The 115,343-nt window shown below is 47.9% G+C and carries 99 protein-coding genes, 1 tRNA gene and 1 pseudogene (1 of these 101 running past the window's edge); 71 read left to right on the plus strand and 30 right to left on the minus strand.

The features are described 5' to 3' along the window. Window positions 1-93: 93 nt before the first annotated feature. Genes ABEA14_RS11320 through ABEA14_RS11340 form a run of 5 tightly spaced genes read right to left on the minus strand, consistent with a single transcriptional unit; the run spans window position 94 to window position 7,694 of the window. Entirely contained in the window at window positions 94-1,671 is a 1,578-nt protein-coding gene (locus ABEA14_RS11320; protein ID WP_345340120.1) for a CsiV family protein, read from the minus strand. After that, window positions 1,671-5,177: a transcription-repair coupling factor gene (gene mfd, locus ABEA14_RS11325; RefSeq protein ID WP_345340121.1), complete on the minus strand. Its 3,507-nt coding sequence runs from the start codon at window positions 5,175-5,177 to the stop codon at window positions 1,671-1,673. Before mfd ends, ABEA14_RS11320 begins: the two co-directional genes overlap by 1 nt. Beyond that, a complete protein-coding gene (locus ABEA14_RS11330) occupies window positions 5,177-6,061 on the minus strand; it encodes a carbon-nitrogen hydrolase (protein ID WP_345340122.1) in 885 nt (294 codons plus the stop codon). The genes mfd and ABEA14_RS11330 overlap by 1 nt, the downstream gene beginning before the upstream one ends. 2 nt (window positions 6,062-6,063) lie before the next feature. Then, the gene (locus ABEA14_RS11335; RefSeq protein WP_345340123.1) at window positions 6,064-7,128 is read right to left on the minus strand and encodes an agmatine deiminase family protein; all 1,065 of its coding nucleotides are present in this window, start codon (window positions 7,126-7,128) and stop codon (window positions 6,064-6,066) included. Beyond that, the gene (locus ABEA14_RS11340; RefSeq protein WP_345340124.1) at window positions 7,125-7,694 is read right to left on the minus strand and encodes a PilZ domain-containing protein; all 570 of its coding nucleotides are present in this window, start codon (window positions 7,692-7,694) and stop codon (window positions 7,125-7,127) included. The genes ABEA14_RS11335 and ABEA14_RS11340 overlap by 4 nt, the downstream gene beginning before the upstream one ends. A gap of 102 nt (window positions 7,695-7,796) precedes the next feature. Between ABEA14_RS11340 and ABEA14_RS11345 the strand changes: the two genes are divergently transcribed. From ABEA14_RS11345 to lolE, 3 genes are read left to right on the plus strand one after another with little or no spacing between them, the layout of a single operon-like run. Then, complete coding sequence (locus ABEA14_RS11345; RefSeq protein ID WP_345340125.1) at window positions 7,797-9,038, plus strand: lipoprotein-releasing ABC transporter permease subunit; 1,242 nt, start codon at window positions 7,797-7,799, stop codon at window positions 9,036-9,038. Further along, window positions 9,031-9,717: a lipoprotein-releasing ABC transporter ATP-binding protein LolD gene (lolD, locus tag ABEA14_RS11350; RefSeq protein WP_345340126.1), complete on the plus strand. Its 687-nt coding sequence runs from the start codon at window positions 9,031-9,033 to the stop codon at window positions 9,715-9,717. The genes ABEA14_RS11345 and lolD overlap by 8 nt, the downstream gene beginning before the upstream one ends. Further along, window positions 9,717-10,955: a lipoprotein-releasing ABC transporter permease subunit LolE gene (gene lolE / locus ABEA14_RS11355; RefSeq protein ID WP_345340127.1), complete on the plus strand. Its 1,239-nt coding sequence runs from the start codon at window positions 9,717-9,719 to the stop codon at window positions 10,953-10,955. Before lolD ends, lolE begins: the two co-directional genes overlap by 1 nt. 7 nt (window positions 10,956-10,962) lie before the next feature. Here lolE and ABEA14_RS11360 read toward each other — a convergent pair whose 3' ends face one another. After that, window positions 10,963-11,490 carry a DUF2062 domain-containing protein gene (locus tag ABEA14_RS11360; RefSeq protein ID WP_345340128.1) on the minus strand — a complete coding sequence of 176 codons (528 nt, stop codon included), beginning with the start codon at window positions 11,488-11,490 and terminating at the stop codon, window positions 10,963-10,965. Window positions 11,491-11,530: 40 nt separating this feature from the next. Here ABEA14_RS11360 and ABEA14_RS11365 point away from each other — a divergent pair, with 40 nt between their 5' ends. The 5 genes from ABEA14_RS11365 (at window position 11,531) to ABEA14_RS11385 (ending at window position 17,744) form a co-directional block, all read left to right on the plus strand. Next, the gene (locus ABEA14_RS11365) at window positions 11,531-13,825 is read left to right on the plus strand and encodes a DNA internalization-related competence protein ComEC/Rec2 (RefSeq protein WP_345340129.1); all 2,295 of its coding nucleotides are present in this window, start codon (window positions 11,531-11,533) and stop codon (window positions 13,823-13,825) included. Between the two features lie 33 nt (window positions 13,826-13,858). Next, a complete protein-coding gene (gene msbA / locus ABEA14_RS11370; RefSeq protein ID WP_345340130.1) occupies window positions 13,859-15,601 on the plus strand; it encodes a lipid A ABC transporter ATP-binding protein/permease MsbA in 1,743 nt (580 codons plus the stop codon). Beyond that, window positions 15,601-16,578, plus strand: a complete 978-nt coding sequence (gene lpxK, locus ABEA14_RS11375) for a tetraacyldisaccharide 4'-kinase (RefSeq protein WP_345340131.1) — start codon at window positions 15,601-15,603, stop codon at window positions 16,576-16,578. The genes msbA and lpxK overlap by 1 nt, the downstream gene beginning before the upstream one ends. 10 nt (window positions 16,579-16,588) lie before the next feature. Next, window positions 16,589-16,774 (plus strand): Trm112 family protein, encoded by a 186-nt coding sequence (locus ABEA14_RS11380; protein WP_345340132.1) that lies wholly within the window; start codon window positions 16,589-16,591, stop codon window positions 16,772-16,774. A gap of 274 nt (window positions 16,775-17,048) precedes the next feature. Further along, the gene (locus ABEA14_RS11385) at window positions 17,049-17,744 is read left to right on the plus strand and encodes a hypothetical protein (protein ID WP_345340133.1); all 696 of its coding nucleotides are present in this window, start codon (window positions 17,049-17,051) and stop codon (window positions 17,742-17,744) included. A gap of 66 nt (window positions 17,745-17,810) precedes the next feature. On the opposite strand, the gene gltA is transcribed toward ABEA14_RS11385, so the two are convergent. Continuing rightward, on the minus strand, window positions 17,811-19,094 hold the full coding sequence (gltA, locus tag ABEA14_RS11390) for a citrate synthase (protein WP_345340134.1): 1,284 nt from the start codon (window positions 19,092-19,094) through the stop codon (window positions 17,811-17,813). A gap of 440 nt (window positions 19,095-19,534) precedes the next feature. Between gltA and sdhC the strand changes: the two genes are divergently transcribed. From sdhC to uvrB, 11 genes are all read left to right on the plus strand, one after another. Beyond that, window positions 19,535-19,930: a succinate dehydrogenase cytochrome b556 subunit gene (gene sdhC / locus ABEA14_RS11395; RefSeq protein ID WP_345340135.1), complete on the plus strand. Its 396-nt coding sequence runs from the start codon at window positions 19,535-19,537 to the stop codon at window positions 19,928-19,930. Then, complete coding sequence (gene sdhD, locus ABEA14_RS11400; RefSeq protein WP_345340136.1) at window positions 19,924-20,274, plus strand: succinate dehydrogenase, hydrophobic membrane anchor protein; 351 nt, start codon at window positions 19,924-19,926, stop codon at window positions 20,272-20,274. The genes sdhC and sdhD overlap by 7 nt, the downstream gene beginning before the upstream one ends. After that, window positions 20,271-22,037: a succinate dehydrogenase flavoprotein subunit gene (gene sdhA / locus ABEA14_RS11405; protein ID WP_345340137.1), complete on the plus strand. Its 1,767-nt coding sequence runs from the start codon at window positions 20,271-20,273 to the stop codon at window positions 22,035-22,037. Before sdhD ends, sdhA begins: the two co-directional genes overlap by 4 nt. Before the next feature lie 17 nt (window positions 22,038-22,054). Further along, complete coding sequence (locus ABEA14_RS11410; RefSeq protein WP_345340138.1) at window positions 22,055-22,768, plus strand: succinate dehydrogenase iron-sulfur subunit; 714 nt, start codon at window positions 22,055-22,057, stop codon at window positions 22,766-22,768. Window positions 22,769-22,887: 119 nt separating this feature from the next. Further along, window positions 22,888-25,710, plus strand: coding sequence for a 2-oxoglutarate dehydrogenase E1 component (gene sucA, locus ABEA14_RS11415; protein WP_345340139.1), 2,823 nt, complete (start codon window positions 22,888-22,890; stop codon window positions 25,708-25,710). A gap of 16 nt (window positions 25,711-25,726) precedes the next feature. Then, entirely contained in the window at window positions 25,727-26,926 is a 1,200-nt protein-coding gene (gene odhB / locus ABEA14_RS11420) for a 2-oxoglutarate dehydrogenase complex dihydrolipoyllysine-residue succinyltransferase (protein ID WP_345340140.1), read from the plus strand. Between the two features lie 90 nt (window positions 26,927-27,016). After that, window positions 27,017-28,183, plus strand: coding sequence for an ADP-forming succinate--CoA ligase subunit beta (sucC, locus tag ABEA14_RS11425; RefSeq protein WP_345340141.1), 1,167 nt, complete (start codon window positions 27,017-27,019; stop codon window positions 28,181-28,183). Further along, entirely contained in the window at window positions 28,183-29,055 is an 873-nt protein-coding gene (sucD, locus tag ABEA14_RS11430; RefSeq protein ID WP_345340142.1) for a succinate--CoA ligase subunit alpha, read from the plus strand. Before sucC ends, sucD begins: the two co-directional genes overlap by 1 nt. 496 nt (window positions 29,056-29,551) lie before the next feature. Next, window positions 29,552-30,058, plus strand: a complete 507-nt coding sequence (locus ABEA14_RS11435) for a TlpA family protein disulfide reductase (RefSeq protein ID WP_345340143.1) — start codon at window positions 29,552-29,554, stop codon at window positions 30,056-30,058. Window positions 30,059-30,939: 881 nt separating this feature from the next. Next, window positions 30,940-32,232: an MATE family efflux transporter gene (locus ABEA14_RS11440; protein WP_345340144.1), complete on the plus strand. Its 1,293-nt coding sequence runs from the start codon at window positions 30,940-30,942 to the stop codon at window positions 32,230-32,232. Further along, window positions 32,225-34,231, plus strand: coding sequence for an excinuclease ABC subunit UvrB (gene uvrB / locus ABEA14_RS11445; protein WP_345340145.1), 2,007 nt, complete (start codon window positions 32,225-32,227; stop codon window positions 34,229-34,231). Before ABEA14_RS11440 ends, uvrB begins: the two co-directional genes overlap by 8 nt. On the opposite strand, the gene ABEA14_RS11450 is transcribed toward uvrB, so the two are convergent. Beyond that, window positions 34,215-35,321, minus strand: coding sequence for a DUF3080 family protein (locus ABEA14_RS11450; protein WP_345340146.1), 1,107 nt, complete (start codon window positions 35,319-35,321; stop codon window positions 34,215-34,217). The two genes, uvrB and ABEA14_RS11450, sit on opposite strands and share 17 nt — an antisense overlap. Beyond that, window positions 35,213-36,592, minus strand: a complete 1,380-nt coding sequence (locus ABEA14_RS11455; protein WP_345340147.1) for an MATE family efflux transporter — start codon at window positions 36,590-36,592, stop codon at window positions 35,213-35,215. The genes ABEA14_RS11450 and ABEA14_RS11455 overlap by 109 nt, the downstream gene beginning before the upstream one ends. Before the next feature lie 30 nt (window positions 36,593-36,622). Between ABEA14_RS11455 and ABEA14_RS11460 the strand changes: the two genes are divergently transcribed. Then, on the plus strand, window positions 36,623-37,231 hold the full coding sequence (locus ABEA14_RS11460; protein ID WP_345340148.1) for a riboflavin synthase subunit alpha: 609 nt from the start codon (window positions 36,623-36,625) through the stop codon (window positions 37,229-37,231). 19 nt (window positions 37,232-37,250) lie between these two features. Here the strand turns inward: ABEA14_RS11460 and ABEA14_RS11465 are convergent, their stop codons facing one another. Both ABEA14_RS11465 and hxpB read right to left on the minus strand, forming a co-directional pair. After that, entirely contained in the window at window positions 37,251-37,454 is a 204-nt protein-coding gene (locus tag ABEA14_RS11465; RefSeq protein WP_345340149.1) for a zinc ribbon domain-containing protein, read from the minus strand. Window positions 37,455-37,505: 51 nt separating this feature from the next. Then, complete coding sequence (hxpB, locus tag ABEA14_RS11470; protein ID WP_345340150.1) at window positions 37,506-38,180, minus strand: hexitol phosphatase HxpB; 675 nt, start codon at window positions 38,178-38,180, stop codon at window positions 37,506-37,508. Between the two features lie 215 nt (window positions 38,181-38,395). Here hxpB and thrS point away from each other — a divergent pair, with 215 nt between their 5' ends. From thrS to ABEA14_RS11495, 5 genes are all read left to right on the plus strand, one after another. Further along, window positions 38,396-40,324 carry a threonine--tRNA ligase gene (gene thrS, locus ABEA14_RS11475; protein WP_345340151.1) on the plus strand — a complete coding sequence of 643 codons (1,929 nt, stop codon included), beginning with the start codon at window positions 38,396-38,398 and terminating at the stop codon, window positions 40,322-40,324. Further along, complete coding sequence (gene infC, locus ABEA14_RS11480) at window positions 40,321-40,878, plus strand: translation initiation factor IF-3 (protein ID WP_377776205.1); 558 nt, start codon at window positions 40,321-40,323, stop codon at window positions 40,876-40,878. The genes thrS and infC overlap by 4 nt, the downstream gene beginning before the upstream one ends. A gap of 72 nt (window positions 40,879-40,950) precedes the next feature. Beyond that, the gene (gene rpmI, locus ABEA14_RS11485; protein ID WP_345340152.1) at window positions 40,951-41,148 is read left to right on the plus strand and encodes a 50S ribosomal protein L35; all 198 of its coding nucleotides are present in this window, start codon (window positions 40,951-40,953) and stop codon (window positions 41,146-41,148) included. Window positions 41,149-41,160: 12 nt separating this feature from the next. Next, window positions 41,161-41,514 (plus strand): 50S ribosomal protein L20, encoded by a 354-nt coding sequence (gene rplT, locus ABEA14_RS11490; RefSeq protein ID WP_345340153.1) that lies wholly within the window; start codon window positions 41,161-41,163, stop codon window positions 41,512-41,514. A 78-nt stretch (window positions 41,515-41,592) separates the two neighbouring features. Then, on the plus strand, window positions 41,593-42,372 hold the full coding sequence (locus ABEA14_RS11495) for a TatD family hydrolase (protein ID WP_345340154.1): 780 nt from the start codon (window positions 41,593-41,595) through the stop codon (window positions 42,370-42,372). Between the two features lie 39 nt (window positions 42,373-42,411). On the opposite strand, the gene ABEA14_RS11500 is transcribed toward ABEA14_RS11495, so the two are convergent. Together ABEA14_RS11500 and rsmF are read right to left on the minus strand one after the other, a co-directional pair. Further along, window positions 42,412-44,055, minus strand: coding sequence for a hypothetical protein (locus ABEA14_RS11500; RefSeq protein ID WP_345340155.1), 1,644 nt, complete (start codon window positions 44,053-44,055; stop codon window positions 42,412-42,414). Window positions 44,056-44,346: 291 nt separating this feature from the next. Then, complete coding sequence (rsmF, locus tag ABEA14_RS11505; RefSeq protein ID WP_345340156.1) at window positions 44,347-45,774, minus strand: 16S rRNA (cytosine(1407)-C(5))-methyltransferase RsmF; 1,428 nt, start codon at window positions 45,772-45,774, stop codon at window positions 44,347-44,349. Window positions 45,775-45,860: 86 nt separating this feature from the next. On the opposite strand from rsmF, the gene ABEA14_RS11510 reads away from it, so the two are divergent. The 3 genes from ABEA14_RS11510 to ABEA14_RS11520 are packed head-to-tail and all read left to right on the plus strand — an operon-like array spanning window position 45,861 to window position 48,168. Next, a complete protein-coding gene (locus ABEA14_RS11510) occupies window positions 45,861-47,090 on the plus strand; it encodes a nucleoside recognition domain-containing protein (protein ID WP_345340157.1) in 1,230 nt (409 codons plus the stop codon). Between the two features lie 59 nt (window positions 47,091-47,149). Continuing rightward, window positions 47,150-47,410, plus strand: coding sequence for a YebG family protein (locus tag ABEA14_RS11515; RefSeq protein WP_345340158.1), 261 nt, complete (start codon window positions 47,150-47,152; stop codon window positions 47,408-47,410). An 8-nt stretch (window positions 47,411-47,418) separates the two neighbouring features. Next, entirely contained in the window at window positions 47,419-48,168 is a 750-nt protein-coding gene (locus ABEA14_RS11520) for a Nif3-like dinuclear metal center hexameric protein (RefSeq protein ID WP_345340159.1), read from the plus strand. A 64-nt stretch (window positions 48,169-48,232) separates the two neighbouring features. Here the strand turns inward: ABEA14_RS11520 and ABEA14_RS11525 are convergent, their stop codons facing one another. Then, window positions 48,233-48,868 carry an ElyC/SanA/YdcF family protein gene (locus ABEA14_RS11525; RefSeq protein WP_345340160.1) on the minus strand — a complete coding sequence of 212 codons (636 nt, stop codon included), beginning with the start codon at window positions 48,866-48,868 and terminating at the stop codon, window positions 48,233-48,235. Window positions 48,869-49,122: 254 nt separating this feature from the next. Further along, window positions 49,123-50,013: a hypothetical protein gene (locus tag ABEA14_RS11530; protein ID WP_345340161.1), complete on the minus strand. Its 891-nt coding sequence runs from the start codon at window positions 50,011-50,013 to the stop codon at window positions 49,123-49,125. A gap of 110 nt (window positions 50,014-50,123) precedes the next feature. Here ABEA14_RS11530 and ABEA14_RS11535 point away from each other — a divergent pair, with 110 nt between their 5' ends. Further along, a complete protein-coding gene (locus tag ABEA14_RS11535; protein ID WP_345340162.1) occupies window positions 50,124-51,851 on the plus strand; it encodes a glycoside hydrolase family 36 protein in 1,728 nt (575 codons plus the stop codon). Here ABEA14_RS11535 and ABEA14_RS11540 read toward each other — a convergent pair. Together ABEA14_RS11540 and ABEA14_RS11545 are read right to left on the minus strand one after the other, a co-directional pair. Beyond that, window positions 51,841-52,431 carry a hypothetical protein gene (locus ABEA14_RS11540; protein ID WP_345340163.1) on the minus strand — a complete coding sequence of 197 codons (591 nt, stop codon included), beginning with the start codon at window positions 52,429-52,431 and terminating at the stop codon, window positions 51,841-51,843. The two genes, ABEA14_RS11535 and ABEA14_RS11540, sit on opposite strands and share 11 nt — an antisense overlap. 203 nt (window positions 52,432-52,634) lie before the next feature. Then, window positions 52,635-52,711: transfer RNA gene (locus ABEA14_RS11545), tRNA-Val, on the minus strand. Between the two features lie 241 nt (window positions 52,712-52,952). Between ABEA14_RS11545 and pheS the strand changes: the two are divergent. The 11 genes and pseudogenes from pheS (at window position 52,953) to ABEA14_RS11595 (ending at window position 63,950) form a co-directional block, all read left to right on the plus strand. Then, a pseudogene (pheS, locus tag ABEA14_RS11550) lies at window positions 52,953-53,929 on the plus strand (phenylalanine--tRNA ligase subunit alpha). 22 nt (window positions 53,930-53,951) lie between these two features. Beyond that, window positions 53,952-56,333 carry a phenylalanine--tRNA ligase subunit beta gene (gene pheT, locus ABEA14_RS11555; RefSeq protein WP_345340164.1) on the plus strand — a complete coding sequence of 794 codons (2,382 nt, stop codon included), beginning with the start codon at window positions 53,952-53,954 and terminating at the stop codon, window positions 56,331-56,333. Between the two features lie 3 nt (window positions 56,334-56,336). After that, entirely contained in the window at window positions 56,337-56,633 is a 297-nt protein-coding gene (locus tag ABEA14_RS11560; RefSeq protein ID WP_345340165.1) for an integration host factor subunit alpha, read from the plus strand. A gap of 217 nt (window positions 56,634-56,850) precedes the next feature. Next, window positions 56,851-57,048, plus strand: a complete 198-nt coding sequence (locus tag ABEA14_RS19355) for a DUF2517 family protein (protein ID WP_377776198.1) — start codon at window positions 56,851-56,853, stop codon at window positions 57,046-57,048. Window positions 57,049-57,211: 163 nt separating this feature from the next. Next, window positions 57,212-58,618 carry a deoxyribodipyrimidine photo-lyase gene (gene phrB / locus ABEA14_RS11565; protein WP_345340166.1) on the plus strand — a complete coding sequence of 469 codons (1,407 nt, stop codon included), beginning with the start codon at window positions 57,212-57,214 and terminating at the stop codon, window positions 58,616-58,618. Further along, window positions 58,618-59,043 carry a nuclear transport factor 2 family protein gene (locus ABEA14_RS11570; protein ID WP_345340167.1) on the plus strand — a complete coding sequence of 142 codons (426 nt, stop codon included), beginning with the start codon at window positions 58,618-58,620 and terminating at the stop codon, window positions 59,041-59,043. Before phrB ends, ABEA14_RS11570 begins: the two co-directional genes overlap by 1 nt. After that, the gene (locus tag ABEA14_RS11575) at window positions 59,040-59,768 is read left to right on the plus strand and encodes an SDR family NAD(P)-dependent oxidoreductase (RefSeq protein WP_345340168.1); all 729 of its coding nucleotides are present in this window, start codon (window positions 59,040-59,042) and stop codon (window positions 59,766-59,768) included. Before ABEA14_RS11570 ends, ABEA14_RS11575 begins: the two co-directional genes overlap by 4 nt. Next, window positions 59,761-61,014 carry an NAD(P)/FAD-dependent oxidoreductase gene (locus ABEA14_RS11580; protein WP_345340169.1) on the plus strand — a complete coding sequence of 418 codons (1,254 nt, stop codon included), beginning with the start codon at window positions 59,761-59,763 and terminating at the stop codon, window positions 61,012-61,014. Before ABEA14_RS11575 ends, ABEA14_RS11580 begins: the two co-directional genes overlap by 8 nt. Then, window positions 61,011-61,751: a DUF1365 domain-containing protein gene (locus ABEA14_RS11585; RefSeq protein WP_345340170.1), complete on the plus strand. Its 741-nt coding sequence runs from the start codon at window positions 61,011-61,013 to the stop codon at window positions 61,749-61,751. Before ABEA14_RS11580 ends, ABEA14_RS11585 begins: the two co-directional genes overlap by 4 nt. A 2-nt stretch (window positions 61,752-61,753) precedes the next feature. Continuing rightward, complete coding sequence (locus ABEA14_RS11590) at window positions 61,754-63,007, plus strand: class I SAM-dependent methyltransferase (protein ID WP_345340171.1); 1,254 nt, start codon at window positions 61,754-61,756, stop codon at window positions 63,005-63,007. Window positions 63,008-63,065: 58 nt separating this feature from the next. Continuing rightward, window positions 63,066-63,950 (plus strand): substrate-binding periplasmic protein, encoded by an 885-nt coding sequence (locus ABEA14_RS11595; RefSeq protein WP_345340172.1) that lies wholly within the window; start codon window positions 63,066-63,068, stop codon window positions 63,948-63,950. Here ABEA14_RS11595 and sbcB read toward each other — a convergent pair. Further along, on the minus strand, window positions 63,938-65,353 hold the full coding sequence (sbcB, locus tag ABEA14_RS11600) for an exodeoxyribonuclease I (protein ID WP_345340173.1): 1,416 nt from the start codon (window positions 65,351-65,353) through the stop codon (window positions 63,938-63,940). The two genes, ABEA14_RS11595 and sbcB, sit on opposite strands and share 13 nt — an antisense overlap. Before the next feature lie 302 nt (window positions 65,354-65,655). On the opposite strand from sbcB, the gene ABEA14_RS11605 reads away from it, so the two are divergent. Then, window positions 65,656-65,787, plus strand: coding sequence for a hypothetical protein (locus ABEA14_RS11605; protein ID WP_345340174.1), 132 nt, complete (start codon window positions 65,656-65,658; stop codon window positions 65,785-65,787). 91 nt (window positions 65,788-65,878) lie between these two features. On the opposite strand, the gene ABEA14_RS11610 is transcribed toward ABEA14_RS11605, so the two are convergent. Both ABEA14_RS11610 and ABEA14_RS11615 read right to left on the minus strand, forming a co-directional pair. Beyond that, the gene (locus ABEA14_RS11610) at window positions 65,879-67,456 is read right to left on the minus strand and encodes an AbgT family transporter (RefSeq protein ID WP_345340175.1); all 1,578 of its coding nucleotides are present in this window, start codon (window positions 67,454-67,456) and stop codon (window positions 65,879-65,881) included. A 187-nt stretch (window positions 67,457-67,643) separates the two neighbouring features. Continuing rightward, window positions 67,644-68,387: a CPBP family intramembrane glutamic endopeptidase gene (locus ABEA14_RS11615; RefSeq protein ID WP_345340176.1), complete on the minus strand. Its 744-nt coding sequence runs from the start codon at window positions 68,385-68,387 to the stop codon at window positions 67,644-67,646. A 410-nt stretch (window positions 68,388-68,797) separates the two neighbouring features. On the opposite strand from ABEA14_RS11615, the gene ABEA14_RS11620 reads away from it, so the two are divergent. The 8 genes from ABEA14_RS11620 (at window position 68,798) to ABEA14_RS11655 (ending at window position 79,902) form a co-directional block, all read left to right on the plus strand. Further along, window positions 68,798-70,204, plus strand: coding sequence for an ethanolamine ammonia-lyase subunit EutB (locus ABEA14_RS11620; RefSeq protein WP_345340177.1), 1,407 nt, complete (start codon window positions 68,798-68,800; stop codon window positions 70,202-70,204). Continuing rightward, window positions 70,201-71,040: an ethanolamine ammonia-lyase subunit EutC gene (eutC, locus tag ABEA14_RS11625; protein WP_345340178.1), complete on the plus strand. Its 840-nt coding sequence runs from the start codon at window positions 70,201-70,203 to the stop codon at window positions 71,038-71,040. The genes ABEA14_RS11620 and eutC overlap by 4 nt, the downstream gene beginning before the upstream one ends. A 250-nt stretch (window positions 71,041-71,290) precedes the next feature. After that, window positions 71,291-71,710 (plus strand): CBS domain-containing protein, encoded by a 420-nt coding sequence (locus ABEA14_RS11630; RefSeq protein WP_345340179.1) that lies wholly within the window; start codon window positions 71,291-71,293, stop codon window positions 71,708-71,710. A gap of 56 nt (window positions 71,711-71,766) precedes the next feature. Then, window positions 71,767-75,684: an ATP-dependent RNA helicase HrpA gene (hrpA, locus tag ABEA14_RS11635; protein ID WP_345340180.1), complete on the plus strand. Its 3,918-nt coding sequence runs from the start codon at window positions 71,767-71,769 to the stop codon at window positions 75,682-75,684. After that, window positions 75,669-76,157, plus strand: coding sequence for a GNAT family N-acetyltransferase (locus ABEA14_RS11640; protein WP_345340181.1), 489 nt, complete (start codon window positions 75,669-75,671; stop codon window positions 76,155-76,157). Before hrpA ends, ABEA14_RS11640 begins: the two co-directional genes overlap by 16 nt. 96 nt (window positions 76,158-76,253) lie before the next feature. Beyond that, on the plus strand, window positions 76,254-76,973 hold the full coding sequence (locus tag ABEA14_RS11645; RefSeq protein ID WP_345340182.1) for a YebC/PmpR family DNA-binding transcriptional regulator: 720 nt from the start codon (window positions 76,254-76,256) through the stop codon (window positions 76,971-76,973). A gap of 371 nt (window positions 76,974-77,344) precedes the next feature. Beyond that, the gene (locus ABEA14_RS11650; RefSeq protein WP_345340183.1) at window positions 77,345-78,325 is read left to right on the plus strand and encodes an OmpA family protein; all 981 of its coding nucleotides are present in this window, start codon (window positions 77,345-77,347) and stop codon (window positions 78,323-78,325) included. A 125-nt stretch (window positions 78,326-78,450) separates the two neighbouring features. Further along, complete coding sequence (locus ABEA14_RS11655; protein ID WP_345340184.1) at window positions 78,451-79,902, plus strand: hypothetical protein; 1,452 nt, start codon at window positions 78,451-78,453, stop codon at window positions 79,900-79,902. Here ABEA14_RS11655 and ABEA14_RS11660 read toward each other — a convergent pair. Next, window positions 79,874-81,028, minus strand: coding sequence for a rhomboid family intramembrane serine protease (locus tag ABEA14_RS11660; RefSeq protein WP_345340185.1), 1,155 nt, complete (start codon window positions 81,026-81,028; stop codon window positions 79,874-79,876). The two genes, ABEA14_RS11655 and ABEA14_RS11660, sit on opposite strands and share 29 nt — an antisense overlap. Window positions 81,029-81,035: 7 nt before the next feature. After that, on the minus strand, window positions 81,036-81,737 hold the full coding sequence (locus ABEA14_RS11665; protein WP_345340186.1) for a histidine utilization transcriptional repressor HutC: 702 nt from the start codon (window positions 81,735-81,737) through the stop codon (window positions 81,036-81,038). A 140-nt stretch (window positions 81,738-81,877) separates the two neighbouring features. Here ABEA14_RS11665 and ABEA14_RS11670 point away from each other — a divergent pair, with 140 nt between their 5' ends. Next, window positions 81,878-82,807: a hypothetical protein gene (locus ABEA14_RS11670; RefSeq protein ID WP_345340187.1), complete on the plus strand. Its 930-nt coding sequence runs from the start codon at window positions 81,878-81,880 to the stop codon at window positions 82,805-82,807. Here ABEA14_RS11670 and ABEA14_RS11675 read toward each other — a convergent pair. Continuing rightward, the gene (locus tag ABEA14_RS11675; RefSeq protein ID WP_345340188.1) at window positions 82,778-83,968 is read right to left on the minus strand and encodes a class I SAM-dependent rRNA methyltransferase; all 1,191 of its coding nucleotides are present in this window, start codon (window positions 83,966-83,968) and stop codon (window positions 82,778-82,780) included. The two genes, ABEA14_RS11670 and ABEA14_RS11675, sit on opposite strands and share 30 nt — an antisense overlap. Before the next feature lie 83 nt (window positions 83,969-84,051). On the opposite strand from ABEA14_RS11675, the gene yccX reads away from it, so the two are divergent. After that, window positions 84,052-84,327: an acylphosphatase gene (gene yccX, locus ABEA14_RS11680; RefSeq protein ID WP_345340189.1), complete on the plus strand. Its 276-nt coding sequence runs from the start codon at window positions 84,052-84,054 to the stop codon at window positions 84,325-84,327. A 6-nt stretch (window positions 84,328-84,333) separates the two neighbouring features. On the opposite strand, the gene ABEA14_RS11685 is transcribed toward yccX, so the two are convergent. Further along, complete coding sequence (locus ABEA14_RS11685; protein WP_345340190.1) at window positions 84,334-85,698, minus strand: O-antigen ligase family protein; 1,365 nt, start codon at window positions 85,696-85,698, stop codon at window positions 84,334-84,336. A gap of 55 nt (window positions 85,699-85,753) precedes the next feature. Beyond that, the gene (locus tag ABEA14_RS11690; protein WP_345340191.1) at window positions 85,754-86,284 is read right to left on the minus strand and encodes a hypothetical protein; all 531 of its coding nucleotides are present in this window, start codon (window positions 86,282-86,284) and stop codon (window positions 85,754-85,756) included. A 549-nt stretch (window positions 86,285-86,833) separates the two neighbouring features. On the opposite strand from ABEA14_RS11690, the gene ABEA14_RS11695 reads away from it, so the two are divergent. The 16 genes from ABEA14_RS11695 (at window position 86,834) to ABEA14_RS11770 (ending at window position 103,630) form a co-directional block, all read left to right on the plus strand. Next, entirely contained in the window at window positions 86,834-87,280 is a 447-nt protein-coding gene (locus ABEA14_RS11695) for a hypothetical protein (RefSeq protein WP_345340192.1), read from the plus strand. A 22-nt stretch (window positions 87,281-87,302) separates the two neighbouring features. Next, a complete protein-coding gene (locus ABEA14_RS11700; RefSeq protein ID WP_345340193.1) occupies window positions 87,303-87,782 on the plus strand; it encodes a glycosyltransferase in 480 nt (159 codons plus the stop codon). Window positions 87,783-87,792: 10 nt separating this feature from the next. Then, window positions 87,793-88,641, plus strand: a complete 849-nt coding sequence (locus tag ABEA14_RS11705; protein WP_345340194.1) for a glycosyltransferase family 2 protein — start codon at window positions 87,793-87,795, stop codon at window positions 88,639-88,641. A 15-nt stretch (window positions 88,642-88,656) separates the two neighbouring features. Further along, window positions 88,657-89,112 carry an acyltransferase gene (locus ABEA14_RS11710; protein ID WP_345340195.1) on the plus strand — a complete coding sequence of 152 codons (456 nt, stop codon included), beginning with the start codon at window positions 88,657-88,659 and terminating at the stop codon, window positions 89,110-89,112. Window positions 89,113-89,125: 13 nt separating this feature from the next. Further along, entirely contained in the window at window positions 89,126-90,382 is a 1,257-nt protein-coding gene (locus ABEA14_RS11715; RefSeq protein WP_345340196.1) for a glycosyltransferase, read from the plus strand. Further along, on the plus strand, window positions 90,379-91,845 hold the full coding sequence (locus ABEA14_RS11720; protein WP_345340197.1) for a lipopolysaccharide biosynthesis protein: 1,467 nt from the start codon (window positions 90,379-90,381) through the stop codon (window positions 91,843-91,845). The genes ABEA14_RS11715 and ABEA14_RS11720 overlap by 4 nt, the downstream gene beginning before the upstream one ends. Window positions 91,846-91,858: 13 nt before the next feature. Next, window positions 91,859-93,157 carry a polysaccharide pyruvyl transferase family protein gene (locus ABEA14_RS11725; protein WP_345340198.1) on the plus strand — a complete coding sequence of 433 codons (1,299 nt, stop codon included), beginning with the start codon at window positions 91,859-91,861 and terminating at the stop codon, window positions 93,155-93,157. Then, on the plus strand, window positions 93,158-94,324 hold the full coding sequence (locus ABEA14_RS11730; RefSeq protein WP_345340199.1) for an O-antigen ligase family protein: 1,167 nt from the start codon (window positions 93,158-93,160) through the stop codon (window positions 94,322-94,324). Continuing rightward, entirely contained in the window at window positions 94,309-94,953 is a 645-nt protein-coding gene (locus ABEA14_RS11735; protein ID WP_345340200.1) for an SGNH/GDSL hydrolase family protein, read from the plus strand. Before ABEA14_RS11730 ends, ABEA14_RS11735 begins: the two co-directional genes overlap by 16 nt. A 63-nt stretch (window positions 94,954-95,016) precedes the next feature. Beyond that, the gene (locus ABEA14_RS11740; RefSeq protein ID WP_345340201.1) at window positions 95,017-96,423 is read left to right on the plus strand and encodes a mannose-1-phosphate guanylyltransferase/mannose-6-phosphate isomerase; all 1,407 of its coding nucleotides are present in this window, start codon (window positions 95,017-95,019) and stop codon (window positions 96,421-96,423) included. Window positions 96,424-96,782: 359 nt separating this feature from the next. Then, window positions 96,783-98,189 (plus strand): undecaprenyl-phosphate glucose phosphotransferase, encoded by a 1,407-nt coding sequence (locus tag ABEA14_RS11745; RefSeq protein WP_345340202.1) that lies wholly within the window; start codon window positions 96,783-96,785, stop codon window positions 98,187-98,189. A gap of 42 nt (window positions 98,190-98,231) precedes the next feature. Continuing rightward, the gene (locus tag ABEA14_RS11750) at window positions 98,232-99,395 is read left to right on the plus strand and encodes an outer membrane beta-barrel protein (RefSeq protein WP_345340203.1); all 1,164 of its coding nucleotides are present in this window, start codon (window positions 98,232-98,234) and stop codon (window positions 99,393-99,395) included. A 15-nt stretch (window positions 99,396-99,410) separates the two neighbouring features. Next, window positions 99,411-99,947 carry a polysaccharide biosynthesis/export family protein gene (locus ABEA14_RS11755; RefSeq protein WP_345340204.1) on the plus strand — a complete coding sequence of 179 codons (537 nt, stop codon included), beginning with the start codon at window positions 99,411-99,413 and terminating at the stop codon, window positions 99,945-99,947. A 27-nt stretch (window positions 99,948-99,974) separates the two neighbouring features. Continuing rightward, window positions 99,975-102,218 carry a GumC family protein gene (locus tag ABEA14_RS11760; RefSeq protein WP_345340205.1) on the plus strand — a complete coding sequence of 748 codons (2,244 nt, stop codon included), beginning with the start codon at window positions 99,975-99,977 and terminating at the stop codon, window positions 102,216-102,218. Beyond that, the gene (locus ABEA14_RS11765) at window positions 102,215-102,937 is read left to right on the plus strand and encodes a tyrosine-protein phosphatase (RefSeq protein WP_345340206.1); all 723 of its coding nucleotides are present in this window, start codon (window positions 102,215-102,217) and stop codon (window positions 102,935-102,937) included. Before ABEA14_RS11760 ends, ABEA14_RS11765 begins: the two co-directional genes overlap by 4 nt. A gap of 21 nt (window positions 102,938-102,958) precedes the next feature. Next, window positions 102,959-103,630, plus strand: coding sequence for a hypothetical protein (locus tag ABEA14_RS11770; protein WP_345340207.1), 672 nt, complete (start codon window positions 102,959-102,961; stop codon window positions 103,628-103,630). A gap of 48 nt (window positions 103,631-103,678) precedes the next feature. On the opposite strand, the gene metG is transcribed toward ABEA14_RS11770, so the two are convergent. Continuing rightward, a complete protein-coding gene (gene metG / locus ABEA14_RS11775; protein ID WP_345340208.1) occupies window positions 103,679-105,721 on the minus strand; it encodes a methionine--tRNA ligase in 2,043 nt (680 codons plus the stop codon). A gap of 143 nt (window positions 105,722-105,864) precedes the next feature. Between metG and apbC the strand changes: the two genes are divergently transcribed. From apbC to ABEA14_RS11795, 4 genes are all read left to right on the plus strand, one after another. After that, a complete protein-coding gene (gene apbC, locus ABEA14_RS11780) occupies window positions 105,865-106,929 on the plus strand; it encodes an iron-sulfur cluster carrier protein ApbC (protein WP_345340209.1) in 1,065 nt (354 codons plus the stop codon). Window positions 106,930-107,013: 84 nt separating this feature from the next. Then, complete coding sequence (gene dcd, locus ABEA14_RS11785) at window positions 107,014-107,598, plus strand: dCTP deaminase (protein ID WP_345340210.1); 585 nt, start codon at window positions 107,014-107,016, stop codon at window positions 107,596-107,598. 290 nt (window positions 107,599-107,888) lie between these two features. Beyond that, window positions 107,889-109,118 carry an alginate export family protein gene (locus tag ABEA14_RS11790; RefSeq protein WP_345340211.1) on the plus strand — a complete coding sequence of 410 codons (1,230 nt, stop codon included), beginning with the start codon at window positions 107,889-107,891 and terminating at the stop codon, window positions 109,116-109,118. Between the two features lie 73 nt (window positions 109,119-109,191). Continuing rightward, window positions 109,192-110,037 carry a precorrin-2 dehydrogenase/sirohydrochlorin ferrochelatase family protein gene (locus ABEA14_RS11795; protein WP_345340212.1) on the plus strand — a complete coding sequence of 282 codons (846 nt, stop codon included), beginning with the start codon at window positions 109,192-109,194 and terminating at the stop codon, window positions 110,035-110,037. Here ABEA14_RS11795 and ABEA14_RS11800 read toward each other — a convergent pair. The 4 genes from ABEA14_RS11800 to nirB form a co-directional block, all read right to left on the minus strand. Further along, a complete protein-coding gene (locus tag ABEA14_RS11800) occupies window positions 110,030-111,886 on the minus strand; it encodes a bifunctional protein-serine/threonine kinase/phosphatase (protein ID WP_345340213.1) in 1,857 nt (618 codons plus the stop codon). The genes ABEA14_RS11795 and ABEA14_RS11800 overlap by 8 nt on opposite strands. Before the next feature lie 62 nt (window positions 111,887-111,948). Next, entirely contained in the window at window positions 111,949-113,418 is a 1,470-nt protein-coding gene (locus ABEA14_RS11805) for a NarK family nitrate/nitrite MFS transporter (protein ID WP_345340214.1), read from the minus strand. A 105-nt stretch (window positions 113,419-113,523) separates the two neighbouring features. Further along, on the minus strand, window positions 113,524-113,859 hold the full coding sequence (gene nirD, locus ABEA14_RS11810; RefSeq protein WP_345340215.1) for a nitrite reductase small subunit NirD: 336 nt from the start codon (window positions 113,857-113,859) through the stop codon (window positions 113,524-113,526). 11 nt (window positions 113,860-113,870) lie between these two features. Next, window positions 113,871-115,343: the 3' portion of a nitrite reductase large subunit NirB gene (gene nirB / locus ABEA14_RS11815; RefSeq protein ID WP_345340216.1), read on the minus strand. The gene runs 1,116 nt beyond the window's last position; 1,473 of the gene's 2,589 nt are visible here — the last part of the coding sequence; the start codon falls outside the window, past its right edge; the stop codon is at window positions 113,871-113,873.

A 115,343-nucleotide genomic window follows, 5' to 3' on the forward strand; every position in this document is an offset into this window, starting at 1 on the left:
AGTTAGGAGTTAGTTAAAGCAGAAAAGCACCCTTATAGGGTGCCCAAAAGCAAAGCCACCTGCTATGCAGGTGGATTATTTACAGCTGCGCTCTTATGAAGCGGTCGGCGCTTCAGGGCTTGCTACACCAGAACCATCGCCAGGAACCGCTTGTGTTCCAGAAGACGCACCTTCGTCAGGAGATACTTCAGGCGCAGGGGCGCGATACTCATGTGTGCGGATCTGGATCAGGATCCCCATCAATGGGTGGTCGATGTAATGCAGCTCACCACTGCGAAGTCGTCTGGTCTGATTCAGACGATAGCTATACAGGTAAGGTTCCATTTGCTGCTGTGCAACCAGCGTTCCACCGGCTTCCGGATCTTCCTGCTGGCCAAATGGCAGCGTTTCGGCTGCGAATTCATCGGTAACCAGTTCATCAGCAGAAAGTGTTGGTTCGGGGGCCGCTAGCAGTGATGCTTCTCCATCGACTGCTGAATCATCTTCCAGCGACGTTGCACCTTCGATGTTTTCCGCGACAGGAACGATGCGCTCACCTTCGATGTGATAGCTGAAATCTGCATCGATGTAGAGGTAGTGTTCAAGATATACGCGGAACAAGCCATCAAGTTCCCAAACGGGTAACACTGGCTCTTCTGGCGAATCAGTGACTTCTGACAGTATTTCATCGCTAGATGGTTGAACTGGCTGTTCACCTTGCCCCTCCTGTGCCTCTAGCAGGGCAACGATATTATCCTGCACCTGCTGCTCTGAAAGCGGGGCTTGCTGTTCAGGCTGGTCTGAAACGGGAGTGTCCATTCCGGAAGAGTCCAGGCCTAAAGTGTCTGCACCGGAAGCCTGCAACTCACCGTCAGGGTTGTCCGCAGCAAGGCATTCACCTTCGAAAGTGACAGTACCTTCGGGACAATCAAGCAGGCTAGGTGTTGGCTCAATCTCTAATGTTGTTGTGCCATCAGGATTGAACTGCTCCGAAAAATCTCTGCCTGCAAACAGGTGCCAGCGCGGACTGCCCCTGCGTGGCACCATCTCTTGGCGCCAACCGGTGTGAAGCATTAATTTGAATTCTGGACGTTGAGAGATCACCTGGCGCTGCTTGGTCAACTGCAGCGATGACTCATCAATCAGATAAGGCGCTTTGTCCTCTGAGGGCATGGACGGCGCTGTGACGACCTGGGGTACATTGGCCAAAGCCTTATGTGGTTGCGGCTCTGTCAAAGCAGTTTCAGCTGTGTCATCGCACACTGGTGGCAGGGTCGTTTGCTCTTCACCAGCAACTGCTTCGGCCAAGACGTCATCACCACTTGCATCTGAACCAGGCGCTTCCGGGCCGGGTTCGACGCCCCCTGTATCATCGATGGGTGCGTTAGTGGCCTGGTCATCGCCCACAATCGCATCTGCCGGGATACAATGGGATTGTTCTGACGCTTCCGGTTCAGGAGGAAAGAGCAGCGGCGCCAATAGATCAGGCGCATCTTTTGTCACGATACGTTGAGATTCTGACGGCCAATGTTCGTTTACGCTGCTTGCAGGCACATTTCGAGTAAAAAGAATCACTTCAACTTCGAACCAGCGAGGTTCCATCTGTTCTGCCTGTACACTCGGCGCAGCTGTGATACTTGATGCCAGCAAGGTAGGCACCAACAACTTGTTGAGGAGGGGACGTCGCGTCATCAACCTCTGTCCTTATCTGTTAATTCACTGCTATGTTTTCTGAATTCTGCCAGCATTTGCTCTATTAATGCCAGTCGTTGTTCATAGCTTTGTGACGGTATGACAAACCTCAGCTTATCAGCACCTTCCAAACGGTATTGTGCAGGCTGGGTTTGAATCAGTTTAATGATAAATGCCGGATCTACCGTGGTTTTGGCATTGAACTCTACTGTGCCGCCTTTGGCATGGGCATCAATGCGAGCAATGCCCAATTTCTGCGCGTGTAACCTGAGTTCGTTGACACGGAAAAGGTTCTTGGCTGGCTCAGGAAGCAAACCAAAGCGGTCAATCAGTTCAACCTGCAGCTCATCAAGAGATGACTGGTCGGTTGCACTGGCAATCCGTTTGTAGAAAGAGAGCCTCAGGTTGACCTCAAAGATGTAGTCATCAGGCAGCAGAGCTGGGATCTTTAACTCGATCTCGGTCTGTTTGCCCATATCCTGCTCGAGGTTTATCTCTTCGCCACGCTGAAGGGCTTCAACCGCTTTCTCCAACATATCCATGTAGAGACTGAAACCGATGGCGTTGATCTGGCCACTTTGCTCGTCTCCGAGTAATTCGCCTGCACCACGGATCTCAAGATCGTGTGTCGCCAGGGCAAAACCTGCGCCTAAATCCTCCAACTGCGCAATCGCTTCTAACCGTTTTTCAGCATCTTTGGTCAGGCGCTTAGGTGGAGGGGTGAGCAAGTAGGCGTAGGCCTGGTGATGAGATCTACCAACACGACCACGAAGCTGATGCAACTGTGCCAGACCTAAATGGTCGGCCCGGTCCATGATAATAGTGTTGGCAGAGGCAACATCGATACCTGTTTCAATAATGGTGGTACATAGCAGCACGTTGTAGCGTTGGTGATAAAAGTCTGACATCACCTGTTCCAATTCGCGCTCTCGCATCTGACCGTGGGCGATGGCGATACGCGCTTCAGGAACAATGGTACTCAACTCTTCGAAAGTGCGCTCTATGGTATCTACGCTATTGTGCAGGAAATACACCTGTCCACCACGGAGCAACTCACGCATGATCGCTTCACGGATCAGGTGTTCATCTCTTTGCCTGACGAAGGTTTTAACCGCCAGACGTCTGGCAGGTGGTGTCGCAATGATGGAGAGATCACGCATCCCTCCCAACGCCATGTTTAATGTCCGTGGGATCGGAGTTGCGGTAAGCGTGAGAATATCGACATCGGCGCGCAGCGCTTTGATTTTTTCCTTCTGGCGAACGCCAAAGCGGTGCTCTTCGTCGACGATGAGCAGTCCCAGATCGTTAAAGTCGATCTGTTGTTGGATCAGCTTATGGGTGCCGATAACAATGTCTACCTTGCCTTCAGCCAGTTGATCTAACACTTGCTGCGTTTGTTTCGCCGTGCGGAAACGTGAAAGTACTTCGATGGAAACTGCCTGGCCCGCGAAACGATCACGGAAGTTATCATAGTGCTGTTGAGCCAACAGGGTAGTGGGGACCAGTACGGCCACCTGTTTACCATTGCTCACCGCAACGTAGGCTGCCCGCATTGCTACTTCAGTTTTACCAAATCCAACATCACCACAGACCAAACGATCCATCGACTTCTCAGCGGCCATGTCTTTGATGACTGCGTTGATCGCCTGCTTCTGGTCTATCGTCTCTTCAAATGGGAAGCTTTCAGCAAAGGCTTCATACTCGTTGTCCAGCTTGAAGCTGACGCCAGTTTTCGCCGCGCGGTTGGCGTAGATATTGAGCAGCTCTGCGGCGACATCGCGTACTTTTTCTGCCGCTTTTTTCTTAAGTCGGCCCCAGGTTTCGCTTCCCAATTTATGCAGTGGAGCGTGTTCTGGTTCGGCACCGGAGTAGCGGCCAATAAGATGCAGCGAGGAAACCGGGACATACAGTTTGTCGCTTCCGGCGTACTCCAGAGTTAAGAACTCGGTCTTGATGCCACCTGCTTCGAGCGTTTGCAGTCCCGCGTAACGTCCGACACCGTGATCAAGGTGGACCACCGGCTGACCTTCCTGAAGCTCAGCCAGGTTTCGTATCAACTGGTCAGGGCTGAGGCTACGGCTGCTTTTCTGACGTCTGCGCTGTTTTACGCGATTTCCAAACAGCTCGGTCTCAGTGATGATATTGAGAGGCAGAGAGCTCAGATAAACCGAGTGCTCAAACGGCGCAATGAGAATGCCGTAAGGGGCGTCAGTATCTATAAAGTCGTAAATCGAAACCTGTTTTTCAGGCTTTATTGAGGCTTTACCCAAGAGTTCTAACAGCGCTTCTTGGCGGCCTTCTGATTCAACCACAAACAGCGTACGCCCAACCTGTTGCTTCAGGTACTCGATTAGGTGAGTCAGGGGCTGAGCAAACTTATGGTTTACCGCGATATCTTCAACGTGCTTGGCGCCTAAGTTAGAACGCCCCACCTTAGTTGGCTGAACCTCTTTAGATAGCTGTGCTCTGGGCCATGCTTTCAGCTGGCCAAACAGCTTGTTGGGCTCGATAAACAGGGAAGCGGGTTTGAGTATCGGCCTTAAAGGATCGACTGAGCGGTCATGATAGCGCTGTTCAACATCTTTGAAAAAATGCTCTGCAGAGGCGACCAGATCGCCAACCTGCAATATCAAGCTATCTTCTGGAAGGTAATCAAACAGTGAGCCAACGTTTTCATAAAATAGCGGCAGATAGTATTCGATACCCGCAGGGAGTAGCTTCTTGCTTACTTGTTGGTAGAGCGACTCTTTGGCGTTGCTAACACTGAACTGTTCGCGGAACTGACTGCGGAAACGTTCGATCGCGTCATCATCAGTTGGAAACTCGTGTCCAGGCAGCAGTTCAATCTTTTCAATCGGAGACTCTGAGCGTTGTGTTTCAGGATCAAAAGGACGAATTGAATCTACTTCGTCGTCAAAAAAATCGATACGAAACGGCGTCTGGCTTCCCATAGGGAACAGGTCAAGGATCGAGCCGCGAACACTGAATTCACCATGCTCCAGCACCTGTTGAACATGATGGTAGCCGGTTCTGCTGAGCTGCTCTTTGAGCTGGTCCAACGCCAGTTGCTGACCATTTTTCACGACAAGTGAATGGCCTGCGAGATATTCTGGTGGCGCGGTAACCAGCGACAAGGTCGATATTGGAACAATCAGCGCGAATTTAGCTTTGCTCGCTTTTGCCTGTTGCAAGCGGTACAGCGTTAAAAGCCGTTGAGAGACGATATCCTGATGGGGTGAAAACGTATCGTAGGGCAGCGTTTCCCAGTCCGGAAACAGCTGGGCATCGATCTCTGTGCCTTGCAGCAGATGTGATAGCTCAGACTCGAGCCTTATCGCATTCGGTGTATCTGATGTGACAACGACGGTTACACCAGCTTGCGCCATGATCGCTTCGGCGATGGCAAGAGACTCTGCGGTAGGAAGCGCTTGTCCCCATTGCTGGATATCACCAGCTGCCTTGGGCAGCTGGGCTTTGAAAAGAGTGTTACGGCTAGATTGGCTCATTAGTCCCTGAAACGTTTGGTTAGGTCCTGGTAATCATCAATGCGGCGGTCGCGCAGATAGGGCCAAATGCGACGTACATCCTCGCAGCGATCTATATCAATAGTGGCGGTTAATATAGTGGCTTCTTCACCAGCATGGGCAAGAAATTCCCCTTGTGGGCCTGTGATGAAACTATTGCCCCAAAACTGAATACCCGGGGTCGTATCCGCAGGATCTGGTTCATGCCCAACGCGGTTGCAGCTCAACACGGGCAGACCGTTGGCGATGGCATGTGCTCGCTGAATGGTGATCCATGCGTCAGTTTGACGTGATTTTTCAGCGTCATCATCTCTTGGATCCCAACCAATGGCCGTGGGATATATGAGTACTTCAGCGCCCGCCATCGCCATCAGTCTGGCGCCCTCTGGGAACCACTGGTCCCAACATACCAGCACTCCGAGTTTGCCTACTGAGGTTTCGATGGGTTCAAAACCCAAATCGCCGGGCGTGAAGTAGAATTTTTCGTAAAACCCAGGGTCATCAGGGATGTGCATCTTGCGATATTTACCCGCGATGGTGCCGTCTCGCTCTAACACCACCGCTGTGTTGTGATACAACCCGGCGGTACGGCGCTCAAAAAGTGAAGAGACAATAACCACATTCAACTCTTTGGCTAGTTTTCCCAGGGTATCGGTACTGGGGCCTGGGATCGGCTCCGCCAGGTCAAACGTATCCACGTCCTCTTGCTGGCAGAAGTAACGGCTCCTGTGCAACTCCTGCAGCACCACAAGCTCAGCTCCGTCCGCTGCCGCTTGTCGAATAAGGTCACAGGTGTGGGCCAGATTATCAGTTACATTGTCGCCGCAGGCATGCTGGAGTAGGGCGACGTTAAGTTGCCGGGACATGATTAGTGCTCCGATTGTGGTTGCGGATAGGCAAGCGTGCCTTTGGGCAGCTGCATCGTCAGGCAGTGAAGACTACCAAATTGCGCGATGATTGACAGGCAATCTACGCCTATCACTTCTCTACCCGGGTACGCTTTTGCGATGACATCTAGCGCCAGGGCATCTGCGTCATCCTGGTAAGTAGGTACGAGCACGGCACCATCGATGATCAGGTAGTTGGCGTAAGTAGCGGGTAATCGATTTCCCTTTTCATCGTACTTAGCCTTTGGCCAGGGCAACGGAAGTAACGAGTATGCTTGTTGCTGGCGGTTCTTCAGTTGCTTGAGCTCCTGCTCCATCGCTTTAAGTTCGTCAAAATGGGCATCATTCTCATCATCACACGCCACATAAACCAGTGTGTCGTTCGGCGCAAACCTAACCAGCGTATCTATGTGGCTATCCGTATCGTCACCCTCCATAGCGCCCTTGGTTAACCAGAGGAAATGATCTGCAAACAGGTGCTCTGACAGTGCGGTTTCGGTTGATGCCTTATCGAGCGATGGATTACGGTTTGGGTTAAGCAGGCACTGCGCCGTCACTAACAGGGTACCTAAGCCATCACTTTCGATGCCGCCACCTTCCAATACTAAAGGGATGGTTTTTAGTGGTGTTTTGAATACGCCTTGTTCTTGTAAAGCGTCATTGATCAGGTTGTCTTTGTCGCTTTCGTACTTGCCGCCCCAACCATTAAAGGTGAATGAAAGCGGCTGCATCTCATGGCCATTGAACACAGTGATTGGACCATGATCGCGTGCCCAGGTGTCATTGCTCTCGGCGATAAGGATCCTGACGCGTCCCATCTCGACGCCCGCCTTGTTTAACAAGGTAGCGATATGTGCACGCAATGCCAGGTCATTGGCAACGATGATTAACCTTTCGAATCGAGTTACCGCTTTGGCTAATTCGATAAAAACGGCTTCTGTTGAGGCTAAGTTATCGGCCCAATCCGTTCCTTTATGTGGCCAGGTTAGCATGACGGCATCTTGTGGGGCCCATTCTGAAGGCAAGTGGGCAGAGCGCTGGATCACGCATCTTCTCCTTTTCGTTTTTCGGCGCGCTTTTTTAACAGCTTTGATTGCACATGCAAAGTGGCGCGTATCAGCAATTCATGATCTGACTCCCTGAGTCGACAGAATTTTGCTGAGACATGGAATTGCTCTTCCACCGATTCGCAACCTGTTACCTGGGCGTAGGCATAAACTGCGCTGGCTTCATCGTGAAGGAACAGCTTTACCTGCAGATAACTGCCTTCGGTGACTGCCTTGTCAGATTCATAGATAAACTCGCTGGCACCAAAGCTGACGGTATGGTGCCTGAGCTCTGGATCGTCTTGCATCGAAAGAATGTAGCCCATTATGACATTAATTTTTCGTGCCTGTTGTTCCAGAAACGCTGCGATTTCGTCGCCAGTATCACCCATATTTCTGAGCGCGCGCGCGGTCCCTGAATCAACCGTCGATACTTCTGATGCCAGCTTAAACGCGTCGGGTATCTCGTCGTCCAGTTGCTCGAGAGTCGGGAGCTCTGAGTCGTCAACGAGGGGGGTGACGTTGAGCGGTAAACGGTGAGGCACTGAAAAATATTGATCACTCATAGGCTATTTCAACCACTTGCTTGTTATCCGGCGTCATAACCTTTTATTATCCCCCCTGTTTACGCATACATACAACTAAAGCGTTAATCCGCAAAGGAAGTGATGTTTCATCCTGCCAGCCTGTTTATCGGTCTTAGATACAGCCGCGCCCGAAAAGGGCATGGATTTATCTCGTTTATTAACTTCTTCTCCATCACCGGCGTTACCCTCGGGGTTGCTGCGTTGATTATTGTCACCTCTGTGATGAATGGCTTCGAAGGCGAGCTAAAGCGTCGCATTTTGGGCATCGTGCCGCAGGTGACTATTGAAGCTGCCGATGCGCCGTCCACTAAAGAGTGGCCATCGTTAGTTGACCGGGCATCAACACACCCCAAGGTTCAGGGAGCAACACCTTTCATCGCTGCTGAGGGTATGGCGCAAAGCTATAAAACGCTTCGCGGTGCCATGATTTATGGTGTATGGCCCGAATACGAACGTCAGCTTTCGACGATCGGCAATCACATGATTGCCGGTGAGTTGCGTAATTTGGAAAGTGGCAAATATGGCGTTGTGTTTGGGCGGGGTATGGCGGCCAAACTTGGTGTAAATGTTGGAGATACTGTTCGCTTGATGGTGGCGGAGGGCAGTGTCTACACCCCAATGGGAAGAATGCCCAGTCAGCGCAGATTTAATGTTGTCGGCATGTATGAAATCGGTGCTGATATCGACAGCTTGGTGGTTCTGATCCACGGCGAAGATGCCGCCAAGTTAACCCGTAAACCCAAGCAAAGTGCTGAGGGTGTTCGCCTTTACCTGGATGATGCATTTGATGCCGACAGGGTCGCCAGTGAATTGGCCCAAAGCCTTGGAGAACAATGGCACCTGGATACCTGGAGCAAAAGTCAGGGCAAACTGTTTGCTGCTGTGAAAATGGAAAAGAACATGATGTGGCTACTGCTTTCTCTGATCATTGCAGTAGCGGCATTTAATATTGTGTCAGCCTTGGTCATGTTGGTGGGTGAAAAACGCGCCGAAATAGCGATTCTGAAAACTCTGGGACTTACCCCAGCAGGTGTGCAGATGGTGTTTTTACTCCAAGGCATATACAACGGTGTGCTTGGCACCTTGTTAGGGTTGGCCATTGGCAGTGCGGTTGTGCTCAATTTAGACGTGCTGACTCCCATCTTAGGGTTGCCCCTCGTTCCGGCACCGGGCATAGGTATGCGGCCTATGCCGGTGGATTATCAAACTGGCCAGGTGGCTTTGCTGACCCTGACGGCAGTTTGTCTTTGTGTATTAGCAGCCTATTATCCCGCGCGTCGCGCATCTAAGATTCAACCAGCGGAAACATTACGTTATGAGTAAACCTTTATTGGTGTGTGACGATGTCACCAAAACCTATCAGGAAGGAAGTCTGACTACCGAGGTGCTCAAAGGCGTCAGTTTGTCGGTGAATGAGGGGGAGATGCTTGCGATTGTGGGTTCATCAGGATCGGGCAAAAGTACGCTCCTGCATCTTATGGGCGCATTGGACTCGCCCTCCAGCGGTAAAGTTGAGCTTGATGGCGATGATATCTACTCCTTAAACGCGACCCAGCAATGTCGCTTGCGTAACGCCAAGTTAGGGTTCGTCTACCAGTTTCACCACCTGCTGCCAGAGTTTAATGCGCTAGAAAACGTTGCGATGCCATTGCTTATTGGCGGTACCAATGGCAAAGAAGCGAGAAAAAAAGCGGCGGATATGTTGGAGCAGGTTGGTTTGTCCCATCGCCAGAAACATCGCCCATCTGAGCTTTCCGGGGGGGAGCGTCAGCGCGTTGCCATTGCCCGTGCTTTGGTGACAGAGCCCCGATTGGTGCTGGCTGACGAGCCAACGGGAAATCTGGATGCCAAAACCGGCGATGCGGTGTATCAATTGATGTTGGATTTGAATCAGCGCCTGGGTACCAGTTTTGTTGTGGTGACACATGATTTAGCGCTTGCTGAGCGATTACACCGTAAGGTTTCTCTGGTTAACGGTCAGCTAGAGGAGCAAAGCAGCTAATGCGGCAGTTAGCACTTTGGGTGGCTTTCAGGTTCAGCCGGGCCAGACAACGAAATCGTTTTATATCGTTTATTTCTGCATCTTCAACCATGGGCATAGCCCTTGGTGTGATGGTATTGATCACCTTGCTGTCAGCCATGAACGGTTTTGAGCAGGCGCTTAAAGATAAGTTGCTATCGGTGGTGCCTCATGGTGAGGTGACTGCCGTACGCGACCCGATTACAGACTGGTACAGCTATGCTGGCCCGTTGTTATCAGACCCTGCCTATGTTGCTGCTGCACCGTTCGTTAAGTTCAATGCCATGCTGGAGCGTGGGGGTAAGATGCGCGCTATCGAAGCGCGTGGCGTTGACCTTGATTATGAGTTTGGTGTGTCTGGTATTGATCAGTACCTGCTGCCGGAGCCTGCATCTACCTTGGTGGAAGATGAGCTATGGCTGGGCGTGGGGATTGCAGAGCATTTGGGTGTGGATGTAGGGGATAAGGTGATGATGCTTATTCCAACGCTGGATCCTGAAATGAAAATGCGCCCCCCTGAACGCAAGTTGTTCACTGTTAAACGTCTTATCAGCATGGGTGGTGAAATGGATGCCCGAGCTGCATTGATCTCCATTAAAACAGCGTCAGAGTTGGGAGGTTGGGATCGCGGCGTGCAGGGGATCCGATTTAAGTTTGCGGATGTGATGCAAAGCCCTGCTTTAATTCGTGCCGCAGCCTATGAGATGCCACATTACCTTTACATCAGTGATTGGACCCGTACTCAGGGACATTTGTACAGTGATATCCAATTGGTCCGTGGCATTGTCTATCTGGTTTTAACACTGGTGATCGCCGTGGCCAGTTTTAATATTGTTTCGACCTTAGTGCTGGCTGTGCAGGATAAACAGTCGGAGATCGCCATCCTAAAAACCATGGGCTCAAGCAATGGCATGATTATGCGCGTATTTATGTTCCAAGGATTGTTTAATGGCTTACTGGGTAGCGTCATAGGTTCAGTATTGGGCGTGTTGCTGGCGGGGTCTCTTGGAGATATCGCTAAGTTTGTTGAATCACTGACAGGCCAAAAATTGCTGGATCCAGAGATTTACTTTATCGACTTTCTACCGTCGTTGCTGCAACCATCCGATGTGTTGGCGACAGCCATAGTCGCTGTAGTTCTGTCTTTGCTGGCAACACTATATCCCGCCTGGACGGCGAGCAAAGTGCAGCCCGCCAGCGTATTGGGACAAACGATTTAACCTCAGATTATTTTGATGTTTCGTTAGTTCGCTGCTGGCGTTGACGCCAGTGGCGGACTATCGAGTAGCGCCAAAACATGCGGATAATGAAGTAGCCCAAGGCGCCAGCAATAATCCCGCTGATCCCGCAACCTACCAGAAATGGATAGCCAAGGTGAGTGAAGCTGTCTACCACGCCTTGCCAGCTGAGTTCGAAACTAAACTGCTTTTCACTATTCCCAGTAACCCAAACACCCACCAGATACGCGCCATAAAAGATAGGGGGCATGGTGATGGGATTGCTGATCCAGACCAGCGCCACGGAGAGAGGCAGGTTGGTTCTTACCAGAATAGCGATAGATGCAGCGAGTAGCATCTGAAACGGGATAGGCATAAACGCACAAAACAGCCCAACAGCAAATGCGCCAGCTGCAGAGCGTCTGTTTAAGTGAAACAGGTTGGGATCATGCAGAAGGTTGCCGAAAATTTGTAGATATTTATGCGACTTCACGGTTTCATGGCTGGGCATCACCCGCTTTAACATCTTTTTTGGCATATAGTGAATAGACCTGATCTCAATCGTTTACGTCTGGCATTTGCAAACCGCTCTTTTTGGCTTTATCGCTGGCGCAATTATAGCCGCCAATCTACCAATCGTTCCTTCGCCCTGGATTGCTATTGCTACCAGTGCGATAGCGCTTTGCCTTCCCAAAAGGCTTGCTCCCTTTGTTCTGGGCGTGCTTTTAGGGCTGGGTTGGATTAGTTTCCATAACCAGCAATACGAAGCTCAACTGGTGCCGGATGCATTTGCGGGGCGAGACATTACCACAACTAATAAGATAATTTCATTACCACAGCGCATAGATGATGGTTGGCGATTCGTTGCGGAAACAAAGCAAGAGGGTGAAGAGGCGTGGCATGGTACCTTAAGGCTGAGCTGGTACCGTACTGACGAAATTCCAAAGATGGGCGAAATATGGCGCTTTGATGTGCGTTTGAAACCTCCCGTCGGCTTCGCAAATCAGTCAGGCCGTGACTACGAAAGATTCCTACTTAGCCAAGGGCTACACGGCACGGGTTATGTGCGCAGCAAAGCGCCTGAGCTACTTAATCAAAAACAAACCGCCAGGGCGTTGCTGCGGCAAAAACTATTGGTTGTTACTGAAGACTCTAATCATCAAGATCTGATACTTGCCCTGGCGATGGGAGATCGTAGCCTATTAAACTCGGATAGGTGGGAATTGCTCAGGGAGACAGGGACTGCCCACCTTATTGCGATCTCTGGGCTACACATAGGTTTCGTTTATTGGTTAGTGAACGGGCTTTGTAGGGTTTTTAACACTCGTTTGAACGTCACAAGCCAATATCCCAGAGCGCGAATGATTATTTGTTCATTGTTCGCGTTGGGCTGTTGTGCGGTTTACGCCCAAATTTCAGGTATGGCGTTGCCAGCACAAAGAGCGTTGTTGGCCATTACCGTTTGGTGTGCGTTGCAAGCGCTGCAAATACGACTTTCCAGAACCGAATTGCTTTTGGCCTTGTTGGCAGGGGTTATTATCGTTTCCCCATATGCGCTTTATGGCATAAGTCTTTGGTTGAGTTTTGGTGCCGTCGCCAATATTGCCTTACTGAATTGGCTTTGGCGCAAACGTTCGAGAACCAATTTTGTAGGCCGGCTCATTTATGTGCTGACTTTCCAACTGGTACTTTCTGTTTTGCTGGTGCCTGTGTCTTCACTTCTTTTAGGTTTTTTTGCTCCCTTATCCCCTTTGGCAAATATGGTGGTTGTGCCGCTGATTACGCTGTTAACCCTGCCATTGATGATGTTGCTACTTGTTATCCTACCTATTTCGCCCACGTTTGCTTCCTGGTTGGCGATACCTATCGATGAGTTGTTCTCGCTTTTTGTTTATTGGCTTACTTTAATCACGCAGCTTGATCTTGGTGTTATTGAGTGGCCTTCAACCCTACTTGTGTGCTTATTTGCCGCGCTGTTAATTACATTAAGCAACCGCAGGCTATGGCCTATGGCTGTATGTATCGCATCTATTCCGTTGGTGATGGCGTTTAGGCAGATCGATGATCAGTCGTGGCAGGTGGATGTGATTGATGTGGGGCAGGGGCTGTCGGTGGTCGTGCAATCTGAAAACGACGTATTGGTATACGATGTTGGAAACAGGTTTCGCTCTGGGTTTGTCGTCGCTGAACACAGCCTGCATCAGGTATTGAAGGCGAAGGGAATACGAAAGATTGACTGGTTGGTTTTGAGTCATAACGACATTGACCATGTCGGAGGCGCCCAATCCACGTTAAGTAAATTTGACGTGGAGAACATTATGCAACCCAAACCAGATAGGCAGAGTGCGCGTTTAGGTAATTACCATTATTGCCGCCGGGGACAGAGCTTTCGGCTGGGTGATTTGGAAGTTAAGGTTCTTCATCCTGCTAACCCTCTAACCAGAAACAAGAACAACCATAGCTGTGTTTTACATATTTCAGACGGCCATCGCAGTATCCTCTTAACCGGAGATATCGAAGCGTCGATCGAAAAGGCTTTAGTAGAAAAGCGGCTCCAACTTAAAGCAGATCTGGTTGTTGCGCCTCATCACGGTAGTAAAAGTTCCTCTTCGGCCGCCTTTATAGAGGCAGTAGAACCGGATTACGTGGTATTTAGCCGCGGCGCCTATAATCGATACGGAATGCCTCACTCTGGTGTGGTAAATCGTTACCGGAACAGCGGAAGCCGGTTACTTGATACTGCATGCCTTGGCCAAATTACTCTCAAAATGGCCAAAACCGAGATAGAGGTGACTAGCACCAGGGTGGATGGCGCATCATTGTTTTGGCCATTTTGGTATCAGAGTTTGTCGGGATGTCGGCGAGCGATGTAGAATAACCCGCTGATTTTAAATTAAGAGTTTCGAATGCAAAGCGACACTGCCAATACGCATCATTTTAAGCGCCTGCTTTCTTACATTAAGCCGTACAAAGCGGCGTTTATCGCCTCCATTATCGCCATGATTGGCTATGCCGGTGTCGACTCACTTTTTATCTACTCGATCAAGCCGCTGATTGATGAAGGCCTGACAAACAAAAATCCCGAAGTACTTACCTACGCGCCACTGTTTGTATTAGCAGCATTTGTTGTTCGCGGGATCTGTAATTTCGTGTCTACCTATTGCCTGGCATGGGTGGGTAGTAACGTGGTTATGACGATGCGTCAGGCGCTGTTTGAACACATGATTAAGATGCCCGTGCCGTACTTTGACAACCAGACCACGGGACAACTGATATCCAAGATCACTTATGATACTGAGCAGGTCGCAAATGCCGCCAGTAAGACTCTGATTATCATTGTGAAAGAGGGCGCATTTGTGATTGGAATGCTGGCGCTGATGTTCTATCAAAGCTGGCAGTTATCGGCGATCTTTTTGGTGATAGGTCCGATTATCGGTGTCGTCGTTAGTTTTGTGAGTAAACGTTTTCGCAAGATTAGTCGTCAAATCCAAAATGCCATGGGCACAATCACGACTTCTGCTGAGCAGATGCTGAATGGTCATAAAGTGGTGCTTACCTTCGGTGGCCAAAAGCTGGAAGCGGAGCGGTTTTATAAAGTGAATAACCAGACGCGGCGCCAGAATATGAAAATGGTCGCTGCCAGCGCCATCAGTGTGCCAGTGATTCAAATCATCGCATCTTTTGCTTTGGCGACGGTATTGCTGGTGGCCAGCATGGATAGCATGCTTGAGACGCTGACGCCCGGCACATTCACTATCGTGATCACCTCAATGATTATGCTGCTGCGTCCACTTAAACAGCTGACCTCTGTAAATAGCCAGTTTCAGAAAGGTATGGCTGCCAGCGCCAGCATCTTCTCAGTGTTGGATGAGGAGATTGAAAAAGATACCGGTGAGAAAACGGTTGATCGTGTATCCGGAGATATAAAAATCGAAGGATTAACCTTTACCTATCAGGGCAAAGAGGCGCCAGCTCTCAAGGAATTGGACCTGCACGTTGAACCCGGGAAAACGGTGGCCTTGGTGGGCCGTTCGGGTAGTGGTAAGTCCACAATCACCAGTTTGCTCACACGCTTTTACGACTATGAGAACGGTAGCATCAGGGTCGATGGTATTGAACTCCATGACTTTACCCTGGCCAATTTGCGTTCTCACTTCGCTATCGTGTCACAGCATGTCACGCTGTTCGACGACACTATCGCCAACAATATTGCCTATGCCTGTGATGAAAGTGTTACCCGAGAACAAATTATCGAAGCAGCGAAAAGCGCACATGTAATTGAGTTCACGGATCAAATGCCAGACGGTTTGGATACTCAGGTTGGAGAAAATGGCGTGATGCTGTCAGGGGGACAACGCCAGCGTATCGCAATTGCCAGAGCGCTGCTGCGAAATGCGCCAATACTGATCCTCGACGAGGCGACATCGGCACTCGACACCGAAAGTGAGCGCCATATTCAAGGGGCGCTGGAAGAACTGCAAAAGAATCGTACCTGTTTGGTTATAGCTCATCGCCTGTCCACCATTGAGAATGCAGATAAGATCGTTGTGCTTGATGGGGGTGAGATAAAGGAGCAGGGGACACATACTGAGTTGTTGTCCAAAGATGGGGCATACGCACAGCTGCATAAACTTCAGTTTGGTGATTGATGTTCACGCCACTTCCTAATGCCTGGTATGACAAAAGTGTTTGGCCGTACATCTTACTGCCATTTTCTTTGCTGTTCTGGCTGATTAGCTCAATCAGGCGTTGGTATATATGCCGCTTTAAACAAGTGACGGCTGAATTGCCCGTTATTGTGGTTGGCAACATTTCTGTCGGTGGAACGGGCAAAACCCCCTTGGTGGTTTACTTGTGCGAACAACTTGCCGCCGCAGGCTATCGACCTGGTGTTGTATCCAGAGGATATGGCGCAACTGCCCCCTCTTATCCGTGGCCTGTTAGTGGCGATTCCAAAGCATCAGAAGTAGGGGACGAGCCACTTTTGATTCACCGGCGTACCGGCGTTCCTGTTGTTGTAGGGCCTGATCGGGTCGCTGCTATTCAGTCACTTACGAATAACTATGACGTTGATGTGATAATTAGTGACGATGGTTTACAGCATTACAAAATGGGCCGACAGATCGAAATAGCGGTTGTAGACGGCCAGCGCCAGTTGGGTAATGGCTGCCTGTTGCCTGTGGGACCACTAAGAGAGCTTAAATCCCGGCTTAGATCGGTAAATTTTATAGTTCAAAACGGCGATGGCCATGGGATTGAAACCGATTTTATAATGACGCTTGAATCCGCTGATGCCATTGCTATAGGAAACAGCGATAGTGCCAAGGTCAGTGAGTTGGGTCCTTTAACTTTGACCGCAGGTATAGGCAATCCCAGTCGGTTTTTTGCTGCTGTGGCGAAACTAGGTGGTGATGTTAGAAAAGAGGTACCGCTGCCAGATCATTGCGGTTTGGATTTGGCGATGCTTGAAGGCCTTAAACAATCGGAAACCAAACTACTGATGACCGAAAAAGATGCGGTCAAGTTAACAGCGGAACCGGCACAAAAAGAGTTTTGGTACCTGCCTGTTAATGGCGTATTGTCTTCAGATCTATCACAAGCCGTGATAAAGCAATTGAAAAGCTAGGTTAAACAAGATGTTAAATGACAAAAAACTACTGGAAATCATCGCCTGCCCCTGTTGTAAGGGCAAGCTAGTTTTAACAAAGGATAACCAAGGCCTGCTTTGTCGCTTTGATAAGCTTGTTTTCCCTATCGATGAAGGCATCCCCGTTTTGCTGGAGAATGAAGCGAGGGCTGCTACCGAAGAAGAGATGGCGTAACTGTTCTAACTAAATGAACAAATTGATACGGGCCAAATAGTTAATTGGCCCGAGCACGAGTATCGTGCAGCAATTAAACACATGCTTTAAGCTCCTTTGGCCAGCCTAACAACTCCAACCTGTTGGCTAATCATTAACCAATGCTGGACCCACACGCCTTTTAAGGGCATAGTGACGTAGATCACACTTAATGTGCGCTAGATCAGTGCGCACTCGTTAATGATGTCCAAAATGCCAGCTTATATGTGGGCAAGGGAAAAGGCAGGGGTAGAGAATGGTTGAAGCGATGGCCGGACTGCTGTTAACAGCGGCAGGTATAGTTGTGTTATCTAAGCAATTGACACTATTGAATCACTCCGGCAAGCGTTATTTTGATTCGCTCAACCGAGGCAAAATGTTTAGTTGGAAAGCAGAAGATCTGATGCGAGTCAGGCGCAGCTTATCTTTTGGTAAGTACTTCATTGGCGCATTGTCTTTTGTACTTGTATGCACCGTATTAGGCTCGATCTCAGCACACGTTGTTCCCTCTGCCTCTTTCGTTTGGTTGACCATAGGCGTAACCACGCTCTGGGCATCGCTCCAATTTCCCGGCGAATTTAAAAAAGAGCTGTTAACAGGCAAATCATTATTGGTTGTCTGCTTGTTCTTACCCTGGCCCATCTTATTGATGGACTGGATGGTTGAACTTCACCCCGGGGTGTTGTTTGGATTTTCCCGCGATCTTTCCCTGTTTGGCATAGAAGATCCCAACCGATTTATGTTGGCTTTCTACCTGTCGGGGCTGCTTACCGTGTCGTTGTTTGCTCTGCGGACGTTTATTCTGATAGCGATGTCGCTACCTGCATTACTACTGGCTAACTGTTTTCGCGCACAACAACATCTGATTCAATGCTCTCACTGGTGTTGGGGCCGCTCTACGGTTGCGGCAACGGCGGTTGTTGCTGGTATCTATTTGAGCTGGATCGGCTAGTCGGTTTAAGGAAAAGAAAAAGGCAGCTTAATAGCTGCCTTTATTGTTTTTTAATAGCGAGACAGGTTATCTGTCTTCAATGCCATTAAACGACTTGTCGATTTCACCAACGTAAAGCTGACGAGGACGACCGATCTTCTGGCCTTCATCACTCATCATCTCATTCCAGTGTGCTATCCAGCCCACGGTACGTGACAGAGCAAAAATCACAGTAAACATATTGGTTGGGATACCAACTGCTTTCAGGATAATACCCGAGTAGAAATCTACGTTGGGGTAGAGCTTCTTCTCAACGAAGTAGCTGTCTTCCAGCGCAATGCGCTCCAGTTCCATTGCAACGTCCAGCAGTGGATCCTTAATGTTAAGGCTGTCCAGAACTTCGTGACATGTTTCGCGCATCACTGTTGCACGAGGATCGTGGTTTTTATAAACACGGTGACCGAAGCCCATCAGGCGGAACGGATCGTCTTTATCTTTCGCGCGGTCGATGAACTCAGGAATACGCTCAACAGAGCCTATCTCTTCAAGCATCTTCAAGCATGCTTCGTTTGCACCACCATGCGCAGGTCCCCAAAGAGACGCGATACCAGCAGCGATACACGCGAACGGGTTAGCGCCAGATGAGCCTGCCAGGCGTACGGTTGACGTAGAGGCATTTTGCTCGTGGTCGGCGTGCAGGGTGAAGATTCGGTCCATCGCTTTAGCAACCACCGGATTTGGTGTGTACTCAGCGCATGGTGTTGCGAACATCATATGCAGGAAGTTCTCTGCATAAGACAGGTCGTTTCGTGGGTACATAAAGGGCTGACCCACGTTGTACTTAAAGCACATTGCGGCAATGGTCGGCATCTTAGAAATAAGGCGATAAGCCGCTATTTCACGATGACGCTCATTAGCGATGTCCAGTGAGTCGTGGTAGAAGGCTGACATGGTTCCAACCATGCCGCACATGATCGCCATAGGGTGGGCGTCACGGCGGAAGCCTTGCAGGCAACGTGTTAACTGCTCATTGAGCATTGTGTGTTCAGACACGATGCGACTGAATTCAGCGTATTGGGCCTTGTTTGGCAACTCGCCATAAAGCAGGAGGTAACATACCTCTAAGTAGCTTGCGTTTTTGGCAAGGTCGTCAATGGCATAGCCTCGGTGCTGTAGGATACCTTGGCTACCGTTGATGAAGGTTATAGTCGACTCGCAAGATGCGGTAGACAGAAAACCTGGGTCAAACGTGAAATAACCATGTTTGCCGAGGGCTCGAATGTCGATGACGTCATGACCCGCGGTACCGGAAAGCACGGGGAGTTCTATCTCCTGGCCACCGACGTGAAGAACAGCTTTCTTCTCCGTCATTTCAGGATTCTCCTTGTTGGAATCGTAATAATGCTCCCAAAATAAAGCGCAGTATTATTAACCGTTGTTTGTAGCAACTGTCAAATTCACTACGCATCAAATCCCATCTTGGATGCATATTAAGTCATTCGAGCATCCGAGTGACTGTACATCACCTCTTGTATCAGAGATTTATTTCAGACGGGAGTAGAATTCTCCCTGATACAAATCAAAATTTAAAGAATTGTAATAAAAAAAACTCACCGATATACTGGCTGCCGTTACCGCCGCAAACCCATATGGCAAGCGGGTTTCACGCTCCTAGATGGTGCAATTCAAACAACTGTTTGCTTGAAATGTGATCCACTTATCAAATTTGGGGTAATAATCAATTATCTCGAAAGTAATATGGTGGTTGTAACGTAAATAATTACGACATTAAAAAAATAAATAGAGGCTCTTTGGAGCTGAGTGAGTCGGAAGTGAAAAAACAAAGACCTGTTAACCTAGATCTCACGACAATACGCTTTCCAGCGACAGCAATCGCGTCAATCCTTCACCGCGTAAGTGGTGTGATAATGTTTTTCGCGATAGCAATTTTGCTTTGGCTACTAAATCAATCTTTAACGTCCCAGACCCATTTTGACCAAGTGAAAGCACTGCTTGATGGTTGGTTCGTCAGTTTTATCCTTTGGGGGATCCTGACGGCACTGGCTTATCACTTTGCAGGTGGTGTTCGCCACTTGATGCAGGATATTGGTTTTTTCGAAGAGTTAGACAGTGGTAAGCGTTCTGCTCATGTAGTTTTCGCCATTACTGTTGTTCTTTCCGTTTTAGCGGGGGTATGGGTATGGTAACTAATGCATCAATGTTTGGTAGAAGCGGTGTCCATGAGTTTGTACTGATACGTGCTTCAGCCATCGTCCTGGCACTTTATTCACTGTTTATTGTTGGCTACGCGCTGTTTGCGCCTGAGCTTACCTTCGATGTTTGGAAGGGGCTGTTTTCTTCGCTGGCCATGAAGATATTCACTTTTCTTGCCTTGATCGGGTTGCTGGTTCACTGCTGGATTGGCATGTGGCAGGTGCTGACTGACTACGTAAAGAGCGCAGCATTAAGAGCACTACTTCAATTTCTGATCAATCTTACCGCGGTTGGCTACGTAGCTGCTGGCTTGTTTATTCTGTGGGGTGTTAAGTGAGTATTCCAACGTTTGAATTCGATGCCGTAGTAATCGGCGCGGGTGGTGCAGGTATGCGCGCTGCCCTTCAAATCAGCCAGGAAGGCAAGTCTTGCGCGTTGCTATCAAAAGTATTTCCTACTCGTTCTCATACAGTATCAGCGCAGGGTGGTATTACCGTTGCACTGGGTAATGCCCACGATGATGACTGGCAGTGGCACATGTACGATACGGTGAAAGGGTCCGACTACATTGGTGATCAGGACGCTATCGAATATATGTGCAAGACCGGCCCTGAAGCCATTATTGAGCTCGAAAACATGGGCCTGCCATTTTCTCGATTTGAAAATGGCCGCATTTACCAGCGTCCTTTTGGTGGCCAATCAAAAGAGTTTGGCGGCGAACAGGCAGCTCGAACCGCAGCAGCTGCTGACCGTACCGGACACGCGCTGCTCCATCTGCTCTATCAGCAGAATGTAAAAAACAAGACCAAAGTTTTCAGCGAATGGTATGCACTGGATCTGGTTAAAAACCAGGACGGACATATTGTTGGCTGTACAGCTATCGATATCGAAACAGGCCAGGTTGTTTACTTTAAGAGTAAAGCGACCGTACTGGCGACCGGTGGTGCAGGGCGTATCTTCGCATCTACCACTAACGCTCACATTAATACCGGTGATGGTGTAGGCATGGCGCTGCGCGCAGGCGTGCCGGTTCAAGATATGGAAATGTGGCAGTTCCACCCCACAGGTATTGCCGGTGCTGGTGTTCTGGTGACAGAGGGGTGTCGAGGCGAGGGCGGTTACCTACTTAATAAAGATGGTGAACGCTTTATGGAGCGTTACGCGCCAAACGCAAAAGACCTTGCAGGTCGAGACGTTGTTGCACGCTCTATGATGACCGAGATCCGCGAAGGTCGTGGTTGCGACGGCCCCTGGGGTACCCACATTAAACTCAAGCTGGACCACCTGGGTGCTGAAGTACTTGAGTCACGACTGCCAGGTATCTGTGAACTTTCCAGAACGTTTGCCCACGTCGATCCAGTAAAAGAGCCTATCCCTGTGATTCCTACCTGCCACTACATGATGGGTGGTATTCCAACACAAGTCAGTGGTCAGGCAATTACTATCGACGCGCAGGGCAACGAGAAGCCAGTTGTTGGCCTGTTTGCAGTAGGTGAGATCGCATGTGTATCTGTTCACGGCGCTAACCGCCTGGGTGGTAATTCACTGCTTGACCTAGTGGTATTTGGTCGAGCGGCAGGTCAGCACCTTGGTGAAGCACTAGATGCAATGACTGAGAGTCGCGATGCGAGTGAGTCAGATCTTGAAGAAAGTCTGTCTCGCATGAACCGCTGGAATAACACCAAGCAGGGTGAAGATCCTGTTCAGATCAGAAAAGATCTGCAGCAATGTATGCAGCTGAACTTCTCTGTATTCCGAGAAGGTAAGGCGATGGCGGAGGGTCTTAAAGAGCTTGGCGAGATCCGCGAACGCCTCAAGACTGCGCGCCTGGATGATGATAGCCAGCAGTTTAATACCCAGCGAATCGAGTGTATGGAGCTCGATAACCTGATGGAAACTGCTTACGCATCAGCAATGGCTGCCAACTACCGAACTGAGAGCCGTGGAGCTCATAGCCGTGAAGACTATCTCGAGCGTGATGATGAGAACTGGCTGTGTCACACCATTTATAGCCCTGAGTCGGAAAGCATGGTTAAGCGAGAGGTGAATATGACACCTAAGCTTCGTGAAGCATTCCCGCCCAAAGCGCGTACTTATTAAGAAGGGGGTATTGAATAATGAAAGTTACATTTTCTCTGTATCGATACAACCCAGATACCGACAACGCTCCCAGCATGCAGGATTATCAATTAGATATTCCCGAAGGCTCGGACATGATGGTGTTGGACGCCCTTATCCTTCTAAAGGAGCAGGATGCGTCATTGGCATTTCGTCGCAGCTGTCGAGAAGGCGTTTGTGGTTCTGACGGCCTGAACATGAACGGTAAAAATGGTCTGGCGTGCATTACACCGCTGTCTGATTTGTTGAGTGACGGTAAAGTTGTTTTAAGGCCTCTGCCAGGATTACCGGTTATTCGTGACTTAGTGGTTGATATGGGCCAGTTCTATGAGAACTATGAGCGCATCAAGCCTTATTTGATTAACGACGGAAAAGAACAGCCAGCGCGAGAGCATCTGCAGTCGCCTGAAGAACGTGAAAAACTGGATGGTCTGTACGAATGTATCCTGTGTGCATGTTGTTCGACGTCATGCCCATCGTTCTGGTGGAACCCGGATAAATTTGTGGGTCCGGCAGGTTTGCTGCAAGCGTATCGTTTTCTTGCCGATAGTCGTGACACTGCAACAGATGAACGACTATCAGAATTAGATGATGCATTTAGCGTATTCCGTTGCCACGGCATTATGAATTGTGTCAGTGTTTGCCCTAAAGGATTGAATCCAACAAAAGCGATCGGCCATATCAAGTCGATGCTGTTACAACGGGCTGTTTAGTCGTTTTAACCAAACTCTCCTAGAGAGTGACGTTATTGGTACAACTAAATAGCCATTCGGTCATCGGATGGCTATTTTTTTGAGTGATACACCACCGGCCAGGGGTGAGAAAACAAAGAATGGAAGAAGTCGCGATGCAGGCTTGGTGGGAATCCAGTCATTTGGCTGGAGCCAATGCAGCGTATGTTGAGCCGCTGTATGAAGCCTACCTAGAAGATCCCAACTCTGTGGACCCAGAATGGCGAGTTATCTTTGATAAATTGCCAGTCGTTAAACCCGAAATCTCGGAACAATCTCATACAAAAATCCGAGAATACTTTAAGACCCTAGCGCAAGAGACTAAGCGAGGTGGGGGCCAGGTATCTGATCCTGAGCTTGACGCCAAGCAGGTAAAAGTACTCCAGCTAATCAATGCCTACCGTTTCCGCGGGCACCAGCATGCGTCGTTGGATCCGCTTGGGCTTTGGCAGCAAGAGCGTGTGCCTGAACTTGATCCTTCGTTTCATGGCCTTGAGGGCGATGACTTCGACCGAGAGTTCAATATCGGTTCTTATCAGGCTGGCCCTGAGACAATGCGTCTTGGAGAGCTGGTTCAATCCCTTAAAGCAACGTATTGCGAGTCGATTGGTGCTGAATACATGCACATCACTTCGACCGAAGAGAAGCGTTGGATCCAGTCTCGTTTAGAGTCTTCGCAAGCTGCATTGCCATTCAGCAAAGAGCAGAAGCTTGAGTTTCTGGAAGGGTTAACTGCAGCCGAAGGGTTGGAAAAATACCTGGGCGCTAAATTTCCTGGCGCAAAACGCTTTTCTCTTGAAGGTGGTGATGCCCTAATCCCGATGCTTAAAGCGCTAATTCATCGTGCTGGTGAGAAAGGTGCTAAAGAGGTAGTGGTGGGCATGGCGCACCGTGGTCGCCTTAACGTATTGATTAATGTGTTGGGTAAAAAGACGGGTGAGCTGTTCGATGAGTTCGCGGGTAAACACTCATCCAGCTGGGGCTCTGGTGATGTTAAGTACCACCAAGGCTTCTCTTCTGATTTCGAAACAGCAGGTGGCAATGTTCACCTTGCGTTAGCGTTCAACCCGTCCCACCTGGAAATTGTAAACCCGGTAGTTCTGGGGTCAGTAAGAGCGCGTTTGGACCGACGCGGTAAGCCTGATACCAATACTGTGCTTCCTATTACCATTCATGGTGATTCAGCTATCGCTGGGCAGGGTGTTGTGCAAGAGACGTTTAACATGTCTCAGGCTCGCGCGTTTAAGGTTGGCGGTACTGTTCGTATCGTTGTAAATAACCAGGTTGGTTTCACTACCTCGAACCAGGAAGATACCCGCTCAACCCAGTACTGTACTGATATCGGTAAAATGGTACAGGCGCCCATCTTTCATGTGAATGCAGATGACGTAGAAGCGGTTGTGCGAGTGACACAATTGGCGTTGGACTTCCGTAATACCTTTAAGCGTGACGTACTTATCGATCTGATCTGTTACCGCCGCCATGGCCATAACGAAGCTGATGAGCCGAATGCGACTCAGCCTTTGATGTATCAGAAGATCCGCAAACATCCAACGCCACGCAAGCACTATGCAGATAAGCTGATGGCGCTTGGTGAAATAGAACAGTCGGAAGTGTCGCTGATCAATAACGAGTACCGTGAACAGCTGGATCAGGGCGAGTGCGTAGTCAAAGAGTGGCGTCCAATGGAAGCCCACTCTGTTGACTGGACGCCATATCTTGGCCATGACTGGGATACCAGTTACGACTCCACAGCCTCAATTGAGCGTTTGCAGTACCTCGGCGAAAAGATGTGTGAGTTCCCTGAAGGGCATAAACTCCAATCTCGAGTTTCTAAGATCTATAACGATCGCATGAGCATGGTCAAGGGTGAGCGCAAGCTGGACTGGGGTGCAGCTGAGACGCTCGCTTACGCGACATTGGTAGACGAGGGATACGATATCCGTATTACCGGTCAGGATAGTGGCCGGGGCACCTTCTTCCACCGTCACGTCGTGCTCCATAATCAGGCTGATGCCACTACCTACATACCGCTTAAGCACATTAATGAACAGCAGGGACGTTTCGAGATATACGACTCGGTTTTGTCTGAAGAAGCAGTGTTGGCCTACGAGTATGGTTACACCACCGCAGAGCCTCGTGGATTAACCATTTGGGAAGCGCAGTTCGGCGATTTTGCTAATGGCGCCCAGGTGGTTATTGACCAATTCCTCAGTTCTGGTGAGCAGAAATGGGGGCGCCTGTGTGGCTTGACCTTGCTGCTTCCTCACGGTTACGAAGGACAAGGCCCTGAACACTCTTCAGCGAGATTGGAGCGTTTTCTGCAGCTATGTGCTGACCACAACATGCAGGTGTGCGTGCCTTCTACACCTTCCCAGGTGTTCCACATGCTACGCCGGCAGGTGTTGCGCCCAATGCGCCGCCCACTGATCGTCATGTCGCCTAAGTCACTATTGAGACTGCCAGCGGCTGTGTCCTCTATGGATGAACTTTCCAATGGTCGTTTCCATAACGCGATTAGGGAAGTTGACGAGGAGATCAATCCGGCCGAGGTCGAAAGGGTCGTGATGTGTTCTGGTAAGGTTTACTACGACCTTGCAGAGCAACGCCGTAAATCTGAAATCAAAAATGTTGCCATTATTCGTATCGAGCAGCTTTATCCTTTCCCACACGACTGTGTTCAGGAGATCTTTAAAGACTACCAGCACGTCAAAGACTTTGTGTGGTGTCAGGAAGAGCCCCAGAATCAGGGCGCTTGGTACTGTAGTCAGCATCATTTCTGGACTGTCATACCTAAAGGTGCAACATTGCGTTACGCTGGCCGCGAAGCGTCTGCCGCGCCAGCCGTCGGGTATGCCTCTGTACACATAGCTCAACAGCAAGCGCTTGTTAATGATGCGCTGACGATTGATAGCAATAGCTAGGAAGGAACGAATAAAAATGACAATTGAGATTAAAGTCCCGGTATTACCTGAATCGGTCGCGGACGCTACTGTTGCTACCTGGCACAAGCAACCAGGTGAGCCTGTATCTCGTGATGAAAACCTGGTAGATATCGAAACAGACAAAGTGGTTCTTGAGGTTGTTGCGCCTGAAGACGGTACCTTGGAAGAGATTATCCACGGTGAGGGCGATACGGTACTTGCTGAGCAGGTTATTGCTAAGTTCAAAGCGGGCGCGGTTGCCGGACAAGAAGTGGCACCTAAACCTTCCGAGCCAGCAGCGGAAGAAAAAGGCGGTGAAACCACTCCTGCTACAAACGATGTTTTAAGTCCTTCTGTGCGTCGTGTGTTGGGTGAAAAGGGTATCACTGAGGCTCATGCAATCGCAGAAATTAAAGGCACAGGTAAAGACGGCCGAATCACAAAAGAAGATGTGGAGGCGTTCGCTAAGAAGGCGGCTGCCAGCGCCACATCTGAAGCCGTGGCTGCGCCAGTTGGCCGCAGCGAAAAGCGTGTACCTATGACACGTCTGCGCAAGCGTATTGCTGAGCGACTGCTTGATGCGAAGCAATCGACCGCCATGTTGACGACCTTTAATGAAGTCAACATGAAGCCGATTATGAGCATTCGTAAGCAGTATCAAGAACAGTTCGAGAAAAAACACGGCATTCGTCTTGGTTTTATGTCGTTTTATGTGAAAGCGGTGACAGAAGCGCTCAAACGCTATCCAGAGGTGAACGCGTCACTGGACGGTGATGACTTGGTTTACCACAACTACTTTGATATCAGCATCGCAGTATCGACGCCTCGCGGATTGGTTACGCCTGTATTGCGCGATGCGGATTCACTTTCTCTGGCCAAAACGGAAGAGGGTATCCGAGAGCTGGCGATTAAAGGTCGCGATGGTAAGTTGACAGTAGATGAGTTGACGGGTGGTAACTTCACCATCACCAACGGTGGTGTGTTTGGCTCACTGATGTCTACGCCAATCATCAACCCACCACAAAGCGCTATTCTGGGCATGCATAAGATTCAAGAGCGCCCAATGGCTGTCAATGGTCAGGTAGAGATCCTGCCAATGATGTACTTGGCACTGTCATATGACCATCGCATTATTGATGGTAAAGAATCAGTCGGCTTCCTTGTGACTATCAAGGAGTTGCTGGAGGATCCAACGCGACTGCTGCTGGATCTATAAAGAGTTTGCCCCGCGTCGGCGGGGCTTTCCCAAAAGGTAGGGCAATTAAGCCCAAGCTATGTTCCTATAATTCTAAATGGATAATGTCCAATGAACTTGCATGAGTATCAGGCAAAACAATTGTTTGCCGAATATGGACTGCCTGTCTCCGAAGGTTTCGCGGTAGAAACACCGCAGGCGGCTGTAGAAGCAGCTGACCGCATCGGTGGTGACATGTGGGTAGTTAAGTGTCAGGTACACGCTGGTGGCCGCGGTAAAGCGGGCGGTGTTAAGCTGGCTAAAAGCAAAGATGAAATCAAGGCATTTGCGCAAGAGTGGTTGGGCAAAAACCTGGTTACTTATCAGACTGACGAAAAAGGTCAGCCAGTGACCAAAATTCTGGTTGAGTCATGCACTGATATCGGTCAGGAGCTGTATTTAGGCGCTGTCGTAGATCGTGCAACTCAGCGCGTCGTCTTTATGGCATCAACTGAAGGTGGTGTAGAGATTGAGAAAGTCGCTGAAGAGACCCCAGAACTGATTCACAAAGCGATGATCGATCCTTTGGTAGGCCCTCAACCTTACCAAGCGCGCGAGTTGGCATTCAAATTAGGCCTGGAAGGCGCTCAGATCCGCCAGTTCACCAAGATCTTCCTGGGTCTTGGCAAAATGTTCACCGATTACGATTTTGCACTGCTGGAGATTAACCCACTGGTAATCACTTCGCAGGGCGATCTGCACTGCCTGGATGGAAAGATCAACATTGATGGCAACGCGCTTTACCGTCAGCCTAAGCTGCAGGAAATGCACGATCCTTCACAGGAAGATTCCCGTGAAGCGCATGCGGCTAAGTGGGAACTCAACTATGTTGCGCTAGACGGAAACATTGGCTGTATGGTCAATGGTGCTGGCCTGGCTATGGGTACCATGGATATTGTTAATCTTCACGGTGGTCAGCCTGCTAACTTCCTCGACGTGGGCGGTGGCGCAACAAAAGAGCGCGTAACCGAAGCGTTCAAAATCATTTTGTCAGATGACAATGTAAAAGCGGTTCTCGTAAACATCTTCGGCGGTATTGTTCGCTGTGACCTGATTGCTGATGGCGTTATCGGCGCTGTTGAAGAGGTGGGTGTTGAAGTACCCGTTGTTGTTCGCCTTGAAGGTAACAACGCCGATCTGGGGGCTAAGAAACTTGCAGATTCAGGGCTGAATATTATTGCTGCTACCAGTTTGACCGACGCAGCCCAACAGGTAGTTAAAGCAGCGGGGGCAAACTAATGAGCGTTTTAATCAATAAAGACACCAAGGTAATTTGCCAAGGCTTTACTGGTGGTCAAGGCACTTTCCACTCAGAGCAAGCTATCGAATACGGTACGCAGATGGTTGGTGGTGTAAGCCCGGGTAAGGGCGGCCAGACTCATCTTGGTTTACCTGTGTTTAATACTGTTCGTGAAGCGGTAGAAGCCACTGGCGCAACAGCTTCAGTTATCTACGTGCCAGCTCCGTTCTGTAAAGATGCAATCCTTGAAGCAATTGATGCCGGTATTGAAATCATTGTGACCATTACTGAAGGCATTCCAACGCTGGATATGCTGGACGTTAAGATCAAGCTCGATCAAGCTGGTGTTCGGATGATCGGTCCAAACTGCCCAGGTGTTATCACGCCGGGCGAATGTAAGATTGGCATCATGCCTGGTCATATTCATAAACCAGGTAAGGTTGGCATTGTCTCTCGTTCAGGTACGTTGACCTACGAAGCGGTTAAGCAGACCACTGATGAAGGCTTTGGCCAGTCGACCTGTGTTGGTATCGGTGGTGACCCAATCCCAGGCACTAATTTCATTGACGTGCTTGAGATGTTCGAAAAGGACCCACAAACCGAAGCAATCGTAATGATTGGTGAGATCGGTGGTACCGCTGAAGAGGAAGCAGCAGCCTATATTAAGGCCAATGTAACCAAACCCGTAGTCTCCTATATCGCGGGTGTTACTGCGCCTCCAGGGAAGCGTATGGGCCACGCAGGCGCCATTATCGCGGGTGGTAAAGGTACTGCAGACGAGAAATTTGCAGCGCTTGAAGATGCGGGCGTGAAAACCGTGCGTAGCCTGGCTGATATTGGCAAAGCATTACGCGAAATTACCGGTTGGTAATATCTCCTGCGTAATAGCTATTAAGCCGCCCCCGAGGCGGCTTTTTTATACCCAAGGGGCACGCTGTGTACAGGAAGTACGGTCTAAAATTGCTCCTGCATTTTAGACATTTCCGCCATCCTTGGCGGTCGTATGCCCAGCGCGGGCACAAGGTACCCAAAACACTGCGTGGGGCATGCTAATGTGCAGGAGCGGCGATACCCACTACGCTTCGCGGGGCACGCTGTGTACAGGAAGTACGGTCGAAAATTGCTCCATGCATTTTCGACATTTCCGCCATCTATGGCGGTCGTACATCCACAGCGCTTCACGGGGTGAGCTTCGCCTCGGGCACAAGGTACCAATACATTGCGTGGCGCATGCCGATGCTCAGAAGCGAACTCTAAGTGAGTCTCGGGAATGCTTGGGCCTGCAAACCACATTATCAAACTTGATTGAAATCTTTCTTAACGACTGACGGTCTGTAAAGAGCAGATAAGAATTACGGAGAATGGCCGTGGCTATTTGGGACAAGATAAAGCCTTGGATACTGCAGATTGTGTTTTTTGTTGCGATATGGGGCTTCGTTCAATGGCTCTATACTCAGAAACTATTGGATACAGGAGAGTATTTACCTGAGTTCACTTTACACTCAATGGCTGGTGAATCGATTTCAGACTCAGACTTACGCGGTAAACCAACACTCATCTACTTTTTTGCTCCATGGTGTGGGGTATGCCACTTCAGTATCGATAGCGTTGAATCAATCAAACAAGAGCACGAACAACTCAATGTAATCGCTATTGCATTGGACTTTGAAGAGGTTAAAGAGATTGAAGAGTTCGTGTCAGACCATGAGTTAACGATCCCCGTTTTACTTGGGAATAGGGACACTGCTATGAATTTTAGAGTTTCTGCATTCCCTACCTATTACACGATAGACAATGAAGGGCGAATCGTCGCAAAGGATATGGGGGTATCAACGAGAGTTGGGTTGTGGTTACGAACCTGGTTGGCCAGGTAGGTGGGTGACAGTTTTATTTACAGTTGATATGACTATCAATGCATGACAATCACTACTTTAATCGTGCTAAACACCCCTTAACATGCCGAATATGATTCTGATCATAAATATGTCACTTTTAGTGCTTAGATTTAGTGCGATTGTCAGCAATCCCTTACCAGACCGCTGTTTCAGCCATACTCGCCTTTTTGCACAAGATTAGGGCAAATGCTCTGAAAGCCCCGCTAAATCAGGCTTTGCTGCAGTTATCCACCAATTCTGTGGATAACTGTGTTGATAGGATTGTTACACTGGCCTGTAGCCCACGTTTTTTCGTCGTTGATGCTAATGAGCTAAAAATGCGGGTAACACTTTAAGGTGTTGATATAAAGAGAAATAAATCTTTATCGGAACAAATCTTACTCGTACTGAACAAAAAATAACCAACAAAGTTTTGTTACAGCGGCCCTGTGTATTAATTGTTATCGATGTTGGAATTTTGACGTCTGAAGCTATTGGCATGCACCAGAAAAACGACTGAACAGTCGGAATTTTTGTCAAGTGGAAAATTCGTATAATTGTCATGTTTTTTAATTGAAATTGGCCCGATTTATGATCTTGAGAATGCAGGCCATGTAAACCTACTCTGGCACCAATGGAATGCTGCTGGTGATAGAAGCGGGTAGTTAGATGTATTAAATTTAGCTTTTGCTACGACTTTTATGTTTAACACCTGCTTTTTTTAAGTTTATTAGTTGCTCGGAAACACTCTTTTACATCTGAAAGCCACGCCATTGGGGTGATCAGAGCAGTTAAAAGCTGTATATTTGAAAGCCCTCATTTTTTAGGCCTAGTTGATGAGAGATCTGCTCACAGCCCCCATACCCGCCACATTGAAAAGTATGACTATACCGGTTTGCCTCGGCATGGTGCTGCTTATGAGCTTCAATCTGGTAGATACCTTTTTTATCAGTATGTTGGGAACTGAGCCTCTTGCCGCTGTGGGGTTTACCTTTCCAGTAACCTTTTCAATCATCAGTATGGTTATTGGGATCAGCATTGGAACATCCGCAGTTCTGGCACGGTTTATTGGGCAAGGGGATAAAGAGGCATCCCGCCACCATGGAACCGCGGCACTTTATCTGACGGTGCTACTAGTGGCTGCGTTGTCGTTAGTTACATACCTGGTTGCAGAACCTCTATTTGCATTGCTAGGTGCGAAAGATATCCATATGCCGTTGATTATGGCGTATATGGAAGTTTGGCTGTTGGGCAGCGTCTTCCTGGCTCTACCCATGGTTGGAAATGCAGTTTTCCGCGCTAATGGTGAAACCAAATTACCGAGCATATTTATGGGCATTGGTGGTGCAATCAATGCGGTGTTGGATCCTCTGTTGATTTTTGGCTTGGGTCCGTTTCCCGAATTAGGTATTCGTGGTGCGGCTGTTGCAAGTGTTGTGTCGTTTTTTATTGGCTCACTTGTGATTATTGCAATGCTGGCCAACAAGTACCGTCTCATTCACTGGTTTCCTGGCTCGAACTTACCAAAAGCTTTTAAGCGGATTCTTACCATTGCTATGCCTGCCGCTGGCGCAAACATGCTTACGCCATTGGCGATGGCCGTGATGACGGCTATGGTCGCGCCTTATGGCTCGGCTGCAGTTGCCGCATTTGGTGTCATGACGCGAATAGAGTCGATTGCTTGCCTGGTGGTGCTTTCTTTGTCGATGTCATTGCCTCCTCTAATTAGCCAAAACCATGGCGCGGGCAACTGGCATCGCGTGAGAGAGGCGTACATGGTGGCGGTGAAATTCGTAATGATATGGCAGGCGGCTATCTATTTGGTTTTGCTGGTCTCTGCGCCTTTTATTGCAGCAGCGTTTTCTCAAGAACAAGAAGTGAAAGAGACGATTGTTTTGCTGTTGTTTATTTTGCCGCTTGGGTACGGTCTGCAAGGTATCACCATCCTCAGCAATTCAAGCTTCAATGCTGTGCACCAACCCCATAGCGCGCTTATTCTGAGCATAGCCAGGTTCTTTGTGTTCTATATTCCCTTCGCGTATTTAGGCAGTGTCTGGTTTGGTTTTGAAGGACTGTTCTACGGTGGTTTGCTGGGAGTGATAATCACTGGCAGCGTTGCCTTCGTATGGTTTAGAAAGCATTTGGGTTATCACCTGAGGGTTGCGTATGAGTAAACCTTTCAAGCTATGTTCGCAGTTTGCACCAGGCGGAGATCAGCCGCAGGCAATAGATCGCTTGATTGACGGTTTAGATGCTGGTCTGGCACATCAGACGCTGCTTGGTGTAACAGGCTCGGGTAAGACGTTTACGATGGCCAATGTCATTGCAAAGCTGAATCGTCCTACTTTAATCATGGCCCACAACAAGACCCTGGCGGCTCAGCTATATGGTGAGATGAAAGAGTTCTTTCCCAACAATGCGGTGGAATATTTTGTCTCCTATTACGACTATTATCAGCCAGAGGCCTACGTACCAACCACTGATACCTTTATTGAGAAGGATGCAGCGGTCAACGCCCATATTGAGCAGATGCGCCTTTCAGCTACCAAGGCGTTGATGGAACGGCGAGATGTTGTATTGGTAGCGTCTGTTTCAGCCATCTATGGCTTGGGCGATCCTGACGCTTACCTGAAGATGCTATTGCACCTTCGAGTCGGAGACATGATAGACCAGCGGGCTATTCTCAGGCGCCTCGCTGAACTGCAATATACACGTAATGATGTTGAGTTCCAGCGCGCCAACTATCGCGTCCGCGGCGACGTGATCGACATATTTCCTGCTGAGTCAGACCGTAACGCGATTCGCGTTGAGTTGTTCGATGATGAAATTGAACGCTTGGTAGAGTTTGATCCGTTAACTGGGGCGCAGGAGCGAGTACTTCAACGTTATACCATTTACCCAAAATCTCACTATGTGACTCCTCGTGAGCGTATTTTGGAAGCCGCCGAGTCAATCAAGCTTGAACTAAAAGACCGTCGAGAACAGCTTCTGTCGGTAAACAAGTTACTTGAAGAGCAGCGCATTGCCCAGCGCACTATGTTCGACATCGAGATGATGAATGAATTGGGATACTGCTCCGGCATCGAGAACTACTCCAGGTATTTGTCGGGCAGGGCGCCCGGCGAGCCCCCCCCTACGCTGATTGATTATCTGCCGCCTGACGGATTACTTATCCTCGATGAAAGCCATGTTACCGTGCCTCAAATAGGCGCCATGTATAAAGGTGACCGATCACGTAAAGAAACCTTGGTCGAATTTGGTTTCCGTTTGCCTTCTGCGCTGGATAACCGACCGTTGAAGTTTGAGGAGTTCGAATCTATTTCGCCTCAAACCATCTATGTGTCGGCAACACCGGGTAAATATGAACTAGAGAAGTCAGATGGTGAAGTGATTGAGCAGGTGGTTCGTCCTACAGGCCTGCTGGATCCGGAGATCGAAGTTCGACCGGTGGCTACGCAGGTGGATGACTTGCTGTCAGAGATTCGCGAGCGGGTAGAAGTGAACGAGCGTGTATTGGTGACGACACTGACCAAACGCATGGCAGAAGATCTGACAGAGTATCTTGATGAGCACGGCGTAAGGGTGCGTTACCTTCACTCTGATATCGATACGGTTGAGCGAGTGGAGATTATCCGCGACCTGCGATTGGGTGAATTTGATGTTCTGGTTGGCATTAATCTGTTACGAGAAGGTTTGGATATGCCAGAGGTGTCGCTGGTAGCCATTCTGGATGCGGATAAAGAGGGGTTCTTACGTTCAGACCGCTCGTTGATCCAGACCATAGGTCGAGCCGCCCGGAACGTTAAGGGCAAAGCCATCTTGTATGGGGATAAGATCACCGGTTCAATGAAACGAGCGATAGATGAAACCGTACGCCGCCGAGAGAAGCAGGAAGCCTTCAACAAAGCCAACGGCATCACTCCGAAAGGGCTGAATAAAGCTATTGCTGACATTATGGACCTGGGACAGAAACCTGGGGCTAAGAAAAACAAGGCAGCGGCTATCGCTGAACGTAAGGCGAGTTACCAGCCCGTTGACCCAGCGGCTATTGCCAAGCAGATTGCCGAACTTGAGCAGCAGATGTATGAACATGCCAAAAACCTAGAGTTCGAGGCAGCAGCCAAGCTCCGTGACAAGGTAAAGCAGTTACAACAATCTATGATTGCAGGCTAAGGCCGCACCTATCGAACATCGTCTGCCAGTGCAGGCGGTGTTCAGCGATTGCGGAAAGTAACTCTGCACGTAGGCTTGCCTCTCCACTCTTCAGTAGACCTATTGCACTGCCTTTGGGTGGTGATGGAAACAGTTGATTGATGGCTGGTGACACAGCTTCTAATTCACGCATCAAGTTGCTTACGGAAGGTTGAACTTCACTTCCGTAGTAGCCAAGCAAATAACCCTTTAGTTGTTTGGCCTGGCTTGATGCTTTGTTGTCTATACAAGTCACCTGTGGCAATACTCTGTCAAGTAAGGCATTGGTTTCATTGATGATGTGTAGAGCAATGCGCCCATCCTGTGTCAGTTGACCAAGATACTGACTGCCGCGTACTTCAGACAACATTTGTTCAAAGGATTGGTCCAAAACGGCGGATTGATTCAAGGTTTCAAGCTTGAGTGAGGCCAGGGCTGCGAGTGTTATAGCTGTTTGTTGCCGGAAAGGACGAGGCAGCGTTCTTTGTGCCGGTACGGACTGCAACTTCCTCAGTGTTGGTTCCGACCACATCAAATTATTCCATCTTGCCGCAAGTTGTTTTTGCTTCATTTCTGCGACGGAAGTGAGCCAGTTAATTTGTTCCTGAGCGAGCTCTGCCGAAAGACAACGATTGAGTGTCGCTAGCAGGCGAGTCTCGTAGATCAACTGCTGCGATGCCGTCATCACTTTGCCCAAAGAGCTATTTCGTTCACCAACCATATCCATCAAACCACATGAACGATATTGCCAAAGGTCTGACAGATCGTATGTTGGGCTCTCAAGGATTGTTTTAGTCGAGCTCACTGATGGTACAGCGAGTGATGCCGGCAGTGAGTCGACGTCTATTTTCGAGTCGCTGTTTAGCAACCTTGCTAAACGATTGTGGTGCTCAATGAGTGCTTTGTCTGCAGCGTCAAAACGTGAACACCCTGTGATAATCAGGCTTAGTAGTGCAAGGCTGATTAACCACCATGTTTTGGAAGCGGGGTAACCAAGCTTCCCCTGTGCTGTAACAGGCGTATGCCAAACAGCACGGCAGCGGTTGATAAGCCAGAGATAAATCCAATCCAAAACCCTTTTGCTCCCATGGCAGGGGTGAAAATATCTGTCAGTCCCAACAGGTAACCGATTGGCAAACCTACTCCCCAGTATGAAAACAGTGTGATTACAAAAATCGCTTTGCTGTCTTTCATGCCTCTCAATGCACCAGCACCAATTGCCTGAACGGTATCCGGGAATTGATAAAGAGCTGCCAGCAGTAAGAGGGAAGCTGCAAGCTCAATCACGTAGCTATCATCGGTATAAATATTTGCAATCTGTGTCCTTAACAAAACGGTCAAAACAGCAGTAAAGATCGCAATAAATAGCCCAAAACCGATCCCACACTTCACTGAATATAGCGCTGCGTGTTCATTCTTTGCGCCCAAATTAAGGCCTACACGGATGGTAATCGCCATGCCGATAGATAGCGGCACCATAAATACCATCGAACTAAAGTTAATGGCGACCTGGTGTCCCGCTACATGACCCGCGCCTAATGGTGATATCAGCAGTGCTACCGCAGCGAACAAAGAGACTTCAAAAAACAGGCTGAGTGAAATAGGCACCCCAAGGCGCAACAGGCTTTTCACCTGTCGCCAGTGTATGCCGGGAATATTTTGCCAGAGTGATATTTGCTGATAGTGCTTGTGATGTTTCACGTAGATCATCATCGCAATCATCATGCACCAGGTTACCAAACTGGTGGCCCAGCCACAGCCAGCGCCGCCCAACGCGGGTACCCCAAATTTGCCATAGATAAAGACATAGTTTGCAGGCACGTTCAGCATCAGGCCTATCAGGCCTATCACCATGATCGGGCGTGTATAGTCCATGCCCTCTGACATATTTCTGAGGACCTGGAATACAACAAACGCAGGCGCTGACCAGATGATGCCTTCGAGATAGCCGAGGGTTAAGGCCGCTAACTTAGGATCGTCTACCATGCCGTCAATAATGACTTTAGCCAGCGGCGATAGAGCTACTAACAGGACGACACTTGCTGCACCTATGTAGCCAGCCTGCCAACATGCATTGGGAATGCTGGCTTTGTCGTTGGCGCCATAAAAATGAGCTGTAATTGGAGATAGCGCCATTATCAGCCCCTGGATCAGAAGAATGACTGGCAGCCAGATACTGGTAGCTACCGCAACAGCGGCAAGGTCTGTAGGCGATACAGTGCCGGCCATTGTCGTATCGACAAAGGTCATCAGCGTCTGCGACAGGTTTGCCGCAAAGATCGGCAGGCAAAGACGTAGTATCTGCCTGATTTCGCGCGTAAACTGAGCGCTGAATATGGCCATTAGCAACCTGTGATAAGAGAGAAGAGCGGCATGTTTACCGGAATCGTGCAGTGTAGCGCAACAGTTATTTGGTTAGATAGTGAAAATGACATTGCCAGACTTCGTATTGAAGTGCCTGCGGCGAGCTATCTCGAACGTGTGGAAGTGGGGGCGAGCATTGCGATCAATGGTGTTTGCCTGACGGTTGTCGACTTTGACAAGACAGTGGTTGATTTCGATGTTATTGCCGAGACCCTGAGGCGCACCAATATAGGTGCGCTTAAAAAAGGCGAACAAGTCAACTTTGAGCGTGCCGCCAAGTGGGGCGATGAGATTGGTGGTCACATGCTTTCGGGACATATCCAAACTCAGGGCAACGTAGAGGCCTTCGAAACCAGAGGCAATGAAGTGGATATCCAGATCCACATAGATGCTGCTTGGCGCAAGTACGTCATGGAAAAAGGTTACGTATCTATCGATGGCATCAGTCTTACCATCGGCAAGGTTGAAGAACAGAGCTTCTGGCTGCACCTTATTCCCGAAACGCTAAGAGTCACCACCTTGGGCGCTCGTAAAGTTGGCGAGCTAGTGAATATTGAAATAGATACACAGACGCAAGCCATTGTCGATACCGTTGAGCGCGTGCTCGCGAGCAGATAGGCTGAGTTTTCGTTCAAATCTAATACAACTGCTCATCGTCACCGTCGACACTGACCGCGGGCGAGCCGTCCACAGCTGAGTGCCCGGCGTGAATATGGACTTCACTGCAACACTGCGGGCAGTCCTCATACATCTCTTGATCGCCCTCTGAGAAATCGACCTCGACTTTAAAGCGATAGCCGCAATGGGGGCACTCGATGGTTTTTTCTTGAATGGGGTTCATGTCGGCACCAAGTCATCAGAACGTCCACTGATAATTATGGTGCCTTATCCATTATTCTGCTTTCAGCTGGGGTAACCAAGTTGTCATATGATGATGCAACTCAACCAAGGAACGGTATTTTCCGTCAGCTACACCAAAGGCCTTGCGCTCATACTCTGACGATTCCGGGATGGCGACAGCTGTCATTCGTGCTGCTTTTGCAGCGATAACGCCATTGACCGAGTCTTCGATAGCCAAACAGTGCTGTGGTTTGAGGCCAAGTTGTTGAGCCCCCTTGAGATAAACCTCTGGGTGAGGCTTTCCAAAATTCAGGTGCTCTGCAGAAGCGAAGGTTTGAAATTTCTCCGATATGGAAAAACGTTCCAACACAGTTTCAATCAGTATTGAGGGGGAAGAACTGCATACTGCAAGCGGGATCTCACTTTGATTTAAAGCGGTTATCAGTTCGACAGCGCCTGGCATAGGCTCACTCTGGGTTTGGATTTCGGTGATTACTTGATCCATGATTGCGTTTTCAACATCAGCGTTAGGAGCCGAAAACTCATACCGTTGGCGCCAGTAGTTAACCACTTCATCGATTCTGAGTCCTGTAGTTTGAAAGCACATCTCTTCGGTAATGGGAATGCCAAAGTCATTGAAAACCTTGCTTTCAGCCATTCGCCATAACGGCTCAGAATCGACGATGACACCATCCATATCGAAAATTACAGCTTTAATCTCGTTCACGAATTAGTCCTTGAAAGGGAAATTAAGTCACTAATTGCCTCTGACGCCTTTAATCCAGTGAGGTTCAATTGCATTTGTACGCGCCATTTCTTATAGTGTCTCGCTTAGAAAGACGCCCTGTTTTAACGCAAAAAACATCCATGAGCTGGATGTTTTTTCTTTTTTGATGCAAGTGGCCCTTGGTGTGGGTCACCACTGTATATAAAGGATATAAAATGCCTGTAATTACACTTCCTGACGGCAGCAAACGTGAATTCGAATCGCCGGTAACCACTCTGCAAGTTGCTCAAGATATTGGCCCTGGTTTGGCCAAAGCAACCATTGCGGGTCGAGTGAATGGTGAGCTAGTCGACGCCTGTGACCTGATTTCTGAAGATGCTGAGCTGAGCATTATTACTGCTCGTGATGACGAAGGTCTTGAGATCATCCGTCACTCTTGTGCGCACCTTTTAGGCCATGCCATCAAGCAACTTTGGCCTGATTGTAAAATGGCCATCGGACCGGTTATTGATAACGGCTTTTACTACGACGTTGACCTTGACCGTTCTCTGTCTCAGGAGGATCTGGATGCGCTGGAAAAGCGTATGCTTCAATTGGCTAAAACCAACTATGACGTCGTTAAGAAGAACGTCTCCTGGCAGGAAGCGCGTGACACATTTGAAGCGCGTGGTGAGAGCTACAAAATTGAGATTCTGGACGAGAACGTACCAAAAGATTCCAAACCAGGTCTCTACCACCACGAAGAATATGTCGATATGTGCCGTGGTCCACACGTACCAAACATGAAGTTCTGCCAACACTTTAAAGTGCAGAAAGTCGCTGGTGCATATTGGCGTGGCAACTCTGACAACAAGATGCTTCAGCGTATCTACGGTACAGCGTGGGGCGATAAAAAACAGCTTAAAGCTTATTTGAAGCGCCTCGAAGAAGCAGAGAAGCGTGATCACCGTAAAATCGGTAAAGCATTGGACCTGTTTCACTGGCAGGAAGAAGCACCGGGTATGGTGTTCTGGCACGCGGGTGGCTGGACCATCTTTAAAGAGCTGGAAAACTTTATGCGTGGCCAACTAGTGAAGTTTGGCTACGAAGAGATCCGAGCTCCACTTATTCTGGATGTCACGCTCTGGGAAAAATCCGGTCACTGGGACAAGTACGGTGACATGATCTTCTCAACTGAATCTGAGAAGCGTGATTACGCAGTTAAGCCAATGAACTGCCCAGGCCACCTGCAGATTTTCAATCAAGGTCTGAAGTCTTACCGAGATCTGCCTTATAGAATGGCAGAGTTCGGTCTTGTTCACCGTAATGAGCCTTCAGGTTCACTGCACGGTTTGATGCGTGTACGTTCGTTTACACAGGATGACGCCCACGTTTTCTGTACCGAAGAGCAGATCCAGCAGGAAGTATCAGCCTGTATTGAAATGGTGTTCGACACCTATAAGACATTTGGCTTCGACAATATCGACGTCAAACTTTCTACTCGCCCAGAACAGCGAGTAGGATCTGACGAGGTGTGGGATAAGTCAGAAAAAGCATTGGCAGATGCGTTGGTTGCCAATGATCTGAACTATGAGATCCAGGAAGGCGAGGGTGCCTTCTACGGACCTAAGATCGAATTTACCTTGTACGACTGCCTCGATCGCGCATGGCAATGTGGCACTATTCAGCTCGACTTCTCTATGCCGGGCCGCTTAGGTGCGACTTACATCGGTGAAGATGGCGAGCGTCACGAGCCGGTGATGATCCACAGAGCGATTCTTGGCTCACTTGAACGCTTCATCGGCATCCTGACAGAAAACTATGCGGGTTACTTCCCAGATTGGTTGGCACCGACCCAGGCTGTGGTGATGAATATCACCGATAAGCAGGGTGATTATGTCAATGATGTGGTGAAAAAGCTGAGACAAGAGGGTTTCCGAGTAAATGCGGACTTGAGAAACGAGAAAATTGGCTTTAAAATCCGCGAGCACACTCTAAAACGCGTCCCATATTTGCTAGTAGCAGGGGACAAAGAGGTGGAATCGGGTCACGTGGCAGTCAGAACTCGTCGCGGTAAAGACCTAGGCGTCATGCCTGTAGAAGATTTCATCAAGCTGTTGAAAGCTAGCGTTGATGAGAAAAGATTAGACATCGTGGAGGAATAGCCATTAAAGGCAAGGGTGGAAGAAAGGGCCCGCTGCAGCAGAAGCCCGCAAACCGTTTAAACGAAGATATTCGCGTACCAGAAGTTCGCCTTATTGGCGCTGATGGTGAAGCTGTCGGCGTTGTAAGCATTAACGAAGCATTAGACGCCGCACAGTCGGCTGGTATGGATCTGGTTGAGATCAGTCCAAATGCCGAGCCCCCGGTCTGTCGCGTGATGGATTACGGTAAGTTCCTCTACGAGAAGAGCAAGGAACAAAAAGAGCAGCGGAAAAAAACCAAACAGATTCAGGTTAAGGAAGTTAAATTCCGACCTGGCACAGATGAAGGCGACTACCAGGTAAAACTGCGCAACCTGGTTCGTTTTCTTGAGGCGGGAGATAAAGCCAAAGTCACACTGCGTTTCCGTGGTCGTGAAATGGCTCACCAAGATCTCGGTATCAACTTGTTGAACCGAATTAAAGAAGACTTGGTAGACCTGGCCCAAGTGGAGTCTTTCCCCAGTCGTGTGGAAGGTCGCCAAATGGTGATGGTACTCGCGCCAACTAAGAAGTAATTCAGGCTTACAAGTGACTTTCGGGTCCGCCTGTATTGCTAGTTGTTTAACGCTCAATGCGGAGTGGCAATCATGCCAAAGATGAAAAGTAACAAGGGCGCTGCTAAGCGCTTCAAAAAAACCGGCTCTGGCGGTTTTAAACATAAGCAGTCTCACCTGCGTCACATTTTGACCAAGAAGAGCACTAAGCGTAAGCGTCAGCTGCGTGGTAAGCACTTGGTTGAGAAGTGTGATGTTAAATCTGTGCAGCGTATGCTGCCTTACGCATAAGGAGACTGACTTATGGCACGAGTAAAACGTGGTGTTATCGCGCGCGCGCGTCACAAGAAGGTAATGGACCAGGCTAAAGGTTACTACGGTGCACGTTCACGTGTTTACCGCGTAGCTTTCCAGGCTATCACCAAAGCAGGTCAGTATGCTTACCGTGACCGTCGTCAGCGTAAGCGTCAGTTCCGTCAACTGTGGATTGCACGTATTAACGCTGCATCTCGTCAGAATGGTTTGTCTTACAGCCGTTTCATCAACGGTCTGAAGAAAGCATCTATCGAGATCGATCGTAAGATCCTTGCAGACATCGCAGTATTCGATCAGGCAGGTTTTGCTGCCCTGGTAGAAAAGGCGAAAGCTGCGCTTTAATTTAAAGCGACAGTCGCAAGTTAAAACGGGAAGTGTTTCACTTCCCGTTTTTTGTATCTGCAGATTAAGGAGAACCAGATGCTGGTCGATTCACACTGCCATCTTGATAAACTTAAGTTAGATGAGTTTGACGGTAAGTTGGATAATGTTGTCGCACAGGCAACAAAGAACTCCGTTGAGCACATGCTCTGCGTCGGCGTAACGCTTGAAGCTTTCCCGAGCATGTTGGAGCAAGTGACTCCTTTTAAAAATGTTTCTGTTTCCTGCGGTGTTCACCCTCTGGACCAGGATTCTATTTGGGATCAGGACAAGCTACTACAATTGGCATCCGGTGAGCAGGTTGTTGCCATTGGCGAGACCGGACTCGATTACTACTATGCTGCCGACACCAGGAAAAAGCAGCAACAAGCCTTTGTTGGTCATCTGGAAGTCGCCAATCAACTTAACAAGCCAGTCATCATTCATACCCGAGATGCCAAAGAAGATACTTTGGCGATTTTAAGAGAAGGAAATGCTGAGCGGGTAGGTGGCGTGTTGCACTGCTTTACCGAGACCTGGGAAATGGCTAAAGCTGCATTGGACTTGGGTTTCTATATCTCTATATCTGGCATTGTGACGTTCAGAAACGCGTCAGCATTACGGGACGTGGTCAAAAAGATCCCAATGGAACGCCTGCTAGTCGAAACCGACTCGCCGTACCTCGCCCCTGTGCCCCATAGAGGCAAACAGAACCAGCCAGCCTATGTGGCTGATGTCGCAAGATTTGTGGCCGATCTGAAGGGAGAAAACTATGAATCCCTGGCAAAAGTGACGACTGACAATTTTTACAAACTTTTTAACCGTATCGCTCGAAACTAAAAAAAGGCCCTGAAGGGCCCTTTTTTAATGATGCTGCTATTAAGCACCATCTCCTTGATATTTTTCTAACAAACCAGCAAGTTGCCCTTTGTCTTCGGGTGAGCTCATTTTCATGCTCATCACCTCTATATCGGTTAGGATCCGATCGCGCTCGCGAACTGCTGACTCCTTGGCGACCATTGCCTTTGCAAACCTTTCTTCAGCGTCAGAAAGTTGTTGGGTCAGTTCCTCTTTATCTGAGGATATGGCGTGATAATCACGTAGTTTTGCACTGAGCTGCTTACGCTCATCTTCATGGTCGGCGTCGATAGATTCTAATCGTTTGGTCAGAGAAGCAACTTCATCATTAAGTTTTGCTACCTCGCTTTCGCTCGCAGAAGATTGCTCATTTGCTTTCTCGAGTGAAGCAGAGAGGTCAGAAATCTTTTGCTCGAGCGCTTGTTTCGCGCTTTCAGCCTCATCGGCTTTAGCTTGCAACGATTTCAAGGACTCTTCTGCTGCCCGATGTCTATCTTGGTAGTCAGCATTTTCGCTCAGCGCTTGCTTGGCTTTGGCGAGCTCTTCTTCTAAATCAGCAACATTATTTGCAGCTTTACTAACATCTTCAATTTTAGATACCTGCTGCTCAATCTTAGTTTTTTGTTGTTTACTGAGCGCTTGAAGCTCTGAAAATTTCGCTTTCAGAGTTTCCAAATCCTTTTCTGTTTTTTCTAATTGAGCTTTAGCAGTAGAAGTTTCTTCCTCACTGCTCTGGTTTATCCGTTTTTGTTCTTCAAGGTGCCCTGTTACCTCTTCCAGCTGCTTCTTCAATGTTGCTTTTTCAACAAGTGACTTTTCGCCTTGGTCGCTTTGTTCCGACAAGGATTCAACCGCTTTATCTGCACGTGTTGTCTCGTCCTGCAGCTGTGAGCTGAGATTCGTTATCTCTTGTTTGGCCTCAGATAGTTCAGTTTCCAGTTTGGTAACTAATGCTTGCTGCGTCGTTTCTGCCTGCCCGGAAGCTTCTGTTGCTTCTTCTAAAGAAGCTTTTAGCACATTGAGCTCTTCTGCTGATTCTGCAACTTCCGCTTTATGGTCGGCTTTCAACTGCTCGAGTTGTTTACAGAGGTGGTAAATCTCTGTCTTGGCGGCTTCGAACTGCTTGTGATACTGGTCGGCGTGCAACTTTTCTTTCTCGGCACTCTCCTGCAGCATTTTTGTGTTCAATTGAGAAGATTTCAGAGTAGCAACTTCAATTCTGGCTTTGCCCAGATTCTTTTGTAGTAGTTGTTCTGAGTGGGTTTTGTTTTTAAGTTGCGTTTCGGTTGCTGTCAGCTGCTTCTTCAGTGAGGCGTACTGCTTTTTAAGTGCTTCTATATCGGTAAGTTTGGCTACGTCTTCATCCGGAACAGGCTCTTGTTCAGCGGCTTTACCTGAACCAGTGGCTGAGGCTAGGGCAATTGACTGCTCCCATATTTTACTTACCAACAAATGGAGCTCTGCCGGTGGTTCCGATTGTGGAGCGCTTTCCTCTATCAGAGCGTGAGCCTGATGGATAACGTCAGCAACAGTGCCAGGTTGGAAACCCGCTTGTTCATTAATTCGATTGAGTGTTGCAGGTTTGCATTGGTTTAACGCGTTTGCCATCACTTCAACGACAGCGCGGAGTTGACTACTTTTATCAGCGTTCGATTGCTCGGCCATAACTCTATTACGATTCCATCTATGTCAGGGCTCTGATTAGAAGTGTTAAACAGGGCTGTTAATCACTTCCACATTCGTAACATGTTACTGTTAAAGATAGAAAAAAATTGTGATGTCGTGGGCAGAAAAAATGCTCGGGACTATTCCGGGTCCCGAGCCTAGGGGAATGGCTCTATGGAAGAGCCGTGCGCTAACTAAAACGGTTCGCCAGGCGGGGACTGCATTGTCTGACTTGTTGAGGCAAAGTGTAGTCAGAGAAATTTAATAGGGGCAAATTTTGCCCCCTCAGCTCTAGTTGAAAGTCAGACCCTGGTCACGTACCAACTCTCTGGGCAGCTTGTTTTTTAGCTTGTTGCCTGTAATTCGGGCCAACCCCAGAGCGACGCCGGCATAACAGCAGACCAAATCGCCTTTTTTATAGTTGGAACTGTTCGACAGATCTTTACCCATGAAAAATGCTTCCGCTTGTTCTGCCGTCAGATCCAGCTTTTGCGCCGCCTGATGACCGTAAGCTATGGCAAATTCGTGGGTTACTCTTAGCTCTTTTTTATGCTGCTCACCAACTTTTACACCAATGCGATCAAATTTCATTAGTGGCACCAACTCAGTCAGTTTGTTTGGAAACAGCCAAACTTCCCGTTCTCTCAACCAAAAAGAACTATCAGAAATATCTAATTCGCCAAAGTAGGCGAGATACTGCAAGATCTCTTGCTGCTGTTTTTTACTGGCTTTTGTGAAGGGGAATTTGGCGGGCATCGGCTTAGAGAAGCTATTTTTCTCGGTCATTTCTTTTTCTGCTTTAGAAAAAGCTGCGACGAAAAAGCCTTCACTGTCGTAGTGATGTGGCCATATATGCAAATACCCTTCGTTGGTTGCAGAACGCTCCGCGCCTACGAACAGTTCAGAAAGATTTACTACAGCCATATCTGGGTATTTTTGAAGCAGGTAGGCACAGACGTGCTGATTTTCTTCTAGGTTAAGGGTGCAAGTTGAATACACCAATTTGCCACCCGGTTTCAGCGCTTTGTAGGCGCTATCGATTAAATCCCGCTGTGTTTGAGAAAGCTCGTCAACAGCGCGTTGTGACCAATTCTTAAATGCATCAGGATCTTTTCTGAAGGTGCCTTCGCCGGAACAAGGGGCATCCAGCAATATCGCATCAAATGCTTCAGGCAGGTATTCCCCAAATACGCGTCCATCGTAATGGGTAAGTGCGGTATTGGTAACGCCGCAGCGCACAAGGTTGGCGTACAAACCTTTAATGCGGCTGGCTGAAAACTCATTAGCGACTAATGCGCCCTCATTATTCATCAGGGCCGCCAATTGTGTGGTTTTTGAGCCTGGTGCTGCAGCCATATCAAGAACACTGCCCAGCTTTGCCGCTCCCATTGCATACTTAAGCGCAATCGGGGGCATCATAGAGCTGGCTTCCTGAATGTAGAATTGGCCGGTTAAGTGCTCGGCAAAATTGCCCAATGGTGCCTGGTGTTGGTATTCGATCCATGCGCCTTGCGGGCACCAGGGGATCTGCTCCAGTTTCCAATTGTGGCGATTGGAAACAAGCCGCATATCTTGCTGTGTTGATTTTAAGCTGTTGAACCGAATGCTGCGCTTAAGCGGCTGTGTGCTCACTTGAAGAAATCGTTCGAGTTCGTCAGAAGGCAGGATTTGTTTAACTTTTTCAATAAATTCTGTGGGCAGCGTCGTAGGCGTATTCACAAGTCTATGTCATGCTTTTTATTACAATAATTGGATCTTAACACAGCTCAGTGCGGATAGAGCTGTCACCCGCTGTTTGGATTGTCATGTTAAATCTCCTTTGGCTTGGAATGTTTCTGTTGGGGCTGTTGTCAGCTTGCTACCGCTGGCTTTTCCAAGATGACCAAGAAGTGTTTGCCAGGTTGATGCAGGCTATTTTCGACGCCGCCTCTCTTTCCATGTCGATTGGCATTGGACTGGCGGGGCTGCTTTGTTTCTGGATGGGAATTATGCGCCTCGCTGAGCGTACTGGCGCTGTTGAGCGTTTAGCCTCACTGTTGTCACCGCTGTTTAGTAGGCTTATGCCTGAGGTTCCAAAAGGTCACCCGGCCATCGGTGGTGTAACCATGAACCTGGCTGCGAATATTCTAGGGCTGGATAATGCCGCTACGCCATTGGGAATTAAGGCGATGCAGCAGTTGCAAACACTCAATCCGTTAAAGGATACGGCCAGCAATGCACAGATATTGTTTTTGGTATTGAATACTTCTTCGGTCACTATTTTCCCTGTCACCGTTTTTCTCTATCGGGCGCAACTGGGAGCAGAAGTGCCTACCGATGTATTTTTGCCCTTGTTACTTGCCACTACCGCATCAAGTGTTGCAGGACTGCTCGCAGTAGCCTGGGTGCAAAAAATCAAACTTTATGACGCGGTACTGGTTGGCTACGGCTTGGCTTTGGCGTTGCTGATGGCGTTGCCCATGTTGTATTTACTGTCTCTACCCGCGTCAGATATGGCTGCAGGATCTGGTTTTATCGCCAATATTTTGTTGGTTCTGCTTATTTGCTCATTGATGTTTGTCGCCTGGAAAAAAGGTGTAGACGTGTATGAGGAGTTTGTTGAAGGAGCAAAAGAGGGCGTCTCTCAAGCATTTAAAATTGTGCCGTACCTTGTCGCCATGTTGTGCGCTATTAGTTTTCTCCGTGCATCCGGCGCACTCGAAAGTTTTATGAGTTTAGTCCGCACTTTCGTTGAATACCTGGGGTTAGACGGCCGGTTTGTTGATGCACTGCCAACCGGGCTGATGAAGCCATTTTCTGGCAGTGGAGCCAGGGCTTTGATGATTGAAACTATGGAAACCCATGGTGCAGATAGCTTTGCGGGTCGGCTAAGTTCAATAATGCAGGGTTCAACGGAAACGACTTTTTATGTTTTGGCTGTATATTTTGGTGCTGTAGGGATACAGCGAGCACGACATGCGGTTGCATGTGGCTTAATTGCCGACGCAGCAGGCATTACTGCGGCGATTATGGTTTGTTATTGGATATTTGGCTAAGACTTGATTTCACTTAGCTAAATTTATACTGTATATAAAAACAGTGCTAAGGGCGTGTTATGGCAGTCGTAGTTAAATACGTAGTAGTAAGAGACGGTGAGGAAAAGATGACGTTTACCAGCAAGAAGGAAGCGGATGCTTATGACCGTCTATTGGATATCGCAGACGCCGTGTCTGATTATTTGGTGAGTAGTGAGCTGGAACTCGCTGAAGAGCAGGCTGAAGTGATAGGTCACCATTTAGCCATGAACCGTGAGGTGATGGTGCAGCTATTGAAAACCGGTAAAATGCCTACCAAGACATCTGAAAGTAAAGATTAAGTGCTCTTATGAATAGGAATGAATTGGTAAGTCGGTTGGACGAGTTGCTATCAGCATCTAAGTTCAAAGATTACTGTCCAAATGGTTTGCAGGTAGAGGGGCCCACTGAGGTTTCTCGAATTGTCACTGGCGTCACTGCAAGCGCTGAGCTTATTGAACGTGCGATAGAGATGAAAGCTGATGCGCTTTTAGTCCACCATGGTTACTTTTGGAAAGGAGAGCCTGAGCCAATAACTGGTATCAAGGCAAATCGCATAAAAGCACTAATAAAAAGTGATATCAATTTAATCGCTTACCACTTGCCGCTCGATGCGCATCCGGAATTAGGTAACAATGCCCAGCTTGCAAGCCTGCTTGGTATCGAGCAACAAGGCGTACTTGGAGATCCTGACACCAGCGTTTTAGCTTGGGGGCAATTCAATAAGCCTGTGAGCGGAGCAGCTTTGGCGTCTTGTTTGAAAGAGAAGTTAAATCGAAAGCCTCTGCACAGCAGCGTTGTTGATGAAATCAGCAAAGTTGCTTGGTGTACCGGTGGCGGCCAGGATTTCATCGAGCAGGCGGCTGAAGCAGGGTGTGACGCATTTATATCCGGTGAAGTGTCAGAGCGGACTATATTGTTGTCCAGAGAGCTTGGTATCGACTATTTTGCAGCCGGGCACCACGCCACTGAACGTTATGGTATCAAAGCGCTGGGTGAATACATCGCAGGGAACTTCGGTATCGAAGTCAATTTTGTAGATATCGACAATCCCGCTTAGGCTCCGACGCTGTTAATTGAGTGGACATGGCAATAAGACCTAATAAGGTGCACTCAATTCCAATCTACTTACCCCCAATTTTCACCCAAAGCTCGCCAATATAGGCGTACCAAGCTTTGGTTGATTTATCCAGTTGGTTACTGTCGGGGCGATAGCTCCACCAGTCGTAATCGAAATCTGGATTTCCTCGGATATCTGCGGGAACAGGGATAGGTTGGAGTCCAACTTGATCAAACAGGCTCACAGCTCTTGGCAGGTGACTGGCAGAAGTGACCAAGGCAAAGGTTGAATCTTTGACAATTCCGGCTGTGACAACCGCTTCTTCATAGGTATCTTTAGGAGTGGTCAGGGCTAATGCGTTATTGGGATCTAACCCAAGCATGATGGCTGTATCTCTCATCACTAGTGCGCTGGCCACATAGTTATTACCACCCCATCCAGTAAAAACAAGAATTCGTTTGGTATCTTGGTGATAGTGTCGCATCGCTTCGGTTAGTCGCTTGAGGCCACACTCATATAACTGCGAGCTGAGCTTTGAAGCAGGTAAGCCATGATGACCACAGCCCAAAACTACAATGTACTTAGTCTCTTCGGGTAATACGTCTACTGCTTCGATTTGCTGTTCACGAGACGCGATCTGTATCTCTCCCATCGGGGGAATTGAACATATCGCAATGATGCCAATAGCGACAGCCAGCAAAGCTGTGGCTAGTTTTCTTGAATAACCAAAAATGAGCCATGCTCAGTATCATTAATAGGAATGCAAGGGGGAGGGGGGCCAGCCAGCTAGCCGCAAATTTCTTAATAATAAACATTTAAGGCCAGTTGACCTTTTGTGTGTAGATTTTGTTCGAATGAAACATGATTTGAGCAAGATCTGAGCTACGTTACTAATCGGTGTTAGAAAGTAGAGATTGACGTAGTTCAGACCCTGATTAAAGCCGAATAAGCCTACTATTCATTTTTACCTTCTGTCAGCGGTGCTGGCAACCAGATACTGGTATCAGGTAGTGGCGTTCCTTCACTTAGAAACGGATTATTGAGAAAGAGGACTTGGCGCTTCTCGATTTGGGCCAGTTCAATCCATTTTCCAAAAGCGGCAAGAAAATGTGCTTTAAAAGAGCCATCTTGCTTAGCTATCTGCAACCCTTTTAACAGACGCTTTGCCAATGCGTCATTGTCTTTGTTGACGAAGAAGTAGCGGGGGAAAGGGTAATAAAGGGCCAAGTGGTTCTCTACAGTAATATCCGGGTGTTCGTCTTTAAATCGTTCGACCTCTTGCCATGCTTCGTTTAATCCGCGAGGGAAATAGTCAACGCGCTTGTCATTTACCATGGCAAACAGCTCTGTATATTCTGGATGGCCGATTACAGGTAATTGATTTGCGTATAAAATCTGCATGTCAGCCCAGTGGAGTCCAAAGCCCGCAATCATATTGGCTCTCAATTCACCCGTGGTATCTATGGCCGAAAATCGTCCAGCAGACTGCTGATGTATGATTAAAACGCGATAGCCAAGCAAGCCGGCAAGAACAGGAAACTTTACTGACTGAAAACGCAGTTCTCTTTCCCTGTTGGTAGGCACAAAAGCGACATCTACTTTACTTTGCTCAAGTAGCCGCAGGCCTCGAGCTTCATTTACTTGTTGTTCATAAGGGACAGCACGTGCTTCACCGTACCGTTCTGCGGTCTTGTCCAATGCCATTTGAAGCAGGGCAATGTCATATTCGAATCGCGCGTCATCTTGGAAATAGACCACCTGTTTGGTTGAGTCCGCGAGGGCGCAAACACAAAAAAACAGTCCACCGATAAGGGAAAATAGTTTATAAGACGTCGGTGAAAACATTCCTTGCCTCTCGTTTTTGGCTAAAGTATTTAACTCTATGAATATAGTGTTAATTCAATGTGTTTGTTGGATTTAGAAGCCTGTTGCTTAATGTTATTCGAGGAAATGCTATGACGGTCTCATCTTTGGTTTCTGCGCCCGGCTACGTTACATCGCCTGACTCAGCTGAAAGCGACTTCCATCTGCTAAGGCCGTGGCATGATAACGAAATGCGGGCTGAAATTACCAATATTGCGCATGCACCTGCGCGCGTCTCGACTGTCACATTATATGATTGGCGTTGTGCATTTTCTGAAGAAGCCAGGATTTACGGTGAAGGGTTTCAGATGCTTTCTCAAACGGGAGGGTGGCTCAATAATGCTGAGCCGATAGGTCGATGTGACGATGGTGAGGTGTATCGACTTTATGACCGGCAGGCAGAAACGCGCGTATACAGCATGCTGCTGGTAGAAGATGCCGGCCAGTTTCATCTGTTGGGATTTGACTCATCATCGCACTTCAGTGGTTATTTTGTGATTGCTGGCGATAGAATCAAAGTCTGTCTAGACCTTGAAAACATAACACTGGAACCTTACGAAGCGACAGTATTAGAAGGTTTCGTCTATTTACAGGGTACTGACCTACCAGCTGTGTTGGACGACTTCGCTCGTCACCTTATGCAAAATCATCCCCGCGAACCATATGAGAGACTGCCCAGAGGCTGGTGTTCTTGGTACCACTACTATGAAAATGTATCTGCGCAGGATGTGTTGGAGAACCTTGAAGCACTGAAAGATTACCCACAACTTGAATTTATTCAAATCGATGATGGTTACCAGGCTTTTATGGGAGATTGGTTAACGCCGAGTGACAAGTTTCAAGGTGGTGTCAGATCGTTAGTAGACCAGATCCGTGCAGGAGGAAAACGGGCTGGAATTTGGGTTGCACCATTTATCGCACAAAGAGAGTCACATATATTCCAGGCGCATCCAGACTGGTTTGTTAAGGACACTAATGGCTATCCGCTAGCAGCTGAGAATGTTACGTATGGTGGCTGGCGCTGCACACCGTGGTACATTCTGGATGGTACCCACCCTGGTGTTATCAATTACCTCAAACACGTGATTGGAACTATGCGTCATGAATGGGGGGTAGATTACTTCAAGCTTGACGCAAACTTCTGGGGTGCGATCCACGGGGGCGTTTTCCATCGTCCAAACGCCACTCGTATCGAAGCCTATCGTGAAGGCATGGCAGCGATTAACGAAGCTGCGGATGGTGCCTTTATTCTCGGATGCAATGCACCCATGTGGCCCAGTCTTGGGTTGGTTGACGGGATGAGAGTTTCTGATGACGTGGAGCGTCATTGGCATCGCTTTAATCAGATTCGAGAAGAAACTTTTATGCGGAACTGGCAACACGGCAGGTTATGGCTAAATGATCCTGATTGTCTGGTGCTTAATTGTATCGAAGGGCAGCATGCTGAAGAGGAACATTTCAGGCTGCATTTAGCCGCGATTGTTGGAAGTGCAGGCATTCTGATGTTGGGCGATCGCCTCAACGCTCTTACAGATAAACAACGTGAAAGCGTCCATACCGTCAGCCGACTATTGGATAGCGACTATGGCGCTGCACGTTTCCAGACTTTTGATACGCAAATGGGCATATCTGAGAATAAACTCGGCCGTTTAATCTGTCTGACGAACGCAGCATCAGAGCCGCACAGAAGGAAAATTACCCTTAGGCCTGGAGAGCAGGTAAATATGATCTTGGCTGGGAACTATAGAAAAACGGATGATACCGTTGAAGTTAACTTAAGTGGGTATGATGGTGCTTTAATAGAGTTGGTTAGAAGCTAACGTCTAATCCAACGGCGATGTTACTGTCACCGTGATTTGGAATAGCGCCAGTGCTAAACATTGTCTGCAGCGTCATGTCTTCATTAATCAGGTAGCTGGTGCCAAAACCAACGGCAAAGTCGTTATTCAAATTGCCTGCTTCTTCGCCCGCATAGTAGTGGTATAGAGGATCATCGCTGCCCATGTTGAGCAAGTCATGGCGCTCTTTATTGTAAAATTGACCAAAAACTTCTACCTGATAGCCGTCCTCAAGATAAGGAACTGCGACGACGGGCAGAGCAACCATCTTGTATAGTTTGGAATCTGGAAAATATGATTCTTTTGCAGATGGAGCGAACTTAGCGTTGTCGTAAACTTCGCGGAAGGACTGTGCAACGGCAGTGTATGCTTGGGTTGGAAGTGTCGCCCATGAATCCTGTTGAGGATCAACACCGGTTAGGGGGGCAACTTGAAACTCTGTATTGCCTAAAAGAAGCTGGGAACCGTCCAGCAACGGACCGTCAACAGCAGCGGCACTGCTAGCTTGAGATACCAGAAACAACGATGTCAGAGCTTTCAGGGACTGCCTAACCACTGCCATGCTCAAATCTGCCTTGTCAAAATTACTGACGTTAAATGTAAACAAATTTAACAAATGAAACAAATAAAAATTGGACAAATTTTAAGCTAGATCAGGCCAAGCTACGTAAGCCTATGAAATGTAAATCGTAGCTAAACTAATGGAGTAACAAAACTGTGACTTGCGTCGAGTGATCTTAGTTCGAGTGTGGGATTGAGAAAATTTGGTGCGTCCTAGTGGATTCGAACCACCGACCTCTACCATGTCAAGGTAGCGCTCTAACCAACTGAGCTAAGGACGCATATAGAAGGCTTGTTGAAAAGCGGGGCGTATAGTAGCAAATCGAATCGTCTAAGCAAGGAATTTTTTGTCAGTCGTATCCAATTGCCGAAATAGTCACCAACTTGCTGATATATCGGTCAGAACCTCTTATCTAACCGCCCAGAAAACTGGTCAGTAGGGCCTACTATCAGTTAGAATTCCGCCTTTACATTCGATTTAACCAGAAACGGCGCAAATGGCGTCTATTCGGACAACAAGTCATGGAAAACCTGGAAGCATTATCCGCCGAGGCGCTCTCGGCAATCGCTGGCGCGGCGGACAACGAAGCGCTTGAAAGCCTGCGTGTGGAATACCTCGGTAAAAAAGGTAAGTTTACCGATCTGATGAAAGGCTTGGGAAAACTGCCTCCTGAAGAGAAGCCAAAAGCAGGCCAAGCGATAAACAAAGCTAAACAAGCGTTAACGCAAGCGTTGAATGAACGCCGCGAGCTTATGAAAGCAGAAGCGTTAAACAAAAAGCTGGCTTCCGAGACGATTGATGTCACGCTCCCAGGTAAAGACGCCTCTATGGGCGGCCTGCATCCCGTTAACCGCACGANCGAATCGAGAGTTTCTTCGGACAACTTGGCTTTGAAGTGAAGCAGGGGCCTGAAATCGAAGATGGATTCCATAACTTCGATGCACTGAATATCCCTGAGCACCATCCGGCCCGTGCCGATCATGACACTTTCTACTTCAACCCGGACATGATGCTGCGTACCCAAACATCGGGTGTACAGATCCGTACCATGGAAGCTGAAAAGCCACCGTTGCGGATCATTTCCCCGGGTCGTGTCTATCGAAACGATTACGATCAAACCCACACGCCAATGTTCCATCAGGTTGAGGGTTTGATGGTTGACGAAAATGTCAGCTTTACAGAGTTAAAGGGGATCCTTCACGATTTCCTGCGTGCATTTTTCGAGGAAGATTTAGAAGTGCGTTTCCGTCCGTCATTCTTCCCTTTTACTGAGCCTTCTGCGGAAGTAGACGTGAAAGGTAAAAACGGTTGGCTGGAAATATTGGGTTGCGGCATGGTTCACCCTAATGTACTTCGCTCAGTTGGCATTGACCCTGAAAAGTACAGCGGCCTGGCGTTTGGTATAGGCGTTGAGCGTCTAACCATGCTTCGTTATGGCGTAAACGATTTACGCGCATTCTTCGAAAACGACCTGCGTTTCCTTAAGCAGTTCAGCTGATCAGAGTAAGAGGTAGATAGGAATGAAATTCAGCGAACAGTGGCTCCGAGAATGGGTGTCTCCTGAGATCAGCACTGAACAATTGGCCGAACAGATCACCATGGCCGGGCTTGAAGTTGACGAAGTTGCCCCGGTAGCGGGCGAATTTTCTGGTGTTGTCGTCGGTGAAGTCGTCGAATGCGGCAAACACCCAGAAGCCGATAAGTTGCAAGTCACCAAAGTAAACGTTGGCGGTGAAGAGCTGCTTGATATTGTCTGTGGCGCAGCTAATTGCCGTCAGGGACTGAAAGTTATGGTAGCGACTGTAGGTGCGGTCTTGCCTGGTAACTTTAAGATTAAGAAGGCCAAGCTTCGCGGCCAGCCGTCGTTTGGCATGCTTTGCAGCGAAGAAGAGCTGGGTATGGCTGACAGTGCTGATGGCATTATGGAGCTGCCCGCAGATGCACCTATTGGTCAGTCGGTAAGAGAGTATTTGAAGCTCGATGATGCCGTCATTGATGTTGACCTTACAGCTAACCGCGCAGACTGCCTAAGTATTGCAGGCCTTGCACGTGAAGTTGGTGTGCTTAATCAACAGGACGTTTGCTGGCCTGAGATCAGTGACGTTGCTCCTTCAATTGACGATACCTTCCCGATCACAGTGAATGCGCCGGCAGCCTGTCCGCGCTATCTGGGCCGTGTCGTCAAAGGCATTGACCTATCAGCGACTACACCTTTGTGGATGGTGGAGAAATTGCGCCGTTGCGGTATTCGCTCAATTGATCCCGTGGTAGACATTACTAACTATGTACTGCTCGAGTTGGGTCAGCCCATGCACGCCTTTGACCTCAACCTGCTTGAAGGTGGCGTTGATGTCAGAATGGCGCAAAATGGCGAAAAACTAACACTGTTAGACGGTAGCGAAGCGGAACTTCGTGATGACACTTTGGTGATTGCAGATAATGCAGGTCCCATTGCCATGGCGGGTATCTTTGGTGGTGAGCGCACAGGTGTTAATAACCAGACTCAGGATATTCTTCTTGAATGTGCGTTCTTTGCACGTCTCGCCATCATGGGCAAAGCACGTACCTATGGATTGCATACCGACTCTTCTCATCGTTTTGAACGTGGCGTAGATCCGGCGCTGCAATACAAAGCTCTGGAGCGCGCAACCGCGCTTGTTCTGGAAATTTGTGGTGGTGAAGCTGGACCCGTCATTGATGTTACCAACGATGCAGAACTTCCTGTCAGAGAAAAAGTTTTGCTGCGTAAGCAAAAGCTGGATCGTTTGTTAGGTCACGAGATCGATCCTACGCGCGTTACTGATATTCTGGTTCGGTTGGGGTTAGATACTGAATCGACTGATGAGGGCTGGTTGGCTACTGCACCCAGCTTCCGTTTCGATATAGAAATTGAAGAAGACCTAATCGAAGAAGTTGCGCGGGTATACGGCTACAACAACATTCCGAATGTGTCCCCCAGAGCAAATCTGACTATGGGTGAGCATAAAGAGGCAAACCTGCCTTTGGCTGATGTTAAGTCAGTGCTTGTCGCAAGGGATTATCAGGAAGCTATCACCTATAGCTTTGTTGATCCGAAGGTACAGCAGCTACTTCACCCTAATGAAGAGGGAATTGTTTTACCGCATCCTATTTCGGCAGATATGTCTGTGATGCGATTAAGCATGTGGCCTGGACTTCTACAAGCTGTTCGCTACAACGCGAATCGTCAGCAGTCGCGAGTACGCCTGTTTGAAACGGGTTTAACCTTTATTCCTTCTGAGAAGGGACTGCCAGAACAAGCGCTCAACTTAGGTGGCGTGATCACTGGCTCAACTCAACTTGAGCAATGGAGCGGCGACTTAAAGCACGTTGATTTCTTTGATCTCAAAGGGGATGTTGAAGCCCTGCTGAATTTAACCGCTGCTGCGTCGGAATTTAGCTTTAAAGCGGAAAGCAATGATGCTTTACACCCAGGTCAATCTGCACGTATTTATCGTGGTGATAAAGCGATCGGTTGGATCGGTGCAATCCATCCGGCATTGGCTGACAAACTTGATGTTACATCTAAATTGTTCCTGTTTGAGCTTGATCTGACCGCGTTGTTGCAGCGATCTGTACCAGAAGCCGCACCTGTTTCTAAATTCCCTGCCAACCGTCGAGACATCGCGATCGTCGTTAAAGAGTCAGTGACAGCCGAAGAATTATTAAATTCAGCACGGAAAGTTGGCGGAAATCAGTTAGTTGGCATAGACTTGTTCGATGTATACAGAGGGCAAGGGATTGAAGACGGACATAAGAGTCTGGCGATTGCTCTGACGCTTCAAGATGTGGAACGCACACTGGAAGAACAAGAGATGGCTGACATTATGAATCGTATTATCGAAACCCTGGCCTCTGAGTTTGGTGCAAGTTTGAGGGACTAGATAATGGCGTTGACCAAAGCTGACATCGCTGAACACCTGTTTGATAAGCTCGGCCTTAACAAGCGGGATTCAAAAGAGATGGTAGAGTCTTTTTTTGAGGAGATCCGCTCGTCTCTCGAGAGCGGTGAGCAGGTTAAGCTATCTGGGTTTGGTAACTTCGAGCTGCGCGATAAGAATCAGCGGCCCGGTCGAAACCCAAAAACCGGCGAAGATATACCTATTTCCGCCAGGCGGGTCGTCACGTTCCGTCCAGGCCAAAAACTGAAGAGTCGAGTTGAACAAGCTGGCTCAGACGAGTAGGGCTTACACAACTAAAAAACCGCCGTAGAGGCGGTTTTTTTTTGGATGTTATTCTGCAAAAGCCGCGAAACATAGAGTGAGCTATTTTTATATGTAATAAAACTACATAAAAGTTTGCTTTAGTGTGATTTTGAACACATATGAAATTAAAGCTTGTAATAAAAATCCATGAGAGATATTATGTGACCAAGTTAACAATAACGCAGGGGAATGAGATATGTATTCACCTTATAGCACTTATAAAGTGGTTGCGCGTCGAGTTACGGCGTTGTTGTTAGGCTTCATAGCTTTTCCTTTTGTGTTTACTACGAAGCGTGCTCAACTTTTCAGTTACCTGCATCGCATGTGGCTGAAAACCAGTGACAAGCCTGTTTGGATGGCTCAGTCGCAGAGCGTGTTTCGTAAGATTTATTAGCCTTGAGAAGCATTTTGCTTCTGTTGAGATTTAGTGCGGGAGTCTAGACTCCCGCTTTTTTTTGCCTGAAATTCCTCACACTTCTCTTTTTGCTGATCCAAGCGCCGCGAAAATACGTTAACTTTTTGTATTAGATAACTTATTCATAAAGTTGGTGTTTTAGTTGGCAAAACTCGTTTGGTTCCGAGATGACCTCCGTGTACTGGATAACCCTGCTCTGTACGCCGCGTGCAATAACAGTGGAGAGTCTGTTTACGCTGTATTTCTCGTATCTGGCACACAATGGAAAAAGCATGACTGGGCCGATATAAAGATCGACCTGATAAAGCGCCGAATCAAACGGCTGTCTGAAGAGCTAGCGAGTCTCAATATTCAGCTTTTAGTGCTAGACGCTGCCTCGTTCGAAGACGTGCCCCATCTACTTGTACAAGTTTGCAAAGAACTGGATGTATCGGATGTTTACTTCAATTCTGAAGTCGGTGTTAACGAACATCGACGCGACTCGCTAGTTGAAGACACTCTTAGAGACGAGGAAATAGCTGCGAGAGTATTTGAAAACCGAGCAATATATCCCCCAGGCTCAATTCTCACCGGTAAAGGGCTACCTTTTACTGTCTTTACGCCGTTCAAAAAAGCCTGGCTGCGAAAATTTCAGTTGGAGGGATTGGAATGTTTGGGGAGGCCACAACCGCAAGCGGTATCTCAGCCAACTCAAGAGTTTCCACAAGCAGCCTGGCCCAATAGCACCAGTGACAGTTCGCATTGGCCTGTAGATGAGCGCTCAATTTTAGACAAACTTAGAGAATTCGCTGAGAAGTCTCTTCATGACTACGGGGAAGATAGAGATTTTCCTGCAATTGACGGTACTAGTCATCTCAGCCCCTATCTGACGATTGGTGCGATAAGTGCGCGCCAATGTATCAGTCGGCTACTTTTTAACGCACAAGGTGATTTTCATGCACTGTCACCCGGTGCACAAACTTGGTTGAGTGAATTGATTTGGCGAGACTTTTACCGGCACCTGATGGTCGCCTACCCAAAATTATCAATGCATTACAATTTCAAGGAAGGGTTAGCAAGCCTTGAATGGAATGACGATGAAAATATGTTCGAGGCGTGGAAAAACGGGCAAACAGGATATCCGTTAGTTGATGCCGGAATGCGACAACTAAATAGTACCGGCTGGATGCACAACCGTGTTCGTATGGTCGTAGCGAGCTTCCTCACCAAGCATCTTCTAATAGATTGGCGCAAAGGAGAGCAGTATTTTATGCGAAAACTGATTGATGGTGATTTCGCTGCCAATAATGGTGGCTGGCAGTGGGCTGCGAGCACCGGCGCTGATGCCGTTCCCTATTTTCGGATTTTTAATCCACATCTTCAGGCCAAGCGGTTTGACCCAGATGGTAGTTATATTCGACGCTGGATCCCAGAACTCAGCGATGAAGAGGTGAAGCTGGCAACCAGCGGTAAAACACCTCAATTTAACAATCCCAGCTATCCAGCCCCCATAGTGGATCATGCTCAGGCTCGAGAGAAGGCACTAAAATTTTTCAAGAGGGATGATTGATGTCCGATTACATCGATAGATTTACAGAGATGTTCAGGGATCTGAAGCCAGACTCATTCGAAGCAATGGCCTCTATTTACGATCCAGAGGTGGTTTTTCAAGATCCTGCTCATCAAATTGTCGGCCGCGAGAATCTGACGCGCTATTTTGAAGAGCTTTGCGGCTCGTTGCTCTATTGCCGATTTGATATCAGCCGAAGGGCAAACGATGGTGACTCAGTTTTCCTTGAGTGGGAAATGAGTTTTGCACATCCAAAACTGTCGTCCGGTAAGTGCATCGTAGTACCAGGTGTCAGCGTGCTAAAGCTCAGCGACAACGGAATATGTTCCCATCGCGATTATTTTGATATGGGAGCGATGCTTTATGAAAAACTGCCGATGCTCGGCAGCGTTGTTAGCTATCTGAAGAACAGGTTGGCAGCGTGAACATCCTAATAACCGGTGGGACCTCAGGCATTGGTAAGCAAATAGCTCTCGATTATCTGCGAGACGGCCATAAGGTAATTGTTTGGGGAAGAAACGAGGTGCGATTGCAAGAACTGGCATCTTGCGGCGCCAGTATTGATTGTGTAGACGTTACCGACGCGGAAAAGGTGGCAAATGCCTTTGAATCCTTGGTTGAAACCAAATCAATCGATTTGGCCATCTTGTCAGCGGGTGATTGCAAGTACATAGATGATGGTGAGCTAGATCTGTCTACATTCGAGCAGATGTGGCAGGTAAATGTGGTTGGCCAATTGACCTTATTGGATTGCTTCAAAAAGCATGCGGCAAGAATTGAAGGTGCTTCTGTCTATTGTGTTGGCTCCTCTGCACATCTATTTCCATTTCCTCGGGCTGAAGCTTATGGCGGCACAAAAGCTGCGCTTAATTACATATGCCGTGTTTACCGCGCCTTTCTCGCAGGAAAAGGGATAAAACTCGGCCTTATCGAGCCAGGTTTTGTTGATACACCACTAACGCAAAAGAACGATTTTGATATGCCTTTCCTCATTTCCGTTGAAGAAGCGAGCGAAAGGATCCGCCGAGGGATACGAGCGAAAAGATTGTTGATTCGCTTTCCAAGGCGTCTGATTTATTCATTGAAATTACTAGGAATAATGCCAGAGGCCTGGCAGCTGTTTATACAAAGGAAACTAACTAGTGGATAAGAAGAATATCGCGATAATTGGAGCAGGGATATCTGGCTTGGTATCGGCTTACCTCCTTAGCAGGCGCCACAACGTGGTATTGCTAGAGAAGAATGACTACATAGGCGGCCACACTGCCACTGTCGATGTAACCTTGGAGGGGACTGAATACGCGGTTGATACTGGATTTATCGTGTTTAACGACCGAACTTATCCAAATTTCATCAAGCTGATATCTCAGCTTGGAGTTGAATCTAAACCAACAGAGATGAGTTTTAGTGTCAGCAACCAGGCGACAGGCTTGGAATACAACGGTCACGACTTAAATACATTGTTCGCTCAGCGAAGCAATTTGTTAAGTCCGAAGTTTTATAAGTTTCTGTATGAAATTATGCGATTTAATCGCTTGTGTAAGGGGGCGGTTACAAAGCAAATGCCAGTTGTGACCCTGGGCGATTTTCTTGCCCATCACGGTTTTTCTGAATACTTCCAACAGCACTACATATTGCCGATGGGCGCTGCAATTTGGTCTACCAGCATCGCGGGTATGCGTGATTTTCCACTAGAGTTTTTCCTTAAATTTTTTCTAAACCATGGTTTGTTGGATGTAGCTAACCGTCCCCAGTGGTATGTGATCAAAGGCGGTTCCCGTAGTTACGTTGAGCCACTTCTGAATGCTTCAAATGCCGAAGTAAGAACGGGTGTCAAAATAGCAAAAGTCACCAGAGGTACCAGTGATGCGACCTTAACGTATGTCGATGGCGCAGAAGAGGCTTATGATGAGGTGGTATTTGCGTGTCATAGTGATGAAACTCTTGCCCTTCTGGAGGATGCCACTGCGGCTGAGAAGGCAATCCTGTCTGATCTGAAGTACAAGGACAATGAAGTCATTTTGCATACCGATACACGCTTATTGCCAGAAAACAAACGAGCGTGGGCAAGCTGGAATTACCTATTGGGTGCTGGGGATGATGCACTGCCTCAACTGACATACAACATGAACATACTCCAGGGACTCAGCAGCAAGCATACCTTCTGTGTGAGCCTGAATGCCAAAGACAAGATTGCACCAGAAAAGATACTTCGCAGTTTCAATTATGCGCATCCCCAATACACCACGAGTGCTGCAGCAGCGCAACAAAGGTGGAACGAAATCAGTGGGGTAGGCCATACTCACTTCTGTGGGGCGTATTGGTTTAATGGTTTTCATGAAGATGGTGTAAGTAGTGCCTTGAGGGTTGCAGAGGCGTTTGGAGAAAGGTTGTGACGGCAGAAGGGATTTACTTTGGCAATGTAATGCATGCCAGGCGAGCGCCTGCGCATCACAAGTTTGCCTATGAGATCTCAATGTTGTTTCTCAACCTGAGTAATGAAGGGCATTGGCCCTCCCATGGTTTGTGGTTTGGCGAGTCAGGCCACAAAGTTGCCAGGATCTGTTCGGAACGACATTTAAGTCATCGGCCAGAGGGCTCCTGGTACGACAGAGCACAAGCCGAACTTAAGGAACTTGGTGCGACTGTTAAGATCGACCGTATATTCGTTTTGTGTCATCCCACCTACTTGGGTTTTCACTTTAGTCCGCTAAACATCTATTACTGTTATCAGGGAGAAGAGTTGGTTTACTTGCTTGCAGAGGTGAGTAACACGCCATGGAATGAGCGGCACCGCTACTTGATTGACGCCAAATCACCTGAAGATACACCAAAGGATTTTCAGGTCTCGCCATTTATGGGACCTGATCAGTTTTATCGCTGGAATATCACTTCTCCGGCAGACTCTCTGTTGTTTGGCATCACCAGTTATGAGTCGGATAAAGCAATTTTTAATGCATCCCTTCAACTTAAGTTTCTTCCTCTTACTTCGACTAATCTAAAAAGCAGGATCTTACGTACACCTATAATAACTTGGAAAATTTTTTCCGGTATCTACTGGCAGGCCCTGAAAATCTGGCTTAAAGGGGTGCCATTTCTTGGGTACACAGCGCGTAGAAAGGAGCAGTCTTAGCCATGAGAGAACGTCAATTACTTTCGCAGAAACTTTATCAGTCTGAAGATGACGCGAAGATAGGATTTCGCGAACGGATGGCGAAAAAAATGGTTTTTTCCCTTCTTGAACGTCTGGAAGGTGGCAAGATCGTAATGCTTGATGGTGACAGCAGCCGTAAGTTCGGCGATGGCGAATTGGAAGTTACCATTGAGGTTAAAAAGGCTATCGCATACAGGCACTTTATGTTTGGCGGCAGTATTGGTGCCGCTGAGGCCTATGTTAGAGGTGAGTGGCAGTGTGACAATCTGACTCACCTGATCCAGATTTTTGCAAAAAATCTACCGCGCCTTGAAGCAATGGAAGCTAAGTTTAGTTGGCTGAAGGCACCTTTCAGAGTCCTTAACCACTGGACACGTAGAAATACGAAAGACCAAGCCAAGAAGAATATTGGCGCGCACTACGATCTGAGTAACGACTTCTATCAGCTTTTTTTAGATAGCAAAATGATGTACTCAAGTGCCATCTATTCAGAGCAGGCGCAGGCGTTGGATGACGCTGCCGCAAACAAATTGAAAGTCACCTGCGAAAAACTCAAGCTCAAGCCCAGCGACCACTTGATCGAGATAGGCACGGGGTGGGGCGGCATGGCGATATACGCAGCTAAAAATTATGGCTGCAAAGTGACGACAACAACCATATCTCAACAGCAATATGAATACGCCAGGAAGCGTGTTGATGAAGCGAGGTTGAACGAGCAGGTAACGGTGCTTTTGAAAGATTATCGTGAGCTTGAGGGCAAATATGACAAGCTGGTTTCGATCGAAATGATCGAGGCGGTTGGCCATCAATATCTATCTAACTATTTGGAAAAAGTATCTAGCCTGCTTAAAGATGATGGGCACGCTGTAATACAGGCAATTACCATTGCTGATCAGCGGTACGACGCTTACGTCAGAAATGTAGATTTTATCCAAACCTACATCTTCCCGGGAGGGTGTCTACCATCAATCAGTCGCTTGGCAAACGGTATGTCAGCCCATAGTGACATGGTTATTAGGAATATTGACGACATAGGTTTGGATTACGCCCGCACCCTCGCTGATTGGAGAGACCGTTTCTTCAAACAGGTTGAGCAGGTGCGCGAGATGGGGTTCTCTGAGCAGTTTGTTCGTTTATGGCAATACTATCTTTGTTACTGTGAAGGCGCATTCCTCGAACGGGCGATAAGTACTGTGCAGTTAGTGTGCGCAAAACCCAAAGCGTTAAACGTATAGAAAACGTTTTCTCCGCCTTTTGCTATGCTCAAAAGTGCACTAGGCGGAGGTGTTCACGTTGGCTGGTAAATCTTTTTTATCTCTTTGTATCCTTCCATTTATTTTTAGTTTTTTGGCGATTGCTGAAGAGCCAACCGCAGTGCGTTATGTGCTGAGTCCCGATGAAAAAAGAATGCCTGCTGTCTTTCCAAGAGAGTTGCTTGGTAAGGCTATGTCACTTTGCCGCAGCGCTAACTTTTCGCTGCAGGTTCTCGACCAACCTATGCTTCAAGGCAGAGCTACGCTCGAAATCTCTGAGGGGGAAAGTAATAATCTTCACGTGGTTTGGACCATGACCTCTCAACAGCGTGAAATGGAGTTGCTGCCTGTAAAGTTCCCCATCTATAAAGGACTCTTGGGTTACCGATTGTTAGTGGTTCGCACACAAGACCTTAGTCGTTTTAGCCACGTAAAAAATCTTTCAGATTTAGGTAAATTGAAGGGAGTGCAGGGGTATGACTGGCCTGACATTGAGATTTTGCGAGCAAACGGGCTTGATGTTGATGGGTATGGCACTACTGAAGAGATGTACCGCCTCCTTCGTGAGGGGTTTGTTGACTATTTCCCCCGGGCATTGATTGAGATTGAAAGAGAGTTGGCTCTACTGAATACGGGGGAGTTTTCAGTGGTTGAAGGGATTGCGTTACTTTATCCAGCACCGGGTTATTTTTTTACCAGCAAACAAGATCAGGCATTAAATCACTGCATTAATGATGGCCTCAATCAAATGCATGGTAATGGCAGTTATCAGCAGTTGTTTACCCAGTATTTTGGCTCCGTTCTCGCACTCTATAATTATTCAAACAGACAAGTTTTTGAGTTAACAAACCCAATCGTAAGCGAGTTTGATTCAGTGCCAACTAAGTTCTTTGACCCTATCGTTCTTCCTGCTTACAAAGACTGAGCATATTGGTAGAGGGATCTTAGTATCGCCATTTTGGCCGCGTCATTTTCGTGTTCGTGTGCCAGGTTTTCCAACTCTATAGAGAATGTCTCAATATCGATGGCATAGGGATTGGGGCTGGCCAGTCGGCTTTCTCGAAACACCCGCCAACGTACCTGTTCCTGTTCTGAAAGAAGTTCAGGGTAGTTTCTCGCCTTGAATCGGAAAAACATTTCGTGCAGTTGCGGATTCTCGAAATTTGGCTGCAGTGCGGGTAGGTCACTTGGATTTGCCTGATGAATCACCTGCATGCAGTGTTTGTCATGATCACTGAAAAAACCGCCATAGAGTCCGAAATCAGGGTCATCTACACCACCTGAAAATGGTTGTTCATAAACCTCGGCAATAGTGTGTTTTAACTGCGAATTCTGTTTCCACCAGGCTAGGTGTGCCAAACATCCTTCTCTATCGATACCCAAACGCTCAGCATTGTCAGGCGTTAACATTTTTGCTGGCGCCAGTACCGGACATTTGTTCAGGTGTATCAGTTTGAGAGGAGGGCGATATTCGGTATCAGTGCCACGGCTATAGAGCGCCTCGATTATCTGCTCTGAACTCATATCCAATAGAGGCGTTGGATCGCAGTTCAGATCGACGACTACAATGGCGTTTTTGTTGGTTGGGTGCTCAAGTAGTGGCAGCACCCAGGTACAACAGCCCTGAAAAGCAGAGATCTTAGATGAGACATGCAGTAGCGGTGTCATGCCAACCACATCGACCAGAGATCTAACTTTGTTCTTAAATCTGTGGGTATACAGATAGTCGTAAAGCCTGGGTTGTTTCTCTTTTATAAGCTTGGCAAATGCGATAGTGGCACGTACATCAGACAACGCATCATGCGCGCTTTCATGGCTCAGGCCATTAGCTGCCGTAAGATGCTCAAGTTTGAAGCTGGGGGCGCCATCTTCACGTTCCGGCCAGTTAATACCTTCTGGTCTCAAAGCATAACAAGTGCGGGCCATATCAATGATGTCCCAGCGGCTGTTGCCGTTACGCCACTCGCGCTCGTAGGGGTCCATCAGGTTGCGATATAAGGTGTTGCGAGTGACCTCATCATCAAAGCGAATCGTGTTGTATCCGGCGCCACAGGTGCCAGGTACGGAAAAAGCTTCATTTACCCGTTTAATAAACTCTACCTCAGGAACGCCTTTCGCTTTAGCCTCCTGAGGCGTTATCCCGGTAACTAAACACGCCATCGGCGCAGGCAGAAAATCATCTGCTGGCGAACAGTGGATGTTGATTGGTGTACCGATTTCATTGAGATCTTCATCGGTTCTTATCGCTGCAAACTGAGCTGGGCGATCGCGTTTAGGATCTGCGCCGAATGTTTCGTAATCGTGCCAGAGAATGGTGTTTTGTTTCATTACGACGTTTGTGCCTTACCGGGTGCGGGAACTATCAGAGGGTAACTCTCGTAGAACTATACCACTTTTGGCGGGGTTCCCCATAAGTGCTTGTTGCGGTTGTTCAGTAATTTCTGTAGTTTGATTTAAATCAAATTAAGAGCTTCATCAAATATTCACGGTACGGGGCTTGCTTATTCGCTTCGCAAGCACCAAAGTAGCGCCCCGTTGGTGTATCAAGGCTGTTACCGTTCCCATAAAACTAAATGTACTGGGCAGCGATGTACTGCTTAGACAATTGGAATAGATACGGGGAGAGACTCATGAGCAAGGCCAAACGATCGTCATTTCGCATATTGAACCATCACCTGACCAACTGTCTGCAGCGTGGCGAGGAGCAGCGTCAAGCTGTCATTGCTAATCTACTCCAGCGTAAGCGGACCAACCGTCAGTAAAAACAAGATTCTCACTGGCTACAGACGTCTGTGGTCAGCAAAAAAAGGAGCAGAAAACTGCTCCCTTTTTTCGTCTACTTCTTGCTGTTCTTTATGGCGTGTAATAGGTGGCTGCGCCTGGGCCAACCGGAAGGCCTGCAACAAATACCCACAGGAAGAAGAACAGACTCCAGCCAATAATAAATACGATGGAGTAGGGCAGCATGGTCGCCACCAGGGTGCCAATGCCGAGATCCTTCTTGTATCTCGATGCTGTCGCCAGGATCAGACCAAAATAACTCATCATCGGTGTGATCAGGTTGGTAGTCGAATCACCAATACGGTAAGCCGCCTGAATCGTTTCTGGCGCATAACCAACCAGCATCAGCATCGGCACAAATATTGGGGCGGTAACGGCCCATTGCGCTGACGCCGACCCCAGCATCAGGTTGATAAAACCACAAACGAGGATAAAGGAAAAAAACAGCATGGGCCCCGTCATGCCAATCGACTGAAGCATCTCAGCCCCCATCACCGCCGTAACCGTACCGAAGTTTGTCACTTTAAAGAATGCAACAAACTGTGCAGCGAAGAATACCAGCACAATGTACATACCCATGGTGCTCATGGATTCGCTCATAGCATGAATCACATCGCGGTCGGTTCTCATCTTGCCTACGGTACGACCAAACACATACCCCGGAATAGCAAAGCAGATAAAGATGAACGCAACGATACCCTTCAGGAAAGGAGAGCCGGCAACGGCTCCCGTTTCTGGGTGTCTTAAAATGCCACCTTCCGGGACAATAGTCAGCGCGAGAATGACGCTTAACACCAGAACGGAAATACCCGCGTTTTTGAGTCCCTTTTTCTCATCTTCGGTCAATTGATACTTTGCAGTGTCATCGTCCTGTACCGATTCCTCACCCTCGCTTGGATCCCACTTGCCAAGTTGTGGTTCAACCACACGTTCAGTAACAACGGTGCCCAAGATAGTGATAAGGAAAGTACTGGCCATCATAAAGAACCAGTTAACTTCCGGTCCGACAACGTAGTCTGGATCGATCATTTGCGCTGCAGATTCGGTAATGCCGGACAGCAATGGATCAACGGTACCAATAAGCAGGTTTGCGCTGTAGCCGCCGGAAACACCCGCGAAGGCGGCGGCTAATCCGGCGAGCGGATGGCGCCCCAAGGATTTGAAGATCATGGCCGCCAGCGGGATCATTACGACGTAGCCAAGTTCTGACGCTGTATTTGAAATGATGCCGGAGAAAACAATAATGACGGTGACCATGCGTGGTGATGCGCTCATCACCATGCCGCGCATCGCCGCAGACAACAGCCCAGCACGTTCCGCAATACCGACGCCAAGTAGCGCTACCAGTACTGTACCTAAGGGGGCAAAACCGGTGAAGTTGGGTACCAGACCGGTGACAATAATCGCCAGCCCTTCGGCGCTCAATAGGCTGAATACTTCGATCGTGGCACCCTCGGTACGAGGATCGGCGACACTCAGGCCCAGGTAGGATGCGATACCTGATGCAACAATGACGGTGAGCGTCAGGATCGCAAATAGGGTAATGGGGTGTGGCAGTAGGTTTCCTAAAAACTCCACACCACTCAAAAAACGACTAAAAAGCCCTCTCCGTTGGGCATGACTGTCTGGAAGTTGGCTTTGTTCGGTCATGTTTTAGTTCAGTTCGAAAATACAGCAGCGGGTAAAATACTGATTACGGCGGCTGACTGCCAGCGGAAATGGCTAAATCTGACGAAAATGCTGGGTTTATGTTTTAGATAAACCGACAAAAAGCCTTTACAGCAACCGAAGGTCAAGAGAAATTCCCCTCTTTTTGTCATTGATAGATGGGTTGTGACTAGGCTTTCATTGGGTAAGTAAACAAGAAGAAGTGCGTCAGGTTGAGCGCTGCATGGACGGCGATAGGCGCCAAAATTGACCGTCCATAATAATAAGCCAGGCCATAGCCCGCGCCCGCAATGGTGCTCAACACCAGCCATTGCAAACCACCTGGCAAATGAACCAGACCAAACAACAGGGTTGTGATTAACACACCGACAATGCCAAAACGTTTGGTAAAGAACTGTTGTAGCAGCCCTCTGAACAGTGATTCCTCAGCGACGACAGTAATGCCGATATTCAGTGCGACAAACCAATACCATCCCCTTGGAAGCTTGGGGTCCCAACCAATAACGTCAAACAGCATCATACCTACGGCCAACGTAGTCACGACGCTAAGAACAAATACAATCGCAAATATCGTTAGCAGGGAAAGTTGGCGATGTGAGGCCGAGGCCCCTTGTTTGTCTCTGCTTAGCAGCAAAGGTAACAGCACAACGCCGACAAGGAGTTTGTCAAAATTCAGGTTCAAAGAATGCGGAACGGCATTGACCGATATCTGCCGGGCCTCCCACACCGATTGATTATTAAATCCCGGCAGCAGATGCAGCATCAGAATCGCAGAGAACAACATCAACCCCCAAAGCAAGAGTGGTTGATGCTTGATGTTTGGCTGAAAACATATGTGCGCCAGCGTGAGAAATAGTAATGAAAAACCAAGACCAAATGCGTCGAGCCCGCCTGCTAAGGTAGCCAACAGCATTAGAGCGAATGTCCCCAGATACAGCGGCGTCTGCAAACCCTGTAAATAAGGGAATCTAAAGTGGTGTTGAAGATTCACAGGCTAATCAGCTGATTCAGAGAATGAAATAGATAAGCTAACTTGATTGGTCAATGATGCCAACCCAACTTTACTTGCTAGCTTGGTCGGGGACTGAGTGTTTGCGCGCAAGTGGTGCTTATTCATTGGATTTTGTTGCTAAAAGTCTGGTAATGGTGCCGGGGTTGGAGCACTTTCCAAATTAGGTTAAAACTCTATCCTACTGAAAAATATGGTTATTACCTGAGCTTTTAGAATTTGAAGACTATTGGAACGGGTTTCGCTTATCAAACTACCATTAAGGTTGTGACCAAGTTCCAGCGCCAAACAGGACTACAAATAGGCAAATTGCGATGCATCATGGCTACAGATACACCCTGGGTAGCCAGGTATATAAGTTCAAAAACCTGGCTGATTTGATGGCAAAAGCTACCCCCAGTCGATCCGGCGATAAACTGGCGGGTGTGATCGCAGAAAGCGAAGAGCATAGGGTTTTTGCACAAATGGCGCTGGCCGAACTCCCGCTGAACAGTTTCCTTAGTGAGGCCTTGGTGCCTTATGAGAAAGACGAAGTGACACGTCTTATCATAGACAGCCACGATAAAGAGGCATTCTCGCCCATTGCTCATCTGACCGTCGGTGATTTCCGGAATTGGCTATTGAGTGATGAAGCAGACAGTGAAACCTTAACCAAGGTTGCCACTGGCATTACACCAGAAATGGCGGCTGCGGTAAGCAAGATAATGCGCAATCAGGACTTGATCCTCGTGGCTCAGAAATGCGAGGTCGTAACTGCTTTTCGTAACACCATTGGCCTGCCTGGACGATTTTCTACCCGGCTACAACCGAATCATCCTACAGACGATATAAATGGAATTGCAGCAAGTATTCTTGATGGTCTGCTGTACGGCAATGGTGATGCAGTTATTGGGATTAATCCGGCAACTGACAGTGTTCAACAAACGATAAAGCTGTTGGAGATGATGGATCAGGTGATCCAGCGTTACCAGATCCCAACACAATCCTGTGTGCTTACTCACGTTACTAATACATTGGAAGCGATTGAGCTGGGTGCGCCGGTCGATCTTGTATTTCAGTCTATCGGTGGAACAGAAAACACCAATAGCAGTTTTGGCGTCTCGCTATCTATGTTGGCCGAAGCGCAGCAGGCCGCGTTGGAATTAAAGAGGGGAAGTGTCGGAGCCAATCTGATGTATTTTGAAACCGGCCAAGGCAGTGCGCTATCGGCGAATGCGCATCATGGCATTGATCAGCAAACCTGTGAAGCGAGGGCGTATGCAGTCGCTAGGGCGTTTGATCCCTTGCTGGTCAACACTGTGGTTGGTTTTATTGGTCCCGAATACCTATTCGATGGTAAAGAGATTGCCAGAGCGGGTTTGGAAGACCATTTCTGTGGCAAGCTGCTTGGCCTGCCGATGGGGTGCGATATCTGCTACACCAATCATGCTGAGGCCGACCAGAACGATATGGATAACCTGCTAACACTGCTGGGTGTGGCAGGATGCAACTTCATCATGGGCATCCCGGGCTCTGATGACATCATGCTCAACTATCAAACAACCTCCTTTCACGACGCGCTTTACACTCGCCAAGTACTCGGATTGAAGCCCGCGCCTGAATTTGAACGCTGGTTGCAAGAAAACCAAATTGTGGTTGCCGGGGAGCGTTTTCGCCTCAATGATGAAATGCCAAAAGGATTCAGGCATACCCTGAAGGCACTTGCTGGTGGCGAACAATGAATAAACAAATCGTTTCAAATCCGTGGCGGGTTCTAAACCAGTTTACCGATGCCAGGATAGGATTGGGTAGAGCAGGGGGAAGTCTACCGACAGAAGAATTGCTTAAGTTCCAATTAGCGCATGCACGGGCCAGAGACGCGGTGCACCAACCGTTAGATATTGCAGACCTAGTCAGCCAGTTGGGTAGTATTTCTGATCAGTTGCCCCATCTTAAAGAGGCTTTAACCAGTCAGGCAAACGACCGTATAAGCTATTTACAGCGCCCTGATCTCGGTAGAAAACTCAATGAAGCCTCTATCAACTATCTAAAGCAACAAGTTGACGTAATAACCGAGAGAGCAGCGATTGCGCAGAGTTTTGATCTTGCCATTGTTATTGTCGATGGTCTCTCGTCAACAGCTGTCCAAACTAATGCGTCTCCCTTAATCGCTCAATTGTTTTCGGCGCTTAACGAAGAGCGACTTGAATGGTCTATTGCACCCTTGGTTTTGGTAACTCAAGGACGCGTGGCCATAGGTGATGAGATCGGTGCGTTGATGCATGCCCGAGCGGTATTGGTGCTTATTGGTGAGCGCCCCGGGCTAAGTTCCCCCGATAGCTTAGGCATCTATTTGACTCACGATCCGCAGCCTGGACGAACGGATGCGCAGCGCAACTGTATTTCCAATGTTCGACCAGGTGGTCTGAGTTATAGCGAAGCCTGCAACCGAACCCTTTATTTGTTGCGGGAAGCAAGGCGCCTCGGCCTTTCTGGTGTCCAACTAAAAGATCGTAGTGACGAGAATGTAATAGAACATCAAAGCAGCAATTTTCTGTTGGATGACTCCAGTGGTTAAAAATGTGGTTGTGAAATCACTCGCGCTACCGTTTATGGCGTGTGTGTAGCTGGCAATGAGAATTATTATTGCAACCGTGATCTAGGCGAGGTGTTCGCACATTTTCTGTACAAGGTGCTCGAAGGCACTGTTATAAAAGAGAAGAGTGGTGATCAGGCGCCAAACTAAGACAAACAAATAAGCCTGGTCTAAGCTTGCGATAGCGCCCCAATTTTTGGGCAGGACGCGTCGCATATTCATGGGGGAAGTTATGAAATCATTAAAAGTAAAAGACTACATGGAGCGTCGCCCGGTAACACTCGGGCCAAAACATACGGTGGCTGAGGCAGTACAAAAGCTTCTTGCGGCTGAGAGAATTGGTGGCCCGGTTATCGACGATAACAAGAAACTGGTCGGTTTTATCTCGCAACAAGACTGTCTCAGAGCGGCGGTTGAATCCTCATATCACTGTGAGGGCGTGGCGCTGGTTGAAGACCTGATGCGACAAGAAGTTCTCACCGTGAGTCCAGAAGACAGCGTATTGGAACTGGCGCAGCAAATGTTAGGTCAGAAGCCCAAACTTTATCCAGTTGTAGACGAATATGGTCATTTGATGGGGTTGATTGCTCGACGAGATGTTTTACGCGCGTTAGCCACCCACCTTGACACCTGTTTCGGTAAAGCCAGTTAACCACTGGCTTTCGTCTCTCTTTCAAGCTTGATAGGATTGGCGCCCTCTGAGAAAAGATGGCGTCACCCGTGCATTCCGACCAAGAACAAAAACACTCCGTTAACGCTGAAAACGACCCGTTTTTAGACACCCTTGCTTTACTTCCAAAGACTGCGCAATTCGGATTAAAAAAACGATACCAAGGCGCGCAGCGTATTGACGATGAAAAGCGTCGTTTGCGTATATTGAAAAACCTGCATGCTGATCTGGAAAAAGCGGTACATCGTGCGACTTGGCAGGAATTTATTAAATACCCAGAACAACTACCGGTTTCCGAGCGGAAAGCGGAGATTGCCGAGGCGATTAAAAATAATCAGGTCGTGATTATTGCCGGTGAAACCGGGTCGGGTAAAACCACACAGATCCCCAAAATATGCCTGGAGTTAGGCCTGGGGATTGGCGGCATGATCGGCCACACTCAGCCGAGACGACTTGCTGCGCGCAGTGTTGCCGATCGTATTGCTGATGAACTGGGTACGTCACTGGGGGATGTGGTTGGTTTTAAGGTCAGGTTTTCTGATCACACCGAGCCGAGAACCCGAGTAAAACTGATGACGGACGGTATTCTGCTGGCAGAGATGCAGAAAGATCGTTTGTTGCGACAATACGATACCCTCATTATCGATGAGGCCCACGAACGTAGCCTCAATATCGATTTTCTCTTGGGGTATCTGCGGCAGTTGTTGCCAAAACGCCCTGATCTTAAGGTGATCATTACCTCGGCAACCATTGAAACGGATCGATTTTCCAGGCATTTCAACGAGGCGCCTGTGATTACTGTTTCCGGGCGTACCTATCCGGTAGAGATCCGATATCACGCGCCGGATGAAACACAAGAGAAGTTTAACGATCCGCTTCAGGCGATCTTCGACGCCGTTGATGAGCTCCAAGCGGAAGGACGCGGCGATATTCTGATTTTCCTTAATGGTGAGCGCGAGATCCGTGATACCGCGGATGCTTTATCGAAGAGAAACCTAAAGAATACAGAGGTACTGCCGCTTTACGCCAGACTATCGGCCCAGGAACAGCAACGGATATTTAAGCCTCACAGCGGCCAACGCATTGTGTTGGCCACCAACGTCGCGGAGACATCCTTAACGGTACCTGGCATCAAGTATGTAATTGACCCCGGTACTGCGCGAATAAGCCGTTATAGCTATCGCACCAAAGTCCAGCGCCTGCCAATAGAAGCGATTTCCCAAGCCAGCGCTAATCAGCGAGCAGGGCGATGTGGTCGTGTCTCTGAAGGTATCTGTATTCGCCTCTATAGTCAGGAAGACTTTGAAGGTCGACCTGCGTACACCGACCCGGAGATACTTCGCACAAACTTGGCTGCTGTCATCCTGCAGATGGTGTCGCTGCGTCTGGGAGACATCGAAGCGTTTCCATTTATGCAGCCACCTGACAATAAACATATTCGCGATGGCATTAAGCTGTTGGAAGAGTTGGGCGCACTTAAAACCCCGAATAAGCAGGGTCTGCAATTATCACAAATTGGTCGCCAGCTATCGCGTATCCCCATCGATCCCAAGTTGGGACGCATGGTGCTGGCAGGCGCCGAAAATAGCAGCCTGGATCAAGTGCTGGTACTGGCTTCAGTCTTGTCTATACAAGATCCAAGAGAGCGTCCGATGGACGCAAAGCAGGCGTCAGATGAGAAACACCGCAGGTTCTATGACCAGGACTCAGATTTCTCGACGCTGATGAATCTGTGGCGCTATATCAAAGAGCAACAACAGGAGTTGAGCGGCAGCCAGTTCCGCAAGTTGTGTAAGAAGGAGTTTCTCTCCTACATACGCATTCGTGAATGGCAGGACCTGCATTTCCAGCTGCGACAAAGCTGCCGCGAGCTGCACTTGGAGATGAACGAAAGCGAAGCAGATTACGAGTCACTGCACAAAGCATTGCTTACAGGGCTGCTTAGCAATATTGGTATGCTGGACAAAGATCAGGAATATATCGGCGCGCGCAATCGCCGTTTTTATCTATTCCCTGGTAGTTCTCTGGGTAAAAAGCGGCCCAAGTGGTCAATGTCAGCGGAGCTTACCGAAACCAGTCGATTGTTCGCGCGCACCGCGGCCAAGATCCAACCTGATTGGGTTGAGGGCTTAGCTAAACACCTGGTTAGCCGCACATACAGTGAGCCCCACTGGAGCAAAAAACAGGGCAATGTAATGGCGTTTGAGAAACAGACCCTTTACGGCCTGCCGATAGTGCAGCAGCGTAAAGTGTTGTTTGGCCATATCGATCCTGTGGTTGCCCGCGAAGTCTTTATTCGTTCGGCATTGGTAGAACGTCAACTGGGTACAAACCTAGCGTTCTATCAAAAGAACAACCAAACCATCGACAGCATTCATGCTCAGGAAGACAAGATCCGTCGTCGTGATCTGCTGGTAGATGATGAGCAGCTCTATGCGCTGTACGACAAAGATATTCCCGATCACATATATTCCAAAGCCTCATTGGAAAAGTGGTATCGAACCGAATCTAAAAAGAACAAACAGCTGTTGGTATACGATGAGAAATCGCTACTGCAGCGAGAGGAAGGAGACCTTTCCAAGCTTTACCCCGACCAGTGGCGCAGTGGCAACATCGATGTCAGTTTGAAGTATCTGTTTGAGCCTGGCCAAAGTCAGGACGGCGTTCAGGCGGAGATCCCAATCGCTGTTTTAAATCAGGTTCAGGAAAGTGCGTTTGAGTGGGGCGTACCAGCGCACCGTGAAGCGCTACTGGTCGCCTTGATTAAGTCTCTGCCTAAACCGTTAAGGCGTCACTTTGTCCCAGCGCCAAATTTTGCCGGGCGAGTCATGGCCGAAGCCGATTTCAATACCGAGTCGCCTACGGCAGCTTTAGAACGTGTCCTAAGGCGTGCGACTGGGATTACTGTGCCCGATGATGCGTGGAATTGGGATCTGGTGCCCGATCACCTGAAAATGAGTTATCGGGTGGTTGACGAAAAGGGTAAGGCAATCGCTGATGGGGAAGATCTCGTTACCTTAAAAGCCAGTCTGCAGGATAAGGTGCAAGACACTCTGAGTGCCGTTGTGTCAGACGATATTGAAAGATCCGGTATGGCGGCGTGGGACATAGATGAACTGCCTCGCGTGTACACGCAAAAACGGCGTGGCTATGAAGTAAAAGCCTATCCGGCATTGGTGGATGAAAAAACCAGTGTTGCGGTTCAGCTGTTTGACAGCGAAGCCAAGGCCAACAGCGCAATGAAGGCAGGCGTCCGCAGATTGCTGCTGTTGAACGTGACTTCGCCGGCCAAGTACTTGCGCGACAACTTGCCAAATAAAGCCAAGCTTGCGATGCATTACACCCGTTTTGGCAAAGTGCAGTTCCTGATCGATGATTGTATTTCCGGTGCAGTTGATATGCTGGTGGGGAATGCTGCCGATGTACGCGATGCAGCAAGTTTTAAATCTTTGCTTGAAACTGTTCGTGCGGACGTCGCTGACAAAACGGTAGAGGTCGCGTTGGTTGTGGAACAGATCCTGACCCGTGCCAATAAAGCGTTGAAACAGCTCAAAGGTAAAAGCTCATTCGATACGGTACGCGCTCAGGCCGACATTAAGGCGCAGATCGATGGCTTGGTCTATCCAGGGTTTGTTGCAGATACCGGTATTGCCCAACTGCGTGAAGTTCCCAGATATCTTGATGCCGTAGAAAAACGGATCGAAAAGCTGGCCATTGATGCTAACCGAGACAGGCAGCACCTGTTGGCGATTGACCGTGTTAGCGACGCTTTGGCTCAACTCAAAGGTAAGGCTAAACACCATGAAGGCCTGCAAGATGAGCTGCAACAGTTGCACTGGATGATCGAAGAGTTACGTGTCTCCTTCTTCCATCAGACCCTGGGCACGGCTTATCCAATTTCAGAAAAGCGTGTATTAAATGCCATTGAGGAATGTCGCAAATGTCATCAGTTGTGATCGCGCGTATTCGTGCTTCTCATACCTACCCGATCAGAAGTGCAGTACTGCGAACCGGTCTGCCAATTGAAAGCTCTGTTTTCGATGGCGATGACGCTGAAACCACTCGGCATTATGGTGCATTTCTGGCGCAGGCTGACCAGGGAAGTTCTGCTCAAGCAGGCCAGTTAGCCTTGGTTGGCATCGTATCCCTTTATCAAAATGGCAGTGATGCGCTTGCCGGTAGTCATTGGCAGTTACGCGCGATGGCTACCTTGCCAAAGGTTCGTGGTTTAGGGATAGGGCAGGCCTTAGTCAAACATCTCATAAGTGCCTCAGACCACCCCGAGCAGGTTTGGTGTAATGCACGCAGTCATGCGGCAGGGTTTTACCAAAAGTTAGGGTTCGTGACACAGGGCGCGCCATTTGAAATACCCGGTGTGGGACCGCATGTTCAGATGCGCTTTGTCGCGGATAGATCAAATTTTACGTGAATTGCCACCGCAGCAACTGGCATTCTCGCACGATGGCGGGCAAACTTGCCCGCTTTAGTCTTCAGCAAACGCAATAATTTTAAAGGCAAGATCCCGATGGGAAGAGCATATCAGAACCGAAAAGATTCGATGGCCAAAACAGCGGCCGCCAAGACCAAGGTATATTCAAAGTACGGTAAAGAGATCTATGTTATCGCTAAGAATGGCGGTACCGACCCTGACACTAACCTGTCTCTTCGCCGCTTGATTGAAAAAGCGAAGAAGGATCAGGTGCCTGCGCATGTGATTGAGCGTGCGATTGATAAAGCCAGTGGTGCAGGCGGTGAAGACTACGCTGCAGCACGTTATGAAGGCTTTGGTCCTGGCGGGAGCATGGTGATTGTTGACTGCCTGACAGACAACGGCAACCGCACGTTTACCGAGGTACGCCAGTGTTTCGTTAAAAACGATGCCAAATTGGGTTCACCAGGCGCAGTTGCGCATATGTTCGATCACCTGGCTGTATTCGTGTTTGCCGGTGAAGATGAAGAAGCGATCCTAGAAGCGCTGATGATGGAAGATGTGGACGTTAAAGACATTGAGTGTGAAGAGGGTAAGATCACCGTGTTTGCGCCCGCGTCTGAGTACTTCAAAGCGAAGAATGCATTAACCGATGCGCTTGGCGAGATTGAGATGGACGTCGATGAGATCAGCTTCGTACCCCAAACCGAATGCGAAGTGACCGGAGACGATGTCGAAGTTTTCGAGAAGTTCCTGGATATGCTAAACGATTGTGATGACGTACAAGAGGTCTATCACAACGCTATCCTGCCATAGGCAAGAACATACGCCAGAAAAGCCGCGCTCTATAGCGCGGCTTTTTTATGTACAGGATGTACGGTATGTCGCGGGCACATGGTACCCAAAGCACTTCGCGGGGCACGCTGTGTACAGGATGTACGGCCGAAAACTGCTCCTGCGTTTTCGGCATTTCCGCCGTCCATGGCGGTCGTATATTGCGGGCACATGGACATGCTAGAGCGACGATACAATATACCTGTTGCGGTGCCTGCCGACCGGACAATGCTTTGTCCGATGAAGCTTTTATTACAGGCCAAAATCTCTCCTTCTAAATCTCCATTTCTCTTCTACGCTATTGATTGGTGTAGCAATTTTATTGATGTCTTTGGTCTTAAGAGGAAGCAAGCATGATCGGGCAATGGAATACGCAGGCGGTATGCGCGACTTTATTATTGGTTGGAAGTATGGGAATGGCCCAAGCAGAAAGCGGTCCTATGGAGCCTTCTGCAGGCTACGCAGTTACATCTGATGGCATCGTTGTGCTATCTGGAGACGGATCTTGTGTGCGTCATAGCGCTTGGAGTAAAGACAAAGCGAAGGTGGTGGGTTGTGACGGCTATGAGCTGAGTATGGACCCTGAGTTCGTAAGAGGCGATGGCGACGGCTTGATTACTGGCTTGTCACTGCCGCAGGCAGAGCTGTTTGCTTTCGATAGTGCAGAGATGAGTGATGAAGGGAAGGCATATCTGCTAAGTCGTAAAGCTGAGCTCGCTGAAGACTTCGCTGGTGTATATTCGGTCACAGTGATAGGTCATACAGATAGTACGGGTGATGAAAACTATAATCAGGATCTGTCGCTGCGAAGAGCCAATGCCGTTGGCGATTATCTTCTATCCATTGGTGTTCCTGAAGGTCGCTTACGCACGCTAGGTCGGGGTGAGTATGATCCCATAGTGTCTAACGATACACCTGATGGCAGGGCGCAAAACCGTCGTGTTGAAGTGTTTGTCGTTGGTGAACAGCGAGCCTTGGATCGTTTGATCTTCCCAAGTATTGCCTTATTTGAACGTCGTCAGGGGCAGTTGTCTGCAGAGGGTGTGGCTTTAATGGATAAACATATTGAAGAGGCTCGAACGCTTTTACGCAGTGCAGCGTTTATCGAGATCGTAGGGCACACAGATAACGTGGGCGACGATGATTACAATATGGCGCTTTCTTTGGAGCGTGCTGAGGCCGTAGGCAGTTATCTGATGAGCCAGGGCGTAGACGGCACCAAGCTGGTAATGCGTGGTGCGGGTGAAAGCTCACCGGTTGCTACCAATAAGACAGAAGATGGCAAAGCGCAAAACCGACGTGTAGAACTATTGATATTTGGCCGTGGTAAATAAGACTCGGCAATAAAACCAATTAACAAACGCGGCGTTAAGCGCCGCGTTTTTGTTTACTGTGTGGGTGATTAAGCGTACCCTAATGTCGCTTTTTAAAACCAGCGAGTAGACCCAAGGAATCAAGGATGAGTGGTTGTAGTTATCACGCCGACCAGCCCCAAAGCTGGCATTGCCCATCTTGCGAAAAATCATTTTGTACAAGCTGTTTCCCCGGCGGCGAAGGTAATTTTGAACAAGGAAAAGCACGTTGCCCGTTATGCCGCGGCGATCTAGACTTTGTACCTTCCGATGATGCTAAACCGCCATTCTGGAAGGTGAGCGGCGACTTCTTTAAATATCCACTACAACTACAGCCAATATTATTGGTCACCATACTGCTGGTGTTGACTCAAATCGCATTGTCCCAATTTATGAATTTGATCGACGGCCAGTATGGAGATATTGGTCTGGCGTTAACCTTGGCAGTGGTGATATTTGGTTGGATCAGTCACTACGGGCTTACCGTGATGCGCCTGGTTGCTGACGAAGAGTGGAAAGCGCCGAGTGTATTCGGCGAAGAGCACAACTTACTTCTCACCATTAAGCTATTCCTAGCCTACATCAGTTGTGGTGTGGCTGTGTTTGCGACGGCATTTGTTTCGCCAAACCTAGCCATCATGGTTATGTTCTTCCTCACATTTGCGATGCCTGCCATCGTTATGATCCTTGGGATCACTGAAAGTGTTCGCGATGCCACCAACCCAGTCTTGATGGTTAAGATGATTTACCGAATTGGTTGGGCTTACGGATTGTTATGGCTGGCACAGATGGCTATTTCCAATGGCAGTGCGTACGTGACTGGCAGTGTTGGATTTCAATCAGAATCAATTAAGTTGATCGTAAGTCTACTGGTGTTAGCAACCACCTATTTCAGCATGGTCAGCTTTGCAATGATGGGCTATTTCCTGTTGGAGCATAAACAAAAGCTGGGAATCGCAGGTGGAGAGTCTGGTGAGACTCTCGCGCCCGCAGAATTTGATATTAGAAAAGCACTCGGCTTTTCACATGTCTACTTGTTTGAAGGGCGTAATAGCCAAGCTTTTGAGTTGGTTAAAGGGGCGTTGAGACGTTACCCAGATGATTTGAGATTGCGGGAACGAATGCATCGCCTGCTTATCCTCAAAGGCGACCAGGAGCTGCTGTTCAAGCACGCTAATAAGTATTTCGATCAGTTAATTGCCAAGGGCAATATTGGTGCAGTTGCCAGGGCAATAGACGAGCTGCTTGCAAAGTATCCTGCATTTCGTCCCAGCGTCGAAGTAGCCTCGGAAGTCGCTTCCCTATTTGTCAGGCAAGGCCGCTTTGAAAAGGCTGACAGCTTGGTAGGGGATGTCGATGCCTGGGAGTGTGACAGTAATGTGAAAGCGTCACTTTATCTATTGCTGGCCAAGTCAGCACTAGAAAGCGGCAAAGTGCTAAGTGAGGTGACAACCAACGCTCACGCGGCTGCAAAATTGGCAAAACCTGGATCGCCTACCTCGCTTGAAGCGGCCCAGTTGATCGATGCGGCTAAGAAGATGGCTCCGCAGCCAGTGTGAGTTTGATCAGTTGCCCATGCTGATGCCTGCCCAGAGTAGGCGTCAGCAGATCTTCAGCATACTGTTTTATTTGTGATGTCCAATGAGCGGTCTGAGTTAACTCAAACAACATCTGCTGCGCCTGCTCAAATCCGTTGTTTAATACCAGTGCCTGACAAAGCTTGATGGTGTGCTTTGCGGGCGCGCTCTGCGGAGACCATGTCAGCCTATCCTTGTAGCTTTGCCAGCGTAGAAATACCTGTTGTGAATCGGTATCGTCTTGTTCCAGAAATTTGTAAAAAGTTGCCCTTAAACTCTCATCACTGATGCGCATAGCCAGTGAAAAAGTAAAGTCCCATAACTCAGCGTATTGTTCGGCTTTAACCTCAATGGATTTGTTAGACAGTGCATTGAGGCACAGCTCAAGCGCTTCATCAAATTTAAACTCTGCTTCGAGCTTTCGCATTCGCTCTGTAATCAGCTTGGGTTTTGGAATCTTAAGCTCAGCTTCCTGATGAAAACTTTGGTTTACTCGTGCTCTAAACAAGCCAGACCAACTCAATATCAGATAAAGCAATACGCCAAACATCAAACCAAAGGCGTGGGCCATGTAAGCTACATTGTCTTCCGTGGTGTATTCGCTGATAAGCTCCTGGCCAAGCCATACAGGTAACAAGAAATAGGCGGGTGCTCTGAAGGTACCAACGAAGGGGCCAAGCAAGGCGAAATACTCTCGCTTCTTAATTCCATACACTGCCAGATAGATTCCCATCAGTCCTGAAATCGCACCGGAAGCGCCGACCAACGGCGTGCTGCTATGTAAGTGGAGCAGGGCAAATCCAAGCCCGCTTAGGACGCCCGTCGCCAGATACAAAAACAGGAAACCTAAACTACCCAGCCTTTTTTCTAGGGCGAAACCAAAAATGGAAAGAAACACCATATTGCCGAGCAGGTGCATGGTGTCACCATGGAGGAACTGATAGGTAAGCAGCTCGTAATAGTTCATATCGTTGGGTATAAGACCAAAACGATATGCGGATGCCTGGTTTTGTGTCACAAATACTGTGAAGCAGAGAAAGACCAGAAAGATGGTGATAAAAGGAGGCTGTCGCCAATTGAATTTGTCTTCCGTTGGGATAATCAACATGTTGTATTCATTCCGTTGTAACGAGTGCTGTTCCTAAGTGATATCTGTTGCCTGGATAAACCAGCCTAGCGTAACTGACCATTCCCTTATCACTTGCCATCTGTCTGCTAACCTGCAGACAGGGTTGGTCACGGTCAATTTTTAACCACTCGCACATGGAGCTGGTGGGGGCGATAGCTTCAATCTGATGGCTTGCCTCAGTTAATGGGGCTACACCACAGAGATACTCATGGGGAGAGAACGAACTAAAATCCTGTTTTAGATAGGCTGGGGCCAACTCAGGGTTGACCGCTCTTTGCTCCAGTTCCAACGCAATGCCATCTTTTTGATGCACTATCATGCTGAAAAACACTTCACTGCCCTCGGCTACGGATAGCGCTAAAGCCGTTTGTTTGTCTGCAGGGCGGGAGGTCAGTAACAAGATACGATTGGTGTAACGTGCGCCCTGGTTTTTAATCTCATCCGTGATCGATTTTATCTCTAGCATTGCGCTTCGGCTGCTAGGTTCAGCGACATAGGTTCCAAAGCCTTTTCTAGCGAAAAGGATGCCTTCGTAGACCAGCTCCTGAAGCGCTCTTCGGGCGGTCATTCTGCTTACGTTGTACTGAGACGCTAAACTATTTTCTGAGGGGGTTTGACTACCAGCAGTCAGCTCACCGTTCGATATCAGCGCTTTTATCCCTTGTTTTATATCGTTATACCTTGGCATTGTATGTATGTCCGTATATGGTTCGCGCGTTTGGCTCTAAAATAACAAATAGAAAGTTGTATAGACAGCTTCAGGCCTTATAAAAGCGATAGATACCGCACATAGATAATAAGAAGAAGTTCAAAGTTGGGGAGATATTTTTGAGCTATCACGTCGTAATACCAGACCAGTTAGAGTGGCAAAAAGAATCAATGTCACTGCTTTACCTGTCACCAGAAGCTGAAAGCGGATATGAGGTGCTGCTAAAGGCGCTTTCTGCGATTCGTAAATCTGGCGCTTTGCTTTGTATGCTCCATGTCGTTGAGAAGGAAAGTGACTGGGTTAGGGCTGTCGAACCGCTAACATCAAGCCTGGCGTTCGCAATTGAAGCACGGTCAGTTGAACCGAGTATTTGCGCAGGAATTGTTATCGACGCCTCAGCAAAGAATTCACAGCAAGATCTATCCGTAGTGTCTCATTTGATAGCGATGAGTGGGCTTTGCCTGGTGACTATCTATCACAACAATCGGGTAGGTGGCTCAGAGTCACTAAGTGTGCTTTCAGAGTTCATTGGTAGTCCTTTAGCCGTTATCTCATATCTATCTGACGACACTTCGAAAGATAGTCAGACGTCAGTGATACCAGCGTTACTTGAATTGGAAGAAGAGGGCGAACTCGGGTTGTTATCTCTGTTTTCGTCGCGATCAGTTGTTACGAGTGTTCCATCATCACTTGAGAGAGTTAAGCCTGTTGATACGGACACCTTCTCTGATCTGCCTCGTAAAGAGTGGACCCACAAGGTGCTGGAAGTTTCAGACCAGACTGCCCAATCTAAACTTCCCCCGGTATTACTGTTGGCATTGTCTGATGAAGACAAAGCGATAGAGCCTGAGCGGCTTAGCGCTGATCTAAGCGTATTAGTAAATCGCTCAAGCAATCGTCTTAAGACCAAGTACTTAATTATCAATCTGGCATTTGAGTCTGATGACTTACCTGATGAGCTGGTAGGTGTCTGTAGCCAGCTCATTCAGGCGTTTGAGCGCTCGCATTCAGCAGCCAGATCACTCAACCTGCAATACAAGACCCTTTAGATAGAGGCCTTCTGGGTAACTGGTTAGCACCGGGTGATCTGGGCTTTGGTGAAGCCAGTGAAGAATGTGTGCTGTACGTCCAGCGTCGACTGCGGCATCTGCGACCACTTTCTGGAACAGGTCTGATGGCATCAGGCCTGAACAGGAAAAGGTGAGCAAGGTACCCATGGGTTTTAAAATCTGCATCGCCAGCATATTGATATCTTTATAACCGCGACAAGCCCGGTTCAATTGATGTTTGCTTTCGACAAATTTGGGCGGGTCGAGAATGATGGTGTCAAACTGGCGACCCTCATCGCGATACTGTCGCAGTAACTTAAACACATCTGCTTTAATGAACTCCGCTTTGCTCAGGTCCAGTTCATTCAACTCAGCATTTTGCTTGGCAATATCCAGCGCTGATTGTGACATATCAACGTTGTATACCTTTTCTGCACCCGCTTTCAGCGCGTAGGTCCCAAAGCCTCCTGTGTAACTGAAACAGTTCAGGACTTCCCGACCATTGGCAAACTTAGCACTGAAGGCTCGGTTATCTCTTTGGTCTAGGTAGTAGCCGGTTTTATGCCCACCCTGAATATCAACAATTAGCTTCAAACCGTTCTCTTCAATAGCCACAACAGAGTCAGGTTCGTTGCCGTGCAAGACGCCAACTGTCTGCTCAAGGCCTTCTTTCTCGCGCACACTGACATCTGAACGCTCGAAGATATTGTGATCAGGAAACTGAGAGAGCAGGGCATCAACGATCACTTTTCGCCACCGGTCAGCGCCTGCGCTTAGCAGTTGGCAAACCAAGGTGTCAGCATACTTATCGATGGTAATACCCGGTAATCCGTCAGATTCAGCGGCAACAAGCCTGTAACCTGTAGGCGCATCTTCAGTAAATAGTGCAGTTCTTCTGGCATAAGCCTGAGCAACACGTTTCTTAAAAAAAGCATGATCTACAGGCTGACTCTGTTCAAAGGTCCACACTCGGGCGCGGATCTGTGATTTAGGTGAGTAAGCCGCTTTAGCCAGCCAAGTGCCGTCACTGGCGTAGACATCCACCGTGTCACCGGACTTGGGTTTGCCAATGACCTTGGCGATCGCTTTGGAAAAGATCCAGGGGTGCTTACGCAGCAAAGATTTCTCTCGACCTTTGACTAAAGTTATTGCTGAGGGCATCGGGATCTCCAAGTGGGGCAAAGCGCCGCATTTTAGGGGTATTTTGTAAAAGCGGAAAGAGCGAATCCGTTCAAGGATAACCTATGACAACAAAAACGGTTTGTGTACTTGTTGATGGAATGGTGCAAGGCGTTGGGTTTAGGTATTACACCAAGCAGCAAGCAGATCGGTTAGGCGTTACTGGCTATGCTAAAAATCTTCCCGACGGGAAAGTTGAAGTTATCGCGTCGGGCCAGGAGACGAGTATTGATGAGTTGATAGTGTGGCTCAAAAAGGGCCCCTTAACCGCTTTTGTTGAGTCGCATGAAGTTAAAGCTCTCGAACAGTACGATGAAGGTTCGGGATTCACTATCAAATGATAAAAATTATGTATTTTGGGTAACTGTCTGGGTTCTTTTTTTGACTAGCCAGCCGCCCTTGGGCATATCTCTGGAAATTTGGACAAGTACCAGTACCGTGATAAACAGTAGAGTTGTCGCAGGAGCCTGCAGGCTAAAGTCCACCGCACTGTGAATTAGCATAGCAATGATTGCCATCAGGCAGCCAAAGGCTAGACCTTTAAACAGCCTGGATTGCCTGTTCCTCATTACGTATATTGTGGTGTAGACGAGCCATAAGATAGAGATAGTGGCTACGAAAAGTGCTGGGAGACCGTATTCAATCGCAAATTGAAGGTAGTCATTGTGTGCGTGGTCGTAAAAACCGCCTAGGTCTTGTTCTTGGTAACTACCAAAAACCGTATAGAAGCTTCCTGCACCGTGACCGATGATTGGACTATCCCAAATTGCAGGTGTAGCCTGCTGACCTACGTAGGTCCTTCCTTCTTCAGCTACAACAGTTTCCTCTATCCTTTCCTTTACCTTATCTAGTCCGACCCAAGAACCCACCAAAAAAATATCCAGAGCGATGATGCTTAAGATAAATGCGGTAAATATTTTCGGCCTATCTTTATACCAAACCAATGCAATCAAGGCTGCAATCAGAAGCGCTGAAAAAAATGCGGTATTGCCCATACGAGATCGAGTGAGAACTAGCCCGGCTACTATTATGATCAGCGCGAGACGCAGAACCATTTTTCTTCCGAGCAAGAATTTCAAAAACTTCTGAACTTTCTCTCGCCAGGTTTCAGCATGCAGCGATTCAAATTGACTCACCATAAAGCCGGTGCCAACCGCAGCAGATATAAGTAAGAAGTTGGCCAAGTGGTTCTGGTAAATAAAGGATCCTGTAGCTCTGTGTCCTATGTCAGTATTAAAGATTGGCGTTTCGGCAGCACCATTGAAGAGCAGGAATACGGCATATAATGCTTGAAAAAGTGCGCTTACGACTATCGCCCAAACCACTACGCGCAGTCGATGCTCAGTTTGTGTATGCATCCAGAAAGCAAATGCAAACAGAAAGTAGGCTATTCCCTTAATCAATGCGTCTAATGTCCTTCCCGGATCAGCGCTTTGAAAATGTGTAGGTAATAAGTATGTGGAGACAAGCTGGAGAACGCAAACTAGGGGAAAAATCAGTAGAACAAGCCAGATAGGCATCGCCATTTTAAAGGCTTTAACCTGGGTACGGGCAAGGTTAGGTAGATTAAGAAAGGCAAAGGCGGCGCTAGCAAATATAAGAAGCTCTAGTAGGCTCCAGGCCCACTGCCTGTTACTTCCAAGGGGGATTGGGACCCATAAAAGAATGAATACTACGAGGCCAAATCCTACTTTTGAACTAAGTCTGTCCATAGATCGCTACAGAAAGCCCGCATTAATGCGGGCTTGGTTGTGGTTAGATTGTATGTTAGTTGCCGGAAACTGATCCGCTCCCGCCGCCAGCGCCGCCAATTCCAGGGCCTGTTGGTGCGGGAGCTGCAAAGCCTTCACCAGCAGCAAGGTCTCCACCAGCGGCTGTTGCCTCTGCCAATGCTGTCGGGTCAGCGCCGCCCAGAAGTGCTGCAATCAGCGCTTCCTCGCTGTCAAGACCGTTATCAAGTGCAGTTTGAAACACTAACTCATGCATCGAGGGATCGGTTGCTTCGATCGCCGCTGTAAGCAGCGCCGCAATTTCGTCTGGCGCAGCCTTCATCGCTGCATCCAGCAAACTAACTAACTCTTCGGGAACAACTGCCGAGCAGGCCTTGAAGATCTCAGCACTGTTTTGAGGTTGAGACTGCAATAAGCTGACCATTTCAGCTTTCACTGCTTCAGCGCCTTCTAAACCGGCACAGTAACCACTGCTAACTTCTGCTTCCTTGCCTTGAGATTCCGCGGCTACGGCTGCGTTACCTGCAATAACGGCGGATGCGAGTACTACTGCATATATCAACTTCATATCTCTCTTCTCCATGAACGCTGCGAAATTGCATTTCGAGCACAAGAGTATTTTAGCAAGTTGTTTAGAGAATTAAATAGCAGCTGTAAAAATAATGTATATTTTAAGGCTTTTGTATAAAAGACTGACACAAAAGCTCAAAAGAATGGCTTTAAAAGTCTCTGCTGCACTACTATCGACTAGTTTGCATAATAATGGTGCGTGTGTTTGCATGTGCGCGGTGCAGGGGATGGGGTTAAGTTCTGGCTTACCTCAATCGGTTGTCTGCACTAAAAAATGTTAGGTATTTCTAAAGTTGTGTGATCTCAACAAGGGAATTAGACGCTTTATAGAGGGCGATTGTGCTCTTGGTCACAATAATGTAACATCACTCGTGCAATTTTGATAAACATTGTCTGATGGCATTTTAATTGCAGGGCAGTAGTCTGGCAGGGAGCGCTGATGGAAATATATGCCTTTCTCGCGCTTGGCGAAACGTGCTCCCTGTTACTTAAGAAATATATCTTATTGTAATTTTAAGTATTTTGACGAGCGAACAAAGGTGAATAAATGAAGAAAGTTCTTGCTATTGCTTCTGGCGGTGGACACTGGAAGCAGCTGATGCAACTAAAGCCAGCTTTCGACAACTACGATGTCACCTATGCTACGACTATCACGGGATTAGCTGAGAAAAGCGATATCCAAAACGCGATAATCGTTCCTGACGCAAACCGCAACGAAAAATTCAAGATTATTCAGCTCTTTTTCTCTCTCTTTTGGCAATTGTTAAAAATTCGTCCTGATGTTGTCGTAACCACTGGCGCTGCGCCTGGTTTACTTGCAATTTTGTTTGGGCGTATCTTGTTTGCAAAGACGCTTTGGATCGACAGTGTTGCTAATGCTGCTGAGCTATCTATGGCTGGGCGGCTGTCTAAAAAGCTTGCTCATCAGACACTAAGCCAGTGGCCGGAAGTCGCCGCTAGTGAAGGTGTTGATTACGCAGGTTCAGTCCTTTAACCATCTATAGGAACTAGATTCAATGATATTTGTAACTACTGGAACCCAGTTTCCTTTCAACAGGTTGGTTAATACTGTAGACGCATGGTCTTCTTCTCTTGAAAACGTCCAGGTTTTTGCTCAGACGGGCCCTGAAGGAGAAGCTCCAAAACATATCGAGAGCCAAGCTCTCCTGGCTCCTGATGAGTACGAGTCTGTCATATCTAAGACTACGCACCTGATTGCACATGCCGGGATAGGATCGATAATTACTGCCATTGAGCACAATATTCCCGCCATTCTAATGCCACGCAAGTACACCTTGGGTGAACATCGAAATGATCACCAGATGGCAACAGCCGAAAAATTTAAAGGGCGACGTGGTATATACATTGCTATGGACGAGGCTGAGTTAACAAGCCTTCTAAATAAACTGGATAGTCTTGAAAAACCAAACCCAGAAGGCTCCTCAGCGTCGCCTGAGTTACTGTCTTTTGTCAAAGACTTTATTGAAAAGGCATAGGCGGAGTTTCATGGAATTACTTTTTCTCACCACTGCAATTATCAAAGACAACGACCTATCCGTACTTGATCGGATGCTTGCGTCTGTCACCTCTTCATTGAAGGCTGATGAGAATCTGAAACTCAAGCACATGCTGCTTCTCCAGAAGGTAACCAAACAACAGGCTTCTGATATAGCTGCGTTGCTGCCTGCCTACGTCGAAGTCATGAGTGTTGACGAGATGGTGTCGCTATCAAAGGCTAGGAACATTCTTCTTTCTGAAGTTGAAAATAGGCAACTTTGGCCGAAAAACGGCATTGTTGCTTATCCCGACGACGACTGTTGGTATCCTGCAGGTAATCTTAATCGCATCTTGAACACCTTTGCCCAAGATGAAGAATTGGAGTTCTTTTTCTGCAACTACGGCGCTGACGCTCAGGCTGTCAAGTCGACTGAAAAGCCCCTAAATGCTTCAGCGAAACAAGTTGTCAGGAACGCGTCTTCGAACACCATATTTTTTCGAAGTAATGTTGCCCAGGCAATTGGTGGCTTTGACCTCAATCTAGGTGTCGGCACTGTAAACAACGGTGGTGAGGACCTGGATTATGCCCTAAGAGCGTTTTTGTGCTCTAAGAAGTCATTGTTTTTAGGCGAGAAACTGGTTGGACATCGAGATAAAGACAACGCCCTACGTGCCAAGTACTATCGTGGCAGTGCCATAGTCTTAAAGCGTTATGCTGGAAAGCATCTAGGAATTCTTTTCGAGTACATAAGAAAACTGATGATTGGCAGCGTGTTGTTTACGAAACGCGAAATGCCGTTGAATGAGTTAAAAATAGTTTTGTCCCATAAACAACCGCTGATAACAAGCGATTCTTAATCAGGGAGTGCAAGCATGAAGGGCTTAAAAAGTTTAAATCAGTTGCTATGGCTACAGCGCTCATTAGTAAGAATGCGTTGGTATTTCCTGACAAGATTCTGGGGTATGGACATTGCGAAGTCTTCGGTCTACTCGATGAGTGTGAAGTTTGATAGAACACACCCCAAAGGCATCCATATCGGGGAAGACTCCTATGTCGCATTCGATGTCGCTATCTTAAGCCATGACATGGTCCGTGCAATGAAGGTTGATACGTATATCGGAGATAACTGTTTCATTGGTGCGAGAAGTATTATTCTGCCTGGCGTTAAAGTTGGAAACGGCTCGATCGTGGGATCCGGCTCTGTGGTAACAAAAGATGTTCCAGCAGGTTCCATCGTGGCTGGTAACCCCGCCAAGGTGCTTCAAAGCAACATCAAGGTAGGCCGATTTGGCGTCCTGATAAAGGAAGAAGCTGCAAAAGTAGCTTAACAGCGGAAGTTGTATGGATAACCAATGCAAAGTGTTGTTTGTTTTGGAGCGCTTTCCTGAGCCTTCGATGAGCGGAGCGGCCAGCTACAACTGGGCAGTTCTGGAAGCAATCAAGCACTATACAAATGATGTCACCTTAGTGATAAGTGGCGACCATTTCGATACGCCAGTGTTTAGCAAGGAGAAGGGGACGCCAAAGACCGGCTGTAACAAGGTAATTCTTTTAAATTATTTTAAGGTCGGTGGCTATTACGTCAGCAAATCTCTTAAGGCGTATCTCAGACCACTTAAAAAACTAGTACAAAGTCTCTTAAAACGTTCGAATAGTGAATCCTCTAGCCAAGTCTTTAAAATTGGGCGCTTTTCGAACAAGCGAGAAGCCAATAGCTTGAAACGAGCGATGGCGAACAAGGCTTTTGATCACGTGTTTGTTGACACTATATTTCGCTCTCCACTATCGGAAGCGTTAGCAGATAACACTGAAAAAGCGCATTTGATATCGCACGACCTTTTCTATAAGCGTTGCCTATCGTTTAAGAACAATGGGTATGGTGTATCGCCATTTATTACCGAAGCTCAGGAAAAACAGGTGTTTTCAAAGTTTGATTCGATATTGGCGATCAACGCAAATGAGCACACTGCAATATCTGAACTTGTGCCAGATACACAGGTGATAACTCTCCTTCCAACTGCAACTTCCACACCACAGAAACACGATGGTAGGGTAGTTGGAAGTAGCAATATTATGTATGTAGGGGCAAATGCTCATCATAATATTGAAGGCTTGAACTGGTTATTCGAAAACGTTTGGCCCTCAGTTCTTGATAAGCATGGTAATGCAAAGTTATTGGTATGTGGTTCGGTGTCTAAAAGCTTTGACTCTGCGCCTCCGGGTGTAGAGTTTCTTGGTAGAGTCGATTCCTTAGCTTCAGTAGCAGAAAACTGCGCTTTCGCCGTTAACCCTGTGAATATGGGAAGTGGAATTAAGATAAAAATGGTGGATTATTTCTCTTTAGGTCTGCCATGTATTACTACACCGGTAGGAGCTTACGGCTTTCCTGCCTCTGAAAGTGGATTGCCTTTCATCGTTGCGAGTGATGGAAAACAGTTTGCGGATAAAGTGTGCCAGTGGTTGGAAGATTCTAGTTTTCCTATTGAGTTGTCCCTAAATACTTTCGCATATTCTAAGCTGTTTACTCCGAAAGCTGCAGCGGCTTCTCTAAAACCCATCTTCTCCCAACGAAATGCTACTGGGAGTAAAGTCGCTTGAATACCCAAACTTCAATTCGGTCAAATATTATCTGGTCCACAGTCAGAAATTTTTGTACCCGCTTTGGCGCGGTAATAGTATTTTTTGTACTGGCTAGAGTGCTTGAACCTGAACAGCTTGGCCTGTTTGCAACAGTATTAGCTTTGATTGCTTTTATGGAAATTATTGCCGATGCTGGAATTGGCGACGCAATTATTCAACGGAAGGAACTAAGCGAGCGCGACCTTAAAACTGCACTTAATTTGAACTTGTTTTTAGGTCTTTTACTTGCAGCATCTATCGCTATTTTTGCAGATGAGATCTCCGCTTGGATGGAGATCGAAGAGATATCAGATCTTTTAGCGGTATCAGCTATAGGATTGTTTCTCAATGCCGCCGCATTTGTTCCGCAAGCTTACTACAGAAGAAAGTTCGACTTTAAGTGGTTGGCGTACAGGGCGTTTATCAGTTCGTTAATAAGTGGAGCTTTGGGGATTACGCTCGCTCTCCTTGGCGCTGGCCCTTGGGCTATGGCAGCTCAGTTTATTAGCTTATCGGTGGTTAACCTTGTATTGGTTTGGTGGAAGCGCCCATTTTTACCTGGCGCTGTCTTAGACGGTTTAGCGCTGAAGGATATGACTGTCTTCGGTGCAGCCTTACTAATGTCAAAGATTCTTTATTACGCAACAACCCGGGCTATCGAGCTTGTCATCGCGGTGTCGTTTGGCCCTGTAGCGATAGCTGTTTATGTAATGGGTAATCGGATTGTTGCTGTTGCACAACAATTGCTTTCAGCTGTCACATTAGATGTTTACATGCCACGGTTTTCGAGACTTGTGGATAAACCTGAAGAGCTTAAATCCACGCTTTATCAGGCATTAGAGGTTACAGGGGCTATTGCATTCCCAGTTTTTTTAGGTACTGCAGCGATATCTCCGGAGATCATTGAAATCGCGTTTGGAAATAATGGAACTGGTGCTGAACCTATATTAAGAATTCTTGCGATCTTAGCCGCACTACAGTCCGTCTTATTCTATTGTGGAACTCTACTTAACGCGTGCGGAAGACCTTATTTAGCTCTTGTGTTTCAGTTGATTCGAGCGGGGTTTGTAGTCGCTGTTTTCATTTTGTTTAGTGACAAAAGTGTGGGCGAATTATTGAATGCCTTCGTTGTGGTCTGGTTCGCTTTGGCGCCCGTGTTGATTTTTATGACTTGGAAAGTTGTTAAGTTCAGTGTAATTCAGATATTTTTGCGCTTGTTACCGTATATTATAGCGTCAGTGGTCATGCTGATGTCGTTAGATTTTTTAAGAGAAACAGCTTACTTTATTGATATGAATAGTGTAATGAAAGCATTAATTATGTGCCTGTTGGGCGCCTTCATTTATACAGCAATAGTTTTGGTTTTCTTTCGAAAGAGATTCAAATTTGTAATGCGCTCCATTTTGGGAAAGCAGCAAGAAACAACTAAAGTTATGGCTTAAGGGATTTTTTATAATGGCTAAAGTAACTGAAGGTAAGCATTTACCGCTTAAGAAAAAGGTCAAAGAAGCCGTCTTGGTTCCAATGACAAAGTTGGCTTGGAAAAAGATAAAATCTGGTATTGACGAACAAAAGCCATATTCAAAAGAAATTGATAGTTTGGTAATTATATCCCCTCACGCCGCCGATCCTATGGCATCAAAGGGTGATGAGGCGATGCTGGTTGGAGTAGTAAAAAAGCTAAAAGCACTTAATCCCAAGCTCGAGATCACTGTCGCAGTAGCTGAAGAATACAAGAACGATAAAATTTCCCCTCTGGGTGTAAAGATAAAACCCTTTTGGAGTTATCCTTTCGACTTGAAATCAGTGTTCAAAGAGTGCTTGAAGTATGATGCGTGTTTCTGTATCGGTGCAGATGTCATGGACGGGCACTACACATCTATAAAATCGTTGCGCACGTGGATGCTTGCGGACCTGATCGCGAGAACGGGGCGTCCCACCACTATAGGTGGATTCTCCTGGAATCAGAGCCCTACAAAACCCGTAGTAGATTTTGTTAAAGACTCACTTACGCCAAAACTAAATGTCTTTCTGCGTGATGATGTGTCACATTCTCGATTTGTTTCGATTTCAAACCATCCTGCAAAGGTGGTTGCAGACAATGCATTTCTATTACAGCCGTCAGCAGAGAAAGGTATCGAAGAAGTCTTAAATTGGGTAACGAAACAAAGAAACGACGGCAGAGATATCGTCGCTTTTAACGTTCATCCCATGCTGGTGCCTGATCGTAATCCCCAGGCGATTTCAGAGCTTGTGAATGCATGTGTAAACTCAGCCAAGAAATTGATAGAGGATCAAGGTGCTAGCATTCTGCTGATACCGCACGATTACCGCGATGGTGTTGGTGACCTTGAGATGTTGGCACAAGTGGAAGCTGGTATCAGTAACAAAGAGTATGTATTCAATTTCACCGATATGGCGTCAGCAGCTCAGCTCAAAGAGTTGGCCAAGTCAGTTGATCTCGTAATTACTGCTCGCATGCATCTGTCAATTGGAGCCTTGGGTACGGGCACGCCAATTCTTTGTATTACGTATCAAGGCAAATTCCAGGGTTTAATGAATCACTTCTCGCTTTCACATGATGTTTTAATAACGCCAGACGAAGCCAGAGACGTTGCCAAGTTTGAGGAGTTTTGCTTGGCTGGATTCGCGCAAAAAGCGGAGTTAAGAGCTCAGGTAGAAAAAGAACTACCAACGGTCAAAGAGAAGTCGCTGCTAAACCTTCGTGCAATGTTACCTGCCGTGGACATGTAAATGTTTCAGACCCCTCAATATCAAAAAGTTTTCGTATTCGCTCTCTTGTTCATCATATTGAACACGGGAACGGTGCTTGGTATTGGGGGCATTAATGCAGTAGAAAAATCATTGTTGCTATTAGCAGCGGTTATGATGATGAATGCTAGGCCAGTTTACTGGCCTCTGATTTTTGTCCTGGTCGCTATGTTTTGCGTGACATTATTCAGCGCGTTTTTCACTGCAAATGATTCGTTAAGCTGGTCGACTTATCTTAAGTCAATCACCCAGATATTCATTATTTTCATGCTGTTGAGCGCTGTTCCAAACAGCGAAGAGCAGGATTTCATCGCGAGATGGGTAGCTTGGTTACCGACTATCTCTCTGGTGCTGGGAATTGCATATCATGTGGTGGGTGTTAAGTCTGTTGTCAATGTAGAGTACGCCAGTGGTGTTCCAAGATTGGGTGGCTCGCTGATACCCCCATTTTTGGCTGGCTTGTGCATCGCTGGCGCTTATGCCGCTATCAGACAAGCCGAAAAGGTCAATCCTAAATACCTTTATTTGGCTGCATTTAACTTTCTTATCTTGTTGCTGACAAGTGCGCGTATGCCCCTGTTTATTGCAACTATGATCTGTTTCATCGCGTTCATGTTTGGCATGCGTGGTAAGACTGGTATCAAAACCTTGGTCGTTTTCTTCGGCCTATGCGGCCTTTTCTTGTTTTTAGCCGCATTCGGCGATGCCATTTTGGGGAGATTAACTCAGACCCATATGAGCGGTCGTGAAGTGCTGTGGGACCATTTGAAAGAGCTTTTAGCCTACTATCACGATTTCGGTTTGGGCTTTGGTCATCAAGTATTCTTCATGCCAAAGGAAGTAACGATTCTCACCGGAGGTACCATTGGTGCACACAATGAATACCTCAGAATTGCAGTAGAGATTGGTTATTGGCCAGCAGTTGTGTTTTTTGGCTTGTTTGCTTTGGGCTTACTCATGCTTACACTCGCTCCAGGGCGAGTTAGAAGAAGCGAAATGCTATTGGCTTCGTTGCTTTATCTTCTATTCTGCGCGACGGACAATGTGGTCTCATCGCCAACACTGTTTCTTTTTCTGATTACGGTCTCGATGCTCACTGCAGACGGAGAACAAGCCTGTAGCGAGGATGAAGTATGCGCTGCAAAATAGTAGATAGGTTCTTGATTGCCATGTCTGTCGTCCTGTTTAGCTGTGTTACTAACATTCAGGCTGCTCAAGTTAATAAAACAATGCTGGTGGGGTTGGGTACGAGCTTGACCAAAAATGGCGGCTGGTTGGAAGAATTAGCAGGTGATGGTCAAACGTGCGGCGGTTTCAAGGTGTTGAACGCCGGAGGTGCAGGCGAGAACTCAGATTGGGGTACTACAAAGGTCGAAGAACTGGTCGTTTTAAAGCCTGATTATCTGTTTATCGAATTTGCCGCAAATGATGCGTCGCTTCTTCATGGTGTCTCGCATTCTAAAAGCGTTCAAAATGTTTCGTATATCATCGATAAATTTCGCCAAGAAAGTCAAAGCACCAAAATAGTACTGCTAGCGCTGAACCCAATGAGTGGCCCCAAAGGTTGGACTAGACCAAGGCTCAACACGTTTTATGACAGCCATCTCGCGTTGGCTGATGAGCAAAACGTTAGGGTATTGGATGTCAGGCCTTTTTGGGCTGAATTAACATCGGATCAGATCAAGCATTTTATACCCGATGGCGTTCACCCTACGGTGGAAGCCAACAAGAAGATACTGGTTCCAAACATACGAGATTTTCTTTTGTCAATTTGCTGATAAAAGACGGTTTATTGTCCCCTAGAGATAGGGTGAAGGAAAAGATACATACAGGAGATGGATATGATTTTGCCCGTAATTATGGCCGGTGGTACTGGCACCAGACTATGGCCATTGAGCCGTTCCATGTATCCGAAGCAGTTTCTCCCGCTGGTTGGCGAAAGCACCATGCTGCAGGAGACAATTAAGCGACTTGAAGGTATGGATACTGAGTCACCTCTGATTATCAGTAATGAAGACCATAGATTCATCGTTGCAGAACAGACGCGTGCCATTGGTGTAAGCTCCGAGATTATACTAGAGCCTGTCGGCCGGAATACTGCTCCCGCCATTGCTTTGGCAGCTTTAACTAAAGTAAATCAAGGTCACGATCCAATTATGCTTGTATTGGCGGCTGATCACGTTATCGCTGATGTTGAGCAGTTCCAAAAGTCTGTATCGTTTGCTGCAGTGGCTGCTAGCAAAGGTCTGCTTGCGACTTTCGGCGTAGTACCCACAGAGCCGGAAACCGGGTATGGCTACATCAAACGAGGCGATAATGCGATTGCTGGCGAAACCTATCCAGTAGAGGCGTTCGTCGAGAAACCTGATCTTCAAACGGCCACGGCTTATCTCGAAGAAGGCAGTTATCTTTGGAACAGCGGTATGTTTATGTTTAAAGCGTCTACATATCTTGAGGCGCTGAAGTCGTTCAGGCCAGACATATATGAGGCGTGCAAATCAGCAATGTCTGTCACTGCCAATGACTTAGATTTTGTTAGGGTGGACAAGCAAGCATTTGAAGCGTGCCCATCGGATTCGATCGACTACGCCGTGATGGAAAAAACAGATAAAGCGGTAGTTATCCCGCTGGATGCCAAATGGAATGATGTGGGGTCATGGTCAGCTCTATGGGATGTAGATACCAAGGATTGTGACGGGAACGCGTTTAAAGGTGATGTTTTGTTGCATGATACGAAAGATTGCCTGATTCATGGTGGCGAGCGATTAATTGCAACAGTTGGTCTGGATAATCTGATTGTCGTTGATACTAAAGATGCTCTGTTAGTGGCTGATAAGTCGAAAGTTCAGGATGTCAAAAAAGTGGTAGACGCCTTGAAGAAGGACCAGCGTACAGAGTTTGTGCACCACCGAGAAGTCTATCGACCTTGGGGTAAATACGATTCAATCGACAATGGCGCTCGTTATCAGGTGAAGCGCATCACTGTAAAACCTGGCGCGAAGCTAAGTGTTCAGATGCATCACCACAGGGCCGAACATTGGATTGTAGTGAGCGGCACTGCGAAGGTCACTAATGGTGATAAGACTTTCCTGGTGACAGAGAACGAGTCAACTTATATACCAGTGGGTATTGTTCACGCGCTTGAAAACCCAGGAAAAGTCCCCTTGGAACTGATTGAAGTTCAATCGGGTTCATATTTGGGTGAGGATGATATTGTTCGCTTTGAAGACAAGTATGGAAGAGCGTAGAAATCGTTAATATTAGTGCCGAAGAGCCGACAGAACTTATTGTTCTGTCGGCTTCTTCTTTGTAAATAATACGAGTCATGTGTTGTCGTTTTTTTGTCAAATTAATGCAATAGAGTGTTGGCGGGTAAATTAGTGCTTTTATCCGTGGCTTATTTTTTGCTTCGCTTTTGTTGTAAAGCTGTTAAAATGGGCCCTGCATCACATTTTAGTCTCAAAATTGATCTGTGTTGGTGCAGATTGCACGCAATGCGTGCATCGGATTTTTATAGGTGGGTGCTAGTTAGAGCACATGCAGCCTGACCAGAAGTACTTAAGGCCATGGCTGTGAAAATACAACCGTGGCTTAGGGATGAGAAAAGATGACACGTGACAATCAAGGTTTCATACGTTCGCACCAAAACCAGTTCTCAACGCTGTATCGTTTTTTTGATCTCCTGATTATTATCGGTAGCTTCCTGCTCACATGTAAGTCAATGAACCTCTCTTTGACTTCAACATATCTTTTGTTGGCTGTAATCGCAGCAATCATGTTCATGCTGGTAGCCGAGAGTATGGAGCTTTATCGTTCCTGGCGTTTTTCCAGCGGAAAAGAGCTGTTAACGACAGTATCTTTCAGTTGGGGAATTGTCCTGCTGTTTGGCATGATCGGGCTGTTCTTTTTCGAATCTAATTTGGGCCTCCCCAAAAATGCATTTGCGGCCTGGGCAATTTTTTGCTGGCTGGTTCTGTGTGTTTGGCGCTTGTGGTATCGGCAGGTGCTTTTTTTCATGCGAGAACAAGGACACAACACTCGTACTGTAGCCATCATTGGTATGACCGATTCTGGCGTAGCACTAGCAAGTGAGATCGAAAAGAATCCGCAGCAAGGGATCCGCTTGGTTGGTGTATTTGACGACCGTGATGTTCAGCGTTTTGAGGCTACAGAACGTGGCCGGCTAAAAGGTAACATCGAAGATGCAATTAGCATGGCGCGTAACAATGAAATCGATTTGCTTTACGTGGCCATGCCATTAAAAGCTGAAGACAGGATTTTTGAAATTCTTGAGCGATGCGGTGATACGACGGTCGATGTTCATATTATTCCCAATCTGTTTATCTACAAAATGTTGCATGCACGTTGGCATTCGGTTGGCGACGTGCAGACTCTCAGCGTATTCGATTCTCCAATGTCAGGTTTCTCTGCTTGGCTAAAGCGTATGGAAGATCTGGTATTGGCTAGTGTGATCCTCACACTTATTGCTATTCCAATGTTGGCCATCGCAATCGGTGTGAAGCTTTCGTCTAAGGGGCCTGTATTTTTCAAGCAAGACCGATATGGTCTGGATGGTTCGCGTATTAGAGTATGGAAGTTCCGTTCTATGCGCACTATGGACAATGGTACGGTGGTTAAACAGGCGACTAAGGGAGATCCTCGTATCACCCCATTCGGTGCTTTTCTTCGCAAAACTTCTCTAGACGAATTACCACAGTTCATAAATGTTTTGCAGGGTTCTATGTCCATCGTTGGGCCTCGACCCCATGCCGTTTCCCATAATGAAGAGTACCGTTCATTGATTTCAGGCTACATGCTACGACATAAAGTGAAACCTGGAATTACGGGCTGGGCTCAGATTAACGGTTGGAGAGGTGAAACTGATACTCTCGACAAAATGCAGCGCCGCGTAGAATTTGACTTAGCGTACATTAGAAACTGGTCAATATGGCTGGATATAAAAATAGTTTTTCTAACACTTTTTAAAGGTTTTGTTGGCAACAACGCCTACTAATTTTGGGGAATTTGCATGCTTAAAGGAATTAGCACTCTTGTTTTGTCGACCGCGATAGTCGGTCAGGTTTCTGCTAGTGAATTTGAACCCGCAAAAATCGAGTTGGGTAATGGATTTACTATGCGGCCAATGCTTGGTGCAGCGTTAGGGTATGACGATAATACAACGCGTACCAGAGGAGATAAAACCGACAGCTTCTTCAGCGTGTTTGCCCCGGGTGCCAACATTGGCTACGGCGATCAAGTCAGCAACGCCACTTTAGGGTATCGCGCAACGATCGGCACTTACTTTGACTCCAGTGATGATGATTACCTGGACCATTCTGTGCTCGCGGCATTGCATCACGAATTTACAGCCCGCCACCGAATTGATTTGAGTTACAACTTTGACCGTGGTCACGACGCTCGTGGTACCGGTGTAAGTGAGGGTAACGGTGAAAATGTTAATGAGCCAGTTGAATGGGATCAAAACAAGGTTGCATTGACATATGGCTTTGGTGTTCCAACTGCGACGGTTAATCTCGATTTTAACTTCGAGTACGACGACAAAGAGTATGCCAATTTCCGCGATGTGACACGTTTCAGAGACTATGACACCGTAGGTGGTGGTGTTGTGGTTTACTGGAATGTTATGCCAAAAACATCGTTGTTGATTGACTCTGAAGTTAAATCGATTAGCTATGATGTTGTTGAGCAGGATGGTGTCTCTCGCGACAGTGATGTTACCAGAGTCCTTGCTGGTGTCCGCTGGGAAGCGACCGGCAAAACAACTGGTGTAGCTAAGTTAGGTTATGAAGATAAAGATTTTGATGATTCAGGCCGAGAAGACTTTGAAGATGTATCGTGGGAAGTCGGCGTAGAATGGACACCGGTAGAGTATTCTACGGTAGAGTTTTCAACTGGGCGTCGCTCTAAAGATCCAGATACATTTGGTGACTACATCAAGGAAACATCAGTAGAACTCGGTTGGACACATTACTGGCTGGATCGTTTTTCTACCAATCTTGGTATTGCATATGTAGACGAACAATTCACAGGCATTGATCGTGATGATGAGCTGTGGGTTACCAAAGTGGGGGCGACATACGATATGAAGAGATGGTTGCAGTTCGCTCTAACATATCAATATCAAGACCAAGACTCTGATGTAGACTCGATTAAATATGATCGGAACCAAGTCTTGCTGGGTGTAAAAGTTGCGATGTAATTGAGAGGTTCGGTTTTGAAAAGGTTACTGGCTAACGTCGCTCTTATTTGTTTTTTCGTCAGTTTTGGCGTTCAAGCGGCAACTGAAACTGCTAAGAACTATCAGATGGGTGCAGGTGATACGATTCGTATCACCGTATTCGGTGAAGAAGACCTATCATTGGAAACAACTCTTGGAGAAAACGGCACTGTAAGCTATCCATACTTGGGTTTGTTGCAAGCCACCGGAGTCAGCGTTGCTGACTTCGAGAAAGAAATTGCGGATGGTCTCAGAGGTGACTATCTGATCAACCCCAGTGTTCATGTCGATATCATCGAGTACCGAGCCTTTTATATTTATGGCGAAGTTAAGAGCCCTGGCGGATACCCTTATCAACCAAATCTGACAGTGGAACGTGCAGTAGCATTGGCAGGTGGGTTTACACAGCGAGCCTCTAAGGAAAAATTTGAGTTGAGTCGTAAGGTTGATGGCGTTGGTCAAAAATCTACGGTGAAACTCGAAGATGAAGTAAAACCGGGTGATTCGATTTTTGTAAAAGATAGTTTCTTCTAAGTTCGAGCAGTCAAGGAACAGTAAGTTATGTCGTTATCTACTACGAGCCAACCGTCGGCAGGGAAGTCGGCCGAGCTTGGGGATCTTCGAAGCTATCTCCTGGTGATAGCTAAGTTTAAGTGGCGAATCATGGTACTCGCTATGATGGTCACGCTTACCGTAAGTGTTGCCGTTTTTTCTATGACGCCTGTTTATACTGCGTCCGCGACTCTACTTATCGAAGCAGAAAAAGTGAATGCTGTCTCGATCGAGGAGATTTATGGCCTCGATTCCAGCCGTTCAGAGTATTTTCATACCCAATATGAAATTCTACGCTCTCGCAGGCTTGCAGAGAAAGTCATTGATCGCCTCGACTTAGCCAATCACCCGGAATTTCAACCGAGTAACAAACCTTCGCTTGTCACCGACTTTGTTCAAGTAGTCAAAGGCGAAATAAACCAATTTGTTCCAAGGGAAGAGGAAGTTGCGACACCACTTTCTGAGATTGAGATGGCAAAGCGCGAAAAGCTCATTTTGGATGTGCTTGGACGAACTACCGTTACACCAATTCCCAAAACACAACTCGTTCGCATCTCTTTCAACGCGCGCGATCCAAATCTTGCTGCTCTTTATGCGAATACGCTTGGGGAAATTTACATAGAGTCTTACCTTGAAGATAAAATGGGTATGACACAAAAAGCTTCTGAGTGGATACGTGACCGATTGGACGCTTTGCGAATCAAACTTAGAGAATCTGAAGCCAATTTGCAGCAGTTCCGAGAGGACAATCAACTTGTTGATGCTGAAGGTGCTACACCACTGGTTTCCCAGGAGTTGAATCAGATAACTGCCCAATTGAACCGAGCGAGGGAAAAGCGTGCGGAAGCACAGAGCGTTCTTCGACTGATTGAAAGTAGAGCTGGCCAAAACCCTGACAGTCTCCTGGCCATGCCTGAAGTATCAAAACACCAATTAATCCAGCAGATCAAAAAAGCTGAGACTGATGCGGAAAACGTAGTAGCAGAGCTATCCAAACGGTATGGCCCAAAGCATAACAAGATGATTTCAGCCTTGGCACGGTTGGAAGAAGTCAGAGCAAGTTTAAACCGCCGTGTTGAAGCGTTGGTGGAGGGGGTCGAGCAGGAATACAAAGCGGCTCTAGCAAATGAAGAAGCACTAAAATTAGAGTTAGCGCAGGCTAAAGAGCGCTTTCAAGGTGTATCTCGTGCAGAAACCAAATACCGCGAGTTAGCCAGGGAAGTAGAAACTAATAGTCATTTGTATGACACGTTCCTCACTCGCTTAAAAGAAACCGGTGCTGTTGGCGATTTCCAAAGTGCTCACGCTAGGTTTAATGACAGAGCGGTCGCGCCGATAAAACCAACTAAGCCAAATAAGAAAATGCTGATTGCGTTGGCGTTTGTGCTCTCAATCATGATGGGTGTTGTTCTAGCGTTTGTATTAAATGCGCTTAGTGACACCATTGTAACCGCGGAGGATGTCGAGCAGCACTTGGCACAGCGAGTTATCGGTGTGGTTCCTCAGGAAAAAGTTAAGGGCAAGAAAGACCTTCCTGTACATACTTTCTTTGATGCAAAAGCACAACGATTCAGTGAAGCATGGCGTACTTTGCGCACCGGTTATGTGTTGTCGCATATGGAAAATCCGGCACGCGTCCTCTCTGTCACATCAACTATCCCGGGCGAAGGCAAAACGACAACCAGCATCAACTTATCGTTTGCGTTAGCTCAAGTTGAAAGAGTGCTGTTAATCGAAGCAGATATGCGCCGCCCGACTGTTGGGAAACGTTTTGGTATCCCCAACTACCAACCGGGTCTGGCAAACGTGATTACCGGTACTCACTCGCTGGAACAATGCATTTATCACGACGAACAGTCCAACCTGGATATTTTGGTATCTGGAGCGTCGGTTCCTAATCCTTTGGAATTGCTCACTCAGGATGGGTTCCAAAAACTCGTAGAGGAATTGTCTGAGCAATATGACCGTATTGTTATCGATACTCCTCCTGCTCATGTTGTGTCGGACGCTATGGTAGTTGCACGCGTAGCAGACTCAATGCTCTATGTCGTTAAAGCTGGATTGGTTAGAAGAAAAGTAATTAATGAAGCGCTCGCGACCCTGCAGGGCTTAAAAACCCGCATTGATGGCGTAGTGCTTAATGGCATGAGTGTTAAGGCGCATCAACAGCACTATGGGTACAGCTACGACGGCTATTACTCAACAAATAACGATGAATTGCCAAAAGGTGGCGAGGGGAATAAAGCCGCGTGATAGATCTTCATTGCCACTTACTTCCAGGCGTTGACGATGGTGCCAGAAACCTAGAGGAAGCAGTGGCAATGGCGCGTATGGCTATTGAGGAGGGTATTACCCACGCGGTTTTAACTCCTCATTTCCATCAAGGCATTTATGACAATCAGGTTAGTACGTTAAAGCCGGTTTTCGAAACGTTTAAAGAACAATTAGCTGAAAGTCAGATTCCCTTGGAGATCGCCGTTGCAGGTGAGGTCAGAATATCCACTGATTTGTTACATCTTCTTCCAGCGGGCAACGTGCCTTTTATTGGTTCTATTGATGATACACCAGTCATGCTTCTGGAATTGCCCTATAGCCACATACCTCCCGGCACCGACAACCTGTTAAATTGGCTACACAAAAATAATGTGAAAACCATGATTGCGCATCCGGAAAGGAATAGAGAGATTATTTCTAACCCGAGTGCAATCAAACAGTTGAAATTAGGCGGCACAATGTTTCAGCTCACGGTTGGATCGTTTTCTGAAATGTTTGGAGAAAAGGTAAGAGATACTGCTGAAACGCTTCTTCTTGATGGTTATGCAGACATTGTTGCCACCGATGCTCATCGAATTGATAAACGTCCGCCAACGGTGAAAGCAGGCCTTGATGCAATTAGCGCTTTGGTTGGGCCTGACATAATGAAACGTTTGAGTTTTGACACGCCAAAAGCGATATCGCAGGTCTTGTTTTAAGGATTAGTTAGGGTCGAAGGAATGAGCAAGGGTCAAGTTGTAGGAATCATTTGTTGTATTCTACTCTCAATTGTAGCGGCCAGGTTTGGGTGGAGCAGCGTTAATGCTGTCATGGTGGAACGTAAAACCTCGTATTGGAGCGTTAATCCAGAAAAGGTAACCCACCGTATGGCCTTGAAAAATAGTGAACGCGCGCGTGTGGCTACTCAGTTGCAGCCGTTGAATGCTCACCACTGGTTTTTACGAGGGAAAGCTGCAGAGTGGAGCGCGTTCACAAGCAAAGGCGATGATGTAAAACAAGAGTGGTTGAAAAAGGCTTCTCAGCACTATTTGAAAAGCTATGAGTTGAGACCAACCTGGCCAAACACTACCTTGGCTTTAGCGGACTTGAGCTTAACACTGCCTGCCAGTGACTTCGCAGACTTCGATTCATATTTCAGCCAATCATTTGCTAACGGGCGTTACAAAAGAGACGTTGCTTGGGGTCTCCTTGCCGCTGGGTTAAAGGGATGGAGTAGAGCAAATGGTAAGACAAAAAAGCTCGTTCTTAATCTTATCGAAGATCAGTTGCCCGGATACAACCACCGCAGTAAGTTAATGGTGCTTGCTGAGCAAAAAGCGCAAAAGAAGTTGGTTTGTACAGTCTGGCGAGTAAAGTTTAACGGGCAAAAATGGGAACCCTGCACTAATTGAAACTGAAGAAAAAGCCCCGCATCGCGGGGCTTTTTTATACGAATTACATTACATAATTCGCATACCAGGTTTAGCTCCTGAGTCTGGGCTTAAGATATAGATCTCTTTGCCGCCTGGCCCAGCCGCTGCCACCATGCCTTCAGAGACACCAAACTTCATTTTACGTGGTGCCAGGTTTGCGACCATTACCGTGAGTTTGCCTTCCAAGTCTTCAGGCGAGTAGGCACTCTTGATACCTGCGAATACCTGACGAGTTTCTCCGCCCAAATCCAACGTTAACTTCAGCAGTTTCTTCGCTTCTGGGATCTCTTCCGCCTTGGCGATCAGAGCCACTCGCAGATCGACTTTTACGAAGTCATCAAACTGGATCTCATCTGCGATAGGATCTTTTTGCAGCTCAGTTTGTTCTGCTGTTTCAGTTGCTTCTGGCGCTTCAGCCACGACAGCTGTCAGGTTCTCTTTCGATGCGTCAATCATCTGATTTACTTTATCCATTTCAACCCGCTGCATCAGCGGCTTAAATTTATTAATACTATGCCCGATCAGCACAACTTTAGTGCTTTCCCAGGTCAGACTGTCGTTCAGGAACTCTTCAGCCTGAGCGGACATCGCTGGAAGTACTGGCTTGAGATAAACCATTAGGATACGGAACAGGTGAACGCCCAATGAACAAACGTCATGGGCACGCGCTTTCTGGCCTTCCTCTTTCACCAGTTTCCATGGTGCTTCATCATTAATATATGAGTTTGCCTTGTCCGCCAGCGCCATAATGTCACGCATCGCTTTGCCGAACTCACGTTGCTCATAGTGAGTAGCAATAGTATCGGACGCTTGCTGGAACTCGTTTAGGAGTTCTTGGTTGGCAATAGAGTCTGACAGCTTGCCCTCGAAATACTTGGCAATAAAACCGGCGGTGCGGCTGGCGATGTTCACTACTTTGTTAACGACATCAGAGTTTACGCGCTGAGCAAAGTCTTCGAGGTTAAGATCTAAGTCATCAATACGGTTGCTCAGTTTGGCCGCATAGAAATAACGGAGATACTCCGGATTCAGGTGATCAAGGTACGTGCGTGCCTTAATAAAGGTGCCGCGACTCTTAGACATCTTGGCGCCATTTACCGTCACGTATCCGTGGGCATGTACTGCGGTCGGCTGACGGAATTTGGCACCATGAAGCATGGCAGGCCAGAACAGACAGTGGAAATAGGTGATGTCTTTGCCAATAAAGTGATGCACTTCTGCTTCGCTCTCGGGCGCCCAGAAAGCGTCGAAATCCAGGTCGTCACGTTTGTCACATAAGTTTTTAAAGCTTGCCAGATAGCCAATGGGCGCATCTAGCCAAACATAGAAAAACTTGCCAGGAGCATTCGGGATCTCAAAGCCGAAGTAGGGCGCATCTCGGCTGATATCCCATTGCTGCAATTCGCCTTCGAACCACTCTTTAAGCTTATTGGCATTTTCGTCCTGCAAAGCGCCACTCTCGAGCCAGTCACCTAACATCGATTTAAACTGTGGCAGATCGAAGAAATAATGCTCGGAATCCTTAAGTACTGGGGTAGCACCTGAAACTACAGATTTCGGAGACTTAAGATCTGTTGGGCTGTAGGTAGCACCACAGGCATCACAGTTGTCACCGTTTTGGTCTTCAGCACCACACTTGGGGCAGGTACCCTTAACAAAGCGGTCCGGAAGGAACATCTCTTTTTCAGGATCGAACAACTGGCTGATGGTGCGAGTCTTGATATAGCCGCCATCATTCAGGCGGTTGTAGATCAACGAAGCCAGAGCTTTGTTTTCTTCACTGTGCGTAGAGTGGTAGTTATCAAAACCGATCTGAAAGTCGGCAAAATCCTGCTGATGTTCAACCGCTGTTTGGGCAATCATCTCTTCAGGGGTAATGCCCAATTGCTGGGCTTTCAGCATGATAGGCGTGCCGTGGGCATCATCTGCGCACACGTAGTAACACGCGTGACCACGCAGTTTCTGGAAGCGAACCCAGATATCAGTTTGGATGTACTCGAGCATATGGCCCAAGTGGATAGGCCCATTTGCATATGGCAGGGCGCTGGTTACCAAAATATTACGCGACATATGTCGTCCAAATCCTGACTTGTTGTTTTGATATAAAGGGGGAGAATTTTACAAGAAGACGGGCCGCCATGCACCCGCTACGAGGCAAAGAATTCCCGTGTTACCATGGCCGGAACAAAGATTGATAAGTTATTGGCTAATAAATGAGTATCTCTCCCGAGTTGTTGAGTTCCCTGTCCACGATTGAAGAGCCTGCTACCGGTCGTGCTCTTGGTGAATTAGGTGCATCTTTCACGCTGCAATCTGGTGTGCTGACTGCCTACTTAGGTTGTTTTAATCGAGATTGGCAGGGGCCTCTGACGGAGCAGATTCAGCAGGCAGGGAATCTGCTTGGAATCGCAATTGACCGCGTTGAGATTGAATCGTCAGCACCAAAGTATGTTGAGAGCGAAAGCAATGGATTGGCGAATGTCAGCGCGATAATCGCCGTGGCCAGTGGTAAAGGTGGAGTTGGTAAGTCTGCCACCGCCGCAAACCTGGCATTGGCGTTGGCATTTGATGGTGCACGCGTCGGTTTGGTAGATGCGGACATATATGGCCCCTCAGTACCAATTATGTTGGGCGCAGAGGGAAAGACACCGGCGTCGGATGATGGAAAGAAGATGAACCCGGTGCAAGCCCATGGCATCTACTGTAACTCACTTGGATTTATTATTGATTCAGACAAAGCTGCAGTTTGGCGTGGCCCAATGGCATCAGGTGCTTTACAGCAACTCTTGAACGACACGATTTGGCCAGAACTGGACTACTTGGTGGTTGATATGCCTCCGGGCACCGGTGATATCCAGTTAACATTGGCTCAAAAGGTGCCGGTATCAACCGCTTTAGTCGTTACTACGCCGCAAAATCTCGCACTATCCGATGCTCGCCGCGGGGTGGACATGTTCAATCAGGTCAGCATCCCTGTATGTGGCGTCGTGGAAAACATGAGCTACTACACCTGTGACGCGTGTGGACATCAAAATGCCATTTTTGGGGAATCCGGTGGTGATGCGCTTGCCGCAGAGACGGGCGTTCCTGTGCTTGGGCGATTACCGTTAGATCCAAACATTCGAGCAGATGCGGATGCGGGCAACCCGACGGTGATTAAATCGCCCGATAGTGACGTAGCAAATCGTTACATCGCCATTGCAAGAAAGGTTTCAGCCTTTTTGTGGTCAAGGTTTCAGGCATCTCAAAGCGCCGTTCCTATTATTGAAATCGAGTAATCAAGGGTGCTAAGACAAATTAGGTTGCTTAAAATCTATGTCAGCGGTTTAATGTGCGCGCATTAACGTAAGGAAGGAAAAAAGATGAGACTTTGCGACACAGATATTGAACGCTATCTAGATGAAGAGCGGATCGTTATTGATCCTCGTCCATCGCAGGAGTTGATTAGTGGCGTCAGTGTCGATGTGACGCTGGGCAACACCTTCCGAACCTTTAATGATCACACCGCGCCTTATATCGATCTGAGTGGTCCTCGTGAAGAAGTACAGGCTGCCATGCAGCGAGTTATGAGTGAAGAGATCACCATTGCTGACGGCGACGCCTTCTTTCTCCATCCAGGAGAGCTAGCGCTTGCAGTAACGCACGAATCGGTAACACTGCCTGCCGATATTGTCGGCTGGCTCGATGGCCGATCTTCACTGGCTCGCTTGGGTTTAATGGTTCACGTGACTGCGCATCGCATCGATCCGGGTTGGTCGGGCCGCATCGTGTTGGAGTTTTATAACAGCGGAAAGCTGCCATTGGCGCTGCGTCCTAAGATGAAAATTGGTGCGCTTAATTTTGAAACATTAACTGCGCCTGCTGCACGCCCATACAACAAACGTGTTGATGCCAAATATAAGGATCAACAAAGTGCAGTGGCGTCTCGAATCAGTGAAGACAAGTAGTTTTTACCTTCTCTAAACACCGTCATTTACCCCAACTTGGGGCCCAAAAAAGCCAGCTTATGCTGGCTTTTTTAATATCCTGCAAATAAGTGTTACCCCCTTAGAGATATTTTTCATATACATCTTATCCAATTTGAGCTGGATCAAACTTCTGGCACGGCTTCTGCTTTCACATAACTGTCACATAAAACTAATAAGCGGTTAACGCCGCATTGGGGATTGCACGCGAAAAAAGAACGATTAAATCGAATCGCGTTATGTAACTTTTTGTTTATAAGGGAGTTCTACCAATGCAAAACATCAAATCAAAGCTAACGACAGTTGCGAAGCTTAGCCCACTAGCTATTGCTATTGGCCTGGCCAGTGCACCGGCACACGCAGACTTGCTCGAAGAGATTGCTACGGGTGTCACTGAAGGTAAAACAAAGCTTAGCTTTCGCTATCGCTACGAGTTTGTAGATCAGGACGGTAAAGATAAGGATGCCAATGCAAGCACGCTTAAGTCGCGTATTACCTTCACTACCGCACCCATTCGAGATTTTGTTGTTGGTGTGGAAGCTGATCACGTTTCAGAAGTTGGCAACGACAATTTTAACAGCACTGAGAACGGTAAGACCGAGTATCCAGTGGTTGCTGATCCGAAAGGCACCGATTTGAACCAAGCCTTCTTAAAGTATGGCGGATTTGAATCTGGTACGGTGACGTTTGGTCGTCAACGTATTGTCCACGGCAGCCAGCGTTTTATGGGCGGTGTAGCCTGGCGTCAGAATGAGCAGACTTATGATGGTGCGCGCGTGGAGTATGGATTCACAGACGCGTTAAGCGCTGATGTTAGCTACATCTGGAACGTTAACCGTATCTTTGGCCCAGATGGCGCAGATTCAGATCTGCACGGTAACATCGGAGCGGCGCGTTTGACATACGATGCAGGCGCTATTGGTAAGTTTACCGCTTACGATTACTACCTGGACTTCGATAACAACGACGGCCTTTCCAGTAACACTATCGGTATCGAGTATGCTGGCGGATATGCGCTGAGCGATACTACTAAACTGGGTCTGAAAGCCGCGTATGCGATGCAGGAAGACACCGGCGACAACCCTAACAGCTATGAAGCTGACTACTACACGGTCGAAGGCTCTGTTAAGTTCGCGCCAGTATCCGTAAGCGTAGGCTACGAAGTGTTGGGTGCTGATGACGGCGTGAGCTTCAAAACACCACTGGCGACACTGCATAAATTCCAGGGTTTTGCTGATAAGTTCCTGGTAACACCACCAGACGGCATTCAGGATACCTATATTAAAGTGGCTGGCGCAGTCGCTGGCGTAAAATTGGCGGCGTTCTATCATGACTTCCAGTCAGATGAGGGCAGCACTGACTACGGTACTGAAATTGATTTGGTAGCTAGCTACAAGATCAACAAGCATTTTGGCGTACTGGCCAAATATGCATCTTACGATGCGGATGACCACGCAACGGATACCGATAAAGTATGGCTACAGCTAACGGCTAACTTCTAATTCGTTAGCAAGAATAGCCTTGCCATTGGCTCAAAGGCTCCTTAGTTTATGAATCGAACTAAGGAGCTTTTTTGTGTCTTATTATCCTGCCTTTTTGAAACTATCTGGTATACCAGTTCTTGTTATTGGTGCCGGTACGGTCGCCGAACGCCGTGTGGGACCTCTGTTAACTGCGGGCGCCAATGTTACTGTGGTGGCTCCGTCCCATTGTGGTGGCATGGCGCGTTACTTTGATGCTAGATCTCTTAGTTACCAAGCTAAACAATTTGAACCGTCTGATTTAGAAGGCCACCGCTTAGTGATTGCGGCGACTGATAACTCTCAAGTCAATCAGAGTGTCGCTGAACTCTGTGATACCAAAGGTATTTTCTGCAACGTGGTCAATGACGCCGACAGAGGCAGTTTTATTTGTCCTGCGGTGATCACTCAGGGCAAGTTCCAGGTGGCTTTAGCGAGTGGGGGCGCTGCGCCAGTGCTCACGCGCTGGATAAAAAGACGGCTGCAATCCGTTTTACCAGACAAGCTAAATCAGCTGCAGGAGTTTTCTACAGCCCATCGTCATCACGTTAAGCGAACCTATAGTGAACCCACACAGCGGCGTCGCTTTTGGGAGAGATTTTTTTCGGTAGCAATCCATAGTGATCCCAGCACTTACTCAGACACTTATCAAACCTTGTTAAAAGGAGCACAGCCAAGCGTCGTAACAGCGCAATTAACCCTGCCAAGTGAGAATGACGACTTGACGCTTAGGGATTTAAAGCTGTTGCACAGCGCCGATCTGGTGGTTGGTGATCTTGACGACTTAAAACAAGTTGATGAGTTACTAAGGCAAGACTGCTTAAGGCAAACTTCCCAAGTGTATTTGGAAAAGCCGGCCAATACATTGGGCATGACGCTGATTTTAAAATCAACTACTTAAGAAAGTAGAACAGCTGGACCAAATTAATCATTAGTAACAGTCCTGACATCACCTGCCAGAAGGTTAGGGGATTGCGCTCAATCAGAGGTGCTTGTTCAAATTTTTCCAATAGTTCCTGGTTCGGTTGACTGACGTCCTGTAGAAACTCGGATAGCGCCTGCTGACGCTTTGCCGGGTGAGGGGAGACCGCTTTCTTTAAAGCAAGGTCGAGCCAAAGAGGCTTTTGCAGTTTGCGAATTGAGAGTGGTATGTAATGCCAGGCATCCAGTGATTTTGGTGGGTTTAGCTTGGGATCGTTTAGCTTAAAAGGTAACTCGCCACTGATCATTTCGTAGAGGATCACCCCAAGGCTAAACAGGTCAGACTGGAAGGTTCCTTTGTGTCCCATCAGGTATTCCGGAGCAATATAATCAACCGAGCCAACTGGACAGGTTTCAAGATCAAAACGCTCAATTTCATCAAGGCCAGCTACCTGAACGGTTCCGAAATCAACCAATTTAACCGTGCCATCTGAGCGCAGCATGATGTTCTCTGGTTTAAGATCCCTGTGCACCATTTGATGTCGTTGTAGTGCTCTCAATCCATGAATGATTTGCCGCAAAATGGGCCTGATCGTCGCCATATCCGGTTTTGGATTGTCATACATCCATTGCCTGAGGGTTATGCCATCAACGTACTCACAGAGGTGATAGCGAAATGCACTGTCGCTTCTAGCCGATTTACAGCGCATCACATTTTCATGATCCAGTTGTTCTCCCACCCACGCTTCTCTTATGAAACCCTCCAAGTACTGGGGGTCATCGGCAAAGCTCTCTGAGGGGGCTTTCAATACCCACTGGGTATCTTTATGTTGTCCGGCGATGGGCTCAACAAGATATACGTGACTACGGGTACTGCTATGCAGCACTTTGGTAACACGAAAATCATCAATTTTGTTTCCCGGTTGCATGACCGGAGGGATCGCCTTTGTGGTAACCGCGCTTTGCGCTTCTTCCATGGTTTGATTAGGCAAGGCGATGATATCGACTGCTAAACAAGTAATGTTGTCGTCGCTATCCTGTTGTTTTGCGGTCTCCGCAATCTCATTGCAAAGAAGCTCGGTAGATGATGCCTGATTGATCAGCTCCGACAGTTGTTTATCTGGCACAACGTCGTGCACGCCATCGGTGGTGAATAGAAGCCTATCAGCTTCTTTAAGCGCTACTGTTTTGAAGTCGATCTGTAGTTTGTTGTCTACACCCAAGGCTCGGGTCAGATACTGCTTTTTACCTTTGACTGAGTGGCTATGATCCTGAGTTAATTGTGATAAATCACCCTCTCGAGACAAATAAATACGGCTGTCACCAACATGGAAGATATGTGCGGACTGGCCCTTGATAATGACCGCGCTAAAAGTGGTTATCAGGCTATTTTCTGCATCAAGTGCACGGTGCCCTTGGGCAAAAAGCCAGTTATTTAGTGCCGTGAGGACACGGGTTGCAGATTTTTCAACAGACCAGGTATCGGGGGTGCTGTAGTAGTTGTTAATAAAGTCGGATACGGCAGTACGCGAGGCGAGTTGCGCGTTGGTACAACAACTGGCACCGTCAGCAATAACAGCAACCGCACCTTTATGCACCAGTTCACTTCCATGGGGAACCTTAACGCCGAGGGCATCATCATTAATAGCTTTAATGCCTTCACTGCTATGACTGGCAAATGCAATTTTTAGCACGGTTAGCAAACTCCGACTACTAGGGGGTTCAATCGATACTTCAGAGTGTATAGCTTTAATTTGGCGATAGATATCGTCGCTCTTGTGCTTTAGCATGCCCCACGAAGTGCTTTGGGTACCGTGCACCCGCGGCATACCGTTCGTCCTGAACGTAAAAATGGGAGGCAAGTCCTCCCATTTTTTATTTAAGTAAAGCTTTAGTTCACCGTAATAAGCTCTACGGTACCGTCTTCATTTACTTCTGCCATCTGGCCCTTAGGCTCTTCCATAAACAACAGTGTGATAAAGCCAACAACAGCTGTGCCTGCAATTACCAGGAAGAAGGTTTGGTAAGAAACAAATGACAACACGGTCAGATAAGTTACCGCACCCACGTTACCGTAAGCACCCGTCATACCGGCAATCTGTCCGGTCAAACGACGCTTAATCAGGGGTACTGCAGCAAATACTGCACCTTCGCCGGCTTGTACGAAGAACGAGCAAGCCATTGCAGCCGCAACTGCCAGCCACAGAGGCCAATGAGATGTCACCAGTCCCATACTCAGGTAACCAAGTGCCAAACCAGCAGTTAAAATAAGCAGTGTTTTTTTGCGGCCAAACTTATCAGAAATCCAACCACCACCTGGGCGAGACATCAGATTCATAAAAGCGTAAGCAGAGGCGAGTAGACCGGCATAAACCATGTCGAGGCCAAACACATCACTGAAGAAGAGTGGCAACATAGATACCACAGCGAGCTCAGAGCCAAAGGTTGCGAAGTAGAGAATGTTCAGTACAGCAACCTGCTTGAATTTGTACTGGTGGATCTCAGGTACCGGCTCTTTAAACAGGTTTTTGTTTACCTGCAGCACCTTGTAAGCATCGAAAACGTAAAGGGCAACCAAACCCACATAAATGCCGATCGCTACACCATCGCTCAACATATCAATTCCAGCAGGTGACAGCTTCCAGGTAAGCAGTGCCAGTGCCAGGTACATTGGTAGCTTCATGATAAGCAGGAAAACCAAATCGCCTTTGCTGGTGACTTCCATCGCACCGACATTTTTAGGGCGGAAGTAGGTAGATCCTTTTGGTGTATTGCGGACTGTGCGGTAGTAGATGAAGCTATAAAGCAAACAGATAACACCAGTTGACGCGACAGCGTAGCGCCAACCTTCGTCACCACCAAAAAGCAGAGCAAGCGTTGGCAAGGTCATCGCGGCTGCGGCTGAACCAAAGTTACCCCAACCGCCATAAATACCTTCTGCGGTGCCCAACTCATTTGCAGGGAACCACTCCGATACCATACGAATACCGACAACGAAGCCCGCGCCAACAAAACCCATGGCAAAACGCGCAATCGCGGCCTGCATAAAACTGTCGGAAAATGCGAACACAAAACAGGGGATTGAGCTGATCGCTAACAAGAGCGAATAGACCAAGCGTGGACCAAAGCGGTCGGTAAGCGCACCAATGACAACCCGGGCCGGGATCGTCAAGGCAACGTTAAGGATCAGAAGGGTTTTTACCTCCTGAGGGCTTAGGCCAAGGGTGTTCGCGATTGCCTGCATCAGAGGCGCATGGTTGAACCAGACAACGAAGGTGATGAAGAACGCCACCCAGCTGGCATGCAGTACTTTCATCTTTCCGGTGAAGGAAAAGATATTGAACTTAGCTCCAGATTCCATGAAGTTTTCCTTTCTAATTGTTAATACTTTGCTGCCCAACCGCGAAAACGAGGTTGGCCATCTGAATCGAAAAAAAGGGCAGGCGTGTTACCGCCTGCCAAACGCTCAGAGGGATTGCAGCTGAACTCTTCCCTCAATCTCGCGGACCGGGTAGGTTGGGAGCACTACCGCCGTGTCCTCGAGACAAACACCGTCTCGCAAAGAGAAATGTTGTTTGTAGAGTGGTGATGCCACTACCGGCTCGCCTTTAATCGAGCCAATAAGGCCCCGTGACAGGACATTGGCTTTGCCAAAAGGGTCGTAGTTGCCGATGGCGAATAACTGTTCGCCACAGCTTGAGCGGAAAATCGCGACTTGTTGCCCCTGGTGGAGAGCACATACACCCACGCCCGCATCGATATCGCCTGCTTTACAAATGTCGATCCAAGATTCGTTGCTCATGATGTTTCTCCTTAATCCACCAGCTCAACAACGTTGAGCGACTTATCACTAGATGCGTTTGCCGCTGCTTTATCTGCAGCTTCAGCGCGCTCGGCTTCGGTTGCAGGACGGCGTTGGCCTCGCTCAACCACATACTGCAATTCACTGTCGGTATCATCGCTATTGATGAAATGACTGAAACGCTTGAGCTTATCGGCATCTTCGATGGTGGTTTTCCACTCACACTGGTAGGTGTCGATTACCTTGGTCATTTCTGCTTCAAGCTCTTCACCAATGTTAAGGCTGTCTTCAATAATGACTTTGCGCAGGTAATCCAAACCGCCTTCCAGGTTTTCCATCCAAACAGAGGTACGCTGCAAGCGATCTGCCGTTCGGATGTAGAACATCAGGAAGCGATCTACATATTTGATAAGGGTTTCTTTATCTAAGTCACTGGCAAATAGGTCAGCATGGCGAGGACGCATACCACCGTTACCGCAGAGGTAAAGGTTCCATCCATTCTCCGTCGCGATAATACCGACGTCTTTGCTCTGAGCTTCCGCACACTCTCGGGTACAACCAGAGACGGCGAACTTTAACTTGTGAGGAGCGCGCAGGCCTTTGTATCTATGCTCAACTTCGATTGCCAGACCGACACTGTCGTCAACACCGTACCGGCACCAAGTACTACCGACACAACTCTTCACTGTTCGAACGGATTTGCCGTACGCGTGTCCGGTTTCCATACCTGCATCGATCAGTTTCTTCCAGATAGTTGGAAGCTCATGCAGCTGGGCACCAAACAGGTCGACACGTTGGCCACCGGTGATCTTGGTGTAGAGGTCGTACTCTTTGGCGATCTCACCAATCGCAATTAGCTGGTCCGGTGTGATCTCTCCGCCCGGCACTCGAGGTACGACCGAGTAGGTACCATCCTTCTGCATATTGCCCAGGAAGATATCGTTGGTGTCCTGCAGGCCGATATGCTCTTTTTTAAGGATGTAGTCGTTGTTGTAAGACGCCAGGATTGAGCCAACTGCCGGCTTACAGATTTCACAGCCAAGCCCCCGGCCGTGTTCTTTCAGCAGTTGGTCGAATGAAGTGATCTCTTTCGCCCGTACGATATCAGCAAGCTCCTGACGGCTATGGTCAAAGTGCTCACAGATATGGTCATTAACCTCAACACCCAGGTTAAGCAGTTCAGCATTCATTACCTGGCCGACCAGCGCTAAACAACCACCACAACCGGTGGCTGCTTTGGTTTCGCCTTTCAGAGCCGCGATATCATCTGCGCCACCTTGCACTGCAGCTATAAGATCTCCCTTGGTTACATCGTGACAGCTACAAATCACAGCGCTATCTGGTAGGGCGTCTACACCAAGACCCGCAGCACCGCCTTCTTCGCCATCGATCGCTGGTAAAATCAACGCTTCGGGGGCGTCAGGGAGTTCCATGTCGTTCAGGTGCAGCTGTAATAGTGTGCCGTAGGCGTCTACATCACCTAC

This window comes from Corallincola platygyrae (genome assembly GCF_039544265.1).
GTDB classification, from domain to species: domain Bacteria; phylum Pseudomonadota; class Gammaproteobacteria; order Enterobacterales; family Neiellaceae; genus Corallincola; species Corallincola platygyrae.

Bases quoted from the DNA above. Each gene is read 5' to 3' on its own strand.
- ABEA14_RS11500 (WP_345340155.1), bottom strand. From the start codon at position 44,055: ATGGCCGAGCAATCGAACGCTGATAAAAGTAGTCAACTCCGCGCTGTC.
- ABEA14_RS11360 (WP_345340128.1), bottom strand. From the start codon at position 11,490: ATGCCAAAAAAGATGTTAAAGCGGGTGATGCCCAGCCATGAAACCGTG.
- ABEA14_RS11675 (WP_345340188.1), bottom strand. From the start codon at position 83,968: ATGCCCTCAGCAATAACTTTAGTCAAAGGTCGAGAGAAATCTTTGCTG.
- ABEA14_RS11700 (WP_345340193.1), top strand. From the start codon at position 87,303: ATGATATTTGTAACTACTGGAACCCAGTTTCCTTTCAACAGGTTGGTT.
- ABEA14_RS11570 (WP_345340167.1), top strand. From the start codon at position 58,618: ATGTCCGATTACATCGATAGATTTACAGAGATGTTCAGGGATCTGAAG.
- hrpA (WP_345340180.1), top strand. From the start codon at position 71,767: ATGGCGTCACCCGTGCATTCCGACCAAGAACAAAAACACTCCGTTAAC.
- ABEA14_RS11715 (WP_345340196.1), top strand. From the start codon at position 89,126: ATGGATAACCAATGCAAAGTGTTGTTTGTTTTGGAGCGCTTTCCTGAG.
- ABEA14_RS11530 (WP_345340161.1), bottom strand. From the start codon at position 50,013: ATGTTTTCACCGACGTCTTATAAACTATTTTCCCTTATCGGTGGACTG.
- ABEA14_RS11330 (WP_345340122.1), bottom strand. From the start codon at position 6,061: ATGTCCCGGCAACTTAACGTCGCCCTACTCCAGCATGCCTGCGGCGAC.
- ABEA14_RS11610 (WP_345340175.1), bottom strand. From the start codon at position 67,456: ATGACCGAACAAAGCCAACTTCCAGACAGTCATGCCCAACGGAGAGGG.
- sucA (WP_345340139.1), top strand. From the start codon at position 22,888: ATGGAAGAAGTCGCGATGCAGGCTTGGTGGGAATCCAGTCATTTGGCT.
- sucD (WP_345340142.1), top strand. From the start codon at position 28,183: ATGAGCGTTTTAATCAATAAAGACACCAAGGTAATTTGCCAAGGCTTT.
- apbC (WP_345340209.1), top strand. From the start codon at position 105,865: ATGAGTATCTCTCCCGAGTTGTTGAGTTCCCTGTCCACGATTGAAGAG.
- ABEA14_RS19355 (WP_377776198.1), top strand. From the start codon at position 56,851: ATGTATTCACCTTATAGCACTTATAAAGTGGTTGCGCGTCGAGTTACG.
- ABEA14_RS11770 (WP_345340207.1), top strand. From the start codon at position 102,959: ATGAGCAAGGGTCAAGTTGTAGGAATCATTTGTTGTATTCTACTCTCA.
- ABEA14_RS11560 (WP_345340165.1), top strand. From the start codon at position 56,337: ATGGCGTTGACCAAAGCTGACATCGCTGAACACCTGTTTGATAAGCTC.
- ABEA14_RS11695 (WP_345340192.1), top strand. From the start codon at position 86,834: ATGAAGAAAGTTCTTGCTATTGCTTCTGGCGGTGGACACTGGAAGCAG.
- ABEA14_RS11520 (WP_345340159.1), top strand. From the start codon at position 47,419: ATGAATAGGAATGAATTGGTAAGTCGGTTGGACGAGTTGCTATCAGCA.
- ABEA14_RS11790 (WP_345340211.1), top strand. From the start codon at position 107,889: ATGCAAAACATCAAATCAAAGCTAACGACAGTTGCGAAGCTTAGCCCA.
- eutC (WP_345340178.1), top strand. From the start codon at position 70,201: ATGAATAAACAAATCGTTTCAAATCCGTGGCGGGTTCTAAACCAGTTT.
- ABEA14_RS11465 (WP_345340149.1), bottom strand. From the start codon at position 37,454: ATGAACCCCATTCAAGAAAAAACCATCGAGTGCCCCCATTGCGGCTAT.
- lolE (WP_345340127.1), top strand. From the start codon at position 9,717: ATGCGGCAGTTAGCACTTTGGGTGGCTTTCAGGTTCAGCCGGGCCAGA.
- lpxK (WP_345340131.1), top strand. From the start codon at position 15,601: ATGTTCACGCCACTTCCTAATGCCTGGTATGACAAAAGTGTTTGGCCG.
- ABEA14_RS11590 (WP_345340171.1), top strand. From the start codon at position 61,754: ATGAGAGAACGTCAATTACTTTCGCAGAAACTTTATCAGTCTGAAGAT.
- ABEA14_RS11535 (WP_345340162.1), top strand. From the start codon at position 50,124: ATGACGGTCTCATCTTTGGTTTCTGCGCCCGGCTACGTTACATCGCCT.
- ABEA14_RS11710 (WP_345340195.1), top strand. From the start codon at position 88,657: ATGAAGGGCTTAAAAAGTTTAAATCAGTTGCTATGGCTACAGCGCTCA.
- ABEA14_RS11515 (WP_345340158.1), top strand. From the start codon at position 47,150: ATGGCAGTCGTAGTTAAATACGTAGTAGTAAGAGACGGTGAGGAAAAG.
- thrS (WP_345340151.1), top strand. From the start codon at position 38,396: ATGCCTGTAATTACACTTCCTGACGGCAGCAAACGTGAATTCGAATCG.
- sbcB (WP_345340173.1), bottom strand. From the start codon at position 65,353: ATGAAACAAAACACCATTCTCTGGCACGATTACGAAACATTCGGCGCA.
- pheT (WP_345340164.1), top strand. From the start codon at position 53,952: ATGAAATTCAGCGAACAGTGGCTCCGAGAATGGGTGTCTCCTGAGATC.
- ABEA14_RS11645 (WP_345340182.1), top strand. From the start codon at position 76,254: ATGGGAAGAGCATATCAGAACCGAAAAGATTCGATGGCCAAAACAGCG.
- ABEA14_RS11735 (WP_345340200.1), top strand. From the start codon at position 94,309: ATGCGCTGCAAAATAGTAGATAGGTTCTTGATTGCCATGTCTGTCGTC.
- metG (WP_345340208.1), bottom strand. From the start codon at position 105,721: ATGTCGCGTAATATTTTGGTAACCAGCGCCCTGCCATATGCAAATGGG.
- ABEA14_RS11380 (WP_345340132.1), top strand. From the start codon at position 16,589: ATGTTAAATGACAAAAAACTACTGGAAATCATCGCCTGCCCCTGTTGT.
- ABEA14_RS11685 (WP_345340190.1), bottom strand. From the start codon at position 85,698: ATGGACAGACTTAGTTCAAAAGTAGGATTTGGCCTCGTAGTATTCATT.
- ABEA14_RS11460 (WP_345340148.1), top strand. From the start codon at position 36,623: ATGTTTACCGGAATCGTGCAGTGTAGCGCAACAGTTATTTGGTTAGAT.
- ABEA14_RS11655 (WP_345340184.1), top strand. From the start codon at position 78,451: ATGAGTGGTTGTAGTTATCACGCCGACCAGCCCCAAAGCTGGCATTGC.
- ABEA14_RS11410 (WP_345340138.1), top strand. From the start codon at position 22,055: ATGAAAGTTACATTTTCTCTGTATCGATACAACCCAGATACCGACAAC.
- ABEA14_RS11665 (WP_345340186.1), bottom strand. From the start codon at position 81,737: ATGCCAAGGTATAACGATATAAAACAAGGGATAAAAGCGCTGATATCG.
- ABEA14_RS11605 (WP_345340174.1), top strand. From the start codon at position 65,656: ATGAGCAAGGCCAAACGATCGTCATTTCGCATATTGAACCATCACCTG.
- ABEA14_RS11540 (WP_345340163.1), bottom strand. From the start codon at position 52,431: ATGGCAGTGGTTAGGCAGTCCCTGAAAGCTCTGACATCGTTGTTTCTG.
- ABEA14_RS11745 (WP_345340202.1), top strand. From the start codon at position 96,783: ATGACACGTGACAATCAAGGTTTCATACGTTCGCACCAAAACCAGTTC.
- sucC (WP_345340141.1), top strand. From the start codon at position 27,017: ATGAACTTGCATGAGTATCAGGCAAAACAATTGTTTGCCGAATATGGA.
- sdhD (WP_345340136.1), top strand. From the start codon at position 19,924: ATGGTAACTAATGCATCAATGTTTGGTAGAAGCGGTGTCCATGAGTTT.
- ABEA14_RS11455 (WP_345340147.1), bottom strand. From the start codon at position 36,592: ATGGCCATATTCAGCGCTCAGTTTACGCGCGAAATCAGGCAGATACTA.
- ABEA14_RS11650 (WP_345340183.1), top strand. From the start codon at position 77,345: ATGATCGGGCAATGGAATACGCAGGCGGTATGCGCGACTTTATTATTG.
- rpmI (WP_345340152.1), top strand. From the start codon at position 40,951: ATGCCAAAGATGAAAAGTAACAAGGGCGCTGCTAAGCGCTTCAAAAAA.
- ABEA14_RS11615 (WP_345340176.1), bottom strand. From the start codon at position 68,387: ATGCTGTTGGCTACCTTAGCAGGCGGGCTCGACGCATTTGGTCTTGGT.
- dcd (WP_345340210.1), top strand. From the start codon at position 107,014: ATGAGACTTTGCGACACAGATATTGAACGCTATCTAGATGAAGAGCGG.
- msbA (WP_345340130.1), top strand. From the start codon at position 13,859: ATGCAAAGCGACACTGCCAATACGCATCATTTTAAGCGCCTGCTTTCT.
- nirD (WP_345340215.1), bottom strand. From the start codon at position 113,859: ATGAGCAACGAATCTTGGATCGACATTTGTAAAGCAGGCGATATCGAT.
- ABEA14_RS11760 (WP_345340205.1), top strand. From the start codon at position 99,975: ATGTCGTTATCTACTACGAGCCAACCGTCGGCAGGGAAGTCGGCCGAG.
- ABEA14_RS11640 (WP_345340181.1), top strand. From the start codon at position 75,669: ATGTCATCAGTTGTGATCGCGCGTATTCGTGCTTCTCATACCTACCCG.
- gltA (WP_345340134.1), bottom strand. From the start codon at position 19,094: ATGACGGAGAAGAAAGCTGTTCTTCACGTCGGTGGCCAGGAGATAGAA.
- ABEA14_RS11620 (WP_345340177.1), top strand. From the start codon at position 68,798: ATGCATCATGGCTACAGATACACCCTGGGTAGCCAGGTATATAAGTTC.
- ABEA14_RS11495 (WP_345340154.1), top strand. From the start codon at position 41,593: ATGCTGGTCGATTCACACTGCCATCTTGATAAACTTAAGTTAGATGAG.
- uvrB (WP_345340145.1), top strand. From the start codon at position 32,225: ATGAGTAAACCTTTCAAGCTATGTTCGCAGTTTGCACCAGGCGGAGAT.
- ABEA14_RS11740 (WP_345340201.1), top strand. From the start codon at position 95,017: ATGATTTTGCCCGTAATTATGGCCGGTGGTACTGGCACCAGACTATGG.
- ABEA14_RS11805 (WP_345340214.1), bottom strand. From the start codon at position 113,418: ATGGAATCTGGAGCTAAGTTCAATATCTTTTCCTTCACCGGAAAGATG.
- ABEA14_RS11345 (WP_345340125.1), top strand. From the start codon at position 7,797: ATGTTTCATCCTGCCAGCCTGTTTATCGGTCTTAGATACAGCCGCGCC.
- ABEA14_RS11705 (WP_345340194.1), top strand. From the start codon at position 87,793: ATGGAATTACTTTTTCTCACCACTGCAATTATCAAAGACAACGACCTA.
- ABEA14_RS11725 (WP_345340198.1), top strand. From the start codon at position 91,859: ATGGCTAAAGTAACTGAAGGTAAGCATTTACCGCTTAAGAAAAAGGTC.
- ABEA14_RS11800 (WP_345340213.1), bottom strand. From the start codon at position 111,886: ATGCCGCGGGTGCACGGTACCCAAAGCACTTCGTGGGGCATGCTAAAG.
- odhB (WP_345340140.1), top strand. From the start codon at position 25,727: ATGACAATTGAGATTAAAGTCCCGGTATTACCTGAATCGGTCGCGGAC.
- ABEA14_RS11440 (WP_345340144.1), top strand. From the start codon at position 30,940: ATGACTATACCGGTTTGCCTCGGCATGGTGCTGCTTATGAGCTTCAAT.
- ABEA14_RS11320 (WP_345340120.1), bottom strand. From the start codon at position 1,671: ATGACGCGACGTCCCCTCCTCAACAAGTTGTTGGTGCCTACCTTGCTG.
- ABEA14_RS11510 (WP_345340157.1), top strand. From the start codon at position 45,861: ATGTTAAATCTCCTTTGGCTTGGAATGTTTCTGTTGGGGCTGTTGTCA.
- rplT (WP_345340153.1), top strand. From the start codon at position 41,161: ATGGCACGAGTAAAACGTGGTGTTATCGCGCGCGCGCGTCACAAGAAG.
- yccX (WP_345340189.1), top strand. From the start codon at position 84,052: ATGACAACAAAAACGGTTTGTGTACTTGTTGATGGAATGGTGCAAGGC.
- ABEA14_RS11660 (WP_345340185.1), bottom strand. From the start codon at position 81,028: ATGTTGATTATCCCAACGGAAGACAAATTCAATTGGCGACAGCCTCCT.
- ABEA14_RS11730 (WP_345340199.1), top strand. From the start codon at position 93,158: ATGTTTCAGACCCCTCAATATCAAAAAGTTTTCGTATTCGCTCTCTTG.
- lolD (WP_345340126.1), top strand. From the start codon at position 9,031: ATGAGTAAACCTTTATTGGTGTGTGACGATGTCACCAAAACCTATCAG.
- ABEA14_RS11690 (WP_345340191.1), bottom strand. From the start codon at position 86,284: ATGAAGTTGATATATGCAGTAGTACTCGCATCCGCCGTTATTGCAGGT.
- mfd (WP_345340121.1), bottom strand. From the start codon at position 5,177: ATGAGCCAATCTAGCCGTAACACTCTTTTCAAAGCCCAGCTGCCCAAG.
- ABEA14_RS11630 (WP_345340179.1), top strand. From the start codon at position 71,291: ATGAAATCATTAAAAGTAAAAGACTACATGGAGCGTCGCCCGGTAACA.
- ABEA14_RS11385 (WP_345340133.1), top strand. From the start codon at position 17,049: ATGGTTGAAGCGATGGCCGGACTGCTGTTAACAGCGGCAGGTATAGTT.
- ABEA14_RS11340 (WP_345340124.1), bottom strand. From the start codon at position 7,694: ATGAGTGATCAATATTTTTCAGTGCCTCACCGTTTACCGCTCAACGTC.